We start from the raw sequence: 115,343 nt of genomic DNA, 5'->3' as shown, positions 1-115,343 counted from the left end.
GATTAGTCCTTATCAAAGTCTGATTTTGTTCAATCTCTTATTTTCTCAAAAAATTTATCGGGGCTGAACTTAAATTAGCCTCGGAACATTATCATAAGCCGCTGTGACTAGCATCTAAAAGTTGGTAATTTGTATCAAAAATAACAGGGATAAAAATTGAGGTATCACAATGATGTTGAATAATTTGGAAAACGATTCGATCTTTACGCCAGAACAAGTTTTGGAGAATCGGGGTAGAGTTGCCATATTTATAGATGGCTCAAATTTATTTTACGCTGCACTGCAACTAGGAATCGAAATCGACTACACCAAGCTATTGTGCCGATTAACTGGAGGTTCCAGACTGCTGCGTTCTTTTTTCTACACTGGTGTAGACCGGACAAACGAGAAGCAACAGGGTTTTCTGCTGTGGATGCGTCGCAATGGCTATCGAGTCATTGCTAAAGATTTAGTCCAGCTACCAGATGGTTCTAAAAAAGCTAACCTGGATGTAGAAATAGCAGTCGATATGATGGCACTAGTAGATTCCTATGATACCGCAGTTTTAGTCAGCGGTGATGGGGATTTAGCTTATGCAGTTAATTCAGTGAGCTATCGTGGTGTGCGGGTAGAAGTAGTGAGCTTGCGTTCGATGACCAGTGACAGCTTAATTAATGTAAGCGATCGCTACATCGATTTAGAAGCCATCAAAGAGGATATTCAAAAAACCCCTCGCCAAAGTTATCCATACCGGCCTTTATCTGGTATCGGTTTTTTGGAAGACCCCAGAAGTAGTGATGGACATCTAGAAATCCAAGAATAATGGCGTATAAATTTCATCAAAAGGGGAGATGGGGCAAGAGAAAAATTCAAAATTTCTCCTCCACTCCCTCTTTTCTTATTTTACCTTTGACCTTTTTCTTGGTATTTGGTTTAGTTGCCTGTGGGGGTAAATCCCCTCCAGCTTCCCAACAAAATACTGCGGATTCATCTAATCCAGATAGCGATTTGACTTTCTTTGATGTCACCCTAGAACAAGCAGATGAAGTGGGAAGACCCATTTGGAAAGTCAGGGCTAAAACCGCAAAATACACCAAAGAAAAACAAATTGGTCAGGCTGAAAGTCCTTATGGTGAACTATACCAAGATGGCAAAGTAATTTACCAAATCAAGGCAGATGTAGCAGACATTGAGCAAGATGGGAAGCAGTTGTTTCTTAAAGGTAAGATATTTGCCACAGATCCTAGTAATGGAATTGTATTACAAGGTAATGAATTAGAATGGCGTCCCCAAGAAGATTTGTTGATTGTCCGCAACCAGATTAACGGCACTCATAAACAACTAAAAGCAGTGGCGCAAGAAGCGCGAGTTAAAACCCGCGAACAGCGGATGGAATTTTCTGGAGGGGTAGTAGCAAATTCTGCTGATCCCCAGTTACAAGTCAGAACCGAGCATTTGATCTGGAATATTAAAGAAGAAAAACTGATTGGCGATCGCCCCATAGAAATTGATCGCTACAAAGATAATAAAATTAGCGATCGCGGCAAAGGAAATTATGCCGAAGTCAACTTAAAAACAAAAATTGCCACTGTCCAGAAAAATGCTCAACTAGAATTACTAGACCCACCACTGCAAATAGCTAGTAACTCTATGAACTGGGACATGAACACAGAAAGTGTCACCACAAACTCGCCTACACGAATGTTCCACCGTGCCGAAAATGTCACAGTGACATCCAATCAAGGTCAAATGATAATACCGCGAAAAATTGTTTATTTAACAGGTAACGTCAACGCCGTTGGTCAGCGTCGCCAGTCTCTAAGATCCAATTCATTAACTTGGTATTTAGACAATAAGTTAGTTGAAGCTCAGGGAAATGTACTTTATCGGCAAGTTGACCCACAAATAAATTTTGCGGGTGAAACAGCCGTTGGTAATCTGCAAACAGAAAATATTGTTGTCAAAGGTGGCAGTCCTAGCGGTAGGGTAGTAACGGAGATTATTCCCCAAGAAAGAGCCAATCGTCAGTAGTGGAGTTATACCAATTCACAATGGGCTAACGCCCCGCTCCGCTAACGCAATTAAAAACTTAGATGCAGCAAAGCTTTCAGGGTTTACATCTGTATCAGGTTTTTCGTGAAATGGTATTAGGGCGAATCAGGGAATGGGGAGTGGGGGAAATGAACTAGTTTTTTAACTCCGTTAACGAGTCTTGGAAAGAGATAAACGAAATTACAACATTCTTTCATCCCCCTACTCGCCACTCGCCACTGATAAATTTTGGGTTGGTCGAGTACTAGGCTAGGATTTTAGTACTACAAGTCCTTTGATAACCCATGAATGGATCAAACCGATTAGGTAAGGAATCCTTGCCAACACCCCAGCAAGCAGAATATTCCCACCATCATGATACAGAGCAAGAGCAGACAGATCATACTCATGGGACTGGAGAGTTGGCTCATTCTCACGTCCATAGTGAAGAATCTCTACGGCGAATTGTCAATCGATTATCGCGTATAGAAGGACATGTTCGTGGTATTAAGGCAATGGTGCAGCAAAGTACCCCTTGTCCTGATGTTCTACTGCAAATTGCCGCAGTGCGAGGCGCATTGGATCGGGTAGCGCGAATTGTTTTGGATGAACATTTAACCGAGTGCATTGGTAGAGCCGCACAAGAGGGTAATATTGACGTTGAAATTAAACAGTTAAAAGCTGCTTTAGATCGATTTTTACCTTAAAAATTAAAAAAATAATGTAGGATACATTCGGTATTCAATAGTGCATCATGATATTCACCTCAGCAATATCATGTTGCGAACTTGTAGACAATCTATTTTAATAGACTTTCTCTGCTTTTACCTCGTTTCCTCTTATAAAAAGGGAACGAGAAAAGAAACTTACTCCATAAGATAATATGCTGTGTAGCAAAGATGGTTTTTAACCAGACTATGGTCAGAAAAAATTATCAATTTTTCTATTCTTTCATGGGCAACCCAGAAAAACCACTGATTCTTTTTCTGCATGGTTTCATGGGTAATATAGATGAATTTGATGAAGCTATAAAATTACTATCTGATGAATTTTATTATTTAACAATTGATCTCCCTGGACATGGAAAAACCCAAGTTTTGGCTGGGGATGATTACTATACAATGACAAATACTGCCCATGCCTTAATCAACTTGCTGGATGAGTTAAAAATTGCCAAATGCTTTTTAGTTGGTTATTCAATGGGTGGAAGATTAGCTTTATATCTTACCCTGAATTTTCCAGAACGTTTTTATAAAGTTGTACTAGAGTCAGCTTCCCCAGGTTTGCCAACAGAAGCAGAACGATTAGAACGCATTAAACTTGATACGCAAATAGGTAGAAAGGTAACAAGAAGTTTTGAAAAAAACGATTTTGCTGCTTTTTTATCAAATTGGTATGATCAGCCGATTTTTGCCTGTATCAAAAATCATCCAGAATATGATCGCATGGTAGAAATTAGGTTACAGAACAATCCCCAGGAATTAGATAAGTCACTGCGCTTTATGGGTACTGGATACCAACCCTCTTTATGGGAAAAGCTAAAAGATAATACAATTCCTATTCTCTTATTAGTTGGTGAATATGATAAAAAATTTATATCTATTAATACAGAAATGGCTAAAAGATGTGAATTTGCCCAGATGATAATAATTGATAATGCTGGACATAATATCCACTTTGAAAATACCTTGGCATTTGTGGAAAATATCAAATATTTTTTGTCCGCAGCAAGTTAAAAATTAATATAACCTCACTGCTTCTTTATTGCCTTGCTAGAAGGAGTTGGGGATGGTGTCAAATTCGGGGCTGTTGGTTGATTAACTGCGGTTAATTCTTCTTGCAACATTTTCTGATAAATCTTAGGTAAAGAGCTACTAACAGAATTAGTTTCTATTCCATATCCTAAACTTGTCCAGGTGGGAGAGAGTCGCCGCAAAACATCATTTATCTTTCCCTGACGCAACAGTTGAGAAATATCAACTCCCCAAACTTTAGAATCATTTAACCATCGGTAAACTACTACATCTTGATATTCTGCTTCAAAACTATAACCAGTCCAAAACATCATCTGCATTGGATTTGGATGATAACGGGGGGCTAAACGATACCAAGTAATGTTGATAATTTGATATCTGCCAGCAGCGGTAGAACAATTACCTGTGTTGGGGCCTGTGACAATTGTGACGCATATCTCAGGATGTCGGCTGAGGTCGTTGACTTGCTGTCCACCGTATAACAGCGAATAGGGGCGGTTCCCACTTGCCTCACTCGCCGAGATGGTTCGCATTAAAGCGCGAATATAGGGGTCGCCCTGTTTCATGACCAAAGGCGGCTGTTTATTTTCAAAGATGGGATCAGAAGGCGATCGCAAGTCTCCAATATACCATTGCAATAAATACACAAAGCCGAGAAGCGCGGCTATTGGGCCAATAAGTTTTTCAACACCTTTGAATTCAAAGCCTTTCAGAGTCTAACTCCTTCAAATTTGCTCTGTTTGCTAACAACAATAATTGACGCGCTCATTCTGGCAAAGTTCACTTCCATTCAATACATACCGACTGTTTGTAGGGGGCGCATAGATGCGCCCCTTAGCGTTAACTCTTCACTGGTTCATTAGGCGACGTTAGCAAATAATTCCCCAAAAGTTTTGGAGCTAGCTTCAGGTTTGGCAACAATTTCAACAATTTTATTCCGTGCATCAGCTTCAAACAGCGCCTCAATAGCAACTTGGGCGACTTTCTGCCTGGGGATGCTACCCTCAAACAGTGTATCTGCACTCTGCATCACAATGGGGTCGAGGTTATCTTCATTCTTTAAGCCACCAGGTCGGACAATCGTATAAGTAAGACCACTTTTTTGGATATACTCTTCAGCTTGTTTTTTCCACAACAAAATCAGCCAAAACAAATTCAGTGGATGGAAAAGCTGCGAAATACACAAAGAAGAAACTAAGACAAAATGTTCAATTCCCTTTGTTTTAGCAGCATCTACTAAATTTTTAGTCCCTTCAAAATCCACTTTATAGGGGCCAGTGGGGTCAAAGCTCGGTTTTGCGCCAGTTGCAACCAACAGAACTGTGCTATCTCCGAACGCAGCAGCCAGACTTTCTGGTTGTAATACGTCGCCTACAACTAATTCGGCTTCAGGAGAGAGAATACCCCTAGCTTTCTCTATATCCCGCACTAAGGCTCGGACGGGAATATTCCGCGCTATCAATTCTTGCACAATCCGGCGACCTGTTTCACCCGTTGCCCCTGCTACAAATGCTTTCATGAGAAATGCTATCCTGGGAAACTATTGTGTGCTTGTTCAGTTCTTTATTTTAGTAATTCTATGGAGTTGATGGCAGATTAATAAGGTTTCAGTAAAATGGGATTTGAATGCGAAATGACCCAGGCGCGTGGGGAATCATTAATATAGACGAACGCCAAAGTATACAGTAATGCATTTATGCTTTCAAGAAAAAGCGAATATAAATCCTGGGAAATAACAGAAGCAGTTTTACCTGTACCATCCAGCCAAGAAGAAGCCGAGCACACATTAACAGAAGCAAATGTAGCGACGCTCACAAAATTTTACGGTCGTTATCAAGACTGTATGGAAATGGCTGCCCCAGTAGAGAAGGTTGCTGAGTATCTCAATGCTCATGCCTCATGGTTTTCGCGATGTGCTGAACCCATGAAGGTACAATCACTTGGGGAAAATGGCTATGCTTTAGTAATTGGTCGTTTTGGTTCTTTCGGTTATGAAGTAGAACCGAAAATTGGTTTAGAATTGTTACCCCCAGAGGAAGGTATTTACCGCATCCGTACAATCCCCATTCCTGACTATCAGCCGCCTGGTTATGACGTAGACTACCACGCAGCCCTCAAGTTAATAGAAACGGATGTTTCCTCTAGTATTGGGGAGGTTACAAGGGTTGAATGGGAATTGGATTTAATAGTTTATATTCACTTTCCCCGGTTTATTCAGCGATTACCCAAGTCTCTAGTTCAATCTACAGGCGATCGCGTACTTAACCAAATTGTCCGCCAAGTCTCCCGCCGCTTAACTCGCAAAGTTCAGGAAGATTTTCATAAGTCTTTGGACATACCCTTTAATGCCAATTTCAGGCAAAAGCGGTAAACGAAAGTGTTAAGAAAAATCTGACTAATGGATAGTCACAAGTGGGGACAACACGATTCGGATAAGCAGGCGAGGTAGGGGAGGAAAGAGAGTTATTAAGCTCCCCTATTCGCCTCAACAGATAACTTTGTTGTAAGTGCAAAGGCACAGACTTGAACTTTAGTTCAAGTTAAGGAGAGATTCATCGAATTCACGTTTGATTAATTAGTCAACAGACTAATCACGAGCTTGTCGCGTCACCAAACCACCAACAAACGCCCCTAAAACAGTCCCTGTCCATAGTCCTGTTGTGCTACCTTGCCATACTGCTCCTGGTGTCATCCAAGCGTTACACATCTCCTTTAAACCCCAAGGTTGGTTTTGGCACTTTTGGCTATGCAGCATTATGGTAATTTGCCCACTGGTGTAAGCACCAAAAAAACCTGATGACAACGCCAAAAAAGTGCAAATTAAAATTCTATTTTTTGTCATTAGTCATTAGTCATTGGTCATTGGGTATTGTAGATTACTCTTCCTATTCCCCATTCCCCATTCCCCATTCCCCATTGCCCATTGCCCATTGCCCATTCCCAATCAACCTGTATTTCTCATCCCAGCGGCAATACCATTAATAGTTAACAATGCTCCTCGCAGTAACTCACCTTTGCTGTAACGAGAGTGGATGACTCCAGAAGTAGCAGTAGTGTTTAGGGACTGGCGTAGGCGCTTGAGCAGTGAAACTTGGATAAATCCCAGGGGGACAATTGTGCCATTGCGTAACTGCACAGATCGCTGCAATACAGGATCACCATCTAACAGTCGATTGTGATCGGTGATTTTTAACACCAAATCCCTTGTCAGATAGAACTCGCTAGCAATTTGGTCAAATACCTTGGCAAAACGAAGTTGATCTTCTGGCTTTGACAATTCTTGGACGTAGTGATGTGCCATTTGCATATCTACTTTTGCCAAGGTCATCTCAGCCTTAGAAATCACCATCTTGAAGAACGGCCACTTAACATAAAAGTAGCGCAGCAATTTCAAATGTTCTTCTGGTTCTTCGTTCAAGAAGTCTTGTAAAGCTGTGCCAACACCGTACCAGGAAGGCAGCAAAAATCTAGTTTGTGTCCAGCTAAATACCCAAGGAATAGCTCGCAGACTACTTAAATCTTTCTTACCAGATGGACGGCGGGCTGGACGGGAACTAATTTGTAGCTGACTAATTTCTTCAATTGGGGTTACTTGGTGGAAGAAGTCAACAAAATCAGGCTGTTCGTAGATTAGAGCACGATAATGTTGACGCGATCGCGCTGCTAATTCTTCCATAATCTCATTCCAGGGTTCAATATCATCAAACCCTGTCCGCAGTAGGCTAGCTTGAATCACAGCTGTGGTGATGGTTTCCATGTGGTACAAAGCCAAGTCCAACAAGGAGTATTTGGAAGCCAAAACTTCTCCTTGTTCGGTAATCTTGATTCGCCCATTGATACTATGACCGGGTTGAGCCAAAATCGCCTCGTAAGCAGGGCCACCACCCCGTCCTACAGAACCGCCGCGTCCGTGGAAAATTCGCAAACTTAGATCATAGTTTTCTGCTATTTGTTGCAGTGATTTTTGGGCTTTATGAATTTCCCAGTTGCTACTTAAAAAACCAGAGTCTTTGTTGCTGTCAGAATACCCCAGCATTACTTCTTGCAAGTTGGGGGTGAGGGGGGAGGGGGCAGGGGAGGCAAGGGAGGATGAATTTTCATCCACGACAACGCTCTCTGTTTTTGTCTGTTCGTAGCCGCCGGCTAATAAAGCGCGATATAACGGCAGTTCAAACAGTTTCCGCATGACGCTTCGGGAGCGTTGTAAGTCTTCTACTGTTTCAAATAAGGGGACAACTTGAATTGTTCCGACGGCAATGGCGGGGTCAAAAAGTCTGGCTTCTTTGGCTAATAGCAACACTTCTAGCACGTCGCTCACGTCGCGGCACATGCTGATAATGTAAGTTTGGCAGATATTTAGACCAAATTCTTGTTGGAGCGATCGCACAACGCGAAAAGTTTCAATTACATCGTTGGTTTTTTCAGAAAATGGCAATTCTGCCGGAATTAATGGCCGACGAGTTTGCAATTCTCCGGTGAGCCAAGCGACTCTTTGCTCCTCAGAGAGTTCGTTGTAAGGTTGAGGTAATATTTGCAGGTATTCCAGGATCTCATTCAATGCATCGGCGTGGCGGGATGATTCTTGGCGAATATCTAGCTGTGTCAAGTTAAAACCAAAAATTTCTACTTGACAGATGAGATTTTCTAATTCTCGACAGCTTAAACCTGTTTCTGTCAAGTTGCGCTGAATCATCCGCAGTTCTGCTAAAAAATCGGCTCCGGAAAGATACAGGGGGCTATCTTGATTTTTTGGCGTTTCTCGATTGTATAAAGCTAGATTGCGATCGCGAGTATTTTCCAGTCGTTTCAGCACATAAGCCAGTTTGAGCCGATAGGGTTCTTGTCGATAACGCAGCGCCAGTGCATCGTATACCTCACTCAACTGGGACTGATCCAATTCTAGAGATTCCAGTAAGTCTGGTAAAACATCACTCCAATGCATCGATACACTCAACAATTCAATCAGATTTTTCACTGACTGAATATATCTCCCGATCACCATTTTGCGCTGATAGCAAGCTGTCTTCCAGGTAATTTCAGGTGTGACTGATGGATTCCCATCCCTGTCTGAGCCTACCCAAGAGCCGAAAGAGCAAAAGTTTTTACTCGGTGGTTCTAGCCAAGGAAAGGTATTGGATAGGGTATGTTTGAAACGTTTATAAAGTTGGGGAATGCCATCAAATAGAACTTCTTGGAAGTAGTGCAGGGCATAATCTACTTCGTCTAGCACCGTGGGTTTAAACTGGTGAAGTTCATCTGTGCGCCACCACAGGCGAATTTCTTCGAGCAATTGTTCGCGGACATCTGCTGCTTCCCAAGCATATCCCCCAGATGTACCACCAGAATGGTTTTCCAAGGCATCCAGTTTTTGTAAGAGTTGTACCACCTGGCGCTGTTTATCGCGGATGGTATGACGAACAATTTCCGTTGGGTGTGCTGTGAAAACTAAGCGCACATCCAGATGTGCAATTAGACGTTGAATTTGCTGGGGTGGTACATTCAGTTTGAATAAATAGGGAAACAAGGCAGCGAAAGTCCCCTTTGGTTTGACTGGCGCTTTTTCTAGATAACTCTTTGTCAACAATTCTGCTGCTATTCCCTTGCTAACAGGCGCATCATCTTCTCTTTGATTGGAAGAATAGTTGACATTAGATGCTCTTTCTGAATCTGTAGCCTCTGTTTCTGCTTCATAGCGGCTCAATTGCTGCCGTTGTTCGTATTCCTGCTCTATGATGTTGATCAACTGAAAATATAGAGCGAAAGCACGAGCCGCACGGATTGCTTCGTTGATATTTAGTTGTTCAATTAATTTAACGGCTGAGGATGCTTGGTCATTTGTTGCTTGTCCTTCTGGTGAACATAGATCGCGCAACTGCCGCAACAGATCTACCATATTTTGACCGCATTCTTGCCGGAGAACTGACTCCCACAATTCTTCCACTACCTGGAGACGATGACGCAAAAATAATTCCGACACCGGGTATATATCCGCAGTTTGAGACGAAGAGTATAAAAGGGAACCCATATTCTCTATTCTTGTAAAGCTAATTACTGTTTACGGTTCTAGGTTTTGCACTTAATGCTCACCGGGTTGTTCCTGAGCAAATAATTATTTGGTGTATATCTTCTCATCTTGATTGATTTCGTGTTCATCTGGGAAGTCGAGGTTGGGTAGGCGATCGCCTCGAAATAATTCTTCACTGGCTTCCCCGATGGATTCTAGTGCTCTTACTGTAGTTTTTCCGGTAATGAGCAGCAGTAATATAGACGCTGTACCTATTTGTAAAAGGAAAGATTGGGGAATGCTAAAAAAATCCAAATTGGATGTGGGGTTAGTTGCGGGTTGTTGCTTGGTAGGAGGCATTGCTAATTTTTGGTTATGGGAATATGAGGCAAAAGGAGTTATTAGTCAGGAGTTAAGAGTTAGGAGTTAAGATGACTCCAACATTCAAGGGATGGAGTTGAAATGAGATAAGCTTGTTGTTTGTTTCGCCTATCAGGCGCGTTACATTAGCACATTGGGACGCGAGTCCGGTTTTAAAGGACAAGTTATCAGCCAGTCATATAGAATTATTCTGACTCCTAACTCCTAACTCCTAACTCCTAACTTTTGAATTTTGACTCCCTATTAGTAAAATAAACGCAAAACTCAACATTAGTCAGACTTGCAACCTGTACAAGACTATCTTGGCCGATTTTGTGAGCTACGAAGGTAACAAAATTGTTAAAAAAAAACGTCAGAGTGTGATAGACCTATGGTTCTAGTTTACAAGTGCAGGCACTATCCCCCAACAATCGCTTCCTGTAAAGTTAACTGAGCATGAAAACAGTATTACCAGATCGCCAGCAATCCTTAGTGCAATGGGTAAGCCAAGCAACAGGGATCAACACTTTCGGGGTGAAAGTCCGGTTGCGGGGAAATGACCTTCATATTCTTTGTGAAGGTACAGAATGTCCGCAGCGTTGGCACACTTTGTCTGATTTGCTGCAAGCACTACAGCAAACAAACTTAGATATCCTCACAAGTAACGAACAACCCTCAATATATCAAGTATTTGTCTATGGCCGAAGAAAAGGGGAACAGCGCCCCAAATGGTGCCATCGGGTTTACTTGAATCAAATAGATAAACATCTGGAGCAGGTGGAGCAAGCCTTGCTAGCAGACTCGGAAAAATCCAAACAATCGGGTGGAGCGTTAATTGTCTCTAATGAAAGTTTGGCACGCCAAGGCAACCCAGAAGCGATCGCTCGATATCTCAGCGAAACTCTGAGTACTTTAGGTGTATCCGTACAGGCAAAGATTAAGCTATACAAGCCAAAGAATTCTCAGCCAGAAGAAAATCGCCTGTGGATATTTTGCCAGTCGAGCTATAGCCCTGATGCATCCTTGCTTGCTGAACCAATAGCACAAAAGTTGCGTTATCTCAAGCTTTCCGGCTACCAAGATGCAGTTATTGTTTCCCAGGTGAGCGGCGAAACTGTACATGATTGGCTGCTGCGGGTGGATTTGACACCACCAGAAGTGATGCTCAAAGAGTGGGCGCGTTGGGGGGATATACAAGCGATCGCTCGATTATTAACTGAGGTACTATCAGGGTTAAAAGTTGCTGTCCAAGTTTCTCTGAAAGAATCAACGCTACATATCTTTTGTACCCCAGCTTTTGATCCTTTAGGAACTGCCCCAATCCCAGACAAGGAAGTGTGCTTAAAGGCGATTGTACCCCAGCTAGAAGCGATCGCACCTCAAGGCATTCTCGCCGCCACCGTATACGGACAAAAAGCAGGCGACAAGCAACCCACTTGGATTGATTGGCTGGCTTTACCCGCTGCAAAACATCCCGCCTTTGCCCCATCACCACTAGAGTTGGCAAATACTGGCGATGAACCAGCCATCATATTTTTACTAGAGCGCTTACTCAATCCTGACTTGGATTGGCGGCTATTGACAGGTGGAATTCGCGTACTTTTACTGAACAAAAATGATTTATTGCACATTATGTGTGATGCACCTGTTTGTCCAGGGCGGCAACAAGTAGCAAGTAAAATTACGCAGTTTATTCGCCAATTAAAAATTCCCGGTATGATGGGAGTACGTATCTACGGTCGCCGGGCTGGGAATAAAGAACCTTTTTGGCATTATGGCGTTGATCTTGAACATCGCCAACGTTTAGTGCCAGAAGCAACCCCAGAATTTGCTGCTACTTCTAAATACGTTAACGACCTGGTAACCTCTGAGACTAGTGAGCCAATTTTGCGCCCCGACTTAACAACAGAAGAAGTTCAAAGTTTTGTAACCGAAGTAGCGCGAGATTGGATGACAACGGCCAGTTCAACAGCGAAAAAATTCCTGTTGAGAAGCCAGTTATTTACCGAAAGCAACCAGTCAGCGGAACATAACCATGATGTTCAAGGAATTAAGATTGCTTTAGTTTGGGGAACACTGGGATTATTACTCACTCTCCAAACTGATTGGGTATTGGGCCGAATTATTGCACGGACTACGCCAAGTTCGCCAAAAGTCGCTAGTGCCATCCTCCCATCATCTTCTGAGCACAAGGCATCTTTGACATCTGAAAAAAATCAGACTGAAAAAACAACATTTTTTAGCAGCACTTCCAAGACAAAATCTCCTCCAAATCAGAGTTCTGTATTTAATGCTTCGGAATTTACTCAAAATGATGATACCCCGACTAAAAATTTGGCAGCCGCCCCACTGAAAGAAAAAGCAACCGCAACAGCTATTCTTTTAGCAGCGCGATCGCAGATGCCAAGTTTCAATGTCAGGCAGTTAGATGAACAACTAGCACTGTATAAACAGCGTTTAGCGAGAACTGGTAATCCGCCAGATGTATTGATTATTGGCTCCTCCCGCGCCCTCAGAGGAGTAGATCCAGCAGCACTTTCTAAAGCTTTAGCGACTCAGGGCTATCCAAATCTGGACGTGTTTAATTTTGGGATCAATGGTGCTACTGCACAAGTTGTAGACTTTGTGATTCGCCACGTATTAGAACCATCAGAACTGCCCAAAATAATTATCTGGGCAGATGGCGCTCGTGCTTTCAATGGTGGACGCGAGGATATTACTTTTAAATCCATCGCTGCATCAGCTGGTTATAAACAAGCATTCCAAAAAACACCAACAGATGCAAATAGCGATGATTTAGCCGAAAATACGGTAAATTCGGGAGATAAAAAGACAAATGAGGACGTACCGGAGATTAGTACGTATCAAGCTGTTAATGAGTCATTGAATCAAGCTCTAGCATCTGTTTCCAGTAGCTATCCAAATCGCGATCAAATAAAAAGTTTACTGCAAAAACAACTACTCATACTTGGTCATAATCAGACAGTTGCATCAGAAAAACAGCTAACAGACGGTACTTCGGATGAAAGTACTTCTCGGCAATCAGTTGACTTTGATGGCTTTCTACCTTTGTCTATTCGCTTCAATCCCGCTAGATATTATCAAAAATATTCTAGAGTTACCGGAAATTACGACAACGACTATAAATCTTTCCAAGTAGAAGGACAGCAAGATGCTGCTTTTCAAGAAGTGCTTCAGTTTGCCCAATCTCAGAAAATTTCCTTAGTGTTTGTCAATATGCCTCTGACAGGAGATTATTTAGATCCAGTGCGTAGGCAATATGAGCAGGAATTTCAGCAATATATGTTGCGTTTGGCTACTAATCCCAACTTTATTTATCGTGATTTGAGCCAACAGTGGATAAAAGTAAATGACTACTTTTCTGATCCTAGCCACCTCAACCGCTTTGGCGCATACGAAGTCTCGAAAAAGCTGGCTAATGACCCGATGATTCCTTGGCCAGTGAAGTAGGGACTGGGGATTGGGGATTGGGGATTGGGGATTGGGGATTGGGGATTTGGGAAAATAATCTACAATACCCAATGACAAATGACAAATGACCAATGACCAATGACAAATGACAAATGACAAATGACCAATGACCAATGACCAATGACAAATGACCAATGACTAAAAAATGAACTTTATATCAATTTTCTATGGGCTGTTCTTATTGAGTGTATTAGGAATTTACTGGTCTTTGGCACAACAGAAATTGCGATTGTGGACGCTGCTAATTGCCAGTTTAGTTTTCTATGCATCTTTGCATATTCAGTACATACCATTACTATTAGCCTTGACGTTTATTAATTTCCGTGTAGGGCTGGAGATTGGGCAAAACACATCACCAGGAAAACATTCTCTTGATTGGCAAATTTCTAATGAAGAGTGGCAATTTGCTCAAGGTGATTGGAATCGTCGCCGTCTAAAAGTTTTGTGGGTGGGTATAATTCTAAATGTTTTACTGTTATTAGGTTTTAAGTATTTTACCCCTTTATTCAAGTTTGTTTTTCATGTGCAAACAAACTCACCAGATAGCTCTTTTAAATTGATTGCACCATTAGGAATTTCCTTTTTCACCTTTGAATGCATTGCCTATTTAGTAGATGTCTATCGTGGTGCCCCTGCTAGTGATAATTTTGTCAAATTTGCCACCTACAAATTATTCTTTGCTAAACTAATTTCCGGCCCGATTACGCGCTATCACAACTTAGCAAATCAATTCAATACACTAAACTTTCCCAGTAGCGATAGAGTAGCTGAGGCGCTGTGGTTGATTGCTAGGGGCGCAGTCAAAAAAGGTATTTTTGCAGACCACCTCGGAATTTTCGTCGATTTATGTTTTGGTAATTTGCAACGGGCGGGTAGTACCGATCTCTGGTTAGCTACATTCGCCTACGGTTTGCAGTTATATCTAGATTTCAATGGCTATGTAGATATTGCCCGTGGTAGTGCTATGCTTTTCGGCTTAGTTCTACCTGAAAATTTTGACTTTCCCTACTTCAGCACCAATATTTCAGAATTTTGGCGGCGCTGGCATATGACTCTAGGAGATTGGCTGCGTAACTATGTGTACTTTCCTTTGGGTGGTTCCCGTCGGGGTTTAGTCCGTACCTGCTGGAATTTATTTATTGTGATGCTAATCGCTGGTATCTGGCACGGTGCTGCTTTGGGTTATGTAGTTTGGGGCATATTCCACGGGTTAGCCTTGGTGGTTCATCGACTTACAGATACTATGAGCGATCGCTTTGAAAATCTAGAACAATTCTGGCAAAATCCTCTAGGTATCTTTGTCGCTTGGTTCTTAACTCAATTGATGGTTTTTACCTCTTGGATTTGGTTCCGTCTACCTAATCTTCAAGACTCTTCTTTGGTAATTCGCCATCTTTGGGGTTATCCAGCTGATGCCCAGTTTGCTCAAAAAGTCTATGTAGATGCCTTAAATATGAGTCAATACCAACTCACTTGGGTACTTCTAACTTTAGCTGCCCTTATGGCTATAGTCTATACCTTCAACCGAATGCTGAAGTTAGAGTTTAACTGGCCTCTTAAGCTTGTCTTCGTGCCTATCTGTTTCTACGCTGTTTGGTTATTCGCTCCTGAAGGCAGTTTACCCTACATTTACTTTGATTTTTGATTTTTAAGTAAGTGGGCAAGAATAAATCAAACTATATTAAGGGACTTCCAAAAAATAAATTACCCAATCTTGTGGGGTGGGCCGAAAAGCCACTGGTGTCTACTTTTGCCAAAAATAGCGTACTGATTGGGTGTTGTTCACCCGCCAGGGATTGTAAATCCCTGACTAATTGCTCAAGTCTACTGAAGTAGACTGAAAATTTTTGCAATCTTTAGTCCTCTTCAGAGGACTTTAGCTATGAGACAGGGATTTACAATCCCTGGCGGACGTGCTGGCGGAGGTGCGGTTTCGCGTTAAGTTGACACCAGTGGCGTCTCGCCCGCCTTTGCATACGGGCGGGCGCCCACCCCACAAGAAGTAGTTGAGTATTTTTTTATTTGGAAGTCCCTAAGTAATGTCAATTTCAATTTAATTAGCTCGTAGTAAGGGCTTTAGCCCTTAAGAGAGGACTAAAGTCCCCACTACAAACCTTTAATTATTTACGCCCACTTTAAGACAACTTACAACTTATTATTTCGTTACAAATCAACAGAACTTAAAATCTTTCTAACAGCTTATTTGTAAAGGAATGTAAAGACAATTAACTAGGCGATCGCATCTATTGAAAGTTATAGCTAGTTTGGTCTTGAAGTAGCTTACAAAGCCTCAATACACATACTTTTATCTAGTAGGAAAACTTTATATTTCGATGATCTTTTTAAAGAATACTGTTACAGAATATTAAGTCAAAGATCGCGTCAAAGTAAATTCATGTAGACTGTATTTCAACAGGCAAAATCAATTTGCTTGTTCCATATTTAACAAAAAATAGCACTTATAAAACAATGACCACAACCTTACAACGGCGCTCTGGCGCTAGCGTATGGGATCGCTTTTGCGAGTGGATCACCAGCACTGACAACCGTATTTACATCGGTTGGTTTGGTGTTTTGATGATTCCTACCCTGCTAGCTGCGACCACCTGCTTCGTAATTGCCTTTATCGCTGCTCCTCCTGTGGACATCGATGGTATCCGCGAACCAGTTGCAGGTTCTTTGATCTACGGAAACAACATCATCTCTGGTGCAGTTGTTCCTTCTTCAAACGCCATCGGCTTGCACTTCTACCCAATCTGGGAAGCTGCTTCCTTAGATGAGTGGTTGTACAATGGCGGCCCTTACCAGTTGGTAGTTTTCCACTTCTTGATCGGTTGCGCTGCCTACCTCGGTCGTCAGTGGGAACTTTCTTACCGCTTAGGTATGCGTCCTTGGATCTGCGTAGCTTACAGCGCACCTTTGGCTTCCGCTACCGCAGTATTCTTGATCTACCCAATCGGTCAAGGTTCTTTCTCTGATGGTATGCCTTTGGGTATCTCTGGAACCTTCAACTTCATGATTGTGTTCCAAGCAGAACATAACATCTTGATGCACCCCTTCCACATGTTAGGTGTGGCTGGTGTATTCGGCGGTTCCTTGTTCTCAGCAATGCACGGTTCACTAGTAACTTCTTCCTTGGTTCGTGAAACCACCGAAACCGAGTCACAAAACTACGGTTACAAATTCGGTCAAGAAGAAGAAACCTACAACATCGTTGCAGCCCACGGCTACTTCGGTCGTTTAATCTTCCAATACGCTTCCTTCAACAACAGCCGTTCACTGCACTTCTTCCTCGCAGCTTGGCCTGTCGTCGGTATCTGGTTCACCGCTTTGGGTATCAGCACGATGGCATTCAACCTGAACGGTTTCAACTTCAACCAATCAATCATTGACTCCCAAGGTCGCGTCATCAGCACTTGGGCAGACGTAATCAACCGCGCTAACTTGGGTATGGAAGTAATGCACGAGCGTAACGCTCACAACTTCCCCCTAGATTTGGCTGCTGGTGAAGTTGCACCTGTAGCAATGACTGCTCCTGCTATCAACGGTTAATACTTCAGTATTAGCTAAATAAAAAGCGCCCTCCAGAGATGGGGGCGCTTTTTTTAATCGGCAAAGCTGGTTATCGTAATAAAGACTGATTGGGCATTAACTGGCTCTCAAAGCGGCTGTAAACAATTTGGGTTGGATACCAAGAAGAAAACCAATACAAATCTTGAATAACTTTGCAAGAACTACTCCCATCTGCTAACTCAAAGTGAACCAGAGCTAAATTATTCAATCCAACTACTTCCCGCCCCTCCTGAAACCAACGAGATTTCCAAAACATCACAGGTTGTAACCATTTCCATTTGGCATTTTTGGCTCGTTTCCAGGGAGCTATCAACGAAAATATATCTGCTGTATAGGCAGAAGTTTGAACACTGTTTCGGGGTATCCACTCCAGCACACAATGCCAGTCAGAGTTAGCTACCATCTGGCGATTATGGTGTAATTGCTTCTCGGAAATTTCTACCATATTGGGTGGATTGAGCCACCCTATCCAATGTCTCACCTTTTCTGGTAACAGCCAATCTTTCAATCGTGTGTGAATTAGCCGTGTCAAAATCTCTTCATTCTTTAATGCACTAGCTGTTAACTGCACTAATACAGACTGTAATTTGGAATGGGTACGTGCATAAGACAAGTGAGCAACAGAACTGTAGTGAATATCCCCGGATAGAATAATGACTTGTTGACGTTCCTCAAACAAGGTGGTTAGGAATTTTGCCAGCGCTTCAACATTAATGTTCCAGGCATCTCCAACATCTGTTGAAAAAACTTTCTCCCGTTTTAAATGCCAATGGTGAATCCAATCAATCACTTGTAGTCCAAATACATTAGTGGGTGCAATCACAAATGTAGTTTGAATCTGAGTTTGTTCAGCTATTTCTTGTAAAGGTAAAAGTAGTTGTTGCTCAAAGGCTTGTGGACACAACAGCATCGGGGGCGCGATCGCTTTTTGATCGGCTGGATAACCCCGCCAAGTACGCGTATCAAGCACAATTACTTCATGGCAATCGCTTCTGACTATGTAGTGCCAAGTCAGTGCTTCAGGATGTCGATCCAGAATAAATACTGCACCGTCTCGGACTAAGATAGGTAAGCCTGTGTGCGGATCGTTGGCTGGCATACCTACATAACGAGCGATCGCCTCATCAGCCTTTACATCCGTCCCTTGGGAAGCTGACCAAGCTTGTGCAGCCATCAACAGCTTTTCACCAGATTGACCTTCAGCAAATTGCCCTGGTGTGTTGCCCCACGCTTGAAATACCGTGTAGGCTAACAATGCATTTTGAACTATTCTCCGCCCTAAAGGACGCCCCAGCACTCGCAAACACCAAGCTTGGTTTAGGTTCCAGTCATCACTAACATCATGGTCATCAAAGATGGTGTACATGGGAATATTAGCAAGGGCGCGACGCACTTTCCAAAGCGTATAAATGAATTGTCGCAAATGCCATACTGCCCGATTCCAGTCCTTGATAGCGTGGCGATCGCGCATTACTTGGTGTCCTTTGGGAAATGCGATTGGCCAGCATACTGGCGACCAAGCTAGTAAATAAGTAGCGTAATACTCGCCGAGACTGAAAAGATGACTGTTAACTTTCTCAGGTTTATTATGTAATCCTGCGGTCAAGCCTGCTTGATTTGTCGCAACTTCAGACCGCTCTCCAGGGGGTAGTTGCTGGGGAGTGCAGTATACTCCATTCACAGGAAGTTGTTCTTCCCAACCCAAGAGTGCATCACCAAGAGTACTGGCAACCCACAACGACGGTTCTGATACATCGTCGCCGTAAATTTGATCTCCGGTGAGGAACAGCTGGTGAGGGCGGTGTTGGGGTTGATTAGCCGAAGCCTCGATCAGACTGTCAAGAATTGGCAGTGCATCAAATCCATGACCATGAGGTTTACGGCAGGAAGCATGGACAATTTGTAAATCTTGCAGACAGTTAGGCGGCAAAACAAAGGTTGGCTTTTGATGATCGAAGTAGCTAATGCTGACTGTAGGAGAGGAGTTTGAGCATAATGCTTGTTGCAGAGTTTGCGGGGTTTGGTCAGCAACAGTAAACTGGAGATCGTATGCATATATGTGACCTCCAGTTAGGCGATGTCCAACCGTAGACCGAGCCGTTATCGCAACAACATGAAGATACTTACCCAGAGAAAAGGTAGAGCGTTCCCCATCCAATAAGCAATTTTCTATTGCTTTACCATCATCTGTTGTGTCATAAACTTTAAGTTCTACCTGACAAGACTGTTTCAGTGCTACCCATACCGTCACTGACTCTGGTTCAGTATGTTGGAGGATTGGCCCCGCTAAAATCAGTGGCAGTTCTTGTAAAAACTTGTCCCCAACTTGATACTTCATTGCAAACAGTTAACAAAGTGGTGGTTTTTTAGATGCGTTATTTTGCTCCTAAATTGGTAGCCCAAACTCATCTAATCACCAATCATGCATCAATTCTTATCTGTTTAACATCAGTTCATAGCTTCAAGAAGGCAGGAGGCAGTTCTTGCTGAGGGCAGAAGGCATCGATTTTCTGCTAGTCCACGCAGGTGGACTTAGCTTGTGTAGTAGCGAATTATATTCGCCTAAAACTTTTCAAATATCCTCTGAAGCGTTGCTTTAAGGAACTCCATAGAATGCTGATGCTCGATTAACCAAGGAATGAGTTGCAAAAATGGGTTTTGTGATCGCCTCTAAAAAATCAATACCTAATTTTCTGATACTGATATTAGTTATTTTGACCGCACTGGATCAAATTTGACATAATATGCTATCGTTCCACAATGCGGCGCGGCCGTTAACTAGCAAGAAGACTTAACTATGTTGATCCTAATCAGAGTTTTTCTGCTAGTTGCTACAACATTTTATCAAGCGATCGCGTGCTGGTTTGAAGATCGAAAACTGCCCCCTGGTCAAATGTTTGATGTGGGTGGATATAGTTTACATCTCTACATCGCAGGAAACACTAATCCAACAATTGTCCTAGACCACAGTTTAGGGGGAATTGAGGGCTATCTCCTAGTTGAAGAATTGGCCAAGTTAGCGCGAGTATGTATCTATGACAGAGCGGGTTATGGATGGAGCAATCACAGCCCACATCCCCGAACCAGCAATCAAATTGTGACAGAATTAGATACGCTGCTTACTCAAGCAGGAATTGAACCACCCTACATTTTGATAGGAGATTCTTTTGGTAGCTACAATGTCCGGTTGTATGCCCATCGGTTTCCTGAGAAGGTTATTGGAATGGTACTCACAGACGGACTACATGAGACTGAAATGCTCAAAATGTCTTTTCAGTTGCAAGCTTTGAAACTCTTTTTTATATCGGGCTTTGTGATGTCTATTCTCGGCTCAATACTTGGCATTATTCGATTAATGAGGATATGCAAAATATTTGAACTGCTGAAGCCGGAATTAGGTAAATTTCCTCAGCACTTACTTAATTCAATCAAACGTTCGTTTTGTCGTCCTAAACACTGGATTACAATGATTCGAGAGATGTTAAATCTCAGCGTTAGTGGACGTGAGGTGAGAATAGCTAACCAGTTTGGTGATCTGCCTATAGTTAATATCAAAGCAAATTCTTTTTTAAAACCTTCTCTTTGGACTGTTTTTATTCCTCTGCGAGGTGCTAACCAATTGCGGAAGCAAATGCATATAGAGTTACTAAAGTTATCAACGAATTGTACTCAACTTCAAGCAAGTAAGAGCGGTCATTTTGTATGGGTAGATCAACCTGATGTAATCATAGATGCTGTAAAAATTGTTCTAAATAAAGTTGATCCTTCCCGTCCGGGTTAAGGAACATAGATGCTGAACAGGGAAATTATGAATTTTGTTTTGCATCATCCATAATTCATTTATTTTCTTTTCTCCCCAATATTAAATTTTATGGATTCAAATTCAGCATTGTGTGCAGCGATCGCAAATCACATTACCACTAGTCCCCAACAACGAATTACTTTCGCCGAATTCATGGATATGGTATTATACCACCCTGAACACGGCTACTATTCTAGCGATGCAGTCAAAATTGGCTTTGAGGGTGGTGATTTTTTCACTTCTCCCAACCTCTGCCCTGACTTTGGCGAGTTACTAGCAGAACAATTTTTCCAAATGTGGGAAATTTTAGGAAACCCTGTACCCTTTACTCTAGTAGAAATGGGAGCAGGTCAAGGATTGCTGGCATTGCATATCCTCAAATATCATCAGCTACGCTACCCAGATTTTTTTACCGCGCTGGAATACATCATTGTTGAAAAGTCCCCAGCTTTAAGAGCAGAACAGCAGCAACGCTTGCAAGATTTCCCTGTACGTTGGTGCAATTTAGAGGATATACCACCAAATGCGATCGCAGGCTGCTTTTTTTCTAATGAGTTAGTAGATGCGTTCCCCGTTCATCAATTCGTCCTAGAGAAGGGGGAACTGCGAGAAATTTATGTAACCACAGATAAGAATGAGAAAGCAAGCAATGCCCCATCCCCATTATTTATAGAAGCCACAGGAGAACCTTCAACGCCCCAATTAGCTGAGTATTTAGACTTAGTGGAAATGGACTTTACCCAAAGTACATATCCAGATGGCTACCGTAGTGAAATTAATTTAGCTGCTTTAGACTGGTTGAGTATAGTAGCAGACCGCTTGCAGCGCGGCTATGTGTTAACAATTGATTATGGTTACCCCGCCAATCGTTACTATAATCCCAGGCGATCGCAAGGAACGCTACAGTGTTATTACCATCATCGTTTCCATGACAACCCTTATATTAATATTGGGCGACAAGATATCACTGCCCATGTTAACTTTACGGCTTTGGAACGCTGGGGCGAGAAGTACAATTTAAAGAATATTGGTTTTATTCAGCAGGGATTATTTTTGATGGCGTTGGGGTTAGGCGATCGCATTGCTGCCCTTTCTTATCAAAAGCAACTCCTCTCGCAGTTATTACAGCGCCGGGACGCGCTACACCAACTTATAGATCCCACAGGACTAGGCGGCTTTGGAGTCCTAATTCAGAGCAAAGGTCTGAACAATACAGAAACTTCTCAGACACTAAAAGGATTGACTCTGCCAGAGTAAAGGTAAATTTGAAAAGTTAAAACTCTATTTAAGAATGCAGTATCAGTCTTATTTAGACTAGCATAACAGTGATTACTGTAAAGTTAAACACACTACCAAAGTAATAATTATGTCCACTCATGATCTGCTAATGCTAGCAACACTACTTACCCCTGGGATTTTACTTTCAGTGATAATTATGGTGACTTTTGCCGCTGGTGGTTGATTGCCAGAGTTAGGGAGTAGGAAACTGGGATTTGGGATTGTATCTTAAGTCTCAAATAACTACTTCCCAACAAATTTGAATTAAATAATGCAAACGCAATGTCCACGATGGGCTATGACGCTTAATGACTCGCTAACGCTTCTCTACGAGACGCTACACGAACGCTATCGGTGACGCTGTATTAAAGGAACGTGAAAAATGAAGGTGGCATTTCTGGGAATTGGACTGATGGGACTACCAATGGCTCAAAGGTTATTAGCCGCAGATATACAGCTAGTTGCCTACAATCGTACCCCAGAAAAATTAGCACCACTACAAGCCGCTGGGGCTGAAATTGTCACACATCCCCGCCACGCCATTCGTGCTGCTGAGTGCATAATCCTCATGCTAACTAATGCCCCGGCTATTTATAATGTGTTGCTTTCAGATACTGCTTGGCAAACTTTGGAAGGACGCACGATCATCCAAATGGGAACAATTACTCCCACAGAAAGCCAGGAAATTAGAGATGCAGTTGTTGGGGGTGGTGGTGAGTATTTAGAAGCACCTGTATTAGGGAGTATCCCAGAAGCAAAAGCTGGCAAGTTGAGTGTTATGGTAGGTGCCGAGCCAGAACAATATCAACGCCATTTAAAGTTACTCCAAAATTTTGGGACAGAACCTTTACTTATAGGGCCAGTGGGATCTGCGGCGGCGCTCAAATTGGCACTAAATCAACTAATAGCTTCCCTAACAACTAGCTTTGCTCTGAGTCTAGCTTTTATCCAGCGTCAGGGCGTCGATGTAGATGTGTTTATGCAAATATTGCGTGACAGTCCACTCTACGCACCTACCTTTGACAAAAAGCTACAACGGATGTTGGATGGCAATTATGCTGATCCCAATTTCCCCACAAAACACTTGCTCAAAGATACAGAATTATTTATCTCAGAAGCTAAATCTCGAAGTTTGGATCTTAGCAGTATTAAAGGTGTGCGGGAAATCTTGCAAACAGCCGTGAAAATGTCATTTGCTGATGATGATTACTCATCACTATTTTCTGTAATTAAAGAATGGGGAGAAGGAATCGGAGAATAAAGAGTTTAAGCTCATCCCACGCCTAGATTTCGCAGGTATTGAGGAGCCAAGTCCTTGTGCGTAAGCATCTCTGACAGGAAAAGGAACTGCCTTCAACTAGCGTTTGAGGAACGAAGCCCAACAAATACTTGGTATTTGTTGGGCTTCGCTGATTCTAAAGACAGTCACTACAATTTTTCTTAAACCAAGTGTATTGTGCTCCTCGAAAATTAGAAATTAAAACTTTTTAAAATATAGATGCTCACTGACCATTAGTAGTTGTTGATTGAGGAAATGGTAAAGATTCAGGCTGAGGCTGAACTTCGGGTTGAGGCTGAGGTTCCGGTTGAGGATTGAGAAATTCCTGCCAAATCCTAATTTGCTCTTGTGCTGCACTGTAAGCAGCACTACCTCGCGGAACCGATTTTGCAATGTCAATCCCTCTAGCAATATCAGACTGACCTTGAGAGCGTGCTATTTCTAACAATTGCTGACTCCATTGGTCAATAGCCAAATTTGCATCCATACGTAAAATGCTATTGTTTGAAACTCGATTTGCTAGTCGCATTGCTTCAACCAAAGCTTCTGGTGTACCAGCTGCGCCCACCTCTTGAGCTTTTCTCCAGTTTTCTCTAGTGCGGATTTGCCCTTCCCAGTCATTTATCGCAGCTTGTGCTTCTCCAGCAAGCGCCCTTCCCGACGAAGCAATTTGTTGGGCTGCGCTAATGGCGGCGGTGAGATTTCCACTCTGAGCCAGTTCTTGCGCTTGATCTAAGTAAGGCTGGTCTTGAATTCGCTGAATTTTTCCTACCCAAGTACGAATTTTTTTCCGTGCTTCTGGATATAATGCCCGACCTCTACGAATTTCGCTAGCTTGAGCGATCGCAGCTTGCAAGGAATTGATATCGTCGAATATGGCTATCTGTTCGGCGCGTTCTAAATAAGGTTGGTCTTCAATTGTCTCCACTTGGGCACGCCAGCGACCTATTTCTTGTCTAGCTTCTGTGCCCCTGGGATTATTCACAGGAATCAGCTGTACTTGAGCGATCGCTGCTGTTAAATTATTCACTGTTCCCTGGCTAGCCAATATTCTCGCTTTTTCCAGATGGGCAACATCTTCAATTTCCAGTTGCCAACGAGCAATCAGTTGTTGTGCTTCGTTATACACTGGTCTGGAAGGATCAATTTGTTGTGCTTGAGCGATCGCTGCCTCTAAACCAGAAACGTTACCTATCCAAGCACTCCTTTTCGCGTCAGCTATGGCGATAAAGTCATCTGTTTCGCCCTGTAGTTTCGTAATCTCTGGAATTTGTCTAGCAATATTCAGTGCTTCATCGGCATCTTGCTTGTCTAGTTTTGCCCGTGCTAACTCCAGCATTTGGCGTCCAAATGCGGGAATTGCTTCCTGAGCTTTTTGGTAAAGGTAACTTTCCTGACCAATGGACTCGGCTAACTTGATCGCTTCTAATAAATTATCAACAACTTGGCTTTTTGCTAAACTTTCAGCTTTTCCTAACTTATCGCCATCTTCCCGTGCTGTGGCAATTAGACGATTTAATTGGTCGTATTTAGTACTCGCCCAGTATTGATTGTCTACGCGCAGCATTTTGGCGGACAACATGAATGCCGATTGCCAGCGCCGTTCCTTTACTTCGGCGATCGCACCGTTGTATGTTTCTTCTGCCTTTGACCAAATTGACTGCCATTTGCCAATTTGCTCATCGACTAGCTTATAAGCTGCCACATCTTCGGGTATTTTCTGAGCAGTAGCGATCGCCTCCTCTAAATTCCCAGTTTGGAAACTTTGATCAGCTAGCTTCAAAATATCCCGCGACCATTCTTCGATGAAACGATCAATTTCTCCATGCAAGGGGTGAGTTGGTGGTAGTTGCTTCACCAGAGCGATCGCTTGTAATAGGTCGTTCACTGTCTGCTTAGAAGCCGCCAACTGAGCGCAGTGTAGCCGCACAGAAGCACTAGCTAGGGGCCAAAAAATCGAGGGACAATTCGGGGCAGTTGGCAACTTTAGCAGCATTGCCATTGCCAAGAATGCTACGCTGCCGGGAATCAAAGTTAGCAATGCTAGCCACAATACCCAGCTTTTCATCCATCGTGGCAATTTCCCAGAAGTATTACTGAGTTGGGCAGTTTCTTCTGAATTACTACTTATAGGTAATCCTTCCCTATGGTTTTTTTTTCGCCGCTTCACTGACTTGGAGGTGGAACCAGTAGCAGGGACATCAAATGGTTGAGTTTCACCGAATTGTTCTGTTCGGGATAATCTTTTGTTTTGATCTGGCTCTCTTCCACTGGCTGAAGACCAACTGTCTGGAATATCCCGCTCTGTCATCTCTCACACCAAAATAATTGAATAGCGCTCTGTTTTAGGTCGATAATTCCATTGATGTCATAGTAACTTTCTGATAATTAAAAAGCTACTTTTTTTCAGGCTCTCTCCCCACAGATACCATTAGCGATCTAAAAAAATAGTGCCCTTTTATACTTTATCCTGAAACGGTAGATTCAGCTTGCAAATCGGCAATTAGTTGAGCTAACTGATCGCTACTTGCCTGGTAGACGTTGCCGCAAAACTCGCAAGTTGCTTCAGCACCATCATCTTTAATAATCATATCTTGCAGTTCGGCTTCTCCCAAAATCTTCAGTGCTCCCAAAACGCGATCGAAAGAACAACCACATTGGAAGCGCAGCATTTGCCGTTCGGGAAAGATTACCAGCCCCATATCTCCCAACAAGTCGCCAAGAATTTCAGGTAAGGTTTTCCCAGCTTGCAACAATGGCGTAAATCCTGCTAAACCAGCAACCCGCGATTCTAACGTTTCTACTAGGGCTTCGTCTCTGGCAGCTTTGGGCAATACTTGTACTAGTAATCCTCCAGCCGCAGTTACTCCCCCTGCTCCCACGAATACACCTAAAACTAAAGCTGAAGGTGTTTGTTCAGAATTCACCAGATAATGAGCTACGTCATCGCCAATTTCGCCAGAAATTAGTTCTACTGTACTGGAGTAAGGATAACCATAACCGATATCCCGCACAACATAGAGATAGCCATCACCTACCGCACCACCAACATCTAGCTTACCTTTGGCATTGGGAGGCAATTCTACAGATGGATTCCCCACATATCCGCGTACCGTGCCATCTAAACCTGCATCTACCAATATGCCACCTAAAGGCCCATCGCCCTTAACCCGGACATTGACCCTTGATCCAGTTCGCTTCATACTAGAAGCCATTAACAAGCCCGCCGCCATCGTCCGACCCAGTGCTGCCGTTGCCACATAAGAAAGCTTGTGGCGTCCTCGCGCTTCTTCTGTTAAACGTGTGGTGATCACACCTATGGCACGAATTCCACCTTCGGCTGCTGTTGCACGAATTAACTGATCCGCCATGAATAACCTTACATTTCTTAACAAGTTCACTTTTTCTATTCTAAGTTCTCTGCTGGTAGAAAAGTAACTTAGTAGGCTGCTACGCAAATAAACTGCTGTTATTGGTCATTGGTCATTGGTCATTAGTCATTAGTTATTTGCAAAGGACAATGGACTAATGACTAATGACAAAAACTATTTGCAATATTAGAAATAGCGATGTCTCATCTTTAGGTAATCCTAGAAAAATGCTGGGTAATTTTCAACAAAGTCAACTACGGATCGAAATCGAAGCATCAACAGATGCAATTCGTGACAGTCTGCTGCATCCGGTGCAATTAGAAAAATGGCTCTTAGGGCAACGTTTTGCGCCAGGAATGCCAGAAGAACTGCTTCCCGGATTCCAGTTTACAACCTGGACTGGGCCAGTTGCGATTCATCATCAGGTGGATGTTGCCAAATCCAACTGTCTCCGCTTGGTACTCAGCGGAGGCATTGATGGGTTCCATGAATGGTACTGGGGAGAAGGTTGGGTACAGTCCCGCTTGGAAGGAGTTTCAATTTTGCCCTTGAATTTGGGTCAAACGCTGAGTTTGTTAAGCTTGCGTCAGTTTCTCGCAACTCAAGAACGTTAAATCGATTGAATGTAGAAGGGGGATTTTCCTTGTCTCTAGGACTAGTTCTTTCAAGGTGACTCGAAAAATCTCTTTTTTCTCTCTGTGCCTCTGTGGTTTAAAAGTAATTTATCTAACCACAGAGACGCAGTTAACACAGACTCGCATAGGTCAAAATGCTTAAATTATTTTTAATTTTCGGCTGTTAAGACTTTTTAAACTGTTAATTTTAAATGCGGAAAAAAACAAACATTGAGAAATTCTGTTATCGCGCTATGTTGCCCACTTCCCAGACTCATGGGAATTAGTTCTCCATTGATCAATTCATAGCGCGTATCAGTGCCATCATCATATTTCAGGTATTCTTCAAAGGTTAGTTTTGGGGTGGTTATAGTCATTGCTTCCCCTTGCAAGTTTTTACCTTGGTTTTACAACTAATACTGAACAATTCGCCTCTTCTGCAACTTGACTGCTAACAGAACCCTGAACAATTCGCTTCATCCCCATCAATCCCCGACTGCCAATTATGATCAAGTCAGTTTTGTAAATATTGGCAAGGCGAATAATTTCTTCAGCAGGATCACCAGTTACTAATTCTAAATCACTGGTAACTGATAACTTTTCCTGATAGGATTGCAGTTGTTTTTCAATATGAAAATAAGAAAATGTTGGGGACTCTGGCTGAGGGCGATCAGCGGGTAGTTCCATCTCTGACTCTGGCGTAGGAAACACATGGCAAAGAATAACCTTGGCGTCTTTTGAAAAAGCCAAATTATCTAAAGTCTGAATTACTCGTTCTGAAATTTCCGAACCGTCCAGAGCTACCAAAACACTATTTAGCACCGCTCTCGTCTCCTAAAGAGTAGACCCCTTACATAAGTATCTAGCAAAATCCGCCGGCAGCGACACTAAAGCAATTTTTTATTTGCCAATTTAGTTTATATATTTGAGGCTGTGCCATAGGTAAGTTTCACGCTACTTTTACGCTAGTGGGTTGTAGCAACTATTGTGGAGAAGCTTTTCACGAGTTCGTTGGAGAGGAAAACCCTCTCCAATAAACTACCGGACGCTTAAAGGGCGGCTGAAGGTAGGATAGAAAATGGCGTGCGTTAGCGTAGTTTACCGTAGGTATCGCTATCTAAACTTTTAGTTTGAAGCTAGCGAGTTACTTTTACCAACAGTACAAGAAGAAAAATTAAGCATTCCAAATCACTCTTCTTGCTGAATTCGGCGTCGTACTGAATCAGCATGAGAAGGTAAACCCTCTGCTGTTGCTAGCACATCAATTGCACCAGCCACATTTTGCAGTGCAGTTTGGGAGTATTGAATAATACTGGAGTGTTTTAAGAAAGTTTCAACCCCCAATGCCGAAGCATAGCGGGCAGCACCAGAAGTTGGCAAGGTATGATTAGGGCCTGCCAAATAGTCTCCTACAGCTTCTGGTGTTGAGTAACCCAAAAAGATTGCCCCAGCGTGGCGAATCTGTGGTAAGAGTGCCCAAGGGTCTTTGACTTCTAATTCCAGGTGTTCGGGAGCAAATTCATTTGAGAGTTCTGCTGCTGCTTGGAGCGATTCCACAACGATAATCAAGCCGTAGTGAGCGATCGCTTTTTCTGTGTCTATTCGCCGTGGGTGATCCACTAACTGTCTTTCCAAGGCTACTTGCACGTTCTTCGCTAAAGCTGCATCTGTCGTCAGCAAAATCGCTGCCGCCATTGGATCGTGTTCGGCTTGGGCCAACAAGTCAGCAGCTACATGCACTGGATTTGCGGTTTCATCGGCAATCACCAGCACTTCGCTGGGGCCTGCCAAAGAATCAATCCCAACTGTGCCGTAGACAAGTTTTTTCGCTAGGGTGACATAAATGTTACCAGGCCCAGTAATTACATTCACTTTCGGAATGGTTTCAGTGCCATAGGCTAAAGCGGCGATCGCTTGTGCGCCCCCAATGCGATAAATTTCTTGCACCCCTGCTTCTTGGGCAGCTACTAAGACTGCGGGATTAATTGCACCCCCTGGTCCTGGTGGTGTTACCATCACCACGCGGGGTACAGCAGCAACACGAGCCGGAATTGCATTCATCAGCACAGTACTGGGATAGGCGGCACGGCCACCAGGTACATACAACCCGGCTCGGTCTACGGGAGTGTAGCGTTTGCCCAGCACTACTTCATCGTCGCCAAAGTGTACCCAGCTTTTCGGTACTCGCTGACGATGAAACGCTTCAATTTGGCGGCAAGCTAGCCGAACTGCATCAAGCAATTCCTTTGACACCTGTTGATAGGCTGCATCCAATTCCGAGCCTGTAACTCGGAGTTCTTCTGCTTTCAGGGTTTGTTTGTCAAATTCGGCTGTGTAATGCAATACAGCTTTGTCGCCTTGGCGCTTCACTGCTTGCAAAACTTCTCGTACCGTTGCTTCTTTGTGAAGCACCTGTTCGTCATGGGTGCGATCGCAGATCCGTTGCAGTTCTGCTCTGACGTCTGCCTGCTGAGTAATGATTCGCAGCATGGAGTAAGGACAATGCCAAAATTATAATATTGCCACCTGAGACTTAGTATTGCTCTTGACCCACTGGGGTATGCAAGCTGACTCTAATTCTCTTCTCTAGCTTAACCTGGATTTTTTTGATACTCTCAAGGCTGCCAGCATATAATTTGCTTGAGAAGGCGACTTAATTGCTCAGTCCGACAAGCCTTGACAGGCTATCGGCAGGAAGCAGGTGTGCCATTCCCCGCTACCCTTATGCCCTTACCTTCACTCCTTGCGAAGTGTAGGTGGTGTGTTTTCACATCCAAATCCCCAGAATTAACAGGGGGTAGGGTCTGAGTATGATTTTTACTTAATTTACCTAACTTATTAGTAGTTAATGTGTGTACAGACACGATATGTTCGATTCTGTACCTGGAAATTCCTGAAATTTAGCTCTTTACAGTTCTTTGCCTCTGACAATACATCTGCTTTAAAGACAGATTATATTTATTGGCAATCACGTTGCTTTAATCAGGTGGTGAGTTAGGGTCACTATTTTCTTTGATGTAGCTTATTTTAACGCATTTTCTAAATTGACGACACACTGAATTGAGGAGTAGGGAGCAGAGGGGAAGTTCCAGTAAGTCTTTCCCCTCTGCTCATTTGCTCCTCTGCTTCTTCCAATGCCCGCTCGCGTAGTTGCTTTATGGTTCTACCCAGCGTTCATCTGCCTTAATAAGGTTAATTAATTCCTCTACACCTTTATCTTCTGGGACTTTTTTAATTTCTTCTCGGCCACGGTACAAAGAAATGTAACCAGGTGTTTTGCCAACATAGCCATAATCGGCATCTGCCATTTCTCCGGGGCCATTGACAATACAACCCATAACTGCTATATCCAAACCAGTTAAGTGTTTAGTTGCTTCCCGAACTTTGTGCAGCACTTCCTCGAGGTTAAACAAAGTGCGTCCACAGGAAGGACAAGCAACGTATTCCACCATCGTTTTTCGCAATCCCAAAGCTTGGAGAATGCTGTAGCAAACGGGAATTTCTTTTTCTGGTGCTTCTGTCAATGAGACGCGAATGGTATCGCCAATGCCATCAGCAAGTAAGGTAGCAATACCAGCCGTAGATTTAATTCGCCCGTATTCGCCATCACCGGCTTCCGTAACGCCTAAATGTAATGGATAATCCATACCCAGGTCATCCATTCGCTTGGCGATGAGGCGATAGGCGGCTACCATCACCGGTACTCGTGAGGCTTTCATGGAAATTACCAAGTTGCGGAAATCCAAAGATTCACAAATGCGGATGAATTCTATGGCAGATTCCACCATTCCTTCGGGGGTGTCACCGTAAGTAAATAGCATTCTCTCTGCAAGGGAACCGTGATTTACCCCAATTCGCATCGATTTCCCTTGATCGCGCAAAGAAACTACCAGAGGCTCTAAGGTTTCGCGGATTTTATCGCCAATTTCGTCAAATTCGCTTTTAGTATATTCAGTTCTATTGATGTTTGGCTTTTCAAACACATACAAGCCCGGATTAATCCGTACTTTCTCGATGTGCTTGGCGACTTCCACGGCGATTTTCAGCCCATTGTGATGGACATCAGCCACAATTGGCACGTCTTGGTAAGTTTTAATTAATTTTTGTTTAATTTCGGCTAAAGCTTTAGCATGAGCCATACTTGGCACTGTGACGCGGACAATTTCGCAGCCAATTTCGTGCAGACGACGAATACCAGCTACGGAACCATCAATATCAAGAGTGTCTTCGTTAATCATTGACTGCACCACAACAGGGTAGCCACCGCCAATGGTGACATTTCCCACCTTTACGGGACGGGTTTTACGCCGCTTGATGGTTGTATCAAAGGTGTCTTGACTTGATGTGGGATTTGAAGTGTCTACTGCGGGCAGAGTTTGCATAACCTGACTAGGTAAATTTGCTGTAGCTAAAATATCAGATTTGATAAATCTCTGTTTCCCAGATTGCCACAGCTAGCGGCTCTTTTGGACGATTAAATAGAAAAAAAATTAAAATAACACAGGTGAGGTAATAAAGAGCGATTTAATTGCTTAAAAATATTTTTATCTGAGTAGCTTGAGTAGCGATCGCTAAATTTATATTTCCATAATACAAATATACTATTTAACCAAGAGGACGAGGAGCGATCGCCCCTAGCGCCAGCTAAATTAGACTTATCACCAAATTATTTGACGCCCATGCTAGAAAGAACATCTACATTCCAGAAAGCCATAGAAGCAGTAGAAGCATTAGATCCAGAAGCTCAGGCTATTCTTGTAGATATTATCCAAAAGCGCCTCAAACAACAGCGACGGGATGACTTATTGAAAGAAATCGCGCAAGCAGAGAGTGATTATGCTCAGGGTAATGTCCGGCGTGGTTCAGTTGCAGATTTGATGGCGGAGTTAGATGAGTGAAAAATTTGGTTTGGAGTCCGACTTTTGTTGGTGCTTTTAAGCGTCTAGTCAAGAAAAATCCTGAGTTACGTTCTCAAATTGAGCAAGTATTACAACAGATCGCTGAAGATCCATTTCAACTCAGTTTACGTAGTCACAAGCTAAAAGGCGATTCATCGGGTAGATACTCATGTTCAATTGATTATCGTAATCGAATTTTATTTAAATTCGTTACAAACCCTGAATCAGGAGAGGAAGAAATTTTATTGCTAACTTTAGGCTCTCACGATGACGTTTACTAAATTCACGATTATTTTTAACTAAGGCAAGCTTAATAATTAGAAAATAATTACAGATTTTAAATGAACACTCAAAAAACAACCCAACCCATTCCTCTGCACTTTAAATCCGATAAGGTCGGCGAAGTTTCACGCGTACCTTACCAAGAACGTGCTGCCGAAGCTGAAATCTGGGCAAAACAACACGATATTAAACCAGCATCTTTAGATAAAACTCGTATTTGTCTACTATTAATCGATGTCCAAAACACCTTTTGCATTCCTGGTTTTGAATTATTTGTAGGTGGTAAATCCGGAAATGCGGCGGTGGATGATAACGTCAGATTATGTGAGTTTATCTATCAAAACTTGGGGGTAATTACAAAAATTGTACCGACCTTAGATACCCACACAGCAACGCAAATCTTCCATCCGATATTTTGGGTGAACGCCGCCGGAGAACATCCCACTCCAGCAGCGACTAGCATCACACCAGTAGATATTGAACAAGGTATTTGGAAAGTTAACCCAGCCGTTGCTAACAGTGTTACTAATGGGGATTATGAATTATTAGAAAAACACGCTTACCATTACGTTAAGCAACTCAGTCAAGATGGTAAATATCCCCTCACAATTTGGCCTTATCATTCTATGTTGGGGGGTATTGGTCATGCTTTAGTTTCATCGGTAGAAGAAGCGATATTTTTTCACGGTATTGCGCGTCAGAGTCAGACGCAATTTGAAATCAAAGGTGAAAATCCTTTAACAGAAAACTATTCCATCTTACGTCCAGAGGTGTTGGAAGATTTTGAACAACGTCCACTTGCTCAAAAGAATACGCGCCTGATTAAACAACTGTTAGAATTTGATGTTGTTATTATTGGTGGTCAAGCTAAAAGTCATTGTGTAGCCTGGACAATTGATGATTTATTAACAGAAATTAAACAGGTAGATGCTAACCTTGCGAAAAAAATCTATCTACTAGAAGATTGCACTTCTCCTGTTGTTGTCCCCGGTGTTGTGGACTACACAGAACAGGCGGATAAAGCGTTTAAAAGGTTTGCAGAGGCAGGAATGCACATCGTCAAATCTAGCGAATTTGGGAATTGGGCATAGAGGATTGGGCATTGGGTTTAGTAGTCTCCCTCATTACCTATTCCTTCATTTCTTTAAATAACCCTTGGGATCTTGCGCGACCCAACCCAGAGATGAGGTAGAACGCACTTCAAAATGGAGATGTGGTTGAGTGGAAGTTGGTCTTCCACTAGTGCCTACCGTTCCTAGTAAGTCTCCTTTTTTTAGTTGCTGACCGACGGTAACTTTGATAGTGTCAAGCTGGGCGTAGCGGCTTTGGAGTCCGCCACTATGGTTGATAATGACTAACTTGCCATAAGAACCTTGGTCGTTGGCAAAAGCTACGGTTCCAGGTGCGATCGCTAGCACATCAGTACCAATTGGTGCTAATAAGTCAATACCACTGTGGAAGAAAACTTCACCAGTTGCAGGATTAATTTGCCAGCCGTAAGGTAATGCCACAGTTACCACTTGCGCCAAGGGGTATCCAGACAGGGATGCAGGGTTTGGTGTACCTGTATCAGCAGGTAAAGGAGATTTCGTTACAACACCATTTGGCGACCAATTTACCCCCGGAACAAACACAACTCTGGGGTCTTGTTGGCAACCATTCACCTCAAAAAGACTATCAGCACGAACTTTGTATTGTGCCGCCACTTGTCGCCAAGTTTGACCACGAGGTACTTCGACTACAATCCCATTGTAGGGAGGAATTTGAAGTACACTACCAACGGCTGCGATCGCACCGTTCTGCAAAGCTGGATTCATGCCAATAATAGTTGTAGGAATGAGATTGTAGCGCTGCGCTATGCTCTCCAAAGTTTCGCCACGAACAACTTTATGGCGTTGGAAGCGAGATAAGGCTGGAGTTGGGCAGCCACCCACAGCAGCATTGGCGCTATTGGTGTTTGGCAGTATGGATACTAGGCCCAAGGCGCTAACTAAGCTACAGAGAAACAGTTGACGAAAAGGTAAAGTCATGTATAAACGTCAAAAGCGCATTAACTTTAGATTTTAGATGGGAAGAGTGGGGAGTGGGGATTGGGGATTGGGGATTGAATATTAGAAAACTCTTCTCTAGTCCCTATTTCCTAGTTCCCACTTCTGATCTCCTAGTCCCCAGTCCCCAATCCCTATTTCCTAGTTCCCACTTTCGATCTCCTAGTCCCCAGTCCCCAGTCCCCAGTCCCCAATCCCTATTTCCTAGTTCCCACTTTCGATCTCCTAGTCCCCAATGCTCAATACCCAATCCCTAATTATTCGTAAATTGATCTGTCCACTTGCCGTTAGCTTGACTACACTTAGAAATTAGCAACTGCATTGCTGTCCTTGAGCAAAACAATTATGAAGTTATCCTTAAAGCAACTGGCGGTTTATGTGTTTTTACTGGTGATTGGCGGTGGTGCAGGTTTGTTGGGCAGTCGCTATCTCCTGCCACAAAGTCGCTCCTTTCAACAGTTAAAAAATGTAACAATGGCTTTGCCACCAGAATCCGTAGTTCCCAATTCTCCTAACGGAGCAATTGGGTCTACTGGGGGCGATAACGTGAATTTTATTGCGACGGCAGTCCAAAAAGTTGGCCCGGCTGTGGTGCGAATTAATGCCACTCGCAAAGTAGCTAATCCCATCTCTGATGCATTGAAAAATCCCCTCTTGCGGCGATTCTTTGGAGAAGATGAGCAACCAATTCCCCAAGAAAGGATTGAGCGCGGTACAGGATCGGGATTCATTTTGAGCGAAAATGGAGAATTGCTCACTAACGCTCATGTGGTAGCCGATACAGATACAGTACAAGTCACCCTCAAGGATGGTCGGACTTTAGAGGGGAAGGTGATGGGAGTGGATTCTGTGACAGATGTGGCTGTGGTGAAAATAAAAGCCGATAATTTACCAACAGTAAAGCTGGGAAATTCACAAAACTTGATACCAGGACAATGGGCGATCGCTATTGGCAATCCTCTGGGTCTAGATAATACTGTCACTATCGGCATTATCAGCGCTACGGATCGTACTAGCACTCAAGTTGGTGTCCCAGATAAGCGAGTTAGCTTCATCCAAACTGATGCCGCAATTAACCCTGGTAATTCTGGTGGCCCGTTGTTAAACGCTCAAGGCGAAGTGATTGGTGTTAATACAGCAATCCGCGCTGATGCTCAAGGACTCGGTTTTGCCATCCCCATTGAAACCGCCGCCCGCATCGCCAATCAACTTTTTACCAAAGGGCGTGTCGTACATCCCTTTTTGGGTATTGACATGGCAGACCTTTCTCCAACCAGAAAACAGCAGATTAATCAAGAAAATCAACTGAATATTCAGCAAGATGCGGGGATTGTGATTAAAGGAGTCACAGACGATTCCCCAGCCAAGCGTGGAGGACTGCTTCCTGGAGACGTGATTCAAAAAGTTAACGGTAAACCAGTCAAAACCTCAGCCCAAGTTCAAAAGCTGGTAGAGTCCAGCCAAGTTGGCGACGTTTTAGCGATCGAAGTCAACCGTAGCGGTAAAATTCAAACCTTTAAAGTCCAATCAGGAGCTTATCCTGAAAAGAAGTAGTCAGAATATTCGTAATTCGTAGTTACAAGGCGCTCACGGACTTGCTCTAGGCATTGGGGGAACCTTTCGTAGAGAAGGCTTTACGGTGCGCTATCAGTGGAAGCTTGAACTCTCCACTGTCTTGTTAAACACTGAATTTTTACAGTGTGGGTTGCTGTAACCTGTTTAATTACGAATTACGAATTACGAATTACGAATTATTTGGCCAATAGTCCCAGAATGTTTGACTATTGACTATTGATTATTGACCATTAGACAAATGCTCTAACTGCATTCTCTGCTCCATCTGGCGCAGAAAATACCCCGTCATCATGGCCGACGCTAGAAGTCCAGCTAAGTTATCCCGATCTGTTGTGATTTGCACGTTGAAATTCTCTGCGGGGAGCATTCCTACTAGCCCTTGGACATTTTGCGAGATGATTTGTTTAATTTCGGGGCTGGCGGACTGAGCAACCCTAGCTAAAACATCAGGAGACTGATGCTGTAGATATTTGAGTAACTGATTAGGGTATTCCTCAGAGTGGTCGGAAAGAAGTTGATTAGGGTGTTCCTCGGAGTTGTCATTCAAAAAGTCAGGATTAAACACCATTGGCAGTTTTATTTAGCTTAATTGCTAACTCTACTTTAAACCATAGTACAAGGGTAGCGCATTCATCATTGGTATAAGTCAATAGGAGGGGAATGGGGAATGGGGAATGGGGAATAGTTCTTCTTCTGCCTCCGCTGCTCCCTCATCCCCGTTATCTAGCTAATCCCCCACTCCCTACTCCCCACTCCCTACTCCCTTTAGTTCTAGTTCTAGTTCTAGTTCTAGTTGTTCTTCCTTTTGTGTGGTGGCAAGTATTTGGGGGAGTTGTTCGATTTGGAAATACTGATGAAATTTCGGGGTTACTTGGAGTGAGTAGGAACGAGAATCACTGTCTCGGCGTTTGCGGATGAAACCAAGTTCTACGAGTTCTGGAACGTGCTGATATACTCCTGAACCTCGCAAGTTAATCAAGTCGCTCTGGAGAATGGGACTATTGAGGGCGATCGCAGCTAAAGTCCGTAATGCACCTACACCCAATTCTACTGGTATCATCGTTTGCACTAAATCATGAAAATCAGACCGGAGTTGCAAACTGTAACCATCTGGAGTTTCTACCACCTCTAAGGCGCTATCTCGGTGGGCATAGTTGTCCATGAGTTCAATTATGCCTTCTTTGACACTGGCGCGATCGCAGGCAGCATACTCGGCGATTTCGCCGAGCGACAAGGGTTTACCCTTTAAATAAAGAATTGCTTCTATCTTCGTCGCTGTGGCTGTAATCATTTAGTTATTAGTCATTGGTCATTAGTCATTGGTCATTAGTACATGACAACTAACAATCAATAAGTGTGTGGCATTATATCGTAAATTGTCAAAATATTGTTTGAAACTCTTAAATTGGGGATTGGGGACTGGGAATTGAGGATTGAGGCATTGGGCAAAAGGAAGGGTAAAGAGAAGAGGAATTTTCCCCCAAGTTCCAAGTCCCAAGTCCCCAGTCCCTAATCCCCAATCCCTCTACTTGTGAGAATAAATTCTGCGATCGCTAAATCTTGAGGAGTAGTGACTTTTAAATTTGTCTCCTCTCCCTCGACAATTCGCACTTCAATACCGCACTTTTCAAATAAAGCGGCGTCGTCGGTTACTTCCCAACCTTGACGAACTCCTTCAGCATGGCACTGTTTCAACAACTTGACATCAAATCCTTGGGGAGTTTGTGCTGCCCACAATTTTTGTCTATCGGGTGTTTCTTGAATTATGCCTTGTTCGTTGACAACTTTGATGGTGTCTTTGACGGGTACACCAGCAATTAAACCGGGACAGTGGCGAATGGCTTCGGCACAAGAGTTAAATAAATCTGGTGTGGCCAGGCATCTAGCACCATCGTGAATCAACACTTGTTCTGCGGCTATTGGCAGAGATTGCAAGCCATTGTAAACAGATTCTTGGCGGGTGGAGCCGCCTTGAATGAATTCTACTGGTTTAGTCAGATTGAGATCGGCGAGAATTGCCTTGAAGTCTGGCCAATCGGTAGGCTGAGAAATAATCCCGATCCAACTGATTGTATTGGCGGCTTCTGCGGCTAATAGAGTCCAAGCAATAATTGGTTGCGATCGCACTTTCAGCAGGAGTTTATTGCGGTTACTCCCCATTCTTTTTCCGATGCCCGCAGCTGGAATTAGTAAATACACAGAATTCCTCAATCTTTAAGCTATATATTTTCCCCTAAAATAGGGAGCGAGTAAGCGTCAATAAATATTATGCGAGTAGTAGCCCTTGTACCTGGCGGAATTGGCGACCAAATTCTCTTCTTTCCGACTCTAGATGACCTGAAGCGCCATTACCCTAACGCTCAGATAGATGTCGTTGTTGAACCCCGGTCAAAGGCTGCCTACCGAGTGAGCAAGTCAGTTCACGAGGTGCTGAACTTTGATTTTCAAGACCGTAATAGTCTGGCAGATTGGGGTAACTTGATCGGCAACATTCGCGATCGCGAATACGATGTCGTCATTGCTGTTAAGCAAATTTGGTTGCTCGGTCTTTTGCTCTGGTTGACGGGAATTCCCATACGTATTGGCTACAAAGGCAAAGGTTCGGTTTTTCTGACCCACGCTGTGCCATTCAAAGCATCCCAGTATGCGGCGGCAGTATATCACGATTTGCTGCAACCATTGGAAATAAATAGTCCTGTCCCAGAGTTAGCAGTAAATGTGCCCAAACCAGATATTGAGTGGGCACAAAAGGAACAAAAACGCTTAGGGGTGAATGAAACAGGCTATATCTTGATTCATGGCGGTTTTGGCCAGTTATCCCAGGCTAAAGAACAGGATAAAATCTACCCTGTCGAAAGTTGGCATCAAATTATTCAAGGCTTCCAAGACAAGCAGCCGGATCTGCCTGTGGTGGTGATTAAGGGAACTGACGATGAGCAGTTTGTGCGATCGCTTCTGGGGTCTTCTCCAGATATCAAGGTGACTTCCCCAGATGATATTGGCAAGTTAACTGCTATGATCGCCGGGGCAAATTTGATGTTGTCTACTGATAATGCGGCACTACAACTGAGTGTTGCAGTCCAAACTTATACCATCGCTCTGTTTGGGCCTACCGATCCAGCTAAGTTGTTGCCGAAAAACGATAAATTCCTGGCTATTGCATCCCCCACGGGAAAAACGGCGGATGTTTCACCAAACGCCGTTTTGGAAAAGATTTGGGGTGGCTAAAGGGCAGTTTGTCCCGATTTCTGCAATAAGTCTATTGTTATACGTTTGTGAATGACCGCAAAACCTGGTTGTGACAGCTAGATTTTGCGGTTATTTCAGTATTTACAACCAGGCTAAAAACCAATACGGTTGAGGTTAGGTGTAGATAATTGGTCTTTGAAGACGCGATTTATCGCGTCTCTACAAAAAACAGATTTTTCTCAATGCTTTGTGCTTATTTGCGATCGCGCCGTCCCCGTCCACCAGCCCAAGGGGGTGGGCCTCCCGCATTGCGAATGCGAATCACTTCTCCGTTACTGCGAGTGATGCTAAAGGCATCAAAATCATAGTCGTCGTATTCTCCTACGACAGTTACTTTTTCACCCTGGCGCAAATTTAGCTGATGATGCCAACGTGGCCCGGCATCGACAATAATCTGTCCAGTACCGTCCTCTAAAATAAATTCATTGCCAACAACACTGCGAATTTCACCAGAAACGCTGACTCCTGGATCGCGCTGCAAATCACGAATTGGGATCTGTGCTTGAGCGGTGGGAATAACTACCGCTAAGAGTGCAGATGTAAAGGTCATAGCAACAGTGGATTTCATAAGAATTTATTGGTTTGAACTTCACTGCATAAAATGTAAACAGGAAGTATGACCAAAAAATGACCACAATTTATTTGGATTTGTGCATCAAAAGTGGCAGGGTAATTTGAAAGGTTGAGCCTCGATCAAGAATACTGGTGACACTGATTTGTCCCCCGTGAACCTGAACAATTTGCTGGGCGATCGCTAATCCTAGTCCAAATCCACCCGATGCTCTAGAACGTTTTGGATCGGCTCGATAGAATCTTTCAAATACATGAGGTAATGCATGGCTGGGAATGCCAATTCCAGTATCTGTAACCTGAATTAAGGCTTGTTCTAGCTGTCTAATCAGGCTCAGTTCAATGGTTCCACCAGCGGTTGTATAGCGACAGGCGTTGCTGAGGAGATTAGCGATCGCTTGTTGTAACAAATTTGCATCACCCTGAACTACAACAGCCGTATCGGGTAACTGGCTGGTGAGTTCTAAAGAATGGATTTTTGCCTGTGACAACCATTCAGTAGACATACTCCGTAAAAGCTCTGTTAAATTCACAGATTCCATCGAGTCAGGAGCCAATAATCCTTCGTGTCGCGCCAGGAATAACAAATCACCCACCAATGTACTCATCTGTTTGGTAAGGCTGATAATCTTCTCAATGCGCTTTCGCAGTTTCATTGGTGAGTCGTCTAGCTCATCTAAATCCATTAGCCCAACTTGGGCATTGCTCATGATTGCTGCTAAGGGGGCCCGGAGTTCATGAGAAGCATTGGCAGTAAATCGCTGGAGTTGATCGCAGACTATTTCTAAGCGCTGATTGGTTTCTCGCAGATTGATTTCTCGGTTCGCTAACTCTCGCTCCAGTTTATAGAAAAGATGAACTGCAAACAAAGCTGCGATCGTCCCGAATACAACAGAAATACACAACACAATCCAGGTAATTTGCCGATAAAAATCTTGATGTTGTATGCGTTGTACTAATAATTCTTCCTCGGTTTGAGCGAAGCGATCTATTTGTTGACGCGCCTGATCCATCGTTAATTTCCCTTCCTCCAACCACTCATAAAGGGACGCTACGGGAACCAAGGTATCAGTTTGTCCACGAATTCGTTTCAGTTCTCGCTGTAAGGTTAATTTCTGCTGAAAGATTTCTAAATTATCATCAACCAGTGTGCGAATTTTTTGAATTTGCTGGGTTTGTTGGGCATTGTCTTGTACCAATTTTTCTAATCGATTCAAGGATGGAGGAATAATTGTCTGGGCTTGCTTATAAGGAGCCAAAAATTCCTCCCGTTGAGTTAGCCCATAACCTCGAACTCCAGTTTCAGCATCAATCAAGGCGTTGAGAAGCTGTTTTGTTTCTAGGCGTACCGTTTGAGTATGCTGCACCCAGGTTTCATCTTCTACCAGACTGGCTTTTAGCCAAGCAAAGGCTGATAGAGCCATAAACAAGCAGGTTATGGGAATGGCAACGATCGCTGTTCCCCGTACTCGAATCGGCAAAGTTTGCCAGCGTTGATAGAGCCGTTGAACCCGATAAGCCATAGATTACCCCGCAGGAGGTTCTAAACGATAGCCAGTGCCATAAACGGTTTCAATCCAAGTTTCTACGCCAATCTCGCGCAGTCGTTGACGCAAGCGTTTGATGCGAGCAACTACGGCATTACTCTCAGGTTCTTGTCCCCATTCCCAGAGTGCCTGTTCGATCTGATCGTGGGTGAGAATTTGGCGAGGATGGCGCATCATGTACTCTAGTAGCTGAAAATCTCGGCTTTTCAATTTCAAGCTACTGCTTCCCCATTCCAGGCGCATGGTGTCGAGATGGAGCGATAGCCCGTTGACTTGCAAAGCATCACCACACCACAGGGGCGATCGCCGTCGCAATGCCCGCACCCGTGCCAGTAATTCTTCAATATCTACAGGTTTGACAAGGTAATCATCGGCTCCGGCATCTAACCCCATCACTTTATCGACAGTGGTATCTTTTGCCGTCAACATCAAGATAGGAGCCGCTTTTCCTGCTTGACGATACTGTTTGCACAGAAAGATACCATCTTCATCGGGCAACATCCAGTCAAAAATCAGCAGATCGTAATCTTTTTCACCCATCAACCATTGGGCTGTTGCCCCATCTTCGACGGCATCCACAATATGCCCTGAACGAGTCAAGGCGTCATGGAGCGGTTCAATTTGCTCTGGATCGTCTTCTACTAGCAAAATCCGCATTGTTCAATTGCAGCTAGTTGGGAATGGGGAGTGGGGAATGGGGAATGGGGTTTTAGCCTAGTACCGCAAGGCGGAATTCGTAATTCGTAATTCGTAATTCGTAATTCGTAATTCGTAATTAATTGTTTGCAAAGGTTTCAGACATTTAAAATGGGTGGCTTATTTACGCCAAGCTGTACTAGTTTGATTTTATAAGAAGAATTCAGAACTCAGGAGTCAGAATTCAGTATGAATTCTGTACGAGTGGGTGACGAATGTTGGTTAAAACCGTACAACTCTTAGAGACGCCTTAAAACTCTATCCCTTTATGGGTAGAGTATTCACCAATTATGAATTCTGTATTCTGACTCCTGTTTTATTGTGCCAACTTAACTTTCACGCAGCTAAAATATCTCAAAAAAAGCATCATCTAATTCATAACCTAGCATTTGGGCCATGGACTTCAGCCGCGAGAGGCTGGGGATATCTTGCTGTTTGAGCCAATCACCTAAGACAAAGATTTTGTGCATCAAAAATATTTCTAAGGCTTCAGGATTGTACTGAATGCCTTCTTTGGAACTGAATTGGTGTGGTACAAGCATGGCGGCATAACGAGCAAATTCTCCAGCTTTCCAATCTAGGAAAAATGCTAACCAGGGGTATTTGGCATCTAGGCGCACAAACCACAGCCGCACCTCTGGAATTTCTGAGAGTTCCCGTGGATCGTCAGGTTCGAGATCGTAATTGATATCAAAGCGTAGCTGCTGTTCATGGGATGCAGCCCCATCTTGCAGCAGTTGTTCAATCACCCTTGACGCAGGAGATATATCCAGATTGTTAATCAGGTCATTATTGAGTGCGATCGCAATTGTCTTTGACTCAGCAGCCACTTTTTTTTGCTCAACTGTAGGATCGAGAATCTACAGTAGCAGCTTTCAGGGATTGGCGCTAGATTGACCTTTAGTAGCACAGAGTCTTGTTCACAAATCAATTAGTATTTACTGATACTTTTTTGCTGATAATTTGGTCAACCTATACAAGGTTTAGATGCAAGTCTAACCTGATCAAATTTCTTTGATACTTTGGCTTAATTTTTGCTGGTTATAACAAAATACATTCCAGTTACTAGCCTTGATATAAGCCGATGGCGATGCCTGTGGCTGGCTACGCTTACGCCGCTCACTTTTCCGATTTTTAATAAAGTTAAATATTACTTTTATTATTGTTATAATTACTCACATTTAACTAATAAATTACTACACGATTTACACACTATGCCATTAGAATTAGCCTACTTGGGTAAGGCAACACTTGCCCCAAGGTGGACATTTACAGCAATTTTAAGTTAAAGTTGTAATGAGTTTGTTTTAGATTAAGGTCTGACAAAGTAGCCATCAACAAGCAAAAAAAATCATTATCGCCACCTATGACTTCCGCAGCATCAAAAGCCAAAACACAAGCATAGGTAAAACAGCGGTGTGCAATATGATTGCATATATTAAATAACCAATAAACATTTAGACGGGAAAATTCCCCCAACAGTTAAGAAGCTGTAATATGCAAAAACAAACAATTACTACAAAACCAATTCGTTCCCTAGAAGATGCGCTTGAGCGCTGTCAAATTCTGGGTATGCGCGTCAGTCGTCAGCGTCGCTTTATTCTGGAACTACTTTGGCAGGCAAATGAACATCTCGCTGCCAGAGAGATTTACGATCGCTTGAATCAACAAGGCAAAGAAATCGGTCATACTTCTGTTTATCAAAACTTAGAAGCATTATCCAGTCAAGGCATCATTGAATGTATTGAACGCTGTGATGGGCGTTTGTACGGCAATATCAGTGACTCTCACAGTCATATAAACTGTGTGGATACAAATCAAATTCTTGATGTTCATGTGGAACTACCAGAAGATTTGATCCGCAAAATTGAAGAAGAAACAGGAGTGCAGATTACTGACTACAGTATTAACTTTTTTGGCTACCGGAATCCGCAAGAGGGATAGGGAGCAGGGAGCAGGGAGAAGGGAGCAGGGAGAAGAGTTTTCCCCTCTGCCCCCCGCACCCTGCCCCTCTGCCTCTTTCCAATGCCCTATTCCCCAATAGCATTATTGCCAAAAACTGTCTCATCATCGGCATCATCTTCGTATAAATCTATTGGTAAAATAGTTCCTTCGCAGCTTTCAATTAGTCCGATCGCAGGCGTCTTGCTCCAATTAGCATCTGTGTTTGTCGCTATTTGGACGGTGTTTAAGAAGGGTTGCTGCGATGCCTGCGGCGGTAAACCACGCAAATTTTTCAGTTTTTGAAATGACTCTTTAGAGAACAATGCACCATTATCGGTAGCTAATTTTTTGTTAGCCTCAGTAAGAATGGCGTCAAATAAACAGGCGTTAGTAAGATTGGCAGAATTAAGATTTATCCCCATAAGGTTAGCCTGTTGCAGGTTTGCGCCTGCGAGGTTTGCCTGTTGCAGGTTTGCGCCTGCGAGGTTTGCCTGTTGCAGGTTTGCGCCTGCGAGGTTTGCCTGTTGCAAATTAGCTCCAACCAAATTCGCCCCGATTAACTCCGCATTGGATAAGTTTGTTTGCTCAAGATTTATCCCAGTTAACATTACTTGCAGCAAAGAGGCTCTCGATAGGTTGAGTCCAGCCAGAGACTTGATTCGGGTTGCAAAGGCGTTTTTGTGCAAAACACTTGTCCTAGCAACCAGCACACTTAAAGCCTCTGGATTGAATTCTGTTAAATTGAGTGGATTGCCACAAGGCCAAAAAGGGATTTTTGTTTCTCGGTAGCACGCACAAAGCAATAAAAACACATTTAGTCCCACAGCAGCATTCACTTGCTCAACATTCACCGGGTTTTGCAGTGTGTGGAAATGAGTCAAAGCTTTGTGGGCTATTCCTTCGTCTAGCCAACGCCCTTGACAGTAAGCACGCCAAAAAGACAAAAGCCGTTGGAACAAAACTTCAAAGGAAAATTTGTGCTTTTGCTCTTGGCGTAAAATTGCAACTGCCAGTTCTTCAATTTCTTGGCTAAGTATCCCGTAACCCAATAAATTGTAAATATATTGGGCAACGCTACTAGGAGAATCAAGCATAAAAGCAAGGCTACCATAAGCCTCATCTTGGTACTGAGTTAGAAATTTAAGTTGGGCAGCAATGGCATCTGCACAAAGAGATTCTCCTACCTTGAGATGCGAGAACTGAATTAAACTACTTTTGGCTGCGCTTTCTAAATCCCGAATTTTAAAATAAAACCCTGGTAGAGGATTAAATTCACCAGCCAAATTAATTTGATGACGTTGCGAGTGTAAAATTTTGAGAGCGATCGCTTGCATCTGCTCAAGTAAATCTTGGGGATGACGATTAGCGAGTAAATTAGCGATCGCTTCTGGAGTCCGATGAATATGAGCCGATCCTGAACGCAGTAGCATCGTCTTGATCCCACCAGTTAGCGGATAACCCAACAACCATCGACTCAAGCGATGATGAATTTCCCATAACAGAGAAGACTTTGGAGCATTAGCAGCTAATTGCAATAGTTCATCATCTAGTAGTCCATCGCGGTGTAAAATGCCCAATAAATGCAGCATTAAGGGTTGGCGGATCAGAGCAGATAATTCTCTTAACTTGGACTGGCTGGTAAATAAACCCGCCTGTTTTAACAATGTAAAGAAATTTTGAGCGATCGCTAACGATTGCACTTTTGCCCACTGCTGAAACCATTGTTTGAGTTCATCCACATCAAAGGGCTGAATGATAATTCGCCTCAATGGCAACGGTATCTCTGGGGCGATTTCCTGTAATGTTGTTGACCGACTCGTTAACACAATTTTGTGTCTATGCTGAGATTTAAAGTTCAGTAATTGCTGAATAAAAATGGCTTTTGCCCTGATACCTTGAGCAGAAGGGGGCAGTTCATCCAAACCATCTAGCAGCAATAGACAAGGCAGATTTTCTTGCTCTAACCAAGTTGAAAGATTAACAGGAAAAGCAGAATTTAGGGTTTCAGTAAAAGTTTTGCCATATTTTACATCCCGTAACTTAATTAATATAGGCATCCAAGTAGGGTACAATTCTTCTGCTACCTGTGCTGCCCAGAGTTGGCAAAAACTAGTTTTTCCATAACCAGGTTCCGATTCAATGACAGCGATCGTTTCTAAATCAGTTAGCTGTTGTTGCGCCCAAGTCTTTAAATCAACTGGTTTAACAGTTTTTTTATCTTGCTCAGAAATATTTTCTTCTATTGGTAAGCCTTTTTGCGCCACATAAAGATCCTTAAGGGCAAAGGATTCCATCAGCAAAGGCATACTCAGATTTTTAATCAAACTTGCACGATAATGTTCTCGGTGCAAATCAATTTTTTCAGCGATTGTAGAACCAATTTCTGGGGTGATCAAGCTGGGAGATAATGAAATTCCCAAACGGAAAAATTTTTGCAGTTGAGCTAAAGGGGCAGCATTCTCGGTGACAACTACGAGTATTTCACCAGGAAGTGAGTTGACTAAACGCTGTATTAAGAGTTTAGCTTCAGCTTCCTCTGCACCATTGGCAACTAACCAAGCTATAGCAGCGTTATTTATTTGTTGCACCAGTAATGAATCTGCAACCAAAGATAATGCTTGTTCAGCTTGAGTATCAGTCAATTTACCAGGGCTGAGAGTTTTCAGCAATCCTTGCAGTTGCGAATCTTGGAGGATGAGTTTACCCACATCCTCTTGAAGTATTTGTGCTTGGATTGGTATACTTGCTCGGTCTAGCCACGGTCTTTGTAAGCTTACTTCTTGCTCTAAAATTGCTTGCAAAGCTTGAAGATAGGCGATTTGAAACGCTAGCCATGTGCCTTCATTACGTTTTAACGGTTTTTTTTGGCTGAGACTTCGCAACAAGTTTTCTGTCAACTGGGAAATGACACTGATTTCTTCCCAAACAATCCCTAAAGGCAGTTCTAAAACCTCTGCCAAGGTACAGATATCAAAAGGCATGAGGCTTTTGACTTCCATATCCTGAACAATCCGGTAGGCAATACCTGCCAATTGTCCCGCTGAAAATCCTCTGATTTGATTGATTGCGATATAGCGTTCCGCCAACCAGTGCCGAATACTCAAGTTCATCTAATTACACAGTGAAGGCTGCACAAGGCAATTATGATCCATTTATCAGTTTGCGAAAACAGGTGACAATGAGGAAGACAAAGTTTTGTATCAAAGCTGTTTTCTGATTGGTAAAAAACAGTGCTTGCGTAATTAAGTAGACTATGAGCGATCGCCATCTAAAATTACTGTTAATCGACCAAGACCCGATTTTTCGTCTGGGATTACGGGTAACTCTAGAAGCAATTCCTAACCTAGAAGTAATAGCAGTGGTAGAAACTGATACCGCCGCCTTGCAAATTTTAGCAGAAATTGCCCAAGAAGACCCCAACCAGCTAAATTTGGTAGTTTTGGAATTAGGTAATGGTCGCTCTAGCATCAGCCAACAACTAGGTTTACAATTCTGTCGGCAACTCAAAGCCTTATATCCCAACCTGCCAATTTTGCTCCTCAGTTCTGTGCAAGAACCAGGATTGCTATTAGCTGCAAAATCTATTGGTGTAAATGGCTACTGCCCCAAAGGTACACCACTTCCTGAATTAGTCGCCGCCATGCAAGAAGTTGCAGATGGTGGTTCCTATTGGTTTCGGGACACAGAAGCAATCACAACCTCACTCCCTAGTACAGACGCGATTAATCGCGTCTCTCCCCATCCCCCACTCCCTTTTTCTAAACTGCGAAATAATTTACGTTTGTCAGGAATTGGTTACATTGACGCTACCCTAGCCGCAGTCACAGACCAATTACAAGTTCCTGGATTACCAGTACTAGATCGAGCAATTCTAGCTGGACAGCGGCGAGAACTGCTAGCAGCTCGTTGGTTGCTAAATCGGTTGTTGGTTTCATCACAAGAAAGGCGAGAGGAAGATATTCCGGTTGCTGATGAGCCGCCTTTGACTCCTTCGTTGAGTAGTGCTATTCAGCAAAGGCAAATGTCACCTCTACTTAGTCCAGGAGCGCTACAATCTGCCTTGTTTGCGTCTTGCATTACCAAACTTCAATTTCCTTTACAGAATGTCACAGATGTAGCTCTAGAAATTGACATTTTTCGCGAAGATAAAAAACGAGAATTACTTTATCTTATCCTACAAAAATTAGCTGATCAGTTGGATGAACTGCGTACTTCTCAAATTGAGATTAATCAATTATATGAAGTGAAATCTATCTTGTTGCGCGATTTATGGGAATCAGCAATTACAGATTTTTTTGGAAGGTTTTCTAGAATAAAATTAGGTGATAGAAACATAGAAATTGTTAATTTATTACTGCAAAATACAGAAGTAGTACAAAGAGATATCCTCAATCAAATTCCGCTAGTTTGTGAGTTGTATTGTTATCTACTATTTCAAACAGAATTGTATATTGATAATGGCTCTTATCCCGCAGTGAGCCATGAAGCCAAGTCCCAAGCATTAATGATTTTAGAGAACTTGTTGATTCAGGTGGCGAATGGTGTAGTGCAACCACTACTCAACTCTTTGGCAGATGTAGAAACGATTAAGCAAAATTTATATAGTCGCCAATTTATTTCTACAAGAGAGATTGAACGGTTTAGAAACGATTTATCATGGAAATATCGGTTAAAAAATTATATAGATGAGCCAAAAGCAGTTTTTGAAAGCCGTTATGATTTATTTGTAATAGCGCCTCGTGGTATTGCCAAGACTTCAGTTTATGCTCCTCGAAATCAGGAGTTAGCCAAACTTTCTAATATTCCTTTAGTAGTGACATTATTTTTAGAATTTAGTGATGCGATCGCACCGCGTTTAAAAACATTAGTAGCCTTTGTAGGTAGCGGTATAGTCTTCATTTTAACCCAAATAATTGGTAGGGGTTTAGGTTTAATCGGTCGTGGTATTCTTCAAGGTATTGGTAGTGTTTCGTTAATAGAAAAGAACTTTAGAAAAAATAGCGATCGGACGAAGTGAACAAGCCAGGAAGCAAAATGACCAATGACAAATAACAAATGACAAACAATGATTTTATCGGGCTAGCAATTTCTTATATTTACGCAACTAGTCTGCTTATTATTGGCGAAGGACTGCGTAGGCTATTGGGCGTAAAGCCAGATTTGACCCGCAAAGTAATCCATATTGGTGCAGGAATGTGGGTTTTCGGCATCCTGCTGCTATTTAATCGCTGGGAAATCGGAATTATACCTTTTGCTACCTTTATCGGACTCAACTACCTGTTTTACCGCTACCGATTCATCGGCGCAATGGATAGCCAGGATAGCTCACCTGGCACAGTTTATTTTGCTATCTCAGTGACGCTGTTGTTTGGGTTACTGTGGCGACCAGATGGGCCAGTAGATAGTGTTGCGATCGCTGTAGCTGGGATAATGGCAATGACCTGGGGTGATGCACTAGCAGCATTAATCGGTAGACGCTTCGGACAGCATAAGTACCAAGTGGGCAATTCTGTACGTTCCTGGGAAGGTTCAGCAGCGATGTTTGTAGCGAGTACAGTGGTGATTTTCTTGGTGCTGTTGTTGCTACCTGGTTCGTTCCTGAGTCCCTTAGCAACACCTTTAGCTTTAGGATGGGCTTTGTTAACGGCTGTGGTAACTGCTACTTTCGCAACCCTAGCAGAGGCAGTCTCACCTCACGGCACAGATAACCTCAGCGTGCCTCTAGTAGCGGCTGGGGTAGTTTGGATTATCATGCAGGGATTTTAAAGAACTCCCAATGACCTCGTACCCAATACGGTTCGGTTAGATTGAAAGACGCGATAAATCGCCGTCTCTTGCCTTAACCAAACTCCTAACTCCTAACTCACAAATTCCAATTGCGGCGGAAATGGAAAAAGCCTTCTAAAAACTCTTGCAAAGCAATGTTGCTATTTAACTTTTGCTTACTCCACTCTCTTGCTGTTTGTTCCAGAATTTCTGAGAAACTGGGATAGACGGGAGATAAATTCGCTAAATCTTTGACTTTAATTTTTTGTGACATTGCCAAGGCAATCAAATTAATTAATTCTCCAGCTTCTGTCCCTAATATCGAAGCTCCCAAAATTTCACCATTTTGTAGCACAATTAATTTACATATACCAGTGGTTTCGTCCCGAAGTTGAGCTGCTGCAACCGTTTTAAAATACTGTCGCAAAACTAAAACTTCATCTCGACGAAATTGGCGTTTTGCCTGAGCCTCTGTCAGACCAACTTGGGCCAGCATCGGCACAGAAAACATTGCCCAAGGAATGGAGCGATAGTTTACTCGTAATCTGGGGAAAAACAGTGCATTGTTCAGGGCAATTTTTGCTTCATAATTAGCGACATTCGCAAATTCGTAACCGCCAATTACATCACCACAAGCGTAAATGCGCTGGTTAGTGGTTTGCAGTTTATCATTCACCACTAAGCTACGCCGATGCCATTTAACGCCTACCATTGCCAAATTTAGAGATTCAAGATTCGGCTGTTGTCCAGTTGCCACTAAAATTTCATCAGTTTCAATGGCCTTATCTCCTGCTTGAATCCACTTTTTATTCTCAATTACCCTCACCTGAGTCACTGGTTTATCGGTGAGGACGCGCACACCTTCGACTTCCAACTGTGCCTGAAGCAATATGGCTATCTCAGGGTCAATATTGGGTAGAAGATACGGATGCTTAACTACCAACGTCACACTGCAACCAAACCGCGCTAAAGTTTGAGCGATTTCAATGCTTTGAGGAATACCACCGATAATTACCCAATTTTTGCTTAATGTCGCTTGATTAAGGCATTGCCAAATATTAGATGGGGTAAAGTAGCCTGTAGCTTCCAATCCGTCAATCTTTGGAATTTCTGGACGCGAACCACTGGCTAGTAAATAGGTACGGGCGCGTAGAAGGCGATTGTTAACGGCAAAAGCTAGTTGGGGTGAAGATTGAAATTGACCACTGCCAACGATGACATCGACTCCCTGTGCGGCTAGGATGGCTGGAGAATGCTGTTCTTTGAGATTTGAGGCGACGCATTGAGCATACAGCATTGCTTCTCGCCATGCCATAGATATGTGGCGTTCTTCTGAGGTATTAGTGTGTGTGGCATAAATACCAAAACCAGCAGCATCATTCAACTTCTGCGCCAGTTTACCGATTTCGGTAAGAGCATGGTGATGAGTGAACCCGTAGTCTACTTTAGGTTCCACCAGGGCAACTGTGGCACGTAGTTGGGTTGCAGCAAGAGCAGCGTAGTATCCAGCAAGACTGCCACCAATAATTACAACATCGTAGTCAATTGTCATTTGTCATTTGTCAATTGTCATTTGTCATTGGGCATGGGGCATGGGGCATGGGGCATGGGGCATTGGGGAGAGTGAAAAATTATCTCATCTCCCCTACTCCCCACTAAGCACTCAGCACTCAGCACTTAGCACTGAGTTTAGCGCTGTGACTAAGCGTTGGTTATCGGACTCTTCACGTACAGCAACCCGGAAAAAGCGATCGCCTAGTTCTTTAAAACTAAGGCAATCGCGGATTAAAATCTGATTATGCTTGAGTAATTGTTGCTGTAACTGCGACGTAGACTCTTGGGACTCAACCAGTAAAAAATTAGCAGCACTTGCTTGGGGTTGCAATCCCGGTACTTTAGCCAAACCCTGAAAGAGTTGATTTCGTGCAGTTGGTAGCCATGCCCAGGTTTGCTGCTGAAATTCCTTATCCTGGAGTGCCGCAATTGCCGCCGCCGCCGCTAGTGTGTTTACAGGCCAGGGGTCACGCCATAGCTGCCATTTAGCTAGGCAGTCGGGGTGTGCGATCGCATATCCTAATCGCAGCCCAGGAAGACTGTAAAATTTGGTCAGCGATCGCAATATTACTAAATTCGGATATTCTTGCACCACCGGAATCAGGCTTTGTTCCTCATTAGGTGACACAAAATCCATAAATGCTTCATCCACCACAACCAAAGCAAATTGCTCCAGGTAGGGCAATATAGAGTCCCGCGAAAATAGTTTTCCGGTTGGGTTGTGGGGATTATTCAGCAATAGTCCTTTGTCCTTTGTCCTACCCTGCGGGTTCGCTTTTGGTGCTCTCGTAGAGTAGCCATTGGGGCGTCGTCCTTCGTCAATGACCAATGACCAATGACCATTGACTAATGACAAAGGACACTCCAGCACATTAGCGTTATACGCTGCCAAGGTTCGGTAGTAGTCACCAAAGGCTGGAGTGATTAAAATTGTCGCGGCTAATTGAGCTAATTCCCTACCTACTAAAGTGAGTAATTCTGCGGAGCCGTTACCCGGCAGAATCCACTCAGAAGGTAATTGATGGAAGTGACTGAGAGCTAGTCTCAGTTCACTATAGTTTGGGTCTGGATAGTGCTTAAGATTACCAATTTGGGACAGTATAGCAGCGATCGCGCTGTTTGGAGGCCCCAATGGGCTGATGCTAGCAGAAAAATCCAGAATAGCATCAGGGGGACAGTCAGCCAGTGCTGCTGCCCAGGCTAAATTTCCCCCGTGTGCAGGTTGCCGCATTAAAAAAGGGTTCCCGAAGACAGAACCTATGCTTTTGGGGGTGCTACCTTTTCTCTAAACAGTTTTCCTGCTGAGAAGGCAGGAACCCTCGTCGCTGGAATTTCCATCTTTTCATTTGTTTTCGGATTGCGACCTTCGCGGGCTTTACGTTCCCGTGATTCAAATGAGCCAAATCCCACCAACGTTACCTTATCACCAGAGGAAACCGCTTCAATAATCGTTTCCAGAGCGGCAGTTAAGACTTGATCCGCTTGTTTCTTGGTAACACCAGCTTTTTCAGCTACGGCATCAACTAATTCACCTTTGTTCATGTCAATCTCCTGAAGGTTTACTTGAGATTTTTTTTACGGATGCACCTTGATACATCAGTACTGAAATCTCTGTTCGCAGAAATACAAAAATCATCCTTTGGGAGTATTTTTACTCAAAACGGCTGTACATCCCATCGGCTCGACTTTTCAATGAATCATTCTAAGGTGTTGTAGCCTGATGTGGATAGATGAAAGCATTAATTTATATAGATTTCAGGATTTTTTGTAATTTTAGGGTACTTGTTTCCCTAAAAACTACCCCAAAAGTAGGAAAAAATACTTAGTAAATACTGTGTAGCAGGCATCGCCAAGAAAACAGGAGAGTGGGGAGAATGTCAATAAGGACTATGTGGCTGAATGTGAATCGAGCCAAGATCAGGAAGCGGGATGATCGAAACGACTACTAGGGGCGATAAATTATGACTCAAGCCATACCCAAACTAGTAACCTTTGAAGATTTTGCAGCGTGGCGGCCCGAAGGCGGAAGGTATGAATTACATGATGGCGTGATTGTTGAAATGGCACAACCAGCGGGAGACCATGAAGATGTTATTGGTTTTGTAGCAAGAAAACTAACAGTAGAATTTGACCGATTAAATTTACCTTATACAATCCCCAAAACTGCGCTTATTAAACCAACTAAGTCGGAATCTGCTTACTCCCCAGATGTGCTATTACTCAATCGCCCTAATTTAGTGAATGAGCCGCTATGGAAAAAAGAATCAACTGTAAGCCTTGCAGCATCAATTCCCTTAGTAGTTGAGGTAGTTACTACCAACTGGGATGATGACTACTACACAAAACAAGGTAAGTATGAGGGTATTGGAATTCCTGAATACTGGGTTGTAGATTATCTTGGTCTAGGCGCTAAAAAGTTCACTAGTAACCCCAAACAGCCTACTCTATCTATTTATCAATTAATCGATGGTGAATACCAAATTACTCAATTTAGAGGCAGCTATCGCATCATCTCGCCTACTTTTACGGAATTGAATTTAACCGCCGAACAGATTTTTAAAGCTGGAGGTCTACCAACTTAGCCACAATCCTACTTGCTGTTTTATACTACTAAACAATGTCAGTTCAAGAGGCATAAATATGAAAATCAAATAACAGCTTATCCAGAAAATTCAATCAGCACTAGATGCAATTTTGACTCAAATACTTAATTTTTTACATTTTTTTAAAACAAAGCAAAACCAAGTGCAACCAACACAACATCAAGTAGAATTTGCTAGTCATACTACTGTTAATTTCATAGGAAGCTCACTTCTAGAACATCTGAAAACTATAGGTACTTGGGAAGGTGATGACTTAGAGGAGTACCTGAAGCTAGTAATTGCTAGCCGTCTTCTGCGACTGGCGAGTTATTTTTCGATTTCATCTTCATCTAATAAATGTTTACCATAAGCAACAATCTTAGTATGAATTTGCTGCAAACGTTCTCCCAATGGGATTTTATTTGCAGAGTTTTTAAAACCAATAAATTCCACAAAATCTAAAACTTCCTTTTGCTTGTCTTGTGGAAGAGAACGCCACTTTGTTAATAATTTTTGTTCTGAAGTCATTAGTATTTACCCACTACTATTACTTCTATTGTGATTGGATATTTTTATTGTTAAATGACATTTAAATTTAATCCTACTCGTGAACAAGAAGATCCCCGACTTCTTAAAGAAGTCGGGGATCTGAGCCTTTGCCAGAACTCACTCACCTGCATATCATCTTTATTATCTACCTGGAACCTTCAACCCCCTACGCTCAAGGATTTGCCGCACTTCAGGGCTAGGGGCATAGTTATAGCCGTAGGCAGAATTCTCTGTGTCATCCATAATCTGAGGTGTAAGCAACACAATCACTTCTTTGCGTTGATTATCTTTATTTGTTCTTCTAAATAATGCTCCAATCAGTGGAAGATCGCCCAAAATAGGAACCTTGGAAACAGTTGTTCGGTCTTCATCTTGAATAATGCCACTGAGAATAAGTGTTTGACCATCTCGCAGGCGAATCAAGCCAGAATTCAGAGAGCGTTCAGATACTAAAAATATTGTTTGACTACTCTCTCCTACAACAAGCTGTTCTGAAGACTGGGGTGCTTTAACAACTGGAGCCACAGACAGAGAAACAAAACCATTGTCATCAATCCGCTCAATTTTGACACCTAAAGTTAATCCCACCTCCGTTTTCTCGGCAGTAATTGTTTGTGTAGAAATATCATCACCACGAGTTATTTCGTTCTTAACATTTCCTATTACTTCTTGAGTCAGCTTGACATTAGCTGTTTGACCTTCTTGCACAATTAAGGTTGGGTCAGTCAAAATCTTGGCGTTGCGATTTTGTACCTGAGCCGTCAAATTAGCAATAAAACGTCTGGGGAAAGAGCTTAAACCGTTAAAGTTTAAGCTTGCTGAACCGTTACTATTGGCAAAATAGGTGTTGTCAACACCAAAGGAAAAGCTGGTATTTAGATCATCGATTTTATTGAGGTTAACATCAATAATCTTGACGTTAACTGCTACTTGACGACGGCGGATATCAAGCTGAGTGAGTTGAGCCATTGCAATCTCAATGAGTCTAGGAGAGCCAATTAAGGTAAGGGAATTGGTGCGCTCATCTCCTAATGCCTGCAAACCTCTAAGTAATGGACTAGAGTCTTTGAAATCAACGCGCTGAGTTTCAACTTTAGTTTCTGTAGTCGTCTGAGTTTGAGTAATGGGAGCAACTCCAGTACCCACCGGTATGGCATCAACACTGGTAACTTGTCGTTCGCGGCTGACTGCACTTTCTGCTCCCAAGCTGACCAAAAAGTTCAGAGCAACTCCCACTGTCACCTGATTGAGTCGCAAGTTACGCATAACCATGTCACGTGTTGCATTAGGTAGTTTAGCCCCGACAAAAACTGTACGACCACTACGGTTAGCTTCTAAACCGCTGAGGCGCAAAACGTAGTTAAATACATCTTGCACTGGCTCATTTTCTATATCTAAAGAAATAGTTTGAGAAACTGCTGGTGCATTAGCACCGGCACCTGGCTGACTTCCACCAGGTTGCTCACCTCCGACGTAAGCCAGGTTCAAACCAGCAGCACGGGCAAGCAATGACAAAACCTCACGTACTGGGGCATCTCGCAGTACTAGACGAGGTACACGTTCCTGAGTTCCTAAGTCAACAGTGCTAGGAGAAGCATCTGTAGCTGAAATAGCAATATCTCCTACCGGTGGGGCGACGGCTCTAGGTAAGAAAGGTGGAGCCTGACTTAGAGGTTGACCTGGCCCAGCAGCTTGTGCAGGTTGTCCGTCAATGGTGACTTGCGGGTTGGGAACGAGAACACCTGAATTTTGACCAGATTGGGCTGGGGTAGAAGCAGGTGGTGCTGTGGATGTTGGCGCTGTTGGCGTTGGTGCTGATGCTGTAGTGCCAGTGGATGGGCTAAAGCTGAGTGTAATTCCATTTTGCGATCGCACCACGGGTTGACTGCCAGGTGCGTTGTTACTGCCAGTTACCGTCACCCGGATGCTATTGGCATCAAGCTGATTAACCTCAACAGAGGTAATTCCTGGTGCTGGGCTATCTTGACGAAAACTATTACCTTGTGGTAATCGTAATTGAGTATTGATAATATCTGCAATTAAAGCATTGCCTCTTTTCGTAGTGAAAACTTGGGGGCGTGACCCGGAAGAAGTTTTCAAAGCAACGCTAATTCCACCATCAACTGCATTTAACTGTACATTAGTAACTTGGCTGATTTGTGCCCAAACTGGTTGAGCTGCCAAAAATACAAAAGCAGCAGTACTCAATATAAAACTATTACCGTGAAGCTGTTTCACAGTTCATTCCTCACCTAATAAAACCTTGTTTACAGACAATTTGTGCGTAGGCGCTTAGAAACTACGTCTACACAAGACTTTACCCACCTCCGTGGGTTTCAAACCCTCAATTTCTTCTTAGTCCGCGGAGACGGACTACCCTGCGGGAACGCCAAGGGCGAACGCTACTGTAGCCGCGAATTCTATTCGCCCTGGCTTTAGTTGACTACTTTTTCGGGGCATTTTTAGCTGCCGCCGCCGCTATTTCTTCTGGACTAAGTGGCATCAATACCTGTAATTGGAATGATGTATTAATCGCTGCTGGCCCTACCTGCATCGGCGTTTTATCTAATGGGGATCTTGTCTCTACTGGAGCCAAAGTTGCCACATAATCTTTAACTATTAACAAAGGCTGTAACCGCTCAATGTTACGCATTATCGATTGTGTTTGTTCGTAAGTTCCGGTAATTTCGGCATTGATAATGCTGCGTTGCAGCTTACCGTCAACCTGTAGTCCTAGAGTTCCATCGATAACTGGTTCTGGTTTTTGGGAAACGGGCACAAATTTCTTCAGTTTGGCTCTCACTGCATTAATAGAAGTTGGAGTATTACCAGACTCAATTAAGCGGTTCAGATCCAACAACAATGTATCTAAGGTTTTTTCGTTAGCAAATAAATCTAAAACCTGAACTTTTTGCTGTTTTGCCTGTGCTAGTTCGTCTTTAACTTTGTCAATTTGTTTGATATTGGCTTTTTTTTGCTCAATTTGCCCTTGCAGTTCAGTGCTTTTTGCTTGCTGCTGCTGATAGCTTTCCCAAGCTGGCATCAGCAGGTTTAACAATATATAACCTGCTCCTGCTAAACCAATTACCCCCACTAAGATCCCAATAATTTTTGGTGTGAAGGCAATACCAAATACCACGGGGTGGGCTGGCGTTTCCGAATCGAATTCCCCACCATGTTCAGCAAAATTTAAATCATCACTCAGCGTCATTTTGAAATGACTCCTGTTTGTTGCATATTACGAATTCGAGTAACTAAGCCCACTGTGCCTTTTTTTTCCAACTCCCGGATTAATTCCGAAGCTGGAACATCGTTCATACTTGATTGAATAGTGTATTTAACTACTTGGGGTGGCTTAATTATTACACCAGCAGGAGATTGACCTACGCTTGGTGGTAAGGGAGCATCTACTAACGTTGCCGTCAGAATTCTGCTTTCTGTGGACTTCAAGAAGCGAGACTGCTGCAAACTCAATAGGAAATCATTGACATCGTTAAATGAACGAGCCAATCCGGTGATTTCTAATCCTCCCGCGGGATTGCCTACTGGCTGACCTGCTGCTACTGCAATAGGGGGAATCTGCTTGATATTCTCAATTTGCACTGCTGCTGGGATGCGATCGCGCAAATCTTGCAGCATTGCTGACCAAGGACGAATCTGGTCAAATACAGTCACTAAAGCTTGAGTTTCACCTTTAATGGCATTCGTCTCAGCTTTGATCTTATTCAGATTTCCTATTTCTGTATCTAGCCTCTTGCTTTCTTGGTCTAGTTGTGATATTTGAACATCTAATTCAACAATCTTCCCTTGCAATATCCACCAGCTAACTCCCAATAAAGCTGGAAGACCTACACCTAATGCAACACCCACATACACAGGTGTTAAATTTCCTGTAGGCAGCTTTAGACCTATTCCTCCCTTTCTCTCAGGCTTTTTCTGGTATGCTGGGCGGTCTTTAAGAAAGTTAACATCTAGGCTATACATTTTATTACACCTCCCGCATTCCTAGACCGAGTACGATCGCCAAACCAGAGCGTTGTACCTGTGGATATTTATCAGTGTCAACTTCTAAGGACAAAGACCCTATTGGATCGATTTGGGTAGTTGGCAAGCTCAAGCGTTGGGTAAAGAATTCATCTAGCTGTTGGAGTCCACCTCCTGGCCCAGCTAATAAAATCTGCGCTACCTCCAAATTTTCACTTTGATTGAGGTAAAAATCGATGGAACGGCGCAGTTCATCTGTTAGTTCTCCCAATACTCTTAATATGGCTGCCATACCAGGATCAATTTCGGTAACACCGGTTTTTCCGCCATCTATAGGAGTTGGGGGAATAACCATTCCGTGTAACAGTTCCATATCTCGTGATGTGGGTAAGCTCATTGCCCTTGCTAAGGCAGTTTGCATTTGATAAGTCCCGATGGGGACTGTGCGCGAAAATTGCGGCACTCCGTTAACGATGATGGCAATTTCTGTACTGTCGAACTCTATATCAACTAGTACTGCTGCTTCTTGTGGCCCGAATTGCCGCAGTTGCTCGCGAATAGTCCGAATCAGGGCAAAACTGTTAATTTCTAAAACATCAATTTGCAATCCTGCCTGCTCGAAAGTGCTTATATAGGTATCCGTTATCTCCTTGCGGGTTGCAACTAAAAGTACATGTACTTTTTCAATGCCATCCTCGTCTATAAAGTAGTCAAGTTTCTGATAATCTACATCAGCTTCTTCACGAGGATAGGGTAAATACAAACCTGCTTCATGGTTTAGCACCATTTCTCGCAGTTCTTTGTCATCTAACTCCGTTGGCACTGGTATAATCCGAACGATGGAATCTCGCCCTGGTACACCAGTAGCAACACGAGAAGTTTTGATTTTGCTCTCAGCTAGCGCCTGCTGGATTAATTGCGCCATTGCTGCGGGGTCGGTTATTTGACCATCGGTAACTACACCTTCTGGAACTGCTACAGATGTAAAGGTTTCTAGTTTTAAGCCTTGACCCTGCTTGCGTAACTGAACTACATTTACCCGTTCGGGAGCAAGTTCAATGCCGACCCCTTTCTTCGATTTGCCAAACAGACTTTTGAAGGTTTTTACCACAGTTGTGCCCGCTGGACTGCTAAATTGAAAATTTAAATGATACTAAAAACGGACTTGGTGCTAAGTAATTTATTTAGCCTATAATCTCGACAATTCTGATCTAAGCTTTTGACACTGAGCAAGCGTAAAAATACTGGGAAAATGATTCAATTGCGAAAATTTAAACAACTTGTTGCTTTTACACTACTTGGCTTATTAACCAGTTGGATGGTAAGTTGCAGCACAGGTAATGTTAGTACAAATACAAAACAAGCTACTTCAGGAGTGTCAACTGTTGAGTTTTGGACTATGCAACTCCAACCTCAATTTACCGACTACTTCAAAAGCCTAATTACGAATTTTGAATCGCAAAATCCAGGTATAAAGATTAACTGGGTCGATGTACCTTGGGCGGCGATGGAGAACAAAATATTAACAGCTGTCTCAGCAAAAACGCCACCTGATGTAGTTAACCTCAATCCAGGTTTTGCTTCCCAACTTGCTGGACGAAATGCCTGGTTAGATTTAGATGCGAAAGTTCCAAACGATGTACGTTCCTCCTATCTACCGAATATATGGAAAGCAAGTACCCTTAATGGCAAGAGTTTTGGGATTCCCTGGTATCTCACCACACGGTTAACCATTTATAACACTGATTTATTAAAACAGGCAGGTATCAATAAAGTCCCTACAACCTACGCAGAATTGGCACAAGCAGCCCAACAAATTAAAGATAAGACAGGGAAATATGCCTTTTTTGTGACTTTCGTACCGCAAGATTCCGGTGAAGTGCTGGAATCTTTCGTGCAAATGGGAGTCACCCTAATAGATGCTGAGGGGAAAGCGGCGTTTAATTCAGCACAAGGTAAGGCAGCGTTTCAGTATTGGGTAGACTTGTATAAAAAAGGGTTGCTTCCCAAAGAGGCTTTAACCCAAGGACATCGCCACGCGATCGATTTATACCAATCTGGAGAGACTGTGTTTTTAGCTTCTGGCCCAGAGTTCCTGAAAACGATCGCAAATAATGCCCCGAAAATTGCTCAAGCTTCGGGAATAGCACCTCAACTGACTGGGGACACAGGTAAGAAAAATGTCGCAGTGATGAACATAGTTATTCCCCGCGATAGCAAACAACCAGACGGCGCTGTGAAGTTTGCTTTATTTGTCACCAATGACGAAAATCAGTTAGCTTTTGCTAAGGCTGCAAATGTCTTACCTTCTACAGTCAAGGCATTATCTGATAGTTACTTTAAAGATGTTCCAGCTAATGCTTCAACAGTTGAAAAAGCACGAGTTATTACTGCTGAACAATTGCAAAAAGCAGAAATATTAACTCCTACTTTGAAAGATTCCAAGAAACTGCAAAAAGCAGTTTATGAGAACTTACAAGCAGCAATGTTAGACCAAAAGACTGTAGATAAAGCTGTAGAAGATGCGGCGCAAGAGTGGAACAATAGATAAATTCGTAATTCGTAATTCGTAATTCGTAATTATGATTTACGAATTATATTGGTGGGTGATAAAAAATCGCCGACTAAATAAAGGGAACCACATAAAACGATTAAATCGTCTTTGGTGGCGGTTGAGGTTGCGGCTTCTAATGCTGTGAATAAATCTGGATGGATTTGGCGATCGCTTAATTGGGGACAAAGGCTGTAAGCTAGGCTTGATAAGTAGTCTAGATCAGCGGAAGTTCTACCGGGCCAAGGTTCTATTGGTATTGGTACTAAAAAAAGGCGATCGCCTGGCCGCAGCAGGGCGGTGAAAATATCAGCATGATCTTTATCGGCAAACATTCCCATAACCCAATTTACTGGCTCATGGTTCACTGCGTCTAAGCTATCAACATACTGGCGAAGAACTTGGGCGGCGGCGGTATTATGAGCGCCATCAAGTAATAATTTATGGCTTTTCCAGGTAGTCCATTGCATTCGCCCTGGCCATTTAGTTTTTGCCATGCCGTTAATTATGACTTCTTCAGAAATCTGCCAACCCTGTTGTTGGAGAATTTCTAAAGCAGTTAAAGCCAAAGCTGAATTAGTTAACTGAATTTGTCCCGCTAACGGTAATGGGTATTTAATTAATTTAGAATTTTGAATAGTTTGATATTCTGCCCATCCTGTAGCAATTTGATGGGCGGGTTGAGGCGTAAAAATCGGGCATTGTAATTCTAAAGCACGCGATCGCACAACTTCTTCCGCATCCGCTGGCAATCCTCCAACCACAACGGGACATCCAGGTTTGAGAATACCTGCTTTTTCTCTAGCAATGTCAGCGATGGTAGGGCCAAGTTGCTGCCAGTGTTCCCGACTGATGGAAGTGATGATTGTAACCAAGGGTTCCAAACAAACATTTGTAGCATCTAAGCGCCCTCCTAGTCCGACTTCTACCACAGCCACATCGACTTGCTGCTGGGCAAAATACAACCAAGCAACTGCCGTAATTACTTCAAACTGAGTTGCGGAATCATCACCAGCACGAATAGCAGCTTGGACTTTTTCTAAAAATTGGCTCAATTCCTCAGAAGAAATTGGCTGTTCATTCAGACAAATACGTTCCGTCCAATCGACTAAATGGGGGGAAGTGTAGCGTCCTGTACGATAACCAGCTTCAGTTAGTACGGAGGAAAGATAGGCACAGACTGAACCTTTGCCATTAGTGCCAGCAACATGAATTACCGGGACTTGGTGATGGGGATTGCCGAGATTTGCCAATAGATTAACAATGCGATTGAGTCCCAGATGGACACCAAAGCGTTGCAAGGGTTGTATTACAGAATCGATATCCAAGTCTTAAGGGGTGGGGAATAGGGAGTGGGGGGATGAGGAAGAAGCAGGGGGCAGGAGGCAGGGGAGCAGGGGAGCAGGGGAGCAAGGGGGAGAATAAAAAATCACCTCTTTCTCTTCTGCTCCAAGCTTTGTAACCCTCTGCCTCATGCCCAATGCCCCATGCCCCATGCCCAATCCCCGATTAATGAATTTAAGCTTCTCTATCCAAAAAGCCTTGAATTTGTCTTAAAGCCGCAGCGCCAATATTAAACACTGCCCAGCTAGCTGCGATCGCAACTGGTGCTAAAACGATCGCTATGCGGTAATCGATATCCATATCTAGAACCCCTCTCTTAAGTAGAAATTAAAGTTTTGTCAACTGCTCTCATTTTTATTTTTAGCTGAAGTGGGCAATTTTTCCAAATACAAATGTAAAGAATGTTTAAATTATGGGGCATTAGGCATTGGGCATGGGGCATTAATCAAAAATTTCTCCTTTGTCCCTCTATTCCCTATTCCCTATTCCCTATTCCCTATTCCCTATTCCCCAGTCCCCACTCCCCAGTCCCCAGTCCCCTAAGCCTTGCTAAAACCAATATCAGTACCCTTGCCAGCATGAACTAAAGCTAACTTTTGGTAACGTTTAGCGTGTTCAATAAGTTCTGCGGCTTCAATATCTGTTATTTGGCGTAACACTTTGCCAGGAATACCCACCACTAGGGACAGAGGCGGTACATTTTTTGTTACCACTGCGCCAGCACCAATAATACTACCAGTACCCACTCGTACCCCGTCTAAAACCACTGCGCCAATGCCAATCAAACTTCCACGCTCAATGTAAGCGGAATGTATCACAGCGCGATGCCCTACGGTCACATGATCTTCTAAAATTGTTGGAAAACCAGGATCGCCATGTAGAATTGCACCATCCTGAATATTTGTGCATTCGCCAATTTCAATCCGTTCTACATCTCCCCTAACCACTGCTCCATACCAAATGCTCACTCCTGGTGCTATATTTACCGAACCCATTACAACAGCATTGGCTGCGATGAAGGCAGCTTGAGAAAAATCGGGAGATGTCCAGTAAGAAGCGGTAGACACGATAGAATATTAATATGGTACCCAGGAACACTGGAGAAACTCCAACCTTTGAGGCTGGTTGCACAACCAGGATATCACAGCGTCAAGCCTCTACGGAGAGGAAAACACTAGTGAGAAATGCTTCTACTACTGCAACTCCGTGTCTGTGTAGCAGTGAGCAAGTAACCCAAAGTAGTGGAGCCGAAGTGTATAATCCAATCCACTAGTGCTGGTGAAGACAAAATTATGTTTGTACGCACTTCATGATGAATCCAGGCTTTCAGTACCCGATGTTTGGGCCGGAAATACAGTGTCCCCATTGTCGCCAGACTATTCCGGCACTGACTTTGACAGATACCTATTTGTGTCCGCGTCATGGCGCGTTTGAAGCTGATCCTAAAAATGGAGAGTTAATCCATTTGCAATCAGGGCGTCATTGGCGGAGGTGGAATAATGAATGGTATAGACAGCATACTCATCCTGATGGTATTCGCTTTGAAATTCACGAAGCATTAGACAAGCTGTATACCCAAGGCTATCGAGCAACAAGAGTTATTATTGCTCGACGCTATCAGGAATTAATGAGCGGCTATTTGGAACGCAGCACACCTTGGCGTTCTGGACAACCAGAAGCTACTGCTGCGCGTTTGTACGGTTTACCCGTGGAGTTTAGCCCCGATAACTCAGATGATCCCTGTTGGGAAGTGATTAATTTTGACTTGGAAAAAGAGCCTGGTGTCCCTGTACGCTACCCTTATTTCAGGTTGTTTGAGTAATGGTCATTTGTCATTAGTCATTTGTCATTCGTGAATCACAAAAGACAAATGACTAAGGACTAAGGACTAAGGACTAATATGCACCACGCCTCTATTCGGACTGCGAATATTTATCGAGCGATCGCTTTCTACGAACTTTTAGGGTTTACAATTTCGGAACGTTTTACTACCGGCTACACTCTGGCTTGCTGGATGGAAGGATTGGGCGGGAGAATTGAACTGATCCAAATTCCTGAGCCAAAACCAGCCCCAGATGCCTTTGCTGATGAGCATTATGTCGGGTATTATCATCTCTCGTTCGATTTAACTGAGATTACACCAGATTTACCTAGCTGGTTGACAAATTTACAAGAACGTGCAGTAACCGCTGCTGAGAGTCAACCTGGAGAATTAGAACCGTTGAAGGTACTTTTAGAACCGACACAACAACAAATAGGCGATCGCATTTACGAAGTAGCTTTCATCGCCGATACCGATGGTTTACCTCTGGAATTCATTCGAGTTTTAGCAAAACTCCCGTAATTTAGCTTTTTTATTACCTTTGTTGCTAATATGTTGTTTTTCTGTGTTGTTACTGAGGTAACAGATTTTTTTGCCAGATTAAATTATGGTCACTTTCCAAAATAATTATGTAACTTAAATTACAGATATATCTGCTAAATAGATGTATGGATTTTCCAGATTTTATAAATATCCTTTACCGTTATTACTTTTAAGCTTATGGCTAGTAGCGGTTTTTTTGCTGAGTGATCAACCTGCTCGTAGCCAACATACAGCCACATCTAACAAAGAAAAATACCAGTCAACCTTGATAGCAAAAAGAATAATGCCCTCAACACTGACAGAAAATGTCCGTAAGACAGTGCTGGAAAATGGTCTAACTGTCCTGACAAAAGAAGTGCATACTGCGCCAGTGGTGACGGTGCAGGTGTGGTACAAGGTTGGCTCACGGAATGAAGAACCGGGCGTGAATGGCATTGCCCACCAGTTGGAACACATGATGTTTAAAGGCACGAAAAATCGTCCGATTCAATTTGGACGTTTGTTTAGTGCTTTGGGTAGTGATTCCAATGCTTTTACCAGCTATGACCAAACTGCATATTACGGTACTGTGGAACGAAACAAGCTAAAAGCGCTCTTAGTGCTGGAAGCGGACAGAATGCAAAATTCCCAAATTGAGCCAGAACAACTGGTGAGTGAGAAACGGGTAGTAATTTCCGAGTTGCAAGGTTACGAAAATAGCCCAGAATATCGCCTCAACCGAGCCGTCATGCAAGCGGTGTTTCCCAATCATGCTTACGGGTTGCCTGTAGGTGGTACCAAAGCTGATGTCGAAAAATTTGAAGTTGAACAAGTACAAAAATATTACCGCAACTTTTACACTCCTGATAATGCCGTCTTAGTGATTGTTGGAGATTTTCAAACTGCAAACACCCTGGAAACAATTAAAGAGGTGTTTGGCAAATTACCGAGGAGGCAGGAGGCAGGGGACAGGGGGCAGGAGGCAGGAGTTATTTCTCCATCACTCAGCACTCAACACTCAGCACGGGCTAAACGCCCCGCTACCGCTAACAGCACTCCCATAATATTGCGAGAACCTGGAGCAGGAAGACTTTTACAAGTTGTGTATCCGCTACCGGATGCAAATCAACCAGATGTACCTGCGCTGGATGTGATGGATTACATCTTGACAGAGGGACGGAATTCTAGACTTTATCAGGCATTGGTGGAATCAGGTTTAGCTAGTGAAGTTACAGCATCCGTTACCAGTTTGCGAGAATCTGGCTGGTATGAGGTGTTGGTAACGGTTGGAGCTAAACAAGATTTGAAAAAAATTGACTCAGTGTTGAGTCGTGCGATCGCTAATGTAGCAGAAAAAGGTGTGACATCTGAGGAAGTAGAACGAGCCAAAACCCAGTTAACAGCAGATGTAATTTTGAGTAACCGTGATATCACCTCTCAAGCAATGCGATTGGGCACTGATGAGACAACTGTTGGCGATTATCACTACACAGACCGCTATTTAGCAGCTGTTCGTCTGGTGAAGGCAAAGGATGTTGTTGCTGTGATTAACAAATACCTAACACAAGAAGTACGGACAGTAGGCTTTTTTGAACCAACCCAAAAGTTAATAACAGAAGTTGGTGACAAACCAGACTCAGCCCAAACTACAGAAAATTTCTCTCCTGGCGCACCTGTGCTTCCTTCTGAGGTAGGGAAGTATTTACCGTCAGTGGATTTGGCTACAGATGCGTTGTTTGCCGTCAAAGATATCGCTCAAGTCTTGCCACAGGAATTTAAATTTACTAACGGACTGCGGATATTACTGTTACCAGATCATAGTACTCCCACCGTTACTCTGAGCGGGCACATTCAAGCCGGGACGGAATTCGATCCAGATGAGCAAGCTGGACTGGCTGCTTTTGTGGCAGAAAATTTACTAAGTGGCACTGATAGTAAAGATGTATTCACTATTGCCAAGATATTGGCAGAACGAGGGGCGAGTTTAGACTTTGAAGCCTACCGCGAAGGTGTGCGGATTGAGGGTGATAGTTTAGCCGAGGATTTGCCGATACTCCTGGAGATATTGGCTGATGTTGTTAAAAATAGTACCTTTCCAGCAAAAGAATTGGAATTGCATCGTCAACAAACTTTAACTGATCTGCAACAGGAATTAGATGAGCCATCAGAAGTAGCTAGAAGAATATTTGTTCAGTCAATTTATCCGAAAAAACATCCCTTACACACCTTTCCCACAGAGGAGAGTTTACAGCAGATTCAGCGCCAGGATGTGATTGATTTCAAAGCTAAACATTATCGTCCAGACACGACAGTGCTAGCGCTGGTGGGAGATTTTGATCTAGACAAAGTGCGATCGCTCATTAAAAATGAGTTTGGTAACTGGGAAGTTCGTGGCCAAGCAGCAACATTAAAATATCCCCCAGTGGCAATGCCGGAGAAAATAGTGAGTGTCAACCCGGTTTTACCAGATAAAGCCCAAGCCGTTACATATATGGGTTACACGGGTATTAACCGTTATGATCCTCGGTTTCACTCAGCCTTAGTATTGAACCAAATTTTGGGAGGCGATACCTTATCTAGTAGACTGGGTGCAGAAGTGCGCGATCGCCAAGGTTTGAGCTATGGAATTTATAGCTCCTTCCAAGCTGGGAAGAATTCAGGGACATTTTTGATAGAAATGCAAACTAGTCCTGAAGATAGCAGTAAAGCGATCGCTAGTACTCGCCAAATACTACAGCAAATCCATCAACAAGGTGTCACCGCACTGGAAGTAGAAACAGCTAAACGCACCCTCATCAGCAACTACAACGTTTCCCTGGCAAACCCTGAAGAATTAACAGATAGAATTCTGATCAATGAAGTTTATGGACTAGATAAACTAGAATTGCACTCCTTCACTGATAAAATCCAGAAAGTTACCCTTGAGCAAGTTAATCAAGCGGCTCGTGAGTTACTCCACCCAGATCAAATCGTGGTCGTTACTGCTGGGCCATCTGTATTGGCAGAAAAAAGCATTAGGTAGTACTTTGTCAAGTTATTGAGGGTTTGTAGTAAGCACTTTAGTGCTTAAAAAATAAGGACTAAAGTCCTTACTACGAACTTTCTTACCCATCAATTTAAAGTTGACACACTAGTAGAGATGGACATTAGGCATGGATAATATAAAGAATGGGTAAAGTGTTTTCCCGCCACCTATTAATAGCATTGCCTTTTGAGAACTACTGATGATAACTTACAGCCCTTTATACCAAATTATAGTTACATCTTTTAATTTCACAACTACTGCTTGGCTACAAATATTACGGCGGAGCTACGTAATATTAACGTTGTTCCTAGCACTAAATTTCATCGCTGTTACTCCAGCAATGGCAGCGAATTTGTCTAGCGATTTGCTCAAGCAACCAGCTACAGAAATTACAATTAGCTTGGGTAATTCGGCTAACGAACTCAAGTTTGAGCCAAATCATTTGGAATTCGAGGCTGGTAAACGCTATCAACTACAACTTACCAATCCCAGCCAACTGAAGCACTATTTTACTGCTAAAGATTTTGCCGATGGCATCTGGACACAAAAAGTCCAAGCAGGCAAAGTAGAAATCAAAGGAGCCATTCACGAACTAGAACTTAAGCCTGGTGCTGAGGCCGAGTGGGTATTTGTGCCTCTGAAATCTGGTACTTATGGCTTGCGTTGTTCAATACCGGGACATACGGAAGCAGGTATGACTGGAGAGATTGCCATCAAGAATTAGAAACTTTTCGACTAAGTATTTGCTAGCCGTCTAATGTTTCAATTAAAGATAATTGATCTAGATACCATAGCGTGTATACAAAAATAAGTTATAGCAGTTTTGATTCAAGTCCAACACATTAGGGGTATGTGAATGTGTTATTCTATATACGTTAGCGGCTAAACTGGAAGAATACCAATCAGAGATTAAGATAACTAAAATTATAGATATTATTTCTCAAGTAATCTAGAGAAAGCATTCATACTTCAGCGGCAGAGCCACCAGTAATTATTAATTTCCTATGAACATTTTCAGTAACTTACTTTCTCAAGCTACTCAGCCTGCACCTGCGAAAAAACAACGCCGAGGAATTGAAATTAAATCGCCACGTGAAATTGAAATCATGCGGCAATCAGCGACAATTGTTGCAACTGTTTTAAAAGAAATTTCCGAGCTAGTAAAGCCGGGAATGACTACGGCTGATTTAGATATTTATGCAGAAAAACGTATCCGCGAAATGGGTGCAACACCGAGTTTCAAAGGATATCACGGTTTCCCAGGTTCTATTTGCTCCAGCATTAACAATGAAGCTGTACATGGCATTCCCAGTCCAAAGAAAGTTATTCGTGCAGGGGATGTATTAAAAGTAGATACAGGTGCTTATTACCAAGGCTTTCATGGTGATTCTTGCATTTCAATTGCTGTCGGTGAAGTGACACAAGAAGCTGCTAAATTAATTCGCGTAGCAGAAGAAGCTTTATATAAGGGGATTGAACAAGTAAAGGCTGGTGTATACCTACTTGACTTGGCTGGAGCAATTGAAGACCATGTGAAAGCTAACGGCTTTACTATAGTCGAAGAGTTCACTGGACACGGTGTCGGTCGTAACCTGCACGAAGAACCTTCAGTATTTAACTACCGTACCCGCGAGATGCCAAATGTTAAACTCCGTGCGGGGATGACACTAGCAATTGAGCCAATTTTAAATGCGGGTTCTAGACACACGCGAACATTGTCTGACCGTTGGACAGCAGTCACTATGGATAATTCTTTGTCGGCTCAGTTTGAGCATACAGTATTAGTGACAGAGACAGGTTATGAGATTTTGACTGACCGTTCTAAGTTGTAATTGTTAGTTGCAATTATCTGTTGTTGAGAGAGGTAAAGCGTCAAAAGAGGGCGATTTGCCTCTTTATTTTTTTACACATAGTCAATATATAGTTGCTTTGCCTTCCCGCAGGGTAGGTTCGCAGAGGAATGCAAATTAGGTAAAATTATGCTCGACTATAATTTTTATCACGGATAAGGTAGGTAAAACTCATATTTGCTCAAAAATGGTAAGTTTTCTGGAATCTCTACCTCAAATTTCTTTTACTGTATTTTATCTGTGGCTTTCTACTCTTGATTTGTTACCAATAGCAAGCGCTGCAACCCCCAAAAATGATAACAAACAAGTGACTTGTCAAGCCAAGAAATTAGGATATGAAGAAGCACTTTTTTTATACCTAAGAAAACCGCAAGGAGAATTTGAAGATGGAGGTGCAATTAATATATATGAAGACGCAAAGTTACAAGTACTAGCTAAAGGTTTTGAAAACTGGATTTACGTTAGTGTTATCGATGCAGATAATCCTAAAGAAAAAGGCTTAGAAGGTTGGATGCGTAGTAGCAACCTAAAATGTACTAGCAATTTAGCTCAAGTTAAGCCTGCACTCTGCGAAGTAACTGGGTTACAATCGGGGCAATTAGCTTTACGTACCACACCTGGCGGAAAGTCAACAGCAGGTTTAGAGAATGGGAACAATATCACATTACTCAAGCCTGATATTGTATCACTTCAAGGTCGCCCAACACCTTGGGTTAACGTGCGTGTTACTAATAGCTCAAATAATAGAATAGTAGGAAGGGAGGGGTGGATTAATTCTCAATATATAGATTGCTATAGCAACCAAAGCAATGATGCAATAAATTATCCATAAAATATTTGAGGATATACCTCATTTTATCGATAACCGCTATGTAGCAATTTGTGCAGGAGTTACGAGCAAAAAGAACCCTGACTTCTTAAAAGAAGTCGGGGTTTTGAGCCTCTCAATGTTTGCAAAACAGATTAATTCCTATATTTGACTAGTACCTGCATAATTATTTTTATAAATAGGAAGTAACTCTTTAGCTTGTATATAGACAAAGGTACTCTTTGGAATAGCTTCTAATAAATGAATTGCTTGTTGCCATTTACCTTGTACTTGCTGCCGAACTAGTAGCGAATGAGGTGGATTGTGAAGAATCAAATTAGCTTCTATTGCTAGTTTTTTTGCTAATTCTAACTTTGCTACAGCGTTCTTTTCAATTAATACTCTTTTACTGATAGATTTGTAGTTAATTTGATAATAAGCCAATTTCTTCTTAGCTTGGTCATAAATTGATGTTTCATCAGGAATACTATCTAATAAGATTATTGCCTGATGCCATTTAGTTTCTGCTTCTTGCCAAACTTTTAAAGGATGCGGTGGATTTTGAACTAAAGAAGCAGCTGCCATTCCGAGTTTTTGAGCAGATTTAAACTTAGCACTTGCACTTCCTTGTTGAGTTAAACTTAGAATAATCTTTTGTAATTGTGGACTTTGCTCTTTAATTTTCCAACCACCAAAACCCAAGATTAATAAACTTGAGGCTATAATCAAAGCCGAACGGACTATTTTTGGTGTCCAAAACTTTGGTACTATTTCTACTTTCTGACTAATGATTGCTTCTTTATTACTTTCCTGTTCAATCTTTTTCAGGGCTTCTTCTGCCTGTTCACTTAAAACGTTACTCTGAATAATTAAAGCAGCAATCTGTTCTTGGAAAAAATCACAATCATTGAGAATATCTGTTAATTCTTGAAATTTCCCCTCACTCGATATAATTAATTCGTGGTCATCATCTAACCACTCCAAAGCGAAGCCAGATTTACCATAAAAAGCAGACACTCCTAATAAAATATTTAATAAGCTACGACTGCTTTTAATAGTATGAAAAATATAATTTAATTGTTGCTGTAACTGTAATAATTCTTTTTTTGTGTTGCTAATATTTTGAATTTGACGTTGTATAATATTAGGTTTTCCAAAGTCTGAATTAATCTTTAAGCTGTCATCAAGTGCTTTAAATTCAGTAGCTATGCTTGGATGACTAATATCAGAATTTAGTTGATTGACTAGTTGCATATCACTAAGAATATCAGCGGCTATTGCTTGCAAAAAATAACCCCATTCAATCCAACTATCAATTTTGGATTGTAAATCAGCTAATGAAATTTTAGTTTCTGAGTTCCCGAATTTTTCAGCTATGGCTGGATCTACTAATCCTAGGTTAGGGATAAACAAAGTAGCGACTGTACTGATTCGAGGAAGTGTAGCGATCGCAGAATTTTTGCTGTGATCAAATCTCAATTCCTGAGCAATTAATTTTTTAAGATTCCGTAGTTGTTCCTGAGCATTATTGATCAGGATAATTTGTTCCATGATTTCGTTAGAATCGCCAATAGTCAGTTTTAGACTCTGAATCAGTGTTGGCAATTCACTAACAAGTATTTCTAGGTTAGCCATAAATACCCCTTAGGGATTTGTCGAAAGTTTATGCGAAACAATTAAAATGGCTTGAGTAAGAACATAACCACATCTGTTGCATCTGAGCATCCTAAATTAGTCACAAATCTCAGGAGCTATAAAATGTATAGTTCCCGGAAATCCTGCTAAAGTAACAATTTCAGTTTCAAAATCCCAGGAAAGATAAAATTATCCATTCACTAACCTATGAATGAAGTTGATTTAGCATTTACCCCAGCCCTAGAGTTGGCACAATTAATTCGTCGCCGGGAAGTATCACCGCTAGAGTTGGTGGAAATATATTTAGAACGGATTGGGCAGTTGAATCCCCAATTAGGAAGTTATTTTACGGTGACGGCAGAATTAGCGATCGCAGATGCTAAAGCTAAAACAGAATTATTGACAACTACCTCAGAATTACCACCATTTTTTGGTGTGCCGATTTCCATTAAAGACCTCAACGCTGTAGCGGGTGTTACTTGTACTTATGGAAATCCGGCATTACTGAACAATATCCCTAATTATGATGATGGAGTCGTAACAAGGATTAAGCAAGCTGGATTTACTATTCTCGGTAAAACAGCTACTTCCGAATTAGGTTCATTACCTTACAGCGAACCTACAGGTTTTCCCCCAGCTAGAAATCCGTGGAATTTAGAATATACCCCTGGCGGTTCCAGTGGTGGCGCAGCCGCCGCAGTAGCAGCAGGATTGTGTGCGATCGCTCAAGGTTCTGATGGTGGTGGTTCGATTCGGGGGCCTGCGGCTTGTTGTGGTTTGGTGGGACTCAAACCATCCAGAGGCAGGGTGAGTAAAGCACCCGTAGGCGAACGCCTCGCTGGAATTGCCGTCAATGGCCCGATCGCCCGCACCGTCGCTGATGCTGCTGCCCTTTTGGATGCTATATCTGGCTATGTCACAGGCGATCCTTACTGGTTGCCCGATCCTGAACCATCATTTCTCGCCGCCACTCACACAAAACTCGGTGCTTTGCGAATTGCCTTTGACACTACTATTTCTCCTTTGGGAGAAGCTGATGCCAACTGTCAGCAAGGTGTCCGCCAAACAGTTGAGTTATTAGAACAACTCGGCCACCAAGTTGAACAAAAATCCCCGGATTTCAGTGCTTTAGTTGAACCATTTCAAATCGTCTGGCAAGCTGGGGTAGCTGCATCGGGACTTCCTGTTGAAGCCTTGCAGCCATTAAATCGCTGGCTATTTGCACGCACTGGTTCTGTTGCCCAATACCTGCAAGCAGTTTCCCAAATGCAGGTAGTAGCACGGCAAATCGTGGCGTTTTTTGATACCGTGGATGTGCTGGTATTGCCAGTTTATCTACATTCACCCATCCGCGTTGGGGAATGGGCTTCTTTGAGTGCAGAAGAGACATTCCAAAATATTATTGAGTGGGTTGCCCCTTGTCCACCCGCGAATGCAACTGGACAACCTGCGATCGCAATTCCTGTAGGCTTTGATAGTAAAGGTTTGCCCATCAGTGTGCAGCTAATTGGTAAACCTGCCGCAGAAGCCACACTCATCAGCCTAGCAGCACAATTAGAAGCGGCTAACCCTTGGATTAATCATCGTCCAGCCTTGGCAATATCAGGCTAATCATGCAGGCATCCCTGGAACAACTCTCACAAATTATTGTGTTTGCAGGTTTAGAAACAGCAGAGAAGATAAGTTTGCAACCTTACACTCAGGTGCAACACCATCGCAAAGGAGAGATTATTCTGCATGAAGGTGATGTCTTACCACCTAAACTTTATGCTGTTGTCAGTGGATCAATTCAAGTTACCAAAACAGCAACAACGGGGAAAGAAACGATTCTCCGCGCTTTAACTGCTGGAGAAATTTTTGCGGCTCCTGCTTTGTTAGGAAATAGAATTTCTCCGGCAACTGTAACTGCTGAATCTGATTGTGAAATTCTCACTGTAGAGCGAGATGCTTTATTAAAAGCTATTGGGGAAAATCCTGAAATTGCATTACGAATGCTGATGGTTTTTAACAGTCGGATTCAGCAATTACATGAAACAGTCCACGGATTAGTTTCTGAAAGAGCTATTGTTCGCCTTGCCAGATTAATTCAATATTTTGCTGCCGAATCTGGAACTGAATCTACCTCACAAGGCGAGTGCTTAAAAGTCAAATTATCTTATTATCGTATGGCTCGAAGTAGTGGCATTACTTACGAAGAATGCGTGCGGTTAATTAAAAGTCTCAAGTCAATAGTTGCTTATCGTCGGGGTGGAACGATTACCATACTTGATGCTGATAAATTAGATGCGATCGCTTCTGGAGATATAGATTAGAGTATTCGCTATTACATAGAGAAAACCTGCCTCAGCAGGTTTCACAAGTTTAATTTTCCGTAAAGAGTTATCAGACTGCTACAGCTTCTCTATCTCGTTCGCGTGCAGCGACAACTAGAACTAGACATAAAGCTGCGATCGCTTTTTGCCATTCTTGCCGAACTTGCGCGTCTTCGACACCTTCAAACATCCCTACCAAGCGGGGAATAGAAGCTTCTAAAGCCGGACAAGGTACTGGACGGTGCAACTCAACTAAATGAGTTAAACTTTCTTGATTATGGACGAAACCAATTACCCATGTTGTGGTGTGATCAGGACTATCAGGAACCCGCTTGACTCCCAACTCATTTTTTAGCCAGTTGTAAAAAGGTGGTAATTCTTTAGCTAAAACTCCTCCTGCTGTGGGTAAAGTTTCCTTAAGCAAATTGGTATCTAAGCTATTTAGTTCTTGTTGTAATTCAGGTGAATTGAGAACTTCAGTTAGAGGTCGCGATAGTATTTCTTCCAACTGAGTTTCAGAGAAGTTTAAATTTTGAGCAAAAGTTAAAAGTAGCGATCGCATATTTCCAGACTCCATAAATAACTAATTATTCTCTGCGACTTTCTCAGAAAGCGTAAGTAGAAATGTCAGGTTTTCTTCAGCTTTTAAGGCATGAGATGCGTTAGCAGGCATAAAGATAAAAACACCAGGTTTAAGTGCAATATCTTCTCCAGATAAAGTGAGTAAACCTCTGCCTTCGATGACGTTAATGGTGGCATTCCTAGAGGTATGCTCTGAAATATCAGTATTAGCTGCTAGGCAAAATAGAGTGTATTGACAAGCGTTATCTTTCAGCAGTACTTTGCTGAGAACTCCCGCACTCGGATATTCAATTTTCTCTTGGAGTTGAACAATAAAGGATGGGCTAATTGTGATTGAGTTTGTCATAGTATTTTGGGATGATGAACTGTAAACAAATGCTGATAACTATAGGACTTACACAAGTGTCACAAAAAAATCGGATTTGTAGTTTGTAGTAAGGGCTTTAACCCTTATTTTGTTCGCGTAGCGTCTCGTTGGCGAAGCCTCTCGTAGAGAAGAGAGGACTCTGCAAGACGCTGCGCGAACACTACGAACTGAAAATAATATGCCAGATGTCTAAGTCCTGAACTATTCAAAGAATATTGGTATTTATCAGGCGATATATTTGGGAACAAATTCTATTATTGGACAACAGCACACAAAATGATGTAGCCTAATTCGTGATGGTATTTATTGAAAATATGGTACATCTCTAAAACCCGGTTGCGGATATCTCTCTGCGTTAATATATTCCACAGAATCCGAGTCGTATTAAAGATGCCTTCATCTTGAAATATCCGCCCTAAATTCAATAAATTCATTGAGTCAGTTTGGCATTTTTGTACTTGCAATCCTGCTGTTGCAAAAGCCGTCATCCAGTTTGATTCTGACAGTGGTGTAGAATTAACTCGAATTACTCGTGCTAAGTCATCATGAATTTGTTCTTCTTTGTCACTAGCTAATAGTTCATGGGAGAGAAATTTACCTCCCGGTTTAAGTCGATTGTGAATTTCAGCTAAAATCTTGGCTTTTCCCAATGGTGATTGCATTGTGAGAATCGCTTCTGCCAATACATAATCAAACTTTCCTGTGATTGTGTTTAGGTTGAAAATATTACCTTCAATGATTTCAACTTGATTTTCTAACCCAGCAGCGCAGATATTAGCACGCGCACAAGCTACACTATCAGGATTTTTTTCAACGCCTACTACTTTGACATGGTAGCTTTTTGCTAAAGCGATCGCACTATAACCAAAGCTAGAACCTAGCTCTAAAACTCTCTCTCCAGGCTGAAAGTTTGCCCACTCAAATAATTTATCTGTAGCTATTCGTCCACCAGGACGCAGATATTTTTTACCTGCTGCTGCTAAAACTTCGTGTCCGGTAGCTGTTTGGAAATTGAGGATAGTGTTGGTCATCTCTGCGACCCTCTGAACTTGTCTTATCCTCAATTTCTCAGGAATTTACGATATTGTCTCTGAGGTAGCTCATAGAAGCAGTATTACTTTGCTTTCCACTCATGGTCAAGGATAGCGTAAAGAAAATTGTCGTACCATCTATCTTTGATTAACTCTTTTTCCCGCAGATGACCTTCACGACGCATACCAATTTTTTCTAATACCCTTACAGAAGCAACATTCTCTGCAACACACCAAGACCAGATACGATGCATTACCAGTTCTTCAAAGCCGAACTTTAAAATTGCTTGTGCTGCTTCTGTTGCATAACCTTTTCCCCAATACTGAGTGTTTAGTTCATAGCCAATGTTTGCTTCCCGCATTTCCGGGTCATTTACACGAATACCACAATTGCCAATAAGCTGATTTTCTGCTTTGAGGATAATAGCTAACTGAAACTTTGTCCGTGGTTGCTCTTTTTGCTGATTAATAAACATCTGAATAAACTCGCAAACATCCTTTTGTGTGCGGTGTGTCCAGTAGTTGTAACGCAAATACAAAGGATCAGATTGATAAACCAAAACCGCCTGCCAATCTGTCTCTACAAAGTCACGCATTAGCAAGCGGTGTGTTTCTAAAATCATGTCTTTTCTTTATGCGCTGATTACAGGCAATCTATAAATTTTAACTTTTACATTTTGCGCCTTGAGGAGTAGCATCAGGATAATAGGTGATGATTGCTTTGTCTTTCCTAACAAAAACTGTAGGAAAGGATTTACCTGTTTCTCGATCACGTACATTATAAATACATGCTCCCTCATTATTGCCTTGGAGCTTAAATATTTTGGTGGCATCTAAAAGCATTTCTTCGGCATTACTGAGATAGCCATAGCCTTTAATGACATCTCTTACTGTCCGATTTTCCTGCTTAATTACTACACCCATTGTATAAATTACATTCGGAACAACTTCCTCTCGTCCCTGATTATTTGGCAACCGTCCGCCTATGCCTTCATTTTGTAACTGTAAATATCTGCCGTGAAAATGTAAGCCACCAATATCATTGGCGTTATATATTTCACCACAAAATATATGCTCAAACCCCCGACGTTGGAACCAAATATTGGTTAAATCTTCGATAAATTGTGCTTGATTATTACGTCCTGGACGTAGTTCACTGCCACTAACTTGCTGAAGTTTTTGCAGCACATCTGGATAATAAGATAACAATTGTTTAAAATTATTAGGACTAACTTTTGTACCAATGGGGCCGCAGAGTTTTAGTACAGCCTTGTCAAAAGGGTTTAGGAGTGGTGGAGTTGGTGTGATATCTACCTGTTGTCCTGGGGGAAAACGAACAGGAACAGGGTTATCTACATTATCAAAAAACGGCAGAAGTTGCTTATTTGACTGTGGCTGCGCGTTCACTGAATTTTGCCAGCCAAAAGGGGAAACCAGTAGCAAAATAGCAAACATCTTTACCATCTGCTTTAACCTATTGGTTACAGAATTTAGCAGCATAAATTTTAGATTAATTAGATGAAAATACTACATCAAATTAAACTTGATGTATGTCGTACTTTCTTAAAAACCCGGTTTTTTTTAATAAACCGGGTTGATGAAGTTCTTTAAAATTATGTTGACTTGAAATTTGGAATTGTTTATCTAGCTAAAGATGGCGCGTAAATCTTTGGCAACTTTCACTCAATCTACGTTATTTAGTGGAATGATTAAGTTGCCCGATCAATTCTTTGCACTTCTTCATCAGATAGTTTCACATTGATAGCTTGTGCTGAGTCTTCAATGCTGGAAACCTTGCTAGCACCAGGAATCGGCAAAATAGCAGGTGACTTGGAACGCAACCATGCCAAGACGATATTATACACTGATACGCCTTTTTCTTTAGCTAATTTAGCGATCGCAGGAATATCTTGCAAATCCTGATGGCGACGCCTACCACCAAAGGGACTCCAAGGCAAAAATGTTAATCCTTGCTGTTCACAATACTTCAACACGCCGTCATTTTCTGGCTGTCGTTGCCAAGGGCTGTATTGATTCTGCACCGAGACAATATCCACCAGATCCCGCGCCTGCTTAATTTGTTCAACGGAAAAGTTAGAAACTCCCACAAACCGAATCAAACCTCCCTCCACTGCTTCTTTCACTGGCGCAAGGGATTCTTCAATGGTGTAATTAGGATCGGGCGCATGGTATTGCCAAACATCAATGGGTTTAGCACCACCCAACGCCTCAAAACTGACTTGAATTGTTTGGCGCAAATGTTCTGGATTACCGTTGGTTGTCCAGTTGCCATCGGGACGCATCAACCCGCCCTTGGTTGCCACAATTACTTGACTAACATCGCCTTTATAACTCGTAAGTGCCTTGTGAATTAGCCGCTCGTTGTGATGCTTCTCTGACTCATCTTTGCAGTAAGAATCGGCAGTATCAATAAATGTAATACCCAAATCCAACGCCCGATGAATAACTTCGATTGATTGCGATTCGGGAGGGCGATTAGAAATTGACATGGGCATACCACCCAAACCAATCGCACTCACAAAGATACCAGTTTTTCCTAGCTGTTTGGTTTCCATGCTTCTAGCTATAGTTTTCTGCCCCAATTATCTATCAGTTAGGCAAAGCTTTTGTAGCTATTCATCATAAATCCTCCCTGGTACTTAGACTTGAGGATATATAAATGGTCTACGAGGGGAATACTCTACTCAGGGGTTCAGTATTCTATACACATACACCGATGAAAGTTGTCGAGGAAACCCGTACTAGATTGCAGCTAAAGCATCGACCACTCAGAGATTGGTTCACCGGATGGTGCATTTTTACTGTCTGTTTCGGCTTTTTGATTTACTGCTTATTTTTTGAGTCCGCTTCAGTTAAAATAACTTGCGATCGCCTCTCCCCAAACCAAATGAATTGTGAATTAAGACGGTTTAATTTGTTGGGAAGTCTGGAGAAACTCAAAATGTTTGATCTCCAGGAAGCATACATTCTTACAAAGACTGGTAGCAAGGGGGGGAAAACCTATCAAGTTATGATTGTGACTCCTTTTAGAAACTTTCCTCTTTTATCCCATGTTAAGTATGAAGAGAATCAGGAAATTATCTTTAAAATTAACAATTTTATCAACTCTGGTCAAACCTCCCTATTGGTACAGCAAAATCAGCGCCAATATCTACTTTTATTAATTTTATTTATATTGATTATGATGGCGATCGCTGCTTATTTTGCCACATCACCTGTAACTACCTGTACCTTTTATAAAAGTATTGATAAGGTATTTATCGAACGAAAAAGTCCTCGTATTAACCAAATTATTGAACATCCACTAGAGAATATTATGAGTTTTAATATCCAAGAAAAACAATTTAAATACTCGAAGCTTTATCGGGCTGTAATTGTGGTGAAATACTTTAAGGAAATCCCAATCAATCCACAATATACTGATGAAAGGAGTATCCGATATGCAGTTTCTCGGATACATTCATTCCTAAAAATTTAACAAAAATTACCCGCAGGATAGTCTGCTAAACTAAATTTTTCAGCATTAAGTCCGCGCAGCTTATAGCCCAATACTGTTTGGATAAGTACTCTTCACTTTCCTTGTGGTCTGGGAAAAGGTTAAAGGGTAAGGGGTCAAGAATTTATTTAAAACCTTTCCCCTTTAACCTTTCCCCTTTACCCCTTTAACCTTTAACCTTTAACCGAACCGTATTTGGTTATAGCCGCAACTCCAATATCCTGAAGTCGTAACACAACCTAGTCAACTACAAATACCTACTTTGTCAGTTTGTCTAATTAAGCTAAGTTTGGTAAATAAAATAAGTAGCCTACATGATCGGCTGTTATTCCACACTTGACATAAAGCATTGTGAGTGCAAAACGTCTGCCAGAAACCATTGCCCATGTCAGAATTACTCGCCAATCCTGGCAACACGGCTTCCTTGAGGGCGAAGTAAGTGCGGGTGAGTTTGAGTGGCATTTCCAATGGCATTTTCGCCGGGGAGAACTTGCCGTCAAGCCTTCCCAAGGCCGCGCCTTAATTAAAGAACCCCTCGGTCGATTTTTGGAGCAACAAGATTACCAGCTAGAGCCTGGAGGAGACTATGCTTTTACTATTCGGGCGGAACTCTAGGAGTTATGAGTTATGAGTTATGAGTTATGAGTTATGAGTTATGAGTTATGAAGAAATTAATTTCTTACTCCTCACTCATAACTCATAGCAGCTGATTCTGTGAGGCGATTTAAGTATCTTTCGATTAAGAGAATGGCAACAATGTCATCTATCGGTCTTGGTGGCTGTCGCAGACCTTGTGGCAATAGCTTTATCAGCCCTTTGGGTGGGAACATTTGCCAATAGCGATCGCGTGCTTCTAAGGTTGTATAGCGCTCATCCACTAAAATAATACTCAGCGGTTCTGTCAATTCTTGGTATAGTTGCTGTCTCCACTGCTTGGCTGTAGTTTGATCGCCCATCACCATCAAAGAGATAGGAAACCTTTGACGCAGTGTCTCAATGGTAGCGATCGCCTCTTTGGCTAGCACAACCTGATGATAATACAGTTGCCGATCCAGTCCCATCACCGCTAAACCACACTTATCTCGACCTGGATCAAACCCCAAGATGACTGGTTGCGTTGGTGAAAATTCACGGAAAGCCATAAAAAATTAAAAATTAGAAATTAATAAATGCAATCACAGCAAATATTTTGGCTGCTGTTCAATATGTTTAAATTTTGCAATAACTGCCTCCTGCCTCCTGAATAATAACAGTGTGCAAATAATTTTTTAAGTACTAAAAATAATTTTTCCGTTGACTGTTGCCACTAATTTTACTCTCAATGGCCCAGCTGTATAAGTGTCCTCTGCTGCGATCGCTTTGATCTCCAAGGGTTGATTATACTGTCTTAATTGGTTGACAAAGCGCAAAAAAGTCCCGTCTACTTGGACATTTTCGACAATTCCGGCGTTACGGGCACGAAATTGAGAAGCAGAAATTAGTATTTCCAACCGCTGCTGTAACTGATAGGATGTCATGCTTTTGGAATCAGTATTAGTTGTGGCCAGCACCGCGCCTCCCGAAAAAACCAATTGATTCCGGGCTGTATCGGCAAAAAATTCTATCTGCTTTTCTCCCCTGACGTAATTACCAGCGGAAAAAATTCGCACCACGTATTCTTGACCATCCTCAATCTGCTTGCTCAATTTCTCAACCCTCTCCTGGGTGAAGCGTATTAGCTCTGCATTTGCAGGATTTGCACCAGGCTCACTCAATTCCAGGTTGGCGTTGCGATTGGCTTCTTGTAAGAGTTGTACAACTGCCTGACGAGCAGCACCAGGTTGGGTAACACGAACTACAGCCGCGGACAAAACTTGACCGCGAACTAAGGCAAGCTTACCCAGACGTAAATCGCGGTAGGACTGATAATATTTTTCCAGCCTTGCAACTTCCTGTTCTAATTGCTCCTGTTGTCCTTCCAATTCTTTAAGACGAGATTCCCGTTTGGCAATCACTTGTTCTCGCGCTGCAACTTCGAGATTACGCTTTTGAATCAGTTTATCCAATTGAGCAATTTTTTGATCGCGTTGTTCTATAACTTCTTGGCGGTTAGCAAGTTCGCGATCGCGTTTTTCAATCGCTGCTTTGGCTTCGTCAATGGCTTTCTTCGCTTCAGCATACAGTCGTTGACGTTCTGTCTTCAGTAGTTCAACTGCTGCCTGTAACTCCTTTCTCTGGTTGTAAACGCTTTGCAATTCAGTTATGGCTTTTTGGTACTGAGTTACAACTTGTTCTAGCTGACCTTGAGTGCGTTGGAGTTGAGTTTGAGTTTGGGCTTGTTGACTAATGGTGCGGTTTAACTGAGCTTGTGTTTGGCGTTGTTTGGCATTCGCCGCCTGCAAAGATTGGTTGATTGCCTGCAAGTCTTGTTGTGCCTTTGCTTGGGCAATTTTGGCTTGGCTTAACTCACTCTCTATCTGACTTTTTTGAGTTTCTGCGGTTTTTAGCTGTTCTCGTTTTTGTCTGAGGTCTGTTTGAATATCTTCTAATTCAAAGACTCCCTTTCGCAAGCCTTCGTCGGCAGCGAATAAAATCCCCAAAGTTGATGCTGAAATCAAGCCACCCGTAAAAATAGTGACCAGTACAGCAGTATTTTTTGGACGAAGCTTAAAAAGTGAGAGGCGGGCTTTGCCAACTCGTGTGCCGATGCGATCGCCCACGGTTGCAATTACGCCTCCCAGGATTAAAATTGCTGCGATTAGGATGTATCCGGTGGTCATCTTTAGCTACCGAAATCCTTCCAGATACAGCCTACTACTTTTAAGCATTGTCTGGAAAGAAGTGGAAATTGGCAATAGCTGAAATTACTCAATTTTTAGATTTACCTCTAGCTATTAGTGTCATTTTTCAAAATAGAACACGCGCCGATTCCCCTTTTTCCAATTGTTTTTATGTGAATTGCCTACTTAAGGTAACAGGTTTATGCACAGTAATCTTCTTTTTGTGGATAGAAATCATCTTTTTCTCACGCAAATCTCCCAGTAGCCTAGTAACGGTAACACGAGTTGAACCAATTGCTTCTGCGATCGCTTGATGAGATAACTTCAAATCAATAGTGATCCCATCTGCACAAGGAACGCCAAAATCCCGACAAAGAATTAACAAAAAACTTACCAACCTAGAACCCATATCTCGGTGAGCAAGAGTTTCAATCATCATCTCCGTCTGTAAAATTCGCGAAGACAGACCTCGCAGCATTAACATTGATAATTCTGGATTTTCCTTGAGTGCTTGCTCTACCTGTTCAATTGGTGCTGACAGTAATTCCACAGGAGTAAATGCAACCGCATGGTAAAATCGATCCGATTTATTTCCTGTCAGCAATGACAATACACCAAAAACACTATTTTCCCGCAGCAATGCTACCGTTATTTCCTCTCCTGCCTCGTACACCCTGGAAAGTTTAACAGCACCTTTCAAAAGAAAATAAACTCGTTCGGCAGGATCGCCAGGAAAAAAGATCGTTTTATTGCGTTCAAACGTTTCCACAACTGGCGGAAACGCCCCGGTCGCCATCTGACGAAATACATTTGCTAGGGCTTTATCTTGTGTCACGATCATCTCCCTTCCCCTACCCAATGCCGGAAAAACAAAAACTGATTACCTAAGAATACACCCGAAAAATGAATAAAGCACCGTCAACCTTTCTGTACTTTCCTATACTCAAACTAATCTCTTCATAACTCTTTGTTTATAATGATACATAATTGTTGATCCTTTCAGCTACTAATTGTTGATAAGTAGTTCCAATAGCTGTATTTAAAAGCTTTTTTGAAGAACAAATAAAGATATCTTGAGAATATCTTTATAAAAAATCAAGATTTTTCTCACAGAAAACACCCTTAGCAATATTCATTTTTGCAAATCCTGTATAAAACAAAGACAAACTAGTGTCAGATTCTAGTATGCTCCTAATGATCGATCGCATTAACAATTTCTATGCTAAATCTGACTGGAAAAAATGCCCTTGTTACAGGTATTGCCAATAACCGCTCGATCGCCTGGGGCATCGCCCAACAACTGCACAAAGCTGGAGCAAACCTGGGCATTACCTACCTACCGGATGAACGCGGCAAGATGGAGAAAAAAGTTGCGGAGTTGGTAGAACCTCTCAACCCCAGCTTATTTCTTCCCTGTAACGTCCAAGATGAAGACCAAATTAAATCTACCTTTGAGACAATCCGCGAACAATGGGGAAAGCTAGATATCCTCATTCATTGCCTGGCCTTTGCCAGCAAAGAGGATTTAACTGGAGATTTTAGCCAAACCTCTCGTTCTGGCTTCAACACCGCCTTAGAAATTAGTACCTACTCGCTGGTGCAGTTAAGTGGTGCAGCCAAACCTCTGATGACAGAGGGAGGTAGCATCGTCACCCTGACATATTTAGGCGGTGTTAGGGCAATCCCCAACTATAACGTTATGGGAGTTGCTAAGGCGGGGTTAGAAATGAGTGTGCGTTACCTGGCTAGTGAACTAGGACCGCAAAATATCCGCGTGAATGCCATCTCCGCAGGCCCCATCCGCACTTTGGCATCTTCAGCAGTGGGTGGAATTTTAGATATGATTCATCATGTAGAAGAAGTAGCTCCTCTACGACGCACTGTCACTCAGCTAGAAGTGGGCAATACGGCCGCTTTCTTATGTAGTGATTTGTCCAGCGGGATTACCGGACAAATTCTGTATGTAGATGCAGGATATGAAATTATGGGAATGTAAGATAATTTGGGCATGGGGCATTGGGGATTGGGCATTGGGAATTGAGTATTAGTAAAATTCTTGTCCATTTTTCATTCCCCATGCCCCATGCCCTATTCTCCATGCCCTATTTCCCATGCAAATCAGCAAAATTAATTCAAACTACGATCGCCTAACTGAAACTTCTCGGATTGCCACTGTTCACCGCACCACTGGTGAAACTAGTGTGCAAGTTACTATCAACCTGGATGGTAAAGGAACTTGCACAGCAGCAACAGGCATTCCGTTTTTAGATCACATGTTGCATCAAATTGCCTCCCACGGGCTGATTGATATAGATGTCCAAGCCAAGGGAGACTGGGAAATTGATGACCATCACACCAACGAAGATGTAGGCATTACTTTAGGACAAGCTTTTAACCAAGCACTAGGCGATAGAAAAGGTATTGTCCGCTTTGGTAATTTTCTTGCACCACTGGATGAAGCCTTAGTTCAGGTAGCACTAGACTTTTCTGGACGCCCTCACCTCAGCTACGGCTTGCAAATTCCTACCCAGCGCGTAGGAACCTATGACACCCAACTGGTACGAGAATTTTTTGTGGCTTTGGTGAACCATAGCCAAATGACATTACACATTCGGCAATTGGATGGCATTAATTCCCATCACATCATTGAAGCAACATTTAAGGCGTTTGCAAGAGCAACACGGCTGGCGGTGGAAATTGACCCCCGACGTGCTGGCATAATTCCCAGTTCTAAGGGAGTTCTATGAAAGGAGTCAAATTGGATATTGGATATTGGGCATCGAAAAGAGGCAGAGGTGCGGAGGGGCAGAGGGGCAGAGGGGAGAAAACTTTAACTTTCTACAACTTCTCTTCTCCCCTGCTCCCCTGCTCCCCTGCTCCCTTACTCCCCTGCTCCCCTACTCCCTTGCTTCTTTCCCACTCCCCACTCCCCAATAATTGACACACCAGTTGTTGATGGTTATTATCAGCCTACCGGGTAATTTGTAATTAATCCCAAGCTGATAAATAGTGATTTAACCGAGATGAAGTCTGTTGCAGATGACCCTAATTCTCAACTTAATACGACAGACATTCCGCCAGTAGTCCTAACTTCTGAGTTGCGAAAAGTCTACCGCACTGGTTTTTGGCTAAATCAAAAAGTCGTATCTCTCAAAAACTGTTCTTTAACGGTTTACAAAGGGGAAACCTTTGGGTTGCTGGGGCCAAACGGTGCTGGTAAAACCACACTTTTAAAATTGTTGCTGGGAATTATTCATCCCACCTCTGGACGGGGATCGTTGTTGGGTAAACCAATAGGCGATCGCAGTGTTAAGCAACATATCGGCTATCTGCCGGAAAATCCCTATTTATATGACTATCTCACTGGCTGGGAGTTTTTGCAGCTAGCGGCTGGGCTATTCCAAATTCCCCAAAGTGTCCAACGCCAACGTATTCCCCAACTGCTGGAATTAGTGGGTTTATCCCAAGCCGATGCCCGTAAAAAGCTGCTGCGTCGCTATTCCAAAGGAATGCTACAGCGTGTTGGCATGGCACAGGCACTAATTAACGAGCCAGATTTAGTTTTTCTGGATGAACCAATGTCTGGGCTTGATCCTGTAGGACGCTACCAAATGCGGGAAATTATTTTGGCGCTCAAAGCCGCTGGTAAGACGATTTTTTTCAACAGCCACGTTCTTAGTGAAGTAGAACAGATTTGCGATCGCATTGCCATCCTGGCTCAAGGTGAACTAATTTGCTCTGGTTCCCTCAATGAACTCTTGGGCGGAAAAAATACATATCACGTCAAAGGTCAAGGTGGTGATGGGGAAATTCTCAAAAAATGGATACCCACTCTTATATTTGAGCCTGATGGTTCCTGGCACGGTACACTACAAGATGATTACTATGATTTTCTTTCCAGTCTTCGTCTAATGGAGGGTAAAATTATTACCATGAACTTGTCGCGTCACTCCCTAGAAGAGTTTTTTATTCAACAAATACAAAGAAAAGATAACTCATTAAATTAGTTTTGTTACCAAATAGCAAATTGTCGGTTGACTTGAAGAACAAAACTCAAAATTTCTGCCTTTTGGAATTATCTTTGCTCAACCCAACCCAGAAAAAATAAAATTCTGACCTCTTTTTAAGTTTATTTGTATTTATTTAATGAACTTGCCCATAATTTTGGTAGTCTCTTACTACCCATTGCAGATTTTAAATGTCATCAAATTAACTTTGACAATAAAAATTTATTCGTAAGTACTTGATTGACTAAGATAAAATTTATTGTATAAACTGTGTTTAATTGCGTAAATCCTATATTTTTTGATAATTGCCATATTCAAGCAGCATTAACTTTAAGCTAACTTCACTAAAAATTTAAATTCAATAAACAAATTCCCTCCGGAAAATCACACTTTTCTAGGAAAATAAGAGTGTCGGGGAACTTGAATACTTAGGTATAGTCAAAATAAAAATGTTTAGACAGTACTTTATTGATCGTAGTTTCAGAGTCTCAGGTAAATATGCTTAACAAAAGTTTGTCTAAATTCCTAACTCAGCCTGTTGTGGGTGTGGCTTTATTAACTGCTGTCAATGCCGCTGTGTCATCTGCCAGTCTAGCTCAGGGACAACCATTCCCACCAGCTACACAACCATCAACCACAGAAACACAAATAGATACTAATTATTCATTAGGAGGCGGCGATCGCATCCGTGTAAATGTCTTTGAAGTACCTGAATATACAGGTGAATATCAAATTCCCCCAGGTGGAGCAATCAACCTACCTTTAATTGGTAGTGTGTCAGTCCTCGGCCTAACAACTGAACAGGCTGCTGACGAAATTGCGAGAAGATATGCTCGCTTCCTCAAACGTCCCTTAATCTCAGTCAATTTATTATCGTCTCGTCCCATCAATATTTTCGTTGCCGGAGAGGTGACACGTCCAGGAGCTTACACTCTAAACTTGAGCGGAGGCGCGGGAGACAATCCAGGTGTACAATTCCCCACTGTATTAGCCGCATTGACAACAGCGCAGGGTGTAACTCTTGCTGCGGATGTGACTCAAGTTCAATTACGGCGTAAAGTAGGACGTTCTTCAGAGCAAGCTGTCACCATCAATTTGAAGGAACTCATCCAAACAGGCAGGTTATCACAGGATATTACTTTGCGGGATGGAGACACTATAGTTGTACCAACAGCAACCAACTTCAATGTGGCTGAATCTCGCAATATATTTGCAGCTAACTTTGCCGCCAGCCAAACAACACCCCGCACGGTAACAATTATTGGTGAAGTTAACCGTCCCGGTTCGTATCTTGTCACCCCAGCCAGCACAGATGCTGCTCAGGCGGGTGCAACTGCTAACAGTGGTACTGCCACTCCCAATGGTCTACCAAATGTAACACGGGTAATTCAACTAGCTGGGGGAATTACAGCGCAAGCTGATGTTCGTAATCTCAGGCTACGCCGACCGACAAGAAGTGGCTCAGAACAAACCATAGATATCAACCTTTGGCAACTCTTGCAGAGTGGTGATACCAATCAAGACATCATCGTACAAGACGGAGATACGATTGTTATTCCGACGGCAACTGAAATTAACCCCGCAGAAGCTACTCAATTAGCTACCACTACTTTGTCTCCTGCACGCATTCAAGTTGGTGTGGTAGGCGAAGTTAAAAGACCAGGATTAACAGACGTTCAGCCGAATAGCTCTTTAAATCAAGCTATACTCGCTGCTGGCGGATTTAATGATGCCAGAGCTAGTAGCGATGCTGTTGATTTGATTCGCCTCAACCCCAATGGTTCTGTGACTAAACGTATAGTAAAAGTGGATTTCTCCGCTGGGATTAATGAGCAAACTAATCCCATACTCCGTAATAATGATGTTGTAGTAGTCAACCGATCTGGTTTAGCTAAGACTGGGGATACTACAAACACCATAGCTGGCCCTCTAGGTGTTATTTTTAATATTCTGAGGTTGTTCGGAATCTAGTTTAATATATAGATGCAAATTGGGGGCGTTGGTCAATTCTCCTCGTCTCCACAATTGCACTATACCTTGAATCAAAGCTCAATAGTCACGAAAAGTTTTGAAATTTGACTCAATAATAAGGGTTTCAGGCGTCTAAGTTGGGTTTTCAATCACCACCACAAGCGATCGCTCTTAAGTCTATCCAGAATAGAGGTGTCTGAAAAACAGCGTTGCGTCTTGCAGAGAAGGCATCACTTCCTCCAAAATAGTGTTTTCTATCAGCTTTTTTATAAAAATCTTATTTAACAAATTCTGGGGGTTTAAGTTCCCAGTAACTAACAAACAGCAAGTTTTGTGGTGGGGTCTAAATCCCTATTACAAAACTTGATTGCGAATTACATTAGCAAGACCTTAAGCGTCATTACGAATCACAAATTATTTTAAGTAGTATTACTCATTGACACATGTTTTAGACATTAACAATTCTTAATGTGCATTGACAGGCTTTTGAAAACCTTGTTGTAGGTACTCAGATTTCTTATGATAATGAGAATATTTTAGAGAATAGAGGTGTGAAAAGCAACTCTATACGTTGTTTTATTCATTCAGTGATTCTTATTATCATAAGAAATATTTAAGTAAATTAACTTATTGATGACAGATATACTATCTTAACCAAAGATACCGCGTATACACAGTAGAATGATGTCGAATTGGAAATGACGCCATTTGTACGGTTGCTTGGTGTCCATTAATGGAGTAGCTGTGGATACTGATAAATTTTATTCAGTATTTTTACCAAATAGCTGCCATTTTTTGAAACACAAGCTGAAAAGGCAGTTCAGCCATATTTACGCGAAAATCCCCAGGTGCAAACCTAAAAAAACGTGTATAAACTTACAAATGGCAGTTATACGACCGTATCCAATACTGAGTTACTGAACGTTACGGAACTAAGGCTAGAGTTACTGACCGTTGACTATTAAATTTTTGCAACATACCCTATTTTTTCCCTATGATGATTCATGGTTTCGGTTTTCTGAGTTTGAGCGCATCTCTTGTGCTTCCTTGGGCATTAACAGGTTTGGTTCAAGGAGAGAGAATAACAGAGTCTTTAGTTAAAGATGTTCGTCAGTCTCCCACTGATCAGGAAATGCCATTACCTAGTCGTAAGCTGATCAGCCAAGCTTTACCTGCTACAACATACTATGTTAGTGGTAGCGGAAATGACAAAAATAGCGGACGCACTACCTCATCTGCCTTTAGGACAATTCAGAGGGCGGCAAATCTTACCAACCCTGGCGACAAAGTATTGATTATGAATGGAGAATACAAAAATACAGGGGGAAGTGGGAGTGTCGTCAATATAAGACGTTCTGGAAGGGCAAATGCATGGATTAGGTATCAAGCATATCCTGGGCATTTCCCAAAAATTCGGCACAATACATGGAATGGTATTCTATTGTCAAATGGAGTTTCATATATTGAGATCGACGGGCTAGAGGTCATAGGGGACAATGCAAACATAACCCTTTCTTATGCATTAAGTCAGAAGACTAATGGATCAAATGCGCGTACAAACGGAACCTGCATAAGTATTGACGGACGCAATAGTTCTGTTCGTTACATAAATATTCTAAACAACAAAGTGAATAACTGCGGAGGAGCAGGTATCTCAGTAATGTCCGCTGATTATGTGAAGATTGATAATAACACAGTGTTCAATAACGCCTGGTATAGTATGTATGGTACGAGCGGTATTTCGTTCTTGAAGAGTCGGAATTCTGACAACAACCAGGGATACAAGATGTTCGTGACAAGAAACAGGGTCTACAACAATCGCAATTACGTTCCCTGGATTCAACGTGGAAAGATCACAGACGGTAATGGCATTATTGTCGATCTTTCAAAACAGGGTGCAAATGGTGCATATAGAGGACGGACTTTAATTGCAAACAATATTACCTACAGGAATGGCGGTTCAGGTATTCATGCCCATGAAAGTGAGCATATCGATATTGTCAACAACACAGCATATTTGAATCAGCAAAGTCCAGAACTGTCAAAAAAAGGGCAACTCTATGCTGGTTATTCAAATGATGTCAAGATTTTCAATAACATTGTTTATGGTGTTGCTGGCAAAAATGTGAACAGCAGCTACATGAATAAAAACGTCACTTATAACTACAATCTTTACCCCAACGGTTCGGTGATCGATGCGAAGGCGAGCGGAGCTAACGATATTATTGCAGATCCACAGTTTCAAAATGCCTCAAATGGTGACTTTAGACTCAAAGGAACGAGTCCGGCGATCAACAGGGGTTACTATTGGAAGGATTTGAAAACTGATTATGCCGATAACTCTCGTCCTGCTGGTGGTACATATGATATTGGGGCATATGAAATTAGGTAACGTTCCCTCAGATTGAAGTCTACAGTTACATAAATAATAAGCCTGCGAAAGCAGGCTTATTATTTATGGATAATTAATTAAACATTATGGTGTTCAATTGACTTGTGAGACAAAATCCTAATTTATACTATACAGAGCTTTTGTCTGGAATACGTTTTTGTCGCTTAACCGCTTTTGTCAAATCTTGATAAGTAAAGTATTCTTTCGCATGGTTGAAATAACTACTAGATTCGTTTTTATCAATGAGACCATTCACAACTAAACCTAAAACGTTGTGACTGGATCTCTCTAACATTTCTTGAGCAGCAGCGGCACTGTTAGAATCAATTACCCCAGGTCGAGCTACTAACAAAATCCCATCTGTCATTTGGCTCAAAGTCAAAGCATCGGCTGCTAAAAGGAGGGGAGGAGCATCAATAATGACACAATCATAGTTATCTTGAGATGAGAAATTCTCAATTAGTGATGCCATCCGCTTTGAATCAAGCAGGGCAAGTGGGTTGGGAGGTCTAACTCCAGCAGTTAAAACATCAAGGTTATCCATTACCTTGGATACAGCAATGTCAAATTCAGCCTGACCTACAAGAACCTCACTCAAACCAACTGCATTGGTTAGTTGCCATAGATGATGCTGAGAAGGAACTCGCATATCTGCATCAATTAGTAAAACTTTACGTCCTAGTTGAGCGATCGCTGCCGCCAAATTAGCTGAAACTGTAGACTTGCCTTCTTTAGGAATTGCGCTAGTTACCACAATAGTTTTAAGCACTTTATCTGAACTCAGGAATTTCAGATTGGCTTGGATCATCCGGTACATTTCGCTGGTTAAAGAGTGGGGTGTATCTCTGACGGCGATTGTTTGAACCGTTGATTCTGCATCTGAATAACGGGAGCGAAGCTTCTTAACAGACAAAGGAACAATGCCCAGCAAAGTATATCCAAATATATCTCTAACTTCTTTAAGTGTTTTTAGAGATCTATCTCTCATAGCCAGTAAGAGCACAGTTGTTGTGGCAAAAAATAAACCAAACATCACTCCCAGCACCAAAACAATTATTTTTTTGCCTACTACTGGATCTTTTGGCACTAAAGCTTGAGCAATAATCCGGGAACTCGCTGTATTTGTATTCTCAACTAACTGTAATTCTTGAACCTTTTTCAATAGAGTTTGATAGGTCGATTCTGCAACTTCAACTTTCCGTTCTAACTCGCGCTGATTTTGTGCTAACTGCGGTATGAGTTTCACCCGCTGTTCGTAGGTAGAACGAGAATTATATAGAGAAGAGAGTCTTTGAGTTAACCCAAAGCGCTGTATTTCTGACTGTAGAAAATTTTGTATCAGGTTTTGTCTCAGTTCTCCAATCTGCAACAGGCTCTGAGGAACTGGTGTTCGATTGCCAATGGTCTGACCAATTTGCTGTTGTAAGAGAGAATTTAAACTAGCTTTTCTTGCTTCTAGGTTAATAATTACGGGGTTGTCATCTAGAAAACGGCTACGCTCAACCGCTAACTGCCGATCGGTCTCTTGAAGTTGTGTAAGGACTCCCTGTACTGCAGGTGACTGGCTGAGGGCACTTACTGCGATCGCTTCCTGAGAATTTAGCTCTACTTTCTGACGGAGTTGATTGGTTTGGGCATTTACCTCATTTAATTGAGCTTTAACACTATTCATCTCATTATCTAGATTTCCAATAGTCGCAACGGCTGACCTTGTCTCCTCTGATAAATCTGCAATCTGATGCTTCTGCTTAAATATACGTAGCGCTACTTCTGCATTATTAACAGCGGCTTGAGTTTTAGGAAGCTGCTTGGCCATAAATTGACGAGCTGCTGCTGCCTCAGAGCGGTTTGTCAGAATATCATTTTCTAAATAAAAGCTCATTATTGTGTTGACCACTGCCGCTGCTTCTTCGGGGTCAGAGCTGCTATAGCTAATTAGCAATACATCTGTCCCACCAATAATTTTTAGATTCAGGGCTTTTTTTAGAGCTTGTACCTCTAGAGGTATACCTTCGTTGTCTTTGAGTTGTAATTTATCTATTGTCCGCTGCAATAGCTTGGGGGAAGTAATAACTTCTATCTGACTGCTTATAGGATTTTGAGTTGCTACCAATGGTTTCAAATCTCCTGAGTCTCCTCCTTCAGAGGAACCAGGCGAAAGATTAGTTCCTGCTACCTTAAAAGAGGGAAGTCTGAATAACAGTTTTCCTTCTGCTTCATAATCTGGCTTCATAAACCTTGTAGATACAGCACTCAGAATCACTGTAGCCACAAATATGCTGACAGCCGGTAACCACCAACGCTTCAATATCAACAAGTAACGATTAAGGTCTAAATCAATAGATTCTCTAGATTCCATAGATTTTTCTGACATGAATCTTCAAAAGTACGGGTTTTAAGCGATAAACTCAATATTGACTTACTTAGAGTAGTTACAAAGCGTAGCTATTGATAAGACTAGTACTATTTTAAAATACGACCTGTGGACAGTATAAACTATCTGAGTTACAAATCGCTTAAATCACCTATAAGCTTTGGTTTCATGAATCTAAAAGCTAATGCTGATTAGTATTGCAAAGTGTTACTAAAAGTACATGCAATGATGATATATACTGAATTAAGCTTGCAACAATCATCAATTGCAATAAAGTACTGTTGCCTCATCTGTCCAGGGTTTAAACTTTTAAACTTGGGCGCAACTATGGCTTAATCTCCAGCCAAGAAAAGCTATAACTGCTTTACTGTTGAGCAGAGATTGTGGTAAATTCTGGATTTTAAACAAGACTTTCATAATCTAAACCATCGCACCAGAAATCTATCCTTTCGCAACACACTCGGTTCAAACTTTTTTACCATTAGTGTTAAAGTTGCTTTGTTCAATTATTGAGGGCATGAATCTTTGAATTTTGAATTCAGATATAGTTATTAGCCTCGTCGAGTTCTAAATATATTGTGACGACCAGACGCGGATGTCATGTTATCACTTACGCCGCCAAACTTTTTGATAAGCCTCTAACAGCTTAGGTACTTGGTGTCGCCACTCTAGTTTCTCCTCCATTCTTTGTCTACCTAGCTCTCCCATCTTTTTTCTTCGCTCAGTGTCTTCTAGAAGTTCAAGAATGTTATCAGCAAAATCTACCACGTCGTTGCCTTTGGCATAAACAGATGCTCCCTCTGCCGATCGCCTTCCTTCCAAAAGGTCAAACTGAACAATGGGTTTTCCCATAGCCATGTACTCCATGATCTTGTTCATAGTTGAACGATCATTGTAGGGCATTTTTTTATCGGGATTAGCACATATATCACAGCTAGAAAGTCTTGCTAAAAGCTCATTATCAGGAATACGCCCGGTAAATTCTACAAACTCTTTAACTTCTAACTCTTCAGATAGTGCCTGAAGCTTATCAAACATCGGTCCACTACCGATGAGCATAAAGTGAATATCCTGACGTTTTTTTTCATAGACAATGTAGCGCACCGATTGCAGCAGATAGTCGATTCCCTCTGGTTCTCCCATGACACCAACATAACCGACCAAATACTTTCGGCCTTTACGGTAGTCTGGGTTGGGCGGTACGGGTTGAAAACGGGAAAGATCAGGCCCACTGCGAACAACGAAAACCTCCTCTGGATTCTTACCTCCACGGGTAAGTGCCACTGAGAGGTAAGATTCATTCGTTGAAATAACTACGTCTGCTGTCGCAAAGGTCAATCGCTCAACCAATGAGAGTCCATAATAAAAAATGTCTCGTCGTCCATACTTAGCTTCGTACATTTCCAGATTGATATCATGATGGTCAAAGATGACCTTTACACCCTTGAACACTTTGAACCATCCTGCCACCAAAAACAGCAAATCTGGAGGATTGCAAATGTGGACAATATCAAAACCCCGCTCTTGCCATACCCGATGGGCAAGGCGAAACTCCCAAAAAAGCGCTGTACCGTACTCTCGTAGATAACCTGAGACCGAACTGATATCAGGTGGCATTTCATGACGATAAATGTGAACCTGATCGATTACCTCGTATTCTTGTTCAAACCCTTTACCTTTGGGACAAATTATAGAAACTTCATACCCAGCTTTTATAAGGGTTGTAGCTTCCATCCATACACGTCGATCAAAGGGAAGCGGGAGGTTCTCGACAATAATCAGTACCCTACTACCATGCGATGCCATGATAACCTAGCTCCTTAGATGTTTGATTAAAGACCCCGGCTAAATCCAAAATTTGCATTTCTTTGGGGGCCTCGATGAGTACCTGGCGAAACTCTGGTGTCGCATGGGTAACTACTGCCAAATCTGCTCCTTCCAAAGCTTGTTGGGAATTTGGTACTAGCAACGCCTCAAAATGAGGGAGGTTACTCTGGATGTAGGCAAGGTTGGTTCCCATTAGTCGAGCCTCATATACGGCGGGATCGTAAATTTTCACCTGGCAGCCTTCTCCAATCAACTTCTTGACTAAGAGTACTGCTGGACTTTCTCTTAAATCATCTGTACCTGGTTTGAATGCCAATCCCAAGACAGCAATCTGTCTGACTCCAAGGCGCAACACCTGTTGGGCAGCCAAATCAACTTGAACGCTGTTAGTAGTTGGAAGGGCGTTTAGTAGGGGGACTGGTACATCCATATTTCTGGCGTGGTAAAGCAAAGCACCCAAATCTTTGGGTAGACAGGAACCACCGTAGGCAAAGCCAGGACGCATGTACACAGGGGAAATATTTAACTTCGTGTCCTGCACGATGATGTTCATTACTTCCCGTCCATCTACGCCAAAAGCTTTGGCAACTCGTCCGATTTCATTAGCAAAGCCCACTTTGGCTGCGTGCCAGCAATTGGCCACATATTTAACCATTTCTGCCACAGATGGTTTGACTACGGTGAACGGTGCATCTACTGTGGCATACATCTGCCGTACTGCTGCTTCTGCCACAGGAGATTCAGTACCGATAATGGTGTAGGGTGGTTGATCGTAATCTTTGATAGCCGAACCTTCGCGTAAAAACTCTGGGTTAAATGCTAGATGGATAGAGTTATTACCTGTAATACTATCTATAAGATTCTGACACTTTTCTAATGTTCCTGGAGGGACAGTGCTACGCAATACAACCACATGGTTTTCAGTCTTATGGATGGAGGCTTTCGCAATCTGCTTACACACATTCCAAACGTAAGTAAGATCAGGTTCTCCTCTCTCTATTGGAGGTGTACCAACACTAATCAGAGAAACATCTGATGCTAGCACTGCCGCTTCAGTGTCTGTAGTAGCTGTGATTAACTTACCTGCAACTCCATCAACCAGCAACTGACTCAGCCCTGGCTCTACAATGGGTGACTCCCCCTTGGCAATCAAATCCACTTTTTCGGGGTTTACATCTACTCCAATTACTTCGTGTCCATCTCGTGCCAAGCAAGCTGCTGTTACGGCACCGACATATCCCAAACCAAAAATGCTAATTTTCATAACTATCCAGTTGTTATTTTTTCATAAAGTACAAAAAAGTCAGCCTTTATAGCGCTCTTCCATAGCATCTTAATTTAAAACTGAGTGATATAAATCTATAAAATCAACCCAATGTTTTTTGATGTCTAAGGGAAAAACACTTGCTCTCGCCTTAGCTCCTAGAGAAAGCCTTAAATCCTCATTTGCAATCAAAGACTTAATAGCATCTGACAAATGCTCAACATTACCTGGATTAACGATTAATCCATTTTCAGATTGAGTAACTATCTCAGGTATGCCTCCTACTGGTGTAACTATGACTGGTAACTCCCAAGCCATTGCTTCCAGCATTGCTAATGGAAGACCTTCATTGTAAGAAGGCAACACAAAAACATCTGCTTCAGTTAAAAGAATATCACGTTCATCTGACCCTATCCAGCCAGGTAATTTTATATAATTTTCTAGATTTAAAGTCGTAACTAAATTTCGTGCTTGTTCTATGTCTCCATCTCCTGCCATTATCATACTTGATTTAGTTTTATATTCAGTAGGTAAAAGAGAAAAGGCTTTGATCAAATCAAATGCTCCTTTTCGTTGGCCAATTCGTCCTAAAAAAAGTAAGTTCACTTTCTTAGAGACTGAACGGAGTGGAACTTCAGCAGGAATTTTTACTGGATTATAAAAAACTACAACTTGTTCGGGTTTCAGTCCAAGGTTTTCTATGTAAAAAGTTTTCCAACTTTCTGATAAGACAATTAAGCGCTGACACTTGCAAAATACCCAACTTAGTAATTGCTGTATCCATTTTGCAAGTTCAGCGTAGAAAACATGAAATTGACTGCCGTGAGCATGTAGAATTATCGGTTTGTGAAATACCCAAGCTAAAAGTGCCATAATTGCTTGTCGTAAGACACTACCCCGCTGAGAAATTTCAAGTTGAACAATATCAACTTCTTCACTAATTAACATCCAAAAAAAATTATATATAGCACTCAAAAATATTATTATTTTGAACGCTGTAGATCCTTCTTGGTGAGTAACAATATGACGTATGTTAACTTCAGAAGGAGCATAGTCCAAAAAAAGTTTTTCGTAATTGGAAATTCCTCCCTGCTGGAGTAAGCTAGGACCTAACAGGATAATATTGATAGTTTTAGTTCGACACATATGCTGCACTTTTTCCATAATTGGGCTATCTTTGTTTTTTTTGTTTCATGATTTTAATTTTGTTTCATATTTCCTTCTCACTGAGAAAGATACAGCCACATAAAGCATCCAAGTCAAACTATTGGATTGCAGCAAGCTAGATTCAGTAAGGCTAGCTAAGGCTATATATGTCATATGTATAAGTGGCCAAATATCTAATGCTGTTTTACTAGCACGCAACCGAGCGAATCCTTGCAGATAACTGCGCCAAAATCCTAACAAGAATAGCCCTAACCCTAAAAAACCCAAATCCAGGCAAATAGCTAGATAACCATTGTGGGGGTGGGTTGGCACCCATCCAACTATGCGCCAAATATAAGCAGATTCGCCATCCCATCCTTGCCAGAATCCGCCATAACCATAACCAAGCCAAGGATGTTTCCAAATCCTATCGATCACTAATGGCCAAATTTCTGTTCGACCTGTCAGTGTAGAATCTTTACCAATTGAAGTGAACAGGACATCAGAGTTATTGGAAAACCAAAAATAGAAAGTTTGGATGATAGTTGCCACCATTACTAGTGTTGGTATCATGACCTGGTATGGCCAACGCCAAATTTGAAAAGCAAAAAATGCCAAGATTAAAATTAATAGATTAAGTAGAGATGAAGTGGAAGCGGAAAGTATTAAGAGTAGTATTGATAAGCTCAACCCTCCCCAGAAAAGCCAACTACGTCCTTTAGCCTGATAAGCAAGGATAAAAAAAACTATACCACTAGTTACCATCCGGCTTCCCAGACCGTTTTTGTGCAAGAATACTCCACGCCACATTGGGCTACCAAGATCGGTCTGTATGCCGTATTTAGGCAAGGCTATAGCAAAAATGAAGCTCAATACTATAATAACTCCAAAGTTCCAAGCAAGTAGATGTAATTGCTCTTTTAAGGTGTATCGGGAGGCAAAATATATACCAAATAAACTGGAGTTAACTAATGTAAAACTATTTTTTAATGTTGTTGATGGCTCGAAAGACCAGGTGATAGAAGCAACTGTTAATATAATTAAAGAAAAAAGCCAAATGTCGTTACTTAAGATAAAGAAGTAAAGAGTTTTTTTCCAACGCAGAACTATTAATAAGAAGGTAACTAAGTATATTAAGAAAAAAATAACCCGAATTAAGGAGCTATCATATTCTGCCAAATCGTTCTGTCCTGCTCCTCCTGACAGAATGACGTTTAAGATTGCCCCTGAATACAGCAGCAAAGATACAATTGTGAATCCCTGCTCCGCAAAAATTAGTAGTTTTCTCATACAGCAATGCTAAATAGATCGTGAACACTTATCTGTATATAAAGACTTTATCGAAGGAAAAAACTTGGTGGTTAACAACGAATTTAAACAAGAACTTACACTGCATAGAATGACTTGCACAACATATAAAATTGGCTGACAAAATTTTTGCCTTGTAACTAGGGATCTTCTACAATATTTTGTTCAGGAGCCTAAAGGGTAAGACGGATACAGGTGATTTTCGATTGTTTGGTAGGTAAAGGTAGATTTTAGTTAATTTAAGCAAAATACTTACGTATTTAAAACGTACTATGTTAACTTATGCTGTAGTAGCTTAGTTTTTAATCAAAATTAGCTCCATAGTATTACTCGATATAATCGAATACTTCGTTCTTTTGTTCGCAAGCTATTTATTTAGGATCGCTGCAAATTAACTAATATTTATTTTTGCATATTCATTTCTCTATGATAGATTTCGGCCGTTTGAGCGGCAATATTTGACCAATTTAAATCTTGCTGACAACGAGCTAGTGCCGCAGTTTGCATATTTTGTTGCAAGCTGCGATCGCGTAACAAACAAATAATAGCATCCGCTAGAGCGGTAACATCACAGGGTGGAACTAACAAACCATCTTTTTTGTGCTGAACTATCTCACTCAATCCCCCCACCTCAGAAGCTACGACCAGCGTTCCCATTCCATAAGATAAGGCTGCCACACCACTTTGAGAGGCTTCAATATATGGCAAAACTGTTACCGTGCTCCGTTGAAATAGATTACCTACTTCTTCAAGGGGGATAAACTCATTAATAATCTCGTAGCGTTTTTCATCATAACCATTAGGGAAATACTGGCTAATGCTTCCTCCCCTTCCAGCAATAATCAGCTTGACTTCAGGTATAGATTCAGCAATTAAGGGCATAGCATCAAGCAAATATTTTAATCCCTTATAGGGTAAGATACGTCCAAAAAATAGCAAAGTATATGGCTCACGGACTTGAATATTTTTATTACCTCGACGCTGATACAAACTACCAAGTTCCCCATGAGGTAAAACATTGACTTTCTCTTGAGGTATACGAAATTGTTCCATGAGAACCTTTTTTAGTTGATGAGTATGGACAATCAACTGTTGGGAACGGTAGAAACTAATACGTCTGGTATACTCAGAACCAAATACGCTCATATTATCCCCTGGGTGACGAAATACATCGTGGATAGTTGTCACCAATGGTGGCATCTTGTTGAGTAACAGAGTCCAATCGTACCAAGGATCGTTAGTTTCCTGCACATGTAAAACATCTGGCTGTATGTCTTTGATGATACGCATCATAGCGCTCATAGACAATAAGTTGCGTGGGTCGCGAATCCGTGGTTTTTTAAAGCTAATGACACGGATTCTGGAGTCAAGAACATTGCTACAGACATTTGAGACTTTTTCCGGCTGAATTAGCGTTAAATCAACATATTTAACCAGATTGTTTGCTAATTCGATGGTGTAGTCTTCAAAGCAAAAATGTAAGAGAGCAACCTTAATCATAATTAAACTTATCTTTTTATTTAAATTATTTATTCAATCAACTAATTTAGATGTATTACTAGCAAGATTTTCTATGTAAACATTTACTGCACTTTTAAAAGTTTATCCCACAAAAAACGGAAACCTCCAAAGGCACGGATACCCAGATAAGTCACAATTAATCCATAGGCACAAGTTGCACTAATTAAAGTGAATATAAAGTCTAAGCTAATTTTTTGTAGTAATACGAATACAGGTAGCATCAAAATGCTTACTAGTAATGGCCGGCGCATAATTCGCCATAAATTTAATGAAAATAGGCGAGTATAGGTGAAGAAAACATACTGGACAAAACCAAGAGTAGTCATTAATAATGCCATAATAGCTGCACCTAGCAACTGATATTTGGAAACTAATGCTACACCTCCCAAGCTTCCTAATGTAGTGGTAATAACCACTTCACGCAGGTTAACTATCTCGAAACCATTGGCTACAAGTAGATATGAGAGTGAGCGGATGAAGGGCAATAATAGCAGTGATGCAGCACTTAAACGAAGGGCTATATTTGCCTGAGCAAAGCTAGCATCATATATAAAAATTAGTATATCTTTGCCAAAAAACAACATCCCTATAAATAAGGGTAATGACATAATTAGTAAAACTTCGATCATATTTTCAGTGATCTGCTTCTGCTTGTCACGTCCTTGATCTACGGCCTTTGAAAGTCTTGGAAACATTGCTGAAATTATACTGTTAGCAATAATCAAAAAGGGCTGTAGCAATTGTAATATTCCACCAAATAGACCTACTAAAAACTCATTTCCTAATAATGAAAGAATCAGAATCTGAATTCTGCCAGAGACTACAGCTATCGCTTCAATAGCAAAAAATGTCCGAGCGCTTTTAATTGTATTAAATACAAAATCCCCATCAATCTGCCATTGTATTTTTACTAATTTTGTTACAAGAATCCATTGAATTACAAGAATTAGTGTTTCTGAAAAAAATAGTATCGCTCCCAGATATTCAATTCCGTATTTCAGTTGCATCGCCCAAATCATTATTATTAGGCGTAAGACATATACTGGAACTGTAGCGATGGCAATCAGATGCATCTTTTCTTGAGCTTGAAAAATTGCCTCAGTTATGTTGGAAAGTGCAAAGGGAATGATCGTTAAACCCATTATGTAACAAATAGTCGACGTTGTGGGACTGTAGGGAAGTAAGAAGACTACAATCACCAATGCCCCATAACTGAAGAAACTAAATATTAATTGCAGCCAGGTACCACTGATTAAATAAACTGGCGTTTTTTGTGGCTCACGGGCTAATTCTCTGGTAAATAATGTCTTGAGACCTTGTGAAGCAATACCCACAAAGATAAAGTAGTAGCTATATGCTAATAGATACTGACCTAAAGCCTCAGCTCCTAGAGTACGAGCAATAGCAGCAGTTAATACAAAGGCTGTAATGCTTTGTGCTAACCGATTAACTATCATTGAGAGGGAATTACTTATGAATTTATACTTTTCTACCATTCTAAAATTATTAATTAGCCTATTTTGTTAGCCTATTTTCTTAATTATGAATCACCCATACCTATAAATATCATGACTTGCAGGCAGTTAATCACTCAGCAAATTAGAAAATCTAAATTTAATGTGTGAGAAACTGCGCTAAAAATTTCAATACTTGTATAAACAAGTATTGATTGCTGTCTGCTATGATTTCGTTTTTATGACCTTAGTAGGCACCTTCTTTTTTCAAAACTACCATAACTGTTTTGAGCAGAATTTCAAAGTCTAATCCAAGAGACCAATTTTCAATGTAATTAAGATCAAGATTTATCACTTGTTCAAAATCTAAAATATCTGAGCGGCCTGAGACTTGCCAAAGACCTGTAATACCAGGTAAAACTTCATGCCTAATAAAATGATGTTCAGAAAACTTATCTACATCTCTAGTAGGTAAAGGGCGAGGTCCTACTATACTCATTTCTCCGAAGATAACATTAAAAAGTTGGGGTAATTCGTCTAAGCTGTAACGACGCAGGAATTTTCCAACACGGGTAATGCGAGGATCATCTTTAATTTTAAAGATAATTCCATCTTTCGTTTCATTTAAAGCTTCTAATTCTTTCTGTAATTTTTCCGCATCAGACCTCATCGTTCTGAATTTCCAGACTTTAAACTGTTGTCCATGTAAACCTATACGGGTTTGTCTGTAAAACACTGTGCCGGAAGAGTCCAGTTTTATAGCTATAGCTATAGCTATATAAATAGGAAAGGACAACATTACAAATAAAGTCGCCAAACAGAAGTCACAACTACGCTTTATCCAAAAATCTTTACCTGTAATTATCGGACAATCCAAGCTAAGACAAGGCATTCCCCCTATTTTATTAAATTCTACATTTTTATAAATTGGCTTTAATTCCATCGGTAAAATATGTACTTGGATGCCAGATGCTTGAAATAACCAGCATAAAAACATTCTATTTTTTAGAGCATCCCAAGATATAAAAACTTCTGTTACACCTAATTGATTAAGTTGATTCAAGGTTTGCTGACGTTGATATCTGTCTAATGCATTAGCATGTGCAGTTCCAGATACAATGTAGTGCTTTTCTTTTTTGATAAAGCTAGCAATCTGCTCATGATCTTGAGGATCACAAATGATGAAGACAGAAGAACGAACTATTTTCTTCTGCTTACGGAGATATTCAAGAGTAATATTGACAGCGTATCTACCAGTACAAATAAACAATATACTCAGCAACCAAGATAATAAAATTAGTCTTGGACGTGTAATATCAATAATTGGTTGATACAAAACACAAACAAGTAGTATTAATCCATGAGCAAAAGTTAGCGATTTGATAATATTCAAATAGTCATAGCGTTTTTGACCTTCTCGATAAATACCTTCGAGAGCTAGCGATCCTATTTGAATCCCAATCGTGATTAAAATTGGTAAGTAATTACTAGGTATATCCCAAGCAAAATTGCCATAATCAGATTGATATCCAGCGAAAACCCAAGCTAAGGATAAAAGAGTATAGTCTACTAAAAACAGTGTGATTAATCTTAACCACCACGAACCCTTGCGTACCTTGACCAATGAAGATGCACGTAAATCTAAAGGCACTTCACTCAATTTATTTGTTGCAATGCTTTGATTACTCATACTTAGTAACAGTTGGTGTAGTTAAAATTTGATGAAAAACGATACAATTGGGCTATCTCACGTTTGACTTTTAAAGAAATCTCTCCTTTATAGTCTACATATTAATCATTTTCTTCAGAGTAACTTTAAGTTCTTGATCAAAAGCATCTTCCAGGATTGGTTTGAGTGTGGCGACTATCCGAAGTCTTAGATTTTTTTTGCAGGATAGCATCCAGTTTTTTCTGAAAGTTTTGAGCTTTAATGCCAAGGAAAAGATTTGTTGTTGAGCTAAGTTATTGTTAAATACAATTCCTGGCATTTTATAGTAGAGCAGGTAAAGCAAAAATATTAGAATTTTTAAGGTAGGTAATAAATAGTTGGGCTTAGTGATTGCAGATTATTGCTTCCAGAGTAAAGATACAATGATATCTCTTTACGAATTACTGTAGCATATCTACTTATACTGACTCAGTTCTGCTTAGAACAGGTTTTGTTTTTTTACGCATAATTACTGATTAACAAAACTTACACACATAACATATAACGAAATGCATCAAAAGTTTGATAATTGTTACAAAGCTTAACATAAATAAATATCGTGGCTGAACTTGGGTCAGCTGCATGGGCATCTCTAGATAATTGGTCACAGACTAGTGAAAATAAATTCTAATAACTGGAAGTAGTATTAGCAATGTGTGATTTCTGTTAGTCTTGTCAAATCTGCATTCTATACATTTTTGCCTCCTGATAAAGAGTTATTTTTTCTGATACATTTTGGACTGTTATGATCTTGATTATCAAAAAAATTAGACCTTTCGCACGGTAGTATTACCATAAAACAATCAACGCTGGATTTGCTGCAAGTCTTTAATTTTTCGCCAAAGAGCTTGAATGGGTGTTTGCTGGGAGAAGAAGTAAAGATTTATTCTGTATAATAGGTTACACTGTCATGGGTGTAAAATCCATGTGCAAGGTTTTAGCCTTATGTATGCTTTATATATAGTGAGATGAAACTCACTTGACGATGGGTTCACTGAGTCAGCATCAAAAATGTAACTATCTAAAGAAAGATAAACGAGGCTAAAACCCTCTTTTTTCCTATTTTCTGCCTCTTTAAAGTTTCTATGCCTGTGTTGGCATAGCCCGAAAGAGGAAGCCCGCGCTCTAACTTCTCTCTGGCTCCTATCTGATTACAATGACAAATATTTACACTGATTTACTTAACTATTTTAGCAAATCATAATTATAGCTTTACACGATTTTTACATATGCAGAAGCACAATGAAGATTTGGTAATAATAATTTTTTATCTCAGTAGTTTTTTATAAAAAAGGATAGAGTCTCTTCAGTATTGAATTTTATCTATTGTAATTTGATAAAGAAACAAAAAACTATGTTTAAACTATTGAACTAAAGTAAATTAGCCAATATAAAGTCTTATGTGTGTTTCTAGTTAATAATTTAAGATTGAAAATATGAGAATTATTATGTTTATTGTCAATCAGTTTGCTAGACCTTTAAATACCTGTTTTATTTGAAGATGTATATGAACACTTATTGCTAAAAAGCAGAACTGGTATGTCTTAGAGGAAGCAAACTACACAAAGCGACCTGCTCTGAAGGCTATCTAGGCTTTGTTTCTGAGCCAGTAGCTTCTACTGTGAAGGATTTGTGTTCAGCCTCAGTTAGTATAAACAAATATACAATAAATAATAAAATAAAAAAGTGGCATTTCCTGATGGAGTTGATATATAGAAAATGCAGATAAGTAGCCAGACTTCAGATTATAAGCAAAATATTCCGTCAGATAGCTTAACTCACATCATCGATACTCAAGTTCTACAGGAATGGAATGATACCCAAGTCGTTCATCATCAGGCTCTATGCATCCATCAAATGTTTGAGATGCAAGTGGAGCGATCGCCCCAAGGCATTGCTGTAGTATATGAGAATACACAACTTACTTATCAGCAGTTAAACCAGCGGGCAAATGAACTAGCGCACCACCTACGTACTTTAGGTGTTGGGCCTGATGTACTTGTGGGCATTTGCCTGGAGCGCTCCTTGGAGATGATCGTAGGGCTACTGGGAATTCTGAAAGCTGGAGGCGCTTATGTGCCTTTAGATCCGACATATCCCTCAGAACGTTTAGCCTTCATCCTGGAAGACACCCAGACACCAGTATTGTTAACCCAAGAGAAATTGGTCAAGAACTTGCCACCGCATCAGGCGCAAGTAATTTGTCTGGACTCAAACTGGCAAGGGAATATCCCATACAGTCAAGAAAATCCTGTAAATGAAACGACGGCTGAGAATCTTATCTATGTAATCTACACATCTGGTTCTACAGGACAGCCCAAAGGTGTAATGATCCCTCACCGTGGGATTTGCAATCAACTTCACTGGAAGCAAACAACCTTTGGATTAACTCACGCAGACAAAGTTTTACTGACTATTTCTTTTAGTTTCGACCCTTCAGTGTGGCAGATATTCTGGCCATTGTGCTTTGGAGGGCAATTGTTCATGGCTCGCCCTGGTGGACATAAAGACTCTGCCTACCTTGTACAGGTAATTACTGAGCAGCAAATCACCGTTTTGGCCTTAGTACCTTCCATCCTCCGTGTCTTACTGGAAGAGAAGGGAATTGAGAATTGCCGATTTCTTAGACACATTATCTGTGGTGGTGAAGCTTTACCTGGCGAACTCATAGAACGTTTCTTTGCTCAATTGAATTTGGATAATGTTCTACATAATTGTTATGGCCCGACAGAAGCTTCCATTGATACCACTTTCTGGACTTGCCAGCGCGGCACTAATTACACCATTGCTCCCATTGGTCGCCCGATTACTAATGCAGAGATTCACATCCTCGATGAAAACTTACAGCCAGTTCCTATTGGTGAATCAGGTGAACTGCATATAGGCGGTATTGGTTTAGCGCGAGGCTATCTTAACCGTCCAGAATTGACCACAGAGAAGTTCATTGTCAACCCTTTTAACTCTGAACCTGGGGCACGTCTTTACAAAACTGGGGACTTGGCGCGTTATTTGAGCGATGGTAATATCGAATTCCTTGGTCGGATTGACTACCAAGTAAAGATTCGTGGCTTCCGTATTGAATTGGGAGAAATTGAAGCCAGATTAGGTCAACATCCGGCACTGACACAGGCTTTAGTCATAGCAAGAGAGGATGTTCCTGGGGACAAGCAACTCGTGGCATATATTGTTGCTAGTCCAGAGCAAATTCCTAGTCAGGTTGAATTGCGTCGCTTTTTGGAAGGTCAACTACCTGAATACATGGTGCCCGCTTCCTTTGTATTTTTGGACACCTTGCCACTAAATCCCAATGGGAAAATAGACCGTCAGGCTTTACCAGCACCGGATACATTTGCTCTTAGCCTATCAACTAACTTTGTCCCACCTCAGAATCCTAGAGAAGAAGTCTTAGCTACCATCTGGGCAACAGTTTTGCGTCTGGAACAAGTAGGCATTCACGACAATTTTTTTGAATTGGGAGGTCATTCACTGCTGGCCACTCAAGTAATGTCTAGGGTTCGCCAAGCCTTTCGGATAGAAATACCGTTGCAACTTTTGTTTGAGAATCCCACGATCGCTACTTTAGCTCAAGCGGTCGCCCAAAATCAGACTCAAGAAAATGATCCCCAAAATCAGACTATTCCCCAAGTAGCCAACCGCGAGTCAGCCCCTTTATCCTTTGCCCAACAGCGAGTGTGGTTTTTGCAGCAGTTGCAACCCAACAGCCGAGCATATATCGTCTCAAATGCACAGCGCTTAACAGGTAAGTTAAATGCAGATATATTGCAACAGTCACTAGATGCGATCGTTGTCCATCATGAAGCACTGCGAACAAACTTTATCTCATCACTTGATGGTAATCCCATACAAGTAATTGGCACGCCTCGGCCAGTGGAACTCAAGGTAATTGAGGTAACACAGGAACAAGTGGAATCTCTGCTAAATCAAGAGGCGCAACGCCCCTTCAACTTAGAAACTGACTTGATGCTGCGAGCTACCTTGCTCCAAATAGACGAACAGCAGCATGTACTCCTGTTAGTCATGCACCACATCGCCTCAGATGGGTGGTCAATAAGTATTCTCTGGCAACAGTTAGCAGCTGTTTATGAAGCCTTGTTGAGTGGTAAGCCTTCCCCCCTGGCAAAATTGCCCATTCAGTATGCCGATTTTGCTGTCTGGCAACACCAATGGCTATCGGATGAAATACTTTCTAGCCAAATCAACTACTGGAAAACCCAGTTAGCAGGTGCTAATACTGTATTAGAATTACCAACCGACCGACCACGGCCACCAGTTCAAACTTACCAGGGAACAGTGCAATCCCTGATGCTACCCCAAACCCTGAGTGCATCGCTAAAAAAACTCTCGCATCAGCAGGGTGTCACCCTATTCATGACATTGCTGGCGGCTTTTGGGACAACACTGCACCGCTACACTGGGCAAGAAGATATTCTCATTGGTTCTCCGATTGCTGGTCGCAACCAAGTTGAAACCGAAGGCTTGATTGGGTTCTTTGTCAATACCTTAGCCATACGTACTAACCTTTCAGGCAACCCAAGTTTCCGGCAGTTACTTAGTCAAGTTCGAGAAGTAACACTAGGAGCTTATGCTCACCAAGACCTGCCCTTCGAGAAGTTAGTAGAAGAACTACAGCCAGAACGAAATCTGAGCCATTCACCGCTGTTTCAAGTAATGTTTGCCTTCCACAATACTCCAAGGGAACTCTGGGAACTTCCGGGATTGAACATTACCCCTCTAGAAGTCCATAACGGCGCAGCAAAGTTCGATCTCACCCTCGACCTGGAAGAAACTTCAGAGGGGATCAAAGGTGGAATTGAATACAACACAGATTTATTCGATGCTACAACTATTGCTCGAATGCTAGGGCATTTCCAAACTTTACTTGAAGGTATTGTTGCCAATCCAGAACAGCATATTTCAGATTTACCTCTGTTAACCGCAGCCGAACAGCATCAGCTACTAGGAGAGTGGAATAATACTGAAGCTGACTACGATTTATCTCAATGTCTGCACCAGTTATTTGAAGCGCAGGTAGAGAAAACACCAGATGCGATCGCTGTAAAATTTGCAGACAAGCATCTTACCTACAATGAGCTAAATTGTCGCGCCAATCAGCTAGCAAACTACTTGCAAACCTGTGGAGTCCAGCCAGATGTACTCGTAGCCATTTGTGTTGAGCGTTCCTTAGAAATGGTTGTCGGATTGTTAGGGATTCTCAAGGCTGGGGGCGCTTATGTACCTCTTGATCCCGAATATCCTCAAGAGCGATTAGCATATATGCTAGAGGATTGTCAAGCCCCAGTGCTGCTCACCCAAAGAAATTTAGTGGAGCATCTACCCGGAACAACTCAGAAAATTTGCTTGGATACCGACTGGGAAACAATCTTACAACAAAGCGATCGCAATCCCAATTCCAGCGTCAACCCTCTGGATCTTGCTTATGTAATTTATACCTCTGGTTCCACCGGCAAACCAAAGGGCGCAATGAACACCCATCGGGGAATTTGCAATCGCTTACTGTGGATGCAAGACGCTTACCAACTAAATGCAACTGATAGCGTTCTGCAAAAAACGCCTTTTAGTTTCGACGTTTCCGTTTGGGAGTTTTTCTGGCCCCTATTGACAGGGGCGCGTTTAGTCATGGCTCAACCAGGTGGGCAGCGAGATGCAACTTACTTAATCAACACCATCGCCCAAGAGGAGATTACAACACTGCATTTTGTACCCTCCATGTTGCAAATATTTCTAGAAACCAAAGGGCTAGAACGTTGCAAATCTCTAAAACGGGTATTTTGTAGTGGAGAAGCCTTACCAGTTGACCTTCAAGAGCGGTTTTTTCAGCGGATGGGATGTGAACTACACAACCTTTACGGCCCTACCGAAGCAGCAATTGATGTCACATTTTGGCAGTGTCAAACAGAGAGTAACTTAACAAGTGTACCGATTGGGAGAGCGATCGCAAACACTCAACTTTATATCCTCGACTCATATTTACAACCAGTTCCCTTGGGTGCGAAAGGCGAACTTTATATTGGTGGTGTTGGAGTTGCTACAGGTTATCTCAACCGTCCAGACTTAACAGCCGAGCGATTTATTTCTCATCCCTTTAACGAAGGTGAAAAGCTTTACAAAACTGGAGACTTAGCACGCTATCTTCCCGATGGCAACATTGAATACATCGGGAGAATTGATCATCAAGTAAAAATTCGTGGTTTCCGCATCGAACTTGGCGAAATTGAAGCTTTACTAGCACAACACCCTGGCATACAGCAAACTGTCGTCACAGCTAGAGTTGATAATCCACAAAACCAGCGACTAGTCGCCTACATCGTTCCTCACCCAGAACAGACACCAACCATAGACGAACTGCGGCACTTTCTCAAACAAAAATTGCCAGAATATATGGTGCCTAGTGCTTTCGTTTTACTAGACACTCTACCCCTAACCCCCAACGGCAAAATCGACCGCCGTGCTTTACCATCACCAAACTCAACAAAGCTTGATTCAGAAAACACCTATGTGGCTCCTCGTGATGAATTAGAATTCCAACTGACCAAAATTTGGGAACAAATTCTAGATGTCCAACCCATTGGTGTCAAAGATAACTTCTTTGAGCTAGGAGGACACTCGATATTAGCAGTAAAACTGTTTTGGCAAATTGAGAAGACATTTAATAAAAATCTACCTCTTGCGATTCTCTTCCAGTCAGGTACCGTAGAGGCTCTAGCTAAAATCATCTGCCAAGAAGAAGATTTAACAAAAAACTTGACTTCAGTAAATACCTTGGACAAATCAAAACCTGCCTGGTCATCCCTGGTAGAAATTCAACCCAATGGTTCCAAGCCACCTTTTTTCTGTATTCATGGACTGGGTGGAGAAGTCTTGTGTTTCCGTGAATTGGCAGTGCATCTAGGTTCAGAGCAACCATTCTACGGACTACAGCCACAAGGGTTAGATGAAAAATACCCTTTCCATACGCGGATTGAAGACATGGCAACTCACTATATTCAGGAAATACAGACCCTTCAGCCCAAGGGGCCTTATTTTTTGGGAGGTTATTCTTTTGGAGGTATAGTTGCTTTCGAGATGGCTCAACAACTCCAAGAGCAAGGCGAACAAGTTGGTATTCTAGTTATGCTTGATAGTTGTCGTCCAGGTTATAGCTGGCGGGCATCATTTCTCAAGCGAGGTTTTTTGCATTTAAAGAATATGGTTCAACAAGGGCCTAGCTATCTTTGGCAAAAGGCTGTGAAATGGAGCTATTGGCGTAAGTGGCATCTCCAAAATAAATATAACCGTTACTTGGAAGAGTTACTTAATTTACCTGAGAATGACAAGCACTTAAAGAGTATAGATGCGAATACTCAAGCCATTAGTGAATATATCTTCTCACCTTACCTTGGTCAAGCTATTCTCTTGCGGACAGAGGATCAAAATCGAAGTGAAGCTATTGGCACACAATACGATCCTCAATTCGGCTGGGGTGACATAGTAACTGGAGAATTAAATATCCATTACCTTCCCGGATCTCACCTTGGAATACTTAAAGAACCACACGTACAGGTGTTAGCCGAAATATTGAGAAATTCCTTAACTCAGGCGCAGTCTCAAAAGAATTAATTTGAACTTTTTGCCTCGATTCAGGATTTTGAGGGTACGACCATCAATCGAAGGTTTTCGAGACGCGATAAATCGTCGTCTCTACAAGTGTTTTGGTCTTATCTGAACTGTATTGTGGTATAATTTTACTTTTTTAGATTTTGGTAGATATATAGCGAAGATATTGTATTTAAATCTATTTCTTTACGCTCATTGTCATTGTCATTAGTATTTTTAAACAGAACTGTAAACGCACCAGCACCTAACTTATCTTGAGGAAACATCCGATAACAAGGCATCGTAGTTAAATGCGATTGATATTTGGCTAAATTACTAATTTCTATTGCCTGAAAATGGGGAAAGCGCTCCAAAAACCATTCACATACTTGCTCATTTTCTTCGGGTGAATATGTACAAGTCATATAAGCAAGATAGCCTTGCGATGAAACAATTTTCGCCGAGTTAGCTATAATGCGCTTTTGTCGATTTGCACTCTTATTAATAGCAGTTGGGTGAAAACATCCGGGCGCTTTTTCACCTTTAGCAAGTAAAGATTGTCCAGTACAAGGAGCATCTACTATTACTAGATTGCTAGAGCAGGGAAACATTTCGGCAAATATACTCGAATCTCTATTAACCACTGCACTAGGGCTGATCTGGCAACGTTTCAAATTAGAAATTAGCATTCCCAGACGTTTGCCAATTACTTCATTACTGATGAGTAAGTCAGGTTGTAAAGCTTTCCACGCGAAGATACTTTTACCTCCTGGTGCAGCACACATATCAAAAACTAAACGCACTGACTGAGGAATAGCTAATAAAGTAGTAGCTGCAAACACCGAAGAAAAATCTAAACAATAAAAATATCCTTTTTCATGCAAGGGATGCCGTCCGGGTTTTTCTCCCAAAGATAAGCGGTCTATAAATTGTGGTTGCCAAGAAGTTGGTGTTTCCACTGCTAAAGGCAAAGTTTCTGACTTTTCTTGACACCAAAGAATACTTGGTGAAAAAGGCTGAGGATTCATCAAAGCCTCAATAAATTTTTCTTGATCATCTAGATTAGTGAACAAACGTCGCGAGACTTTAAGTAATAAATTAGAAGGTTTTTCCATGTGAATAAATATAATACCAATTTTCAATTATCTGTAACTTAAGTTTCTTAATTACGAATTACGAATTACGAATTTATAGGTTGTATCACAATCCAAATAAAACTGTTACACAAGAACAATGTAATTAAGGCTTTTGGCTTCATACTCAAAATATAATGACCGCCATTGGGATCGCAATGGCCAAGCTACCCCACTGCACCGGAGAAGGTCATGTTCTTAGATAGTTTTCAGGAAAAATTACGCAAACAAGCGCAATTATGGAGGGATGAAGGATTAATTAGTTCTTCGCAATATGAGCAAATAGCAGAGCGTTATCAATTTAAAAACCTGGAAGCTGCTGCACGCGATCGCAACAAAGCGATCGCAATTGCTGTAGGCAGTGTGCTTTTATGCTTAGGCATAATTACCTTTGTATCAGGAAACTGGCAGGGAGGATCGCGAGAAGTCAAATTTATTTTGATGATAAGTTTGTTTTTTGCGATCGCAATCACTGGATTTTACAGTTGGAGACCACCTGAAGGAAAGAAGCCAGAACGAAGCAAACGCATACTGGGAGAAGGGTTGCTAATTTTAAGCGCCTTCATCTTCGGTGCAAATTTACTGCTAATGGCCCAGATGTTCAATATCACTGGTTCAGCTTCCCAACTGTTTCTCGCCTGGGGGTTGGGTGTTGTGGTGATGGCCTTCAGTTTGTCTTTAAATTCTTTAGGAGTTCTGTCAATTGTCCTCGTGGAAATTGGCTATTGGACGGGATTAGAAGACTTGTGGTACGCAACAGGAGAGTTAACTTGGTCGCGTCTAGTAGTCCAGCATATGCCATTGTTGGCATGGCTGGTATTTGTACCCTTAGCCTACTTCTGTCGATCGCGTTGGATTTTTGGTCTAGCAGCCTTTGTTTTTGCTAGTTCCTTACAAGCCAACCTTAATCCTCTGCCACTGCTGAATTATGCTGATATAGCCCCTTGGGTGGCATCTTTTGCTTTTGCACTCCCACCTGCATTATTCTGGAGTTATGATGACCTGCTGTTTCCAACCATAAATTACAGGCTGTTTCAATCTCTAGCCCGTAATTTAGCGTTGGTAAGCTTCGGCGTTGTCTTTTACATTCTGTCTTTTCGTTGGGTCTGGGAATCTCCATATAGTTTTAATCAGCCAACGAATTTGACAAACTTGTTCGAGTCTCTGCCGATTATCGATTTGGGGATTCTCAGCGGCTTGGCGGTATTGCAATGGTTGTTTCTACTGCGCCAAAGAAATAACCCTCCGCGTCGCGAAGTGATTTTCACGACTGCCGTTATTGGTACTTTTCTTGCCTTTATTGTCATAGCACCTTTTTGGCATCAAACTATCAGCCGAATTGATGAACTTGGCATTTTTATTTTCAATGTACTTCTTGCAACATTAGCTTGGGGACTAATTCAAGAAGGATTGAAATTAAGCAACAGAAGTTCCTTTTGGGGCGGTATGCTGTTATTAACACTGCAAATTATCAGTCGCGTGCAGGAGTACGATACAGACTTACTTTTTAAGTCTTTGGTCTTTGTCCTGTGCGGTTCTGCTTTAATTAGCGCCGGACTCTGGTTTGAACGCCGCCTACCTGGTGGTAGCTCTACAAGTAAAAAGTAGCGCAAAAGATGAAAGAATTCAGGAGTCAGAATTCAGGAAAAGTTCACTAAATCTAAAATTGAATGATTCCTAACTCCTAACTCTTAACTTCTAACTGAAAATCTCTGTGAGTTAAAGTTTTTAAAGTTTCTCTGCGTCAGTCCTAATCTCATTACTTTGACCTCCTCAAGACCTCTGCTTTTTAGGACTACGCTCATGACTAATAGTTCTTCTGAATCTAAAAATAAAACCTTGTCTCCCGAAGCCGAATTCTCCAGTAAGGTGACTTTTCGGGATTACTTGATTGCCACTGAACAAAAATCGAATAAGCCCTTACCTTTTTGGCGGTTACTAGCTCCCCTAGCGCTGCAAACAGGGTTAATTATGGCAGTACCAGCCCAAGCGGTTTATACAGACGTGACAGGTAAGACGGTGATTTTGCAAACCGTACCTGTAGATCCTAGCAATGTGCTTCAAGGTAATACCTTAGCGTTAGATTACAACATATCCCGTACCGCAAATTTGAGCAGACTGCCTGGTTGGCAACCATTAGTCAGCAAAGGTCGTGGAAGTGGCAGAAGATTGCCTGAAGGAACTAACATCTATGTGATCTTGCAAGAGCAACTATCCTCTGGTAGGGGTGTTCCTAGAGCTTGGAGACCGTTACGAGTAACTAGCGATCGCCCCACGACTCTTAGAGCCAACCAAGTAGCTTTAAGAGGTGTTTATCAGGATGGCTCTGTTAACTACGGTTTGGAAACATATTACATCCCAGAAAACCAACGTCAGCAGATTCGGAACGACTTGCAAGCCCAACGCGCCCGTAGGGGACAAGTACCGCCCATTGTGGTGAAGGCGAAAGTAGATCCACAGGGTAAAGCAGTGCCAGTTAGTATGTGGGTGCGCGATCGCAACTATCGCTTTTAAGCTCTTAGGCAAATAAACATTGCATGTTTACACGCCAGATTTCTTTCCCAAGTTCTGAGCGTCGGCTTCCGACACTCAGAACTTTCTGTTTGTCATTAGATATTTGGTGAAAAAATCTAGAGACGTAGCATTTCTACGTCTCTACAATGATTCTAAGTAAAGCATATTTAATTTCTACAGATGTTTTATCTATCGCCTACATTG

93 protein-coding genes (1 of these 93 only partly in view) are annotated in these 115,343 nt (G+C 42.0%); 42 read left to right on the top strand and 51 right to left on the bottom strand.

Going from position 1 to position 115,343, the window contains the following annotated elements; genetic code table 11:
- The 5 genes from metG to menH all read left to right on the top strand — a co-directional run.
- Positions 1-6, top strand: partial view of a methionine--tRNA ligase gene (gene metG, locus ACWATR_RS22825; RefSeq protein ID WP_460337408.1) — the final stretch only. Its footprint begins 1,599 nt before the window's first position; 6 of the gene's 1,605 nt are visible here — the last part of the coding sequence; its start codon lies beyond the left edge, outside the window; the stop codon is at positions 4-6.
- A gap of 166 nt (positions 7-172) precedes the next feature.
- Positions 173-802: a LabA-like NYN domain-containing protein gene (locus ACWATR_RS22820; RefSeq protein WP_069072029.1), complete on the top strand. Its 630-nt coding sequence runs from the start codon at positions 173-175 to the stop codon at positions 800-802.
- A complete protein-coding gene (gene lptC / locus ACWATR_RS22815) occupies positions 802-2,010 on the top strand; it encodes an LPS export ABC transporter periplasmic protein LptC (protein WP_460337405.1) in 1,209 nt (402 codons plus the stop codon). Before ACWATR_RS22820 ends, lptC begins: the two co-directional genes overlap by 1 nt.
- A 305-nt stretch (positions 2,011-2,315) precedes the next feature.
- Entirely contained in the window at positions 2,316-2,717 is a 402-nt protein-coding gene (locus tag ACWATR_RS22810) for a metal-sensing transcriptional repressor (RefSeq protein ID WP_435022921.1), read from the top strand.
- Positions 2,718-2,927: 210 nt separating this feature from the next.
- Positions 2,928-3,746 carry a 2-succinyl-6-hydroxy-2,4-cyclohexadiene-1-carboxylate synthase gene (menH, locus tag ACWATR_RS22805; RefSeq protein ID WP_460340606.1) on the top strand — a complete coding sequence of 273 codons (819 nt, stop codon included), beginning with the start codon at positions 2,928-2,930 and terminating at the stop codon, positions 3,744-3,746.
- Positions 3,747-3,760: 14 nt separating this feature from the next.
- Here menH and ACWATR_RS22800 read toward each other — a convergent pair whose 3' ends face one another.
- Positions 3,761-4,411: a glycoside hydrolase family 24 protein gene (locus ACWATR_RS22800; RefSeq protein WP_460337400.1), complete on the bottom strand. Its 651-nt coding sequence runs from the start codon at positions 4,409-4,411 to the stop codon at positions 3,761-3,763.
- 212 nt (positions 4,412-4,623) lie between these two features.
- Positions 4,624-5,283 (bottom strand): NAD(P)H-binding protein, encoded by a 660-nt coding sequence (locus tag ACWATR_RS22795; protein WP_460337397.1) that lies wholly within the window; start codon positions 5,281-5,283, stop codon positions 4,624-4,626.
- 177 nt (positions 5,284-5,460) lie between these two features.
- On the opposite strand from ACWATR_RS22795, the gene ACWATR_RS22790 reads away from it, so the two are divergent.
- A complete protein-coding gene (locus tag ACWATR_RS22790; protein ID WP_460337395.1) occupies positions 5,461-6,135 on the top strand; it encodes a DUF1997 domain-containing protein in 675 nt (224 codons plus the stop codon).
- A 216-nt stretch (positions 6,136-6,351) separates the two neighbouring features.
- Here the strand turns inward: ACWATR_RS22790 and ACWATR_RS22785 are convergent, their stop codons facing one another.
- The 3 genes from ACWATR_RS22785 to ACWATR_RS22775 form a co-directional block, all read right to left on the bottom strand.
- Positions 6,352-6,606, bottom strand: a complete 255-nt coding sequence (locus tag ACWATR_RS22785; RefSeq protein ID WP_460337392.1) for a hypothetical protein — start codon at positions 6,604-6,606, stop codon at positions 6,352-6,354.
- Between the two features lie 102 nt (positions 6,607-6,708).
- Positions 6,709-9,789, bottom strand: coding sequence for a phosphoenolpyruvate carboxylase (gene ppc / locus ACWATR_RS22780; RefSeq protein WP_460337389.1), 3,081 nt, complete (start codon positions 9,787-9,789; stop codon positions 6,709-6,711).
- 84 nt (positions 9,790-9,873) lie between these two features.
- A complete protein-coding gene (locus ACWATR_RS22775) occupies positions 9,874-10,128 on the bottom strand; it encodes a hypothetical protein (protein WP_460337386.1) in 255 nt (84 codons plus the stop codon).
- Positions 10,129-10,584: 456 nt separating this feature from the next.
- On the opposite strand from ACWATR_RS22775, the gene ACWATR_RS22770 reads away from it, so the two are divergent.
- The 3 genes from ACWATR_RS22770 to psbA all read left to right on the top strand — a co-directional run bounded on the left by ACWATR_RS22770 (position 10,585) and on the right by psbA (position 17,172).
- Complete coding sequence (locus ACWATR_RS22770) at positions 10,585-13,599, top strand: DUF1574 domain-containing protein (protein WP_460337383.1); 3,015 nt, start codon at positions 10,585-10,587, stop codon at positions 13,597-13,599.
- Positions 13,600-13,765: 166 nt separating this feature from the next.
- Positions 13,766-15,265 carry an MBOAT family O-acyltransferase gene (locus tag ACWATR_RS22765; protein ID WP_460337380.1) on the top strand — a complete coding sequence of 500 codons (1,500 nt, stop codon included), beginning with the start codon at positions 13,766-13,768 and terminating at the stop codon, positions 15,263-15,265.
- A gap of 824 nt (positions 15,266-16,089) precedes the next feature.
- A complete protein-coding gene (gene psbA, locus ACWATR_RS22760; RefSeq protein ID WP_460337377.1) occupies positions 16,090-17,172 on the top strand; it encodes a photosystem II q(b) protein in 1,083 nt (360 codons plus the stop codon).
- Between the two features lie 70 nt (positions 17,173-17,242).
- Here the strand turns inward: psbA and ACWATR_RS22755 are convergent, their stop codons facing one another.
- Positions 17,243-19,531: an alkaline phosphatase D family protein gene (locus ACWATR_RS22755; protein ID WP_460337370.1), complete on the bottom strand. Its 2,289-nt coding sequence runs from the start codon at positions 19,529-19,531 to the stop codon at positions 17,243-17,245.
- Positions 19,532-19,990: 459 nt separating this feature from the next.
- On the opposite strand from ACWATR_RS22755, the gene ACWATR_RS22750 reads away from it, so the two are divergent.
- The 3 genes from ACWATR_RS22750 to ACWATR_RS22740 all read left to right on the top strand — a co-directional run bounded on the left by ACWATR_RS22750 (position 19,991) and on the right by ACWATR_RS22740 (position 23,534).
- Complete coding sequence (locus ACWATR_RS22750; RefSeq protein ID WP_460337367.1) at positions 19,991-20,974, top strand: alpha/beta fold hydrolase; 984 nt, start codon at positions 19,991-19,993, stop codon at positions 20,972-20,974.
- 90 nt (positions 20,975-21,064) lie between these two features.
- The gene (locus tag ACWATR_RS22745) at positions 21,065-22,252 is read left to right on the top strand and encodes a class I SAM-dependent methyltransferase (protein ID WP_460337364.1); all 1,188 of its coding nucleotides are present in this window, start codon (positions 21,065-21,067) and stop codon (positions 22,250-22,252) included.
- Between the two features lie 403 nt (positions 22,253-22,655).
- Positions 22,656-23,534 carry an NAD(P)-dependent oxidoreductase gene (locus tag ACWATR_RS22740; protein ID WP_460337360.1) on the top strand — a complete coding sequence of 293 codons (879 nt, stop codon included), beginning with the start codon at positions 22,656-22,658 and terminating at the stop codon, positions 23,532-23,534.
- Between the two features lie 241 nt (positions 23,535-23,775).
- On the opposite strand, the gene ACWATR_RS22735 is transcribed toward ACWATR_RS22740, so the two are convergent.
- Both ACWATR_RS22735 and hslO read right to left on the bottom strand, forming a co-directional pair.
- Entirely contained in the window at positions 23,776-25,863 is a 2,088-nt protein-coding gene (locus ACWATR_RS22735) for a coiled-coil domain-containing protein (protein ID WP_460337357.1), read from the bottom strand.
- A gap of 154 nt (positions 25,864-26,017) precedes the next feature.
- Complete coding sequence (gene hslO / locus ACWATR_RS22730; RefSeq protein WP_460337354.1) at positions 26,018-26,923, bottom strand: Hsp33 family molecular chaperone HslO; 906 nt, start codon at positions 26,921-26,923, stop codon at positions 26,018-26,020.
- Between the two features lie 227 nt (positions 26,924-27,150).
- Between hslO and ACWATR_RS22725 the strand changes: the two genes are divergently transcribed.
- The gene (locus ACWATR_RS22725; protein ID WP_069072046.1) at positions 27,151-27,537 is read left to right on the top strand and encodes a hypothetical protein; all 387 of its coding nucleotides are present in this window, start codon (positions 27,151-27,153) and stop codon (positions 27,535-27,537) included.
- 194 nt (positions 27,538-27,731) lie between these two features.
- Here the strand turns inward: ACWATR_RS22725 and ACWATR_RS22720 are convergent, their stop codons facing one another.
- From ACWATR_RS22720 to ispG, 4 genes are all read right to left on the bottom strand, one after another.
- On the bottom strand, positions 27,732-27,914 hold the full coding sequence (locus ACWATR_RS22720; RefSeq protein ID WP_460337351.1) for a Uma2 family endonuclease: 183 nt from the start codon (positions 27,912-27,914) through the stop codon (positions 27,732-27,734).
- A 19-nt stretch (positions 27,915-27,933) separates the two neighbouring features.
- A complete protein-coding gene (locus ACWATR_RS22715) occupies positions 27,934-28,359 on the bottom strand; it encodes a universal stress protein (protein ID WP_069072048.1) in 426 nt (141 codons plus the stop codon).
- A 366-nt stretch (positions 28,360-28,725) separates the two neighbouring features.
- Positions 28,726-30,027 carry a histidinol dehydrogenase gene (hisD, locus tag ACWATR_RS22710; protein ID WP_460337347.1) on the bottom strand — a complete coding sequence of 434 codons (1,302 nt, stop codon included), beginning with the start codon at positions 30,025-30,027 and terminating at the stop codon, positions 28,726-28,728.
- Between the two features lie 665 nt (positions 30,028-30,692).
- On the bottom strand, positions 30,693-31,919 hold the full coding sequence (gene ispG / locus ACWATR_RS22705) for a (E)-4-hydroxy-3-methylbut-2-enyl-diphosphate synthase (protein WP_420761219.1): 1,227 nt from the start codon (positions 31,917-31,919) through the stop codon (positions 30,693-30,695).
- Positions 31,920-32,216: 297 nt separating this feature from the next.
- Here ispG and ACWATR_RS22700 point away from each other — a divergent pair, with 297 nt between their 5' ends.
- From ACWATR_RS22700 to ACWATR_RS22690, 3 genes are read left to right on the top strand one after another with little or no spacing between them, the layout of a single operon-like run.
- A complete protein-coding gene (locus ACWATR_RS22700; RefSeq protein ID WP_420761220.1) occupies positions 32,217-32,435 on the top strand; it encodes a hypothetical protein in 219 nt (72 codons plus the stop codon).
- A complete protein-coding gene (locus tag ACWATR_RS22695; protein WP_460337342.1) occupies positions 32,432-32,716 on the top strand; it encodes a type II toxin-antitoxin system RelE/ParE family toxin in 285 nt (94 codons plus the stop codon). Before ACWATR_RS22700 ends, ACWATR_RS22695 begins: the two co-directional genes overlap by 4 nt.
- Positions 32,717-32,776: 60 nt before the next feature.
- Positions 32,777-33,808 carry a cysteine hydrolase family protein gene (locus ACWATR_RS22690; protein WP_460337339.1) on the top strand — a complete coding sequence of 344 codons (1,032 nt, stop codon included), beginning with the start codon at positions 32,777-32,779 and terminating at the stop codon, positions 33,806-33,808.
- A 45-nt stretch (positions 33,809-33,853) separates the two neighbouring features.
- On the opposite strand, the gene ACWATR_RS22685 is transcribed toward ACWATR_RS22690, so the two are convergent.
- Positions 33,854-34,747, bottom strand: coding sequence for a LysM peptidoglycan-binding domain-containing M23 family metallopeptidase (locus ACWATR_RS22685; RefSeq protein WP_460337335.1), 894 nt, complete (start codon positions 34,745-34,747; stop codon positions 33,854-33,856).
- Positions 34,748-35,110: 363 nt separating this feature from the next.
- Here ACWATR_RS22685 and ACWATR_RS22680 point away from each other — a divergent pair, with 363 nt between their 5' ends.
- Complete coding sequence (locus ACWATR_RS22680) at positions 35,111-36,319, top strand: HhoA/HhoB/HtrA family serine endopeptidase (RefSeq protein ID WP_460337332.1); 1,209 nt, start codon at positions 35,111-35,113, stop codon at positions 36,317-36,319.
- Between the two features lie 241 nt (positions 36,320-36,560).
- On the opposite strand, the gene ACWATR_RS22675 is transcribed toward ACWATR_RS22680, so the two are convergent.
- The 3 genes from ACWATR_RS22675 to ispD form a co-directional block, all read right to left on the bottom strand.
- Positions 36,561-36,908 (bottom strand): DUF760 domain-containing protein, encoded by a 348-nt coding sequence (locus ACWATR_RS22675; RefSeq protein WP_335104656.1) that lies wholly within the window; start codon positions 36,906-36,908, stop codon positions 36,561-36,563.
- Positions 36,909-37,082: 174 nt separating this feature from the next.
- Complete coding sequence (gene scpB, locus ACWATR_RS22670; protein WP_460337327.1) at positions 37,083-37,631, bottom strand: SMC-Scp complex subunit ScpB; 549 nt, start codon at positions 37,629-37,631, stop codon at positions 37,083-37,085.
- A gap of 218 nt (positions 37,632-37,849) precedes the next feature.
- The gene (ispD, locus tag ACWATR_RS22665; protein ID WP_460337324.1) at positions 37,850-38,539 is read right to left on the bottom strand and encodes a 2-C-methyl-D-erythritol 4-phosphate cytidylyltransferase; all 690 of its coding nucleotides are present in this window, start codon (positions 38,537-38,539) and stop codon (positions 37,850-37,852) included.
- A gap of 69 nt (positions 38,540-38,608) precedes the next feature.
- Here ispD and ACWATR_RS22660 point away from each other — a divergent pair, with 69 nt between their 5' ends.
- Positions 38,609-39,568: a glycosyltransferase family 9 protein gene (locus ACWATR_RS22660; RefSeq protein ID WP_460337320.1), complete on the top strand. Its 960-nt coding sequence runs from the start codon at positions 38,609-38,611 to the stop codon at positions 39,566-39,568.
- A gap of 214 nt (positions 39,569-39,782) precedes the next feature.
- Here ACWATR_RS22660 and ACWATR_RS22655 read toward each other — a convergent pair whose 3' ends face one another.
- The 4 genes from ACWATR_RS22655 to ACWATR_RS22640 form a co-directional block, all read right to left on the bottom strand.
- Entirely contained in the window at positions 39,783-40,157 is a 375-nt protein-coding gene (locus tag ACWATR_RS22655; RefSeq protein WP_069072059.1) for a DNA-binding protein, read from the bottom strand.
- Positions 40,158-40,227: 70 nt separating this feature from the next.
- Complete coding sequence (locus ACWATR_RS22650; RefSeq protein ID WP_460337316.1) at positions 40,228-41,682, bottom strand: sensor histidine kinase; 1,455 nt, start codon at positions 41,680-41,682, stop codon at positions 40,228-40,230.
- Between the two features lie 3 nt (positions 41,683-41,685).
- Positions 41,686-42,363: a two-component system response regulator RppA gene (gene rppA / locus ACWATR_RS22645; protein ID WP_460337313.1), complete on the bottom strand. Its 678-nt coding sequence runs from the start codon at positions 42,361-42,363 to the stop codon at positions 41,686-41,688.
- A gap of 383 nt (positions 42,364-42,746) precedes the next feature.
- Positions 42,747-43,232: a CRR6 family NdhI maturation factor gene (locus ACWATR_RS22640; RefSeq protein ID WP_460337310.1), complete on the bottom strand. Its 486-nt coding sequence runs from the start codon at positions 43,230-43,232 to the stop codon at positions 42,747-42,749.
- Between the two features lie 667 nt (positions 43,233-43,899).
- Here ACWATR_RS22640 and ACWATR_RS22635 point away from each other — a divergent pair.
- Positions 43,900-44,346 (top strand): Fur family transcriptional regulator, encoded by a 447-nt coding sequence (locus ACWATR_RS22635; protein ID WP_069072063.1) that lies wholly within the window; start codon positions 43,900-43,902, stop codon positions 44,344-44,346.
- A gap of 86 nt (positions 44,347-44,432) precedes the next feature.
- Here ACWATR_RS22635 and ACWATR_RS22630 read toward each other — a convergent pair whose 3' ends face one another.
- Positions 44,433-47,456 carry a pentapeptide repeat-containing protein gene (locus ACWATR_RS22630; RefSeq protein WP_460337306.1) on the bottom strand — a complete coding sequence of 1,008 codons (3,024 nt, stop codon included), beginning with the start codon at positions 47,454-47,456 and terminating at the stop codon, positions 44,433-44,435.
- A gap of 143 nt (positions 47,457-47,599) precedes the next feature.
- Here ACWATR_RS22630 and ACWATR_RS22625 point away from each other — a divergent pair, with 143 nt between their 5' ends.
- The gene (locus ACWATR_RS22625) at positions 47,600-49,363 is read left to right on the top strand and encodes a DUF3685 domain-containing protein (RefSeq protein WP_460337303.1); all 1,764 of its coding nucleotides are present in this window, start codon (positions 47,600-47,602) and stop codon (positions 49,361-49,363) included.
- A gap of 38 nt (positions 49,364-49,401) precedes the next feature.
- The gene (locus ACWATR_RS22620) at positions 49,402-50,112 is read left to right on the top strand and encodes a diacylglycerol/polyprenol kinase family protein (protein WP_460337300.1); all 711 of its coding nucleotides are present in this window, start codon (positions 49,402-49,404) and stop codon (positions 50,110-50,112) included.
- Positions 50,113-50,209: 97 nt separating this feature from the next.
- On the opposite strand, the gene ACWATR_RS22615 is transcribed toward ACWATR_RS22620, so the two are convergent.
- The 3 genes from ACWATR_RS22615 to ACWATR_RS22605 all read right to left on the bottom strand — a co-directional run bounded on the left by ACWATR_RS22615 (position 50,210) and on the right by ACWATR_RS22605 (position 53,208).
- Entirely contained in the window at positions 50,210-51,664 is a 1,455-nt protein-coding gene (locus ACWATR_RS22615) for a dihydrolipoyl dehydrogenase family protein (protein WP_460337297.1), read from the bottom strand.
- Between the two features lie 111 nt (positions 51,665-51,775).
- Positions 51,776-52,897: a threonine-phosphate decarboxylase CobD gene (gene cobD / locus ACWATR_RS22610; RefSeq protein ID WP_460337294.1), complete on the bottom strand. Its 1,122-nt coding sequence runs from the start codon at positions 52,895-52,897 to the stop codon at positions 51,776-51,778.
- Positions 52,898-52,923: 26 nt separating this feature from the next.
- Entirely contained in the window at positions 52,924-53,208 is a 285-nt protein-coding gene (locus tag ACWATR_RS22605) for an HU family DNA-binding protein (RefSeq protein WP_292753636.1), read from the bottom strand.
- 419 nt (positions 53,209-53,627) lie between these two features.
- On the opposite strand from ACWATR_RS22605, the gene ACWATR_RS22600 reads away from it, so the two are divergent.
- On the top strand, positions 53,628-54,248 hold the full coding sequence (locus tag ACWATR_RS22600) for a Uma2 family endonuclease (protein ID WP_460337291.1): 621 nt from the start codon (positions 53,628-53,630) through the stop codon (positions 54,246-54,248).
- A gap of 327 nt (positions 54,249-54,575) precedes the next feature.
- Here the strand turns inward: ACWATR_RS22600 and ACWATR_RS22595 are convergent, their stop codons facing one another.
- From ACWATR_RS22595 to pilM, 5 genes are all read right to left on the bottom strand, one after another.
- Positions 54,576-54,776, bottom strand: coding sequence for a hypothetical protein (locus ACWATR_RS22595; RefSeq protein WP_460337288.1), 201 nt, complete (start codon positions 54,774-54,776; stop codon positions 54,576-54,578).
- A 162-nt stretch (positions 54,777-54,938) separates the two neighbouring features.
- Positions 54,939-57,035, bottom strand: a complete 2,097-nt coding sequence (locus ACWATR_RS22590; RefSeq protein WP_460337285.1) for an AMIN domain-containing protein — start codon at positions 57,033-57,035, stop codon at positions 54,939-54,941.
- A 205-nt stretch (positions 57,036-57,240) separates the two neighbouring features.
- A complete protein-coding gene (locus tag ACWATR_RS22585; protein WP_069072070.1) occupies positions 57,241-58,008 on the bottom strand; it encodes a pilus assembly protein PilO in 768 nt (255 codons plus the stop codon).
- The gene (locus ACWATR_RS22580; RefSeq protein ID WP_460337282.1) at positions 58,005-58,781 is read right to left on the bottom strand and encodes a PilN domain-containing protein; all 777 of its coding nucleotides are present in this window, start codon (positions 58,779-58,781) and stop codon (positions 58,005-58,007) included. The genes ACWATR_RS22585 and ACWATR_RS22580 overlap by 4 nt, the downstream gene beginning before the upstream one ends.
- Before the next feature lie 4 nt (positions 58,782-58,785).
- Positions 58,786-59,892 (bottom strand): type IV pilus assembly protein PilM, encoded by a 1,107-nt coding sequence (gene pilM, locus ACWATR_RS22575; RefSeq protein WP_069072072.1) that lies wholly within the window; start codon positions 59,890-59,892, stop codon positions 58,786-58,788.
- Between the two features lie 141 nt (positions 59,893-60,033).
- On the opposite strand from pilM, the gene ACWATR_RS22570 reads away from it, so the two are divergent.
- A complete protein-coding gene (locus ACWATR_RS22570) occupies positions 60,034-61,332 on the top strand; it encodes an ABC transporter substrate-binding protein (RefSeq protein ID WP_460337278.1) in 1,299 nt (432 codons plus the stop codon).
- A gap of 29 nt (positions 61,333-61,361) precedes the next feature.
- Here ACWATR_RS22570 and ACWATR_RS22565 read toward each other — a convergent pair whose 3' ends face one another.
- The 3 genes from ACWATR_RS22565 to ACWATR_RS22555 form a co-directional block, all read right to left on the bottom strand.
- A complete protein-coding gene (locus ACWATR_RS22565; protein WP_460337275.1) occupies positions 61,362-62,660 on the bottom strand; it encodes a bifunctional folylpolyglutamate synthase/dihydrofolate synthase in 1,299 nt (432 codons plus the stop codon).
- A 190-nt stretch (positions 62,661-62,850) separates the two neighbouring features.
- Entirely contained in the window at positions 62,851-62,976 is a 126-nt protein-coding gene (locus ACWATR_RS22560) for a photosystem II protein Y (protein ID WP_069072075.1), read from the bottom strand.
- Positions 62,977-63,215: 239 nt separating this feature from the next.
- Entirely contained in the window at positions 63,216-63,743 is a 528-nt protein-coding gene (locus ACWATR_RS22555) for a gamma carbonic anhydrase family protein (RefSeq protein ID WP_460337270.1), read from the bottom strand.
- A 14-nt stretch (positions 63,744-63,757) separates the two neighbouring features.
- On the opposite strand from ACWATR_RS22555, the gene ACWATR_RS22550 reads away from it, so the two are divergent.
- The 7 genes from ACWATR_RS22550 to ACWATR_RS22520 all read left to right on the top strand — a co-directional run bounded on the left by ACWATR_RS22550 (position 63,758) and on the right by ACWATR_RS22520 (position 70,727).
- Complete coding sequence (locus tag ACWATR_RS22550) at positions 63,758-63,949, top strand: hypothetical protein (RefSeq protein ID WP_460337267.1); 192 nt, start codon at positions 63,758-63,760, stop codon at positions 63,947-63,949.
- A 39-nt stretch (positions 63,950-63,988) separates the two neighbouring features.
- Entirely contained in the window at positions 63,989-64,498 is a 510-nt protein-coding gene (locus tag ACWATR_RS22545; protein ID WP_435023242.1) for a TIGR02652 family protein, read from the top strand.
- 78 nt (positions 64,499-64,576) lie between these two features.
- The gene (locus ACWATR_RS22540) at positions 64,577-65,020 is read left to right on the top strand and encodes a VOC family protein (protein WP_460337263.1); all 444 of its coding nucleotides are present in this window, start codon (positions 64,577-64,579) and stop codon (positions 65,018-65,020) included.
- Between the two features lie 142 nt (positions 65,021-65,162).
- Positions 65,163-68,042, top strand: a complete 2,880-nt coding sequence (locus ACWATR_RS22535) for a M16 family metallopeptidase (RefSeq protein ID WP_460337260.1) — start codon at positions 65,163-65,165, stop codon at positions 68,040-68,042.
- A gap of 202 nt (positions 68,043-68,244) precedes the next feature.
- Positions 68,245-68,769: a cupredoxin domain-containing protein gene (locus tag ACWATR_RS22530; RefSeq protein ID WP_460337257.1), complete on the top strand. Its 525-nt coding sequence runs from the start codon at positions 68,245-68,247 to the stop codon at positions 68,767-68,769.
- A 280-nt stretch (positions 68,770-69,049) separates the two neighbouring features.
- Positions 69,050-69,877, top strand: a complete 828-nt coding sequence (gene map / locus ACWATR_RS22525) for a type I methionyl aminopeptidase (protein WP_460337254.1) — start codon at positions 69,050-69,052, stop codon at positions 69,875-69,877.
- Positions 69,878-70,082: 205 nt separating this feature from the next.
- Positions 70,083-70,727, top strand: coding sequence for a hypothetical protein (locus tag ACWATR_RS22520; RefSeq protein WP_460337251.1), 645 nt, complete (start codon positions 70,083-70,085; stop codon positions 70,725-70,727).
- A gap of 138 nt (positions 70,728-70,865) precedes the next feature.
- On the opposite strand, the gene ACWATR_RS22515 is transcribed toward ACWATR_RS22520, so the two are convergent.
- On the bottom strand, positions 70,866-72,254 hold the full coding sequence (locus tag ACWATR_RS22515; RefSeq protein ID WP_460337248.1) for a hypothetical protein: 1,389 nt from the start codon (positions 72,252-72,254) through the stop codon (positions 70,866-70,868).
- Between the two features lie 291 nt (positions 72,255-72,545).
- Between ACWATR_RS22515 and ACWATR_RS22510 the strand changes: the two genes are divergently transcribed.
- Positions 72,546-73,949 (top strand): amidase, encoded by a 1,404-nt coding sequence (locus ACWATR_RS22510; RefSeq protein WP_460337245.1) that lies wholly within the window; start codon positions 72,546-72,548, stop codon positions 73,947-73,949.
- A gap of 2 nt (positions 73,950-73,951) precedes the next feature.
- Positions 73,952-74,650, top strand: coding sequence for a Crp/Fnr family transcriptional regulator (locus tag ACWATR_RS22505; RefSeq protein ID WP_460337242.1), 699 nt, complete (start codon positions 73,952-73,954; stop codon positions 74,648-74,650).
- Between the two features lie 70 nt (positions 74,651-74,720).
- Here ACWATR_RS22505 and ACWATR_RS22500 read toward each other — a convergent pair whose 3' ends face one another.
- The 6 genes from ACWATR_RS22500 to ACWATR_RS22475 form a co-directional block, all read right to left on the bottom strand.
- Complete coding sequence (locus ACWATR_RS22500) at positions 74,721-75,212, bottom strand: hypothetical protein (RefSeq protein WP_460340601.1); 492 nt, start codon at positions 75,210-75,212, stop codon at positions 74,721-74,723.
- Positions 75,213-75,233: 21 nt separating this feature from the next.
- Positions 75,234-75,578: a cupin domain-containing protein gene (locus ACWATR_RS22495; RefSeq protein ID WP_460337239.1), complete on the bottom strand. Its 345-nt coding sequence runs from the start codon at positions 75,576-75,578 to the stop codon at positions 75,234-75,236.
- 275 nt (positions 75,579-75,853) lie between these two features.
- Positions 75,854-76,630, bottom strand: coding sequence for an SAM-dependent methyltransferase (locus ACWATR_RS22490; protein WP_460337236.1), 777 nt, complete (start codon positions 76,628-76,630; stop codon positions 75,854-75,856).
- Positions 76,631-76,713: 83 nt separating this feature from the next.
- Positions 76,714-77,253 (bottom strand): GNAT family N-acetyltransferase, encoded by a 540-nt coding sequence (locus ACWATR_RS22485; protein WP_460337233.1) that lies wholly within the window; start codon positions 77,251-77,253, stop codon positions 76,714-76,716.
- A 40-nt stretch (positions 77,254-77,293) separates the two neighbouring features.
- Positions 77,294-78,094, bottom strand: a complete 801-nt coding sequence (locus tag ACWATR_RS22480) for an EndoU domain-containing protein (protein ID WP_460337230.1) — start codon at positions 78,092-78,094, stop codon at positions 77,294-77,296.
- 245 nt (positions 78,095-78,339) lie between these two features.
- Positions 78,340-79,206, bottom strand: coding sequence for an aldo/keto reductase (locus ACWATR_RS22475; RefSeq protein ID WP_460337227.1), 867 nt, complete (start codon positions 79,204-79,206; stop codon positions 78,340-78,342).
- Between the two features lie 104 nt (positions 79,207-79,310).
- Here ACWATR_RS22475 and ACWATR_RS22470 point away from each other — a divergent pair, with 104 nt between their 5' ends.
- A complete protein-coding gene (locus tag ACWATR_RS22470) occupies positions 79,311-80,129 on the top strand; it encodes a hypothetical protein (RefSeq protein ID WP_460337224.1) in 819 nt (272 codons plus the stop codon).
- Positions 80,130-80,498: 369 nt separating this feature from the next.
- Positions 80,499-80,762 carry a DUF3146 family protein gene (locus tag ACWATR_RS22465; RefSeq protein ID WP_069070640.1) on the top strand — a complete coding sequence of 88 codons (264 nt, stop codon included), beginning with the start codon at positions 80,499-80,501 and terminating at the stop codon, positions 80,760-80,762.
- Positions 80,763-80,833: 71 nt separating this feature from the next.
- Here the strand turns inward: ACWATR_RS22465 and ACWATR_RS22460 are convergent, their stop codons facing one another.
- The 3 genes from ACWATR_RS22460 to ntcA form a co-directional block, all read right to left on the bottom strand.
- Positions 80,834-81,289, bottom strand: coding sequence for a pre-16S rRNA-processing nuclease YqgF (locus tag ACWATR_RS22460; RefSeq protein WP_460337221.1), 456 nt, complete (start codon positions 81,287-81,289; stop codon positions 80,834-80,836).
- 126 nt (positions 81,290-81,415) lie between these two features.
- Positions 81,416-82,906, bottom strand: coding sequence for a DUF3084 domain-containing protein (locus ACWATR_RS22455; RefSeq protein WP_460337218.1), 1,491 nt, complete (start codon positions 82,904-82,906; stop codon positions 81,416-81,418).
- Positions 82,907-83,075: 169 nt separating this feature from the next.
- Complete coding sequence (gene ntcA, locus ACWATR_RS22450) at positions 83,076-83,747, bottom strand: global nitrogen regulator NtcA (protein ID WP_010998529.1); 672 nt, start codon at positions 83,745-83,747, stop codon at positions 83,076-83,078.
- Between the two features lie 378 nt (positions 83,748-84,125).
- Here ntcA and fabI point away from each other — a divergent pair, with 378 nt between their 5' ends.
- The 5 genes from fabI (at position 84,126) to ACWATR_RS22425 (ending at position 91,276) form a co-directional block, all read left to right on the top strand.
- On the top strand, positions 84,126-84,902 hold the full coding sequence (gene fabI, locus ACWATR_RS22445) for an enoyl-ACP reductase FabI (RefSeq protein ID WP_460337212.1): 777 nt from the start codon (positions 84,126-84,128) through the stop codon (positions 84,900-84,902).
- A 115-nt stretch (positions 84,903-85,017) separates the two neighbouring features.
- Complete coding sequence (gene hisB, locus ACWATR_RS22440) at positions 85,018-85,653, top strand: imidazoleglycerol-phosphate dehydratase HisB (protein WP_460337209.1); 636 nt, start codon at positions 85,018-85,020, stop codon at positions 85,651-85,653.
- Between the two features lie 276 nt (positions 85,654-85,929).
- Entirely contained in the window at positions 85,930-86,913 is a 984-nt protein-coding gene (locus ACWATR_RS22435; RefSeq protein ID WP_069072696.1) for an ABC transporter ATP-binding protein, read from the top strand.
- 498 nt (positions 86,914-87,411) lie between these two features.
- Positions 87,412-88,884 carry an SLBB domain-containing protein gene (locus ACWATR_RS22430; RefSeq protein ID WP_460337206.1) on the top strand — a complete coding sequence of 491 codons (1,473 nt, stop codon included), beginning with the start codon at positions 87,412-87,414 and terminating at the stop codon, positions 88,882-88,884.
- Between the two features lie 994 nt (positions 88,885-89,878).
- On the top strand, positions 89,879-91,276 hold the full coding sequence (locus ACWATR_RS22425; RefSeq protein WP_460337203.1) for a choice-of-anchor Q domain-containing protein: 1,398 nt from the start codon (positions 89,879-89,881) through the stop codon (positions 91,274-91,276).
- 127 nt (positions 91,277-91,403) lie between these two features.
- Here ACWATR_RS22425 and ACWATR_RS22420 read toward each other — a convergent pair whose 3' ends face one another.
- The 8 genes from ACWATR_RS22420 to ACWATR_RS22385 all read right to left on the bottom strand — a co-directional run bounded on the left by ACWATR_RS22420 (position 91,404) and on the right by ACWATR_RS22385 (position 103,860).
- The gene (locus ACWATR_RS22420) at positions 91,404-93,650 is read right to left on the bottom strand and encodes a GumC family protein (RefSeq protein WP_460337200.1); all 2,247 of its coding nucleotides are present in this window, start codon (positions 93,648-93,650) and stop codon (positions 91,404-91,406) included.
- A 606-nt stretch (positions 93,651-94,256) separates the two neighbouring features.
- Entirely contained in the window at positions 94,257-95,456 is a 1,200-nt protein-coding gene (locus tag ACWATR_RS22415; RefSeq protein ID WP_460337197.1) for a glycosyltransferase family 4 protein, read from the bottom strand.
- Entirely contained in the window at positions 95,440-96,741 is a 1,302-nt protein-coding gene (locus ACWATR_RS22410; protein WP_460337194.1) for a nucleotide sugar dehydrogenase, read from the bottom strand. The genes ACWATR_RS22415 and ACWATR_RS22410 overlap by 17 nt, the downstream gene beginning before the upstream one ends.
- 69 nt (positions 96,742-96,810) lie before the next feature.
- On the bottom strand, positions 96,811-97,905 hold the full coding sequence (locus ACWATR_RS22405) for a glycosyltransferase family 4 protein (RefSeq protein ID WP_460337191.1): 1,095 nt from the start codon (positions 97,903-97,905) through the stop codon (positions 96,811-96,813).
- Positions 97,906-97,932: 27 nt separating this feature from the next.
- Positions 97,933-99,177: an O-antigen ligase family protein gene (locus ACWATR_RS22400; RefSeq protein ID WP_460337188.1), complete on the bottom strand. Its 1,245-nt coding sequence runs from the start codon at positions 99,175-99,177 to the stop codon at positions 97,933-97,935.
- Positions 99,178-99,597: 420 nt separating this feature from the next.
- On the bottom strand, positions 99,598-100,695 hold the full coding sequence (locus ACWATR_RS22395; protein WP_460337185.1) for a glycosyltransferase family 4 protein: 1,098 nt from the start codon (positions 100,693-100,695) through the stop codon (positions 99,598-99,600).
- Positions 100,696-100,778: 83 nt separating this feature from the next.
- Entirely contained in the window at positions 100,779-102,212 is a 1,434-nt protein-coding gene (locus tag ACWATR_RS22390; protein ID WP_460337182.1) for an oligosaccharide flippase family protein, read from the bottom strand.
- 205 nt (positions 102,213-102,417) lie between these two features.
- Positions 102,418-103,860, bottom strand: coding sequence for a sugar transferase (locus ACWATR_RS22385; RefSeq protein WP_460337179.1), 1,443 nt, complete (start codon positions 103,858-103,860; stop codon positions 102,418-102,420).
- 1,737 nt (positions 103,861-105,597) lie between these two features.
- Here ACWATR_RS22385 and ACWATR_RS22380 point away from each other — a divergent pair.
- Positions 105,598-111,516, top strand: coding sequence for an amino acid adenylation domain-containing protein (locus ACWATR_RS22380; protein WP_460337176.1), 5,919 nt, complete (start codon positions 105,598-105,600; stop codon positions 111,514-111,516).
- A 125-nt stretch (positions 111,517-111,641) separates the two neighbouring features.
- Here the strand turns inward: ACWATR_RS22380 and ACWATR_RS22375 are convergent, their stop codons facing one another.
- Positions 111,642-112,607, bottom strand: coding sequence for an RsmB/NOP family class I SAM-dependent RNA methyltransferase (locus ACWATR_RS22375; protein WP_460337173.1), 966 nt, complete (start codon positions 112,605-112,607; stop codon positions 111,642-111,644).
- Positions 112,608-112,817: 210 nt separating this feature from the next.
- Here ACWATR_RS22375 and ACWATR_RS22370 point away from each other — a divergent pair, with 210 nt between their 5' ends.
- Positions 112,818-114,233, top strand: coding sequence for a DUF2157 domain-containing protein (locus tag ACWATR_RS22370; protein WP_460337170.1), 1,416 nt, complete (start codon positions 112,818-112,820; stop codon positions 114,231-114,233).
- A 195-nt stretch (positions 114,234-114,428) separates the two neighbouring features.
- Complete coding sequence (locus tag ACWATR_RS22365) at positions 114,429-115,139, top strand: GDYXXLXY domain-containing protein (protein ID WP_460337167.1); 711 nt, start codon at positions 114,429-114,431, stop codon at positions 115,137-115,139.
- Positions 115,140-115,343 lie beyond the last annotated feature (204 nt).

This window comes from Nostoc sp. UIC 10890 (assembly GCF_054786515.1).
Note: the sequence above shows the minus strand (reverse complement) of the source record. Positions and strands in the feature narration are given on the sequence as shown.

Bases quoted from the DNA above. Each gene is read 5' to 3' on its own strand.
- ACWATR_RS22820 (WP_069072029.1), top strand. From the start codon at position 173: ATGTTGAATAATTTGGAAAACGATTCGATCTTTACGCCAGAACAAGTT.
- lptC (WP_460337405.1), top strand. From the start codon at position 802: ATGGCGTATAAATTTCATCAAAAGGGGAGATGGGGCAAGAGAAAAATT.
- ACWATR_RS22810 (WP_435022921.1), top strand. From the start codon at position 2,316: ATGAATGGATCAAACCGATTAGGTAAGGAATCCTTGCCAACACCCCAG.
- menH (WP_460340606.1), top strand. From the start codon at position 2,928: ATGGTCAGAAAAAATTATCAATTTTTCTATTCTTTCATGGGCAACCCA.
- ACWATR_RS22795 (WP_460337397.1), bottom strand. From the start codon at position 5,283: ATGAAAGCATTTGTAGCAGGGGCAACGGGTGAAACAGGTCGCCGGATT.
- ACWATR_RS22790 (WP_460337395.1), top strand. From the start codon at position 5,461: ATGCTTTCAAGAAAAAGCGAATATAAATCCTGGGAAATAACAGAAGCA.
- ACWATR_RS22785 (WP_460337392.1), bottom strand. From the start codon at position 6,606: ATGACAAAAAATAGAATTTTAATTTGCACTTTTTTGGCGTTGTCATCA.
- ppc (WP_460337389.1), bottom strand. From the start codon at position 9,789: ATGGGTTCCCTTTTATACTCTTCGTCTCAAACTGCGGATATATACCCG.
- ACWATR_RS22775 (WP_460337386.1), bottom strand. From the start codon at position 10,128: ATGCCTCCTACCAAGCAACAACCCGCAACTAACCCCACATCCAATTTG.
- ACWATR_RS22770 (WP_460337383.1), top strand. From the start codon at position 10,585: ATGAAAACAGTATTACCAGATCGCCAGCAATCCTTAGTGCAATGGGTA.
- ACWATR_RS22765 (WP_460337380.1), top strand. From the start codon at position 13,766: ATGAACTTTATATCAATTTTCTATGGGCTGTTCTTATTGAGTGTATTA.
- psbA (WP_460337377.1), top strand. From the start codon at position 16,090: ATGACCACAACCTTACAACGGCGCTCTGGCGCTAGCGTATGGGATCGC.
- ACWATR_RS22755 (WP_460337370.1), bottom strand. From the start codon at position 19,531: ATGAAGTATCAAGTTGGGGACAAGTTTTTACAAGAACTGCCACTGATT.
- ACWATR_RS22750 (WP_460337367.1), top strand. From the start codon at position 19,991: ATGTTGATCCTAATCAGAGTTTTTCTGCTAGTTGCTACAACATTTTAT.
- ACWATR_RS22745 (WP_460337364.1), top strand. From the start codon at position 21,065: ATGGATTCAAATTCAGCATTGTGTGCAGCGATCGCAAATCACATTACC.
- ACWATR_RS22740 (WP_460337360.1), top strand. From the start codon at position 22,656: ATGAAGGTGGCATTTCTGGGAATTGGACTGATGGGACTACCAATGGCT.
- ACWATR_RS22735 (WP_460337357.1), bottom strand. From the start codon at position 25,863: ATGACAGAGCGGGATATTCCAGACAGTTGGTCTTCAGCCAGTGGAAGA.
- hslO (WP_460337354.1), bottom strand. From the start codon at position 26,923: ATGGCGGATCAGTTAATTCGTGCAACAGCAGCCGAAGGTGGAATTCGT.
- ACWATR_RS22725 (WP_069072046.1), top strand. From the start codon at position 27,151: ATGCTGGGTAATTTTCAACAAAGTCAACTACGGATCGAAATCGAAGCA.
- ACWATR_RS22720 (WP_460337351.1), bottom strand. From the start codon at position 27,914: ATGACTATAACCACCCCAAAACTAACCTTTGAAGAATACCTGAAATAT.
- hisD (WP_460337347.1), bottom strand. From the start codon at position 30,027: ATGCTGCGAATCATTACTCAGCAGGCAGACGTCAGAGCAGAACTGCAA.
- ispG (WP_420761219.1), bottom strand. From the start codon at position 31,919: ATGCAAACTCTGCCCGCAGTAGACACTTCAAATCCCACATCAAGTCAA.
- ACWATR_RS22700 (WP_420761220.1), top strand. From the start codon at position 32,217: ATGCTAGAAAGAACATCTACATTCCAGAAAGCCATAGAAGCAGTAGAA.
- ACWATR_RS22690 (WP_460337339.1), top strand. From the start codon at position 32,777: ATGAACACTCAAAAAACAACCCAACCCATTCCTCTGCACTTTAAATCC.
- ACWATR_RS22685 (WP_460337335.1), bottom strand. From the start codon at position 34,747: ATGACTTTACCTTTTCGTCAACTGTTTCTCTGTAGCTTAGTTAGCGCC.
- ACWATR_RS22680 (WP_460337332.1), top strand. From the start codon at position 35,111: ATGAAGTTATCCTTAAAGCAACTGGCGGTTTATGTGTTTTTACTGGTG.
- ACWATR_RS22675 (WP_335104656.1), bottom strand. From the start codon at position 36,908: ATGGTGTTTAATCCTGACTTTTTGAATGACAACTCCGAGGAACACCCT.
- scpB (WP_460337327.1), bottom strand. From the start codon at position 37,631: ATGATTACAGCCACAGCGACGAAGATAGAAGCAATTCTTTATTTAAAG.
- ACWATR_RS22660 (WP_460337320.1), top strand. From the start codon at position 38,609: ATGCGAGTAGTAGCCCTTGTACCTGGCGGAATTGGCGACCAAATTCTC.
- ACWATR_RS22655 (WP_069072059.1), bottom strand. From the start codon at position 40,157: ATGAAATCCACTGTTGCTATGACCTTTACATCTGCACTCTTAGCGGTA.
- ACWATR_RS22650 (WP_460337316.1), bottom strand. From the start codon at position 41,682: ATGGCTTATCGGGTTCAACGGCTCTATCAACGCTGGCAAACTTTGCCG.
- rppA (WP_460337313.1), bottom strand. From the start codon at position 42,363: ATGCGGATTTTGCTAGTAGAAGACGATCCAGAGCAAATTGAACCGCTC.
- ACWATR_RS22635 (WP_069072063.1), top strand. From the start codon at position 43,900: ATGCAAAAACAAACAATTACTACAAAACCAATTCGTTCCCTAGAAGAT.
- ACWATR_RS22630 (WP_460337306.1), bottom strand. From the start codon at position 47,456: ATGAACTTGAGTATTCGGCACTGGTTGGCGGAACGCTATATCGCAATC.
- ACWATR_RS22625 (WP_460337303.1), top strand. From the start codon at position 47,600: ATGAGCGATCGCCATCTAAAATTACTGTTAATCGACCAAGACCCGATT.
- ACWATR_RS22620 (WP_460337300.1), top strand. From the start codon at position 49,402: ATGACAAACAATGATTTTATCGGGCTAGCAATTTCTTATATTTACGCA.
- ACWATR_RS22615 (WP_460337297.1), bottom strand. From the start codon at position 51,664: ATGACAATTGACTACGATGTTGTAATTATTGGTGGCAGTCTTGCTGGA.
- cobD (WP_460337294.1), bottom strand. From the start codon at position 52,897: ATGCGGCAACCTGCACACGGGGGAAATTTAGCCTGGGCAGCAGCACTG.
- ACWATR_RS22605 (WP_292753636.1), bottom strand. From the start codon at position 53,208: ATGAACAAAGGTGAATTAGTTGATGCCGTAGCTGAAAAAGCTGGTGTT.
- ACWATR_RS22600 (WP_460337291.1), top strand. From the start codon at position 53,628: ATGACTCAAGCCATACCCAAACTAGTAACCTTTGAAGATTTTGCAGCG.
- ACWATR_RS22595 (WP_460337288.1), bottom strand. From the start codon at position 54,776: ATGACTTCAGAACAAAAATTATTAACAAAGTGGCGTTCTCTTCCACAA.
- ACWATR_RS22585 (WP_069072070.1), bottom strand. From the start codon at position 58,008: ATGACGCTGAGTGATGATTTAAATTTTGCTGAACATGGTGGGGAATTC.
- ACWATR_RS22580 (WP_460337282.1), bottom strand. From the start codon at position 58,781: ATGTATAGCCTAGATGTTAACTTTCTTAAAGACCGCCCAGCATACCAG.
- ACWATR_RS22570 (WP_460337278.1), top strand. From the start codon at position 60,034: ATGATTCAATTGCGAAAATTTAAACAACTTGTTGCTTTTACACTACTT.
- ACWATR_RS22560 (WP_069072075.1), bottom strand. From the start codon at position 62,976: ATGGATATCGATTACCGCATAGCGATCGTTTTAGCACCAGTTGCGATC.
- ACWATR_RS22550 (WP_460337267.1), top strand. From the start codon at position 63,758: ATGGTACCCAGGAACACTGGAGAAACTCCAACCTTTGAGGCTGGTTGC.
- ACWATR_RS22545 (WP_435023242.1), top strand. From the start codon at position 63,989: ATGAATCCAGGCTTTCAGTACCCGATGTTTGGGCCGGAAATACAGTGT.
- ACWATR_RS22540 (WP_460337263.1), top strand. From the start codon at position 64,577: ATGCACCACGCCTCTATTCGGACTGCGAATATTTATCGAGCGATCGCT.
- ACWATR_RS22535 (WP_460337260.1), top strand. From the start codon at position 65,163: ATGTATGGATTTTCCAGATTTTATAAATATCCTTTACCGTTATTACTT.
- ACWATR_RS22530 (WP_460337257.1), top strand. From the start codon at position 68,245: ATGATAACTTACAGCCCTTTATACCAAATTATAGTTACATCTTTTAAT.
- map (WP_460337254.1), top strand. From the start codon at position 69,050: ATGAACATTTTCAGTAACTTACTTTCTCAAGCTACTCAGCCTGCACCT.
- ACWATR_RS22520 (WP_460337251.1), top strand. From the start codon at position 70,083: ATGGTAAGTTTTCTGGAATCTCTACCTCAAATTTCTTTTACTGTATTT.
- ACWATR_RS22515 (WP_460337248.1), bottom strand. From the start codon at position 72,254: ATGGAACAAATTATCCTGATCAATAATGCTCAGGAACAACTACGGAAT.
- ACWATR_RS22510 (WP_460337245.1), top strand. From the start codon at position 72,546: ATGAATGAAGTTGATTTAGCATTTACCCCAGCCCTAGAGTTGGCACAA.
- ACWATR_RS22505 (WP_460337242.1), top strand. From the start codon at position 73,952: ATGCAGGCATCCCTGGAACAACTCTCACAAATTATTGTGTTTGCAGGT.
- ACWATR_RS22500 (WP_460340601.1), bottom strand. From the start codon at position 75,212: ATGCGATCGCTACTTTTAACTTTTGCTCAAAATTTAAACTTCTCTGAA.
- ACWATR_RS22495 (WP_460337239.1), bottom strand. From the start codon at position 75,578: ATGACAAACTCAATCACAATTAGCCCATCCTTTATTGTTCAACTCCAA.
- ACWATR_RS22490 (WP_460337236.1), bottom strand. From the start codon at position 76,630: ATGACCAACACTATCCTCAATTTCCAAACAGCTACCGGACACGAAGTT.
- ACWATR_RS22485 (WP_460337233.1), bottom strand. From the start codon at position 77,253: ATGATTTTAGAAACACACCGCTTGCTAATGCGTGACTTTGTAGAGACA.
- ACWATR_RS22480 (WP_460337230.1), bottom strand. From the start codon at position 78,094: ATGGTAAAGATGTTTGCTATTTTGCTACTGGTTTCCCCTTTTGGCTGG.
- ACWATR_RS22475 (WP_460337227.1), bottom strand. From the start codon at position 79,206: ATGGAAACCAAACAGCTAGGAAAAACTGGTATCTTTGTGAGTGCGATT.
- ACWATR_RS22470 (WP_460337224.1), top strand. From the start codon at position 79,311: ATGGTCTACGAGGGGAATACTCTACTCAGGGGTTCAGTATTCTATACA.
- ACWATR_RS22460 (WP_460337221.1), bottom strand. From the start codon at position 81,289: ATGGCTTTCCGTGAATTTTCACCAACGCAACCAGTCATCTTGGGGTTT.
- ACWATR_RS22455 (WP_460337218.1), bottom strand. From the start codon at position 82,906: ATGACCACCGGATACATCCTAATCGCAGCAATTTTAATCCTGGGAGGC.
- ntcA (WP_010998529.1), bottom strand. From the start codon at position 83,747: ATGATCGTGACACAAGATAAAGCCCTAGCAAATGTATTTCGTCAGATG.
- fabI (WP_460337212.1), top strand. From the start codon at position 84,126: ATGCTAAATCTGACTGGAAAAAATGCCCTTGTTACAGGTATTGCCAAT.
- hisB (WP_460337209.1), top strand. From the start codon at position 85,018: ATGCAAATCAGCAAAATTAATTCAAACTACGATCGCCTAACTGAAACT.
- ACWATR_RS22435 (WP_069072696.1), top strand. From the start codon at position 85,930: ATGAAGTCTGTTGCAGATGACCCTAATTCTCAACTTAATACGACAGAC.
- ACWATR_RS22430 (WP_460337206.1), top strand. From the start codon at position 87,412: ATGCTTAACAAAAGTTTGTCTAAATTCCTAACTCAGCCTGTTGTGGGT.
- ACWATR_RS22425 (WP_460337203.1), top strand. From the start codon at position 89,879: ATGATGATTCATGGTTTCGGTTTTCTGAGTTTGAGCGCATCTCTTGTG.
- ACWATR_RS22420 (WP_460337200.1), bottom strand. From the start codon at position 93,650: ATGTCAGAAAAATCTATGGAATCTAGAGAATCTATTGATTTAGACCTT.
- ACWATR_RS22415 (WP_460337197.1), bottom strand. From the start codon at position 95,456: ATGGCATCGCATGGTAGTAGGGTACTGATTATTGTCGAGAACCTCCCG.
- ACWATR_RS22410 (WP_460337194.1), bottom strand. From the start codon at position 96,741: ATGAAAATTAGCATTTTTGGTTTGGGATATGTCGGTGCCGTAACAGCA.
- ACWATR_RS22405 (WP_460337191.1), bottom strand. From the start codon at position 97,905: ATGGAAAAAGTGCAGCATATGTGTCGAACTAAAACTATCAATATTATC.
- ACWATR_RS22400 (WP_460337188.1), bottom strand. From the start codon at position 99,177: ATGAGAAAACTACTAATTTTTGCGGAGCAGGGATTCACAATTGTATCT.
- ACWATR_RS22395 (WP_460337185.1), bottom strand. From the start codon at position 100,695: ATGATTAAGGTTGCTCTCTTACATTTTTGCTTTGAAGACTACACCATC.
- ACWATR_RS22390 (WP_460337182.1), bottom strand. From the start codon at position 102,212: ATGGTAGAAAAGTATAAATTCATAAGTAATTCCCTCTCAATGATAGTT.
- ACWATR_RS22385 (WP_460337179.1), bottom strand. From the start codon at position 103,860: ATGAGTAATCAAAGCATTGCAACAAATAAATTGAGTGAAGTGCCTTTA.
- ACWATR_RS22380 (WP_460337176.1), top strand. From the start codon at position 105,598: ATGCAGATAAGTAGCCAGACTTCAGATTATAAGCAAAATATTCCGTCA.
- ACWATR_RS22375 (WP_460337173.1), bottom strand. From the start codon at position 112,607: ATGGAAAAACCTTCTAATTTATTACTTAAAGTCTCGCGACGTTTGTTC.
- ACWATR_RS22370 (WP_460337170.1), top strand. From the start codon at position 112,818: ATGTTCTTAGATAGTTTTCAGGAAAAATTACGCAAACAAGCGCAATTA.
- ACWATR_RS22365 (WP_460337167.1), top strand. From the start codon at position 114,429: ATGACTAATAGTTCTTCTGAATCTAAAAATAAAACCTTGTCTCCCGAA.